The sequence below is a fragment of the Dinoroseobacter sp. S375 genome, assembly GCF_049800775.1.
Lineage (GTDB): Bacteria > Pseudomonadota > Alphaproteobacteria > Rhodobacterales > Rhodobacteraceae > Dinoroseobacter.
In genome coordinates, this window is sequence record NZ_JBNAFR010000001.1 from 452,932 (window position 1) to 562,722 (window position 109,791).

Below are 109,791 nucleotides of genomic sequence, written 5' to 3' on the forward strand. Positions count from 1 at the left end.
GGCAGGATCGGACCATGGGCCGAGTAGTTATACGCGGTGGAGCCCGCAGGCGTCGCCACCAGCGCCCCGTCGCAGACCAGCTCATCCATGCGCACCCGGCCATCCACCGAGATCCGCAGCTTGGCCGCCTGTGAGCCCGCGCGCAGCAAGGCTACCTCGTTGATCGCCAGCGCTTCGACAATCGTCCCGTCCGAGCCGATGGCCCGCATATGCAGCGGGTTGATCACCTCTTCGACCGCCTCGGCCAGACGCTCCGGCAGGCGCGCCTCGGAGTATTCGTTCATCATGAAGCCGATCGTGCCGCAATTCATGCCATAGACCGGCGCGCGCAGACCCTCGGTCGCGTGCAGGGTCTGCAGCATGAACCCGTCTCCGCCCAGAGCCACGATCACATCCGCCTCTTCGGGCGCCGTGTCGCCATGAAGCGCCGAGAGCGCCGTGCGCGCATCCTGCGCCACCGGCGCGCGGCTGGCGAGAAACGCAATCTTTTCGCGGCTTTGCATCGCGTGGGGCCTTTCGTTTCCAAAAGTGTTCGCCTGCGCGTGTCGGAAACACAAGGGTCTTATACGCGGCGTGCTCCCCTCTGTGCTGCGCCAAATCGCACCGGATACTCTTTCTCCCGGGCCCTGTTTGCTCTACATGGACCTCCACTACGGCACGTCGGTCGTGCCCCGCCCTAGACCAATGGAGCTGTCCAGATGAATGCACCGCACCGCGATTCCGGTTTCTTCACCGAGTCCCTTGCCACTCGGGATGCCGAGCTTTTTGGCGCGATCACCCAGGAGCTGGGCCGCCAGCGCGACGAGATCGAACTGATCGCGTCCGAGAACATCACCTCCGCCGCCGTGATGGAGGCGCAAGGCTCGGTGATGACCAACAAATACGCCGAGGGCTATCCCGGGCGCCGCTACTATGGCGGGTGCCAGTATGTGGACATCGCCGAGGATCTGGCCATCGACCGCGCCAAGCAGCTCTTTGGCTGCGGCTTTGCCAATGTGCAGCCGAACTCGGGCAGCCAGGCCAACCAGGGTGTGTTCACCGCGCTGCTGCAGCCCGGCGACACCATTCTGGGCATGAGCCTCGATGCCGGTGGGCACCTGACCCATGGCGCGCGCCCGAACCAGTCGGGCAAGTGGTTCAATGCGATCCAGTACGGCGTGCGCGAAGACACGCTGGATGTGGACTACGACCAGATCGCCGCCCTGACCGCCGAGCATCAGCCCAAGATGATCATCGCCGGGGGCTCGGCCATCCCGCGGATCATCGATTTCGCCAAGATGCGCGAGATTGCCGACACGGTGGGGGCGTACCTGCTGGTGGACATGGCGCATTTCGCCGGGCTCGTGGCCTCGGGCCACTACCCCTCGCCCTTCCCCCATGCCCATGTGGCGACGACCACGACCCACAAGACCCTGCGCGGTCCGCGCGGCGGGATGATCCTGACCGATGACGAGGCGCTGGCGAAAAAATTCAACTCCGCCATCTTCCCGGGCATCCAGGGCGGGCCGCTGATGCATGTGATCGCAGGCAAGGCCGTGGCCTTTGGCGAGGCGCTGCGCCCCGAGTTCAAGACCTATCAGGCGCAGGTGATCGAGAACGCTCAGGCGCTCGCCGATCAGCTGATGCAGGGCGGGCTCGACATCGTGACCGGCGGGACCGATACGCACCTGATGCTGGTGGACCTGCGCCCCAAGGGCGTGAAAGGCAACGCCACCGAGAAGGCTCTGGGCCGCGCCCATATCACCTGCAACAAGAACGGCATCCCCTTTGATACCGAAAAGCCGATGATCACCTCCGGCATCCGGCTGGGCTCGCCCGCGGGCACCACCCGGGGCTTCGGCACGCCGGAATTCCGCCAGATCGCCGATTGGATCGTCCGGGTCGTGGATGGCCTTGCGGCCAATGGCGAAGAGGGCAATGGCGAGGTCGAGGCGGCTGTGCGCGCCGAGGTGCTCGAGCTCTGCGGGCGCTTCCCGATCTATCCCAACCTCTGAACAGCAGAGGGTCCGCGCGGTCTCAGATGAGACCGCGCCACCGGGCCACGAACACGAACAGCGCGGCGAGGATCGCGAGGTTCACCGCCACGCAGGCGGCGATGCCCAGCCAGTAGCGCTCCCGATCCCGCTTGGGGTTCAATCCATCGAGAAACCGGCGCGCCCGGGCGTGCACGTCCTGCATCTGTCCCAGATCGATCTGGCGATGCCAGTGGGGATGGCTCAGCCAGCTTTCGGCCTCGATCGCGGCCTGCAACTCCGCCAGCATGGATTTCGGCATCACGCCCTTCACCCGGCGCAGCGCCTCCGGCAGGTCCTTGGGGCGCGCGCGGAACTTGCGGCCGATCTCCTCGGCCAATGCGAGATTCGCATCGGGAAGGTCGTAGACGGTGGTGAGACGTGCGCGGGCCATGCCCAAGGCTATCTGCGGCAACCGCGCGCTTCAAGCGGGCTGGTTCTTGTCGCCTTGTCACGATAGCACGGATCGCAGGATATTTCGGAGACGGCAATGCTGAACACCCTGACCTATGGCGACGCCCCCGGCACCCCGCTCCTGATCGTGCATGGCCTCTTTGGCTCCGCCAAGAACTGGGGCGCGATCTCGAAACGGATGGCCGCGAGGCATCCGGTGATCGCCGTCGATCTGCGCAACCACGGTGACAGCGCCCATACCCCCACCCACAGCTATCCGGACCTTGCCGCTGATCTGGCAGAGGTGATCGATGCCCGTGGCGGGCGCGCCCATGTGCTGGGCCATTCCATGGGGGGCAAGGCGGCCATGGTGCTGGCCCTGACCCAACCGGAAATGGTGGAAAGCCTGCTCGTCGCGGATATCGCGCCGGTCACCTATAACCGGACCCAGTCCGGCTTCATCGATGCCATGGAGGGCGTGGATCTCGCCACCGTGACCAAGCGGTCGGATGCCGACAAGGCGCTCATGGCCTCCGTTCCGGACCTGCCCACCCGGGCTTTCCTGACCCAATCGCTGGACCTGCGGGCCGAGGGCGGTCCGCGCTGGCGGCTCAACCTTGCCACGCTGCGGGCCGAGATGCCGCTGATCATGGGCTTTCCCGAGATCACCGGCCAGTATACCGGCCCGACGCTGTTCCTGCGCGGCGGGGCTTCCGACTATGTGCTGCCGGCCCATCAGGGCGAGATTGACCGGCTCTTCCCCACTGCCGAGATCGACGCGATCCCGGATGTGGGGCACTGGCTCCATGCCGAGGCGCCGGGCCCGTTCATCGACAGACTCTCCGCCTTCCTCGACGCCTAGCTTTCATCAGTATCGGTATCGGGGATCTCTCCGCCAAGAGAGCGACAGAACTTGCGCCCGCCGTGGAACGAGACGCCTCGAGACCCTAAATCTCCTCGATCCCCATCATGAGATAAGGATCCGAGGCGCTCCAGCGCACGCAAGTTCTGTGCTGTCGGCGTTCAAACTGAGAACGCTTACAGGAATGAGACACGCTGAGATCGGCAGGATCGGACACTTGTGCCGCAAGGGCACCCCCATCACTCCCTGTCCAGATCGACGCCAAAGCGAGCTTTTCAGCCCTGCTCAACATGTCTCCTGTACAGTTTAGCTGACAGATGTTGATGCCACTTTGACATGGCGCAAGAAATGCCACGATTTCGACGTTTTACGAGGGGCAATAGACCTCAACTGTCAGCATCACGAGATCCCCGTCCATGGTACTGCCAAGAACCGAACAGCCCAGTGTGGCCCCCACCGCATCGTAAAAGGCCCGGCGGAAATGGGTCCGCGACACCGGCCGGCTCGGGTTCATGCGAATGCCCCGCACCGAACGGCCATTATAGTAGAGATCGAAGGTATAGCCCGCCTGCGTTACCCGCATCGCAGGCACCCCACGATAGTCCAGCCCCGGGTTAGAACACCCGGCCAGAGCGAGACAGCATAGGATCAACGGCACGCGCATGGGCGCAAGGTGCGCCCCGCGCCTTAAGGTTCGGTTAACCGAGCTTGCGCCCCTGCAGCAGACGCCAGGCCACCGGCGCGGCGAGGAACATGCCCGTGACAACGGCCAATGCCACCACCGGCGCCGATGTCTCGCCAATCCCCACGGTCAGTACCCCGGACAGAAGGCCCAAGGTCGCCGCGAGCACGACAAAAATGACGGTAAATGCTTTCAACATGGTCAATCCTCTGTCTGATCCGATCCGCCGAGCTTGCGCGCGACAAACCAACTGAAGGGCACCGCGATCAGCGCGCCCAGCCCGGCGGCAAGGCCAAGCCCTGCCCCGCTGCTCACACCGCTCACCAAGGCCACCACGACGCCGACCCCGGCGAGGGTCGGGGCGGTCAGGCTGAAGATGGTCACGGGCAGGCGATGCATAAGTATCCTCTCGATGGTCGCGTTGTTATGCAGGTGCAGCATGGCGCGCCTTGATCCATGTCAGATCCGCCCGTCGCGGTGCGCACCAAGGCTGGGACGGGCGGCCCGTCCGTGCTAGGTTGACCGGAAAAGAGGAGGGAGTTCAATGGGCTGGTCCATTCATCACGTCAATCTGCAGGCCAGGGACGTGCGCCGGACGGCGGCGTTTTACCGCGATGTGCTGGGCATGACGGAACAGGACTGGGTGTTTCCCGAAACACGCGGCTACCTGCCCGGCGACCCGGACAAGCTCGCCCTGCTGGGCGACGGGCGCGAAGGGCATACGGGCCTGCACCTGATCGCGCCGGACCCGGAGTTTGCCGAGAAGAACAACCTGATCCACAATCCCAGCGTCGGTGGCCATGTGGCGATCCATGTGGAGGATCTGCAAGGCGTGATTGACCGTTTGACCGCCGCCGGGATCCCGTTCTCGGTCACCGGCGAGTTCGCCATCCCGGGCCTGCGCCACGTCTATGTGGAGGACCCGGAGGGCAATCTCATCGAGATCAACGGCCGTGTCTGAGCGCCAATGGCACCGGGCGCGGCGCGCTCTCCGGACGCCCCCTGCCGCGGGGTAGCAAATCAGCAGCGAGCACCTGCGGATCCAATAGACCGCAGGGCTCGCGCCTCAGGTTCCGGGGCCAAGGGTCAGGCGCGCGTGGTGATTGCGCGGGCCACCAGAACCGAGACCGGGATGCCGAGGCCAAATCCCAGCGCCGCCGACAGGATCACCGGCTGCGCGGTGGTGTAGCCTGCGGTGAGCGCTGCGACCATGAACGACCCTGCGAGCGTGGTGCCGATCAGGGCGTAGAGTATCAAGGCCAGACGGATCATCGGAAAACCCCTTCACTTTAGGTGTATTTGCGATGTTGATTTTACGAGATGAGTCCCCGATGCGTCTTTGATCTGCCGCAACTGGAGGCTGTTCAGGTGCTCAACGGCGCATGCAATCGGCGCAAAGCGGCGCGGTCGGCACCGCAAGCAACCGCGCCTCCGGGATCGGCTCCCGGCATTTCAGGCAAGTGCCATAGATCCCATCCGCAATCCGGTGCAGCGCCGCATCAATCCGCGACAGTTCCGCCTGCTCCGCATGGCCCAACGCTTCGAGAACCTCATCCCCCTGCCGCTCCGACGCGCGGTCTTCCCAATCCTTCGGGGCGGCAGCGTCCAAAGACGTTTCGATCCGGCTCAGGTCCCCGACAATCTCAGCCCGACGGGCGCGGAGGGTCTCTTCAGCGGCGGTGATATCCATGGCAGTTCTCCTCTCGGGGAGGAGTGTGGGGGAAGTCTAGGTTAGGGGGTATGATTTCGGTCAAGATGTAACTTGTGGTCGGACGGGCGCTCGGGCCAAAGCTTACCATCCGGGGGGACTTAGGCATTGGTGGAGCGATCTACTCACAGCGTAGCGCACTTGCCGAGGGACAGGCGAGACAAGCCCGCGCCGTCGGAGCAGTTCGGGCGCTGTAGAATCAAAAACTATGCGAAAACGGTTCTTCAACCCGAAAGGAACCGCTCGTACTCAAAAAATAACTCAGAACAAGTACTGTCAATAATCTGCACATTGGATTTTTTTCGATTTGACTTTGAACTCATTGGAAACACGTACTCTAATTCCTGAGCCACTTGGGACCGAGAGTTTTCAGAAAGCCCTTTCCCAGTTGCTAAAACAACAACGTCTGGAAACCTCATTTCACCAAAAAGAATCTTCATGTTTAGATGCAAAAAACCAAATCCTAGGAAAACTACAACATCGGAACGAGCAAGAGCATTAGATATTCCTTCAACAATGTCCGAGCCAGTGCCCTCGGTGAAAGTCCGAATGCTGTCTGCATACTCAAACAAGCTTCGTTGAAGATCCACTTGACCAAAACACGTTTCGAGTCCGAAGTATCGGAAGTCCCCAATGGAACCATAAGGATAGATTATATTCAAGGCATCCAGCACTTCATCTAACTGGTCATGCCTGAGATCGAAGTAACCGCGAGATGCGACAAGGAAAAACTGGTGTATACACCTATCATAATTGAAAGATACAAAAGTAATTGATCGCAAAGCTTCGATGAAACCACCAAAGCTTCGTTGAGCAACGAGCATCCCGAACAACCGGGCTATCCAGGTATTTTGCAGCTTTCTAGAGTCGAGTTTTGGTGACGCTGTATTTGCATCGACAACTAGAGCGCTGTTCGCCTCCGCCTGCAGTATTGCTTTGGCAATCGCAAGTTTGCCAAACTTCGTAATCTCTGGGTCATTCCTGTGTGTGTCAAGGAAGTTGTCAATTGATGGCGCCCATGGCATGTTGTCTCTAATTTTCCAAGCCGCATGCAAATAGTGATTTAAACTTCTGTCGTGCGAGCTGTCTTGCCGAACTTCTTGCCGCAAAGCAGCAACGAGTTCGCTATCCCCGCGAACTAAACGACTGCCAAAGTCGTCAAATCGAATGTCACAAATATCTGCAATCTTATCCTTCAACTCCGCACCAGTCGGCAGGCCGAATTCCTTACTAGCGCCCGCGCCGACGACAATAACAATTCTTCTGTGACCTTTGCTCATCGAAGAATCTACTCGCTTACATCTTCACGGTTTTCAAACGTCGAACGCATCCTATAAACCCATAGCGTGGGTACGCCCGAAGCTTCTCAGCGCGCCGCAAGCTGTCCTCTTTCATGTTGGCTCGATGTGTATGCCTAACCATCCATCTTGAGTGCGGAAATAAACGCTTCCTGCGGGATATCCACCTTCCCGAACTGGCGCATCTTCTTCTTGCCCGCCTTCTGCTTCTCCAGCAGCTTCTTCTTCCGGGTCACGTCGCCGCCATAGCATTTCGCGGTCACGTCCTTGCGCAGCGCGGCGAGCGTCTCGCGCGCGATGACCTTGCCGCCGATGGCCGCCTGGATCGGGATCTTGAACATGTGGCGCGGTATCAGGTCCTTGAGTTTCTCGCACATGGCCCGCCCGCGCATCTCCGCGCGGTCCCGGTGCACCATGGTCGAGAGCGCGTCCACCGGCTCGTCATTCACGAGGATCGACATCTTCACCAGATGGTCCTGCCGGTAGTCGAGCATCTGATAGTCGAAGCTCGCATAGCCTTTCGTCACGGATTTCAGCCGGTCGTAGAAATCGAACACCACCTCGTTCAGCGGCAGGTCATAGACCACCATCGCGCGGCTGCCCGCATAGGTCAGGTCCAGCTGGATCCCCCGCCGGTCCTGGCACAGCTTCAGCACATCGCCGAGATAGTCATCGGGCACGAGGATCGTCGCCTTGATCCGCGGCTCCTCCAAATGGTCCACATGGGTCAGATCCGGCATGTCGGCGGGGTTGTGCAGCTCGATCATGGAGCCGTCGCGCATATACACATGGTAGATGACCGAGGGCGCCGTGGTGATGAGCTCGATATTGTACTCGCGCTCGATCCGGTCGCGGATCACCTCCAGATGCAACAGCCCAAGGAAGCCGCAGCGGAAGCCGAAACCGAGGGCGGCCGAGGTCTCCATCTCGTAGCTGAAGGAGGCGTCGTTCAGGGCAAGCTTCTCGATCGCGTCGCGCAGATCCTCGAACTCCGCATTGTCCACCGGGAAGAGGCCACAGAACACCACGGGCTGGGAGGGCTTGAACCCCGGCAGCGGGTCGGTCGTGCCCTTCTTCTCATGGGTGATCGTGTCGCCGACGCGGGTGTCGCGCACCTGCTTGATCGAGGCGGTCAGGAACCCGATCTCGCCGGGGCCCAGCGCGTCGACGGGCTGCATCTCGGGGCGGAAGACACCGACCCGGTCCACATGGTGCACCGACCCGTTCGAGAGCATCTTGATCCGCTCGCCCTTCTTGAGGGTCCCGTCGATGATCCGCACCAGAACGATCACGCCGAGATAGGCGTCATACCAGCTGTCCACCAGCATCGCCTTCAGGGGCGCGTCCACGTCGCCCTGCGGCGCGGGCAGCTCGGTAACAATCGCCTCCAGCGTCTCGCGGATCCCGACGCCGGTCTTGGCCGAGACCTGGATCGCGCCGGTGGCATCAATGCCGATCACATCCTCGATCTGCTCCGCCACCCGGTCGCAATCGGAGGCCGGCAGGTCGATCTTGTTGAGCACCGGGACGATCTCGTGATCCGCCTCGATGGCCTGATAGACATTGGCGAGCGTTTGCGCCTCGACGCCTTGGGTGCTGTCCACCACCAGAAGCGAGCCCTCCACCGCGCGCATGGAGCGGCTGACCTCATAGGCGAAATCCACATGGCCCGGGGTGTCGATCAGGTTCAGGACATAATCCTGCCCATCCTCGGCGGTGTAATCGATCCGCACCGTGTTGGCCTTGATCGTGATCCCCCGCTCGCGCTCGATATCCATACTGTCGAGCAGCTGGGCCTTCATATCCCGGTCCGCCACGGTGTTCGTCTCCTGGATGAGACGGTCCGCCAGAGTGGATTTGCCGTGGTCGATATGAGCCACGATGGAGAAGTTCCGGATATGCGCGAGATCGGTCATGGGAAGGGATATGCGGCGGTTTGAGGGGGTTGGCAAGTGGCGACAGTGTCTATGCTTCGCAGTTGCATGTCCGCTTCAATCACACACCTATCACACGGGTGTTGCGGGGTTGGTCCCACGCGCTAGGCTGGAAGCTTAAAACGCGAGGCAAGCACGGTATGGAAATTTGCGACCGAGAAACTGCTGAAGCGTGGTCGGGCCAGCAGGATCCGAAAACAATTGCAGCGTTTGCTGCAAGAAACTCGTTGCGCGCAATGTCCGCCATCCAACACGTTTCGGCCTCCTCGGATGATCTGGCGCGCTTTTTCATCCTGCGCTCAACACTCATCGCCTGTGTCTCGGCAGGAGAGCACTCTCAACTCACCGCGAACAAACTCGCACGAGCGGCGCAGAATGCGTCAGAGGCGCTCCGCTCGGAGCTTAGGACGACATCGTCCATGGATAATTCCTCCGCAAGCAGTGCCGGTCGAATTGCCTTGAACGCCGTGCAAGTGGCGATCGGCGAAAACGACATGATTGAGAAGGGCGCGGCAACCGCCATCACTTGGGCTGAAAACTATGTGGCGAACAGCTATGCGGCAGCAAACCGAGATGCGCAACTTCTGACGCAGATTGCTGCGAACAGCCAACCTGCAAGCGATGTGTTCATGGCGACCCTTTGGCCCTCCCCCGGCGAAAGCAATCACGCAGCGGCAGAACCGGCTGGCCATGTGAAAGCGTATGAGAGTGCCCTTGCGTCCATGGACAAGGAAACTGCGGTCTGGAGTTTCTGGCAACGTTGGTGGGAGGGGATGCGAACGGGTGCACCTCTTCCTTGGGAACTGCAAGAACGTATTTCATTGATCCCAAATGAGCTCTGGGATGTGGGACCAAGGGCGGTTTCGAAGCACATTGCCAAGATTGACGAGGCTTTTTCAGGGAACGTCGAGCCGCTCAATCAGGAGGTTCTCCGGAGCCATGTTAAGAGCCTCCTGCATCAGCCGGAACTTGCCGCTGACGCCGCCGAAAGCATGGCAGCACAGCTTGAGAGGCAAATCGCCGACTACAAGCGCGAAGGTCCGGCAAATGATCTGCCCGAGGGGTTTGAGGGTCTCGAGAGACTTCCACTCGTTTTTAGGAACATCTCGACGGCACTCAGGGTGTCTGGCGGGGTCGAGGACGATACAAACAGGCTGGTTGCGGAAATCAACCGCCTGCACTCTGTCATCGCAGAACTGGAGCAGGATCTGGCGAAGGCGCAGCACGCCCTGGCCGATGCACGCTTATCCACCCTTGAGGCCGCGCAGCAGCGAACCCTTGCTGAGAAGACCCAAACTTGGCTGATGAACATCACGCTACTAGGATCGCTTGGCCTGAACCTCGCGTGGTTTATGGGACTTGAACGTGAAGATCTCAGATATCCAGCGCTCGAGGCCCAGTTCGAACAGAGGATCGAGCAAATGAAGGCAGCGCGGCCAAGCGAAGAAAATGGCGACCTGGCAACCACCCGTGAGCTTTGATCGAAGTTTCGCCAAACCAGCAGTCGTGTTCCGCTCGTTTTCACGGATGGGCTCGGATGACACGTAGCCGGAAGTTGTCGAAGACTTCGAGCTCGTTGCGCTCTGGTTCACAAGGCTCGCTGTGCTTGTTCGGTCCATCGGTGCCCTGGGCTGGACCGCTTAGCCCTTGAACCTCGAATGGGCACTCTGGCATTACCTTAATGGCTTCTCACCATTGCGGCGACCTCAGGCGGCATCTGAGTGACGCAAGGGGCGCGTCGGTCAATCCATCGCGCAAGCGCCTCAAGCGGAGACTGCCCAAAAACAGTGCAGTTTCCGTTCGCGCGACAGGCCACACACCGAGTCTGCATTCCTACACTGGATCTGTGAACTCCGCGGGCCATCTCCTTGCAGGACAAGGCTTTTCGAATCGGATAGACTGTTTCCATGTTCCGGACGATCTCCCTCTTAGCCCTTGGGGCCGTTCTTGCTCAGCCTGCGCTTGCGCAGGAGGCTGGCGGTCGGCCGGATGGGTGGTCTCTGGGCGGGCTCGTGGCGGCGGATACCAATCCCTATATCGGGCAAGGCTCCGACGTGATCCCCCTGCCCCTGTTCCGCTATGCCAATGGCCCGTTCGAGCTCAGCACGAACGGGCTCAGCTATGATGTTCTGGATCTCGGCGCCTTTGACGTCTCGGTGGCGGCCCGGCCGCGCTTTTCCGGACTGATTTCGACCGATGGGCCCGAACTGGATGGGATCGACCGCGAGGTGACCGGCGATGTGGCGCTTGAGCTGCGCTATGATCTCGGGCGGCTCTATGCGGGCGCGGATATTCGTCAGGAATTCACCGGCGAGCATGACGGGCAGGAGGCGCGCTTTCGCTTCGGCCTGCGCCAGGCCCTCGGCCCGGTGCGGCTCGACTGGTCCGCCGGTGCGGCCTGGCAGAGCGGCGATCTGAGCCGCTATGTCTGGGGCGTGGGATCGGACGAGGCCCGGGTCGGGCGCGATGCCTATGACCCCGGCGATGTGGTCGTGCCCTTTGTCGGCCTGCGCGGCGTGATGCCCATCGGCGAGAACTGGTCCATCCTCGGCACCCTGCGCGCGGATTTCCTGCCGGACGCGGTCACCGACAGCCCGATCATCGAGGATGACACGCTGGTCTCCGGCGGGCTCGGGGTGGAATTCCGCTTCTGACGCAACGCTTCTCTTGATTTGCCCGCAGGCCGCGTCATGCTCCGGCCCGAGGGAGGATTGGGAACAGCAGGCGGCACCGTCTCGCGCAGGCTTGCGCGGAGACTTGCCCGCAAAGCACAGAACACTTGCCCGCGAAAGCAACGGGTTAACGCTGCACTGCGCTGGTCACGCCCCCGAAATCCGGGCGCGCCCGGGGCAGGATCGGCGGATTCCCGTCGCGCGACCACTAAATGTTGAGTTGCTCTTGCATACCCGCTTTCTACCTGAGATTGTATACCACAAGACGCGCCCGCCAAGACGCGCCAGAGAAATGAGACCGGATGCCGGACAGAGATCTCATCGCCATCGACAACGAGGCCCTGCTGATCGCCTCAGGCAGCCCCTCGGGCACGCCCGGCAACCCGATCATCAACAACTCCGACACGCCCAATGGCACGGTCTTCGAATATGTCGGCGGCTTCACGCCGGTCACCGTGGTGATCGATGACCGGCCGGGACGGGGCTCCAACCCCAACATCCTCGAAGACGACCTGCCCAACCGCCACCGGGTGGTCGATGGCGGTGGGCTGGTGGATAACGGCACCCGCGTGGAATCCGAGAGCCGGATCGACTTGCGCGCCCTCAACGACCAGGGCCAGCCCACCGGCCCCCTGATCAGCGTCTATGTCTTCTCCAAGGACGGGCAGACCTCGGATATCTGGGGCATGGGCCTGACCCAGCCCCTGATCCCGGGCAAATCCTATGTGAAGATCTCGGGCTCGAACAATGGCGACATCCGCTATGACCAGTTCGTGCCCTGTTTCACCGCCGGAACCCTGCTGCGCACACCAGACGGCCCCCGCGCGATCGAGACCTTGCGCAAGGGCGACCGGATCTGGACCGAGGCGGAGCCGGAGGCCGTGATCCGCTGGGTCGGCGCACGCCGCGTGGACGGGACCGGCGCCCTCGCCCCGATCCGCTTTGCGCCCGGCGCGCTCGGCAACAGCCGCACCCTCTCCGTCTCGCCCGCCCACCGGATGCTGATGCGCACATGGCAGGCAGAGCTGCTCTTCGGCCTGCCCGAAGTGCTCGTCGCCGCCAAGCACCTGACCGCCCTGCCCGGCGTCACCCGCGCGCCGCAAGCCTCGGTCACCTATTGCCACCTGCTGGTGGACGGCCACGCGATCGTGGAGGCCGAGGGCTGCCTGTCCGAGAGCCTCTATCCCGGCGAGGTCGCCCAGGACGGGCTCGACTGGATGGCCCAGCTCGAACTGCGCCAGATCTTCCCCGAGCTCTTCGCCCAAGGCCCCGGCACCACCGCCGCCCCCTGCCTGCGCGCCCACGAAGCCGCCGCCCTGCTGGGCGCGGGCTGAAGGGCTGCTTGGCAGCGCGATGTCCCGGCCCTAGGCTGCGGGCCAGAGCAGCGGCGGAGCAGGCATGGACATTACCATCACCGACGAAGACAGCGCGAAAGCGTGGCTGGAGACGCAGGAGCATTCGGTGCGGGTGGCCTTTGCGGCGCGCTGCGCACTGCGGGCCGCCCCCGGACTGGGGTTTGCGGATACTGAGACACTGGGCGGACTTGCCTTGCCCGTCTTGCGTGCGATCCTGAGTTCGGGGGTCGCGGCGGTGTGTCCGACCCCCGAACTCAAAGAAGACGTCGAAAGCTCCGCCTTCTCCGCCTTCTCCGCCAACTCCGCCTTCTCCGCCAACTCCGCCTTCTCCGCCGCCTACTCCGCCGCCTACTCCGCCGCCTACTCCGTCGACTCCGCCGCCAACTCCGCCGCCAACTCCGCCGCCAACTCCGCCGCCTACTCCGCCGCCTACTCCGCCGCCAACTCCGCCTTCTCCGCCAACTCCGCCGCCTACTCCGCCTACTCCGCTTGCGACTGGGACGCCGGACAGTTGGACGGCGACAGGATCGAGAGTGTCTTCAAAGAATGGCTCTGGCCTTCGGAGGCCCTCGGCGACATACCTCCAGGCGAACCGGAAGGACTGGCCGAAGGTTACGCTAAACTCACCGAGTTCTTCGACAGCGACCCTGCGTGGAACTTCTGGAAACGCTGGCTCCACGGGATGCGTACCGGGAACCCCGAAGACTGGACCCTGCAAGAGCAGATCGCCCTGATCCCGGATGACGTTTGGGACGAAGGCCCCAGCGCAATTGCAGAGCGGATTGCAACCTTCGGGGCCCCAAAGGTTGCCGCACTACTACAGGAAGATATAGCTTTCAGCGAAACCGGCGCACTGAAGCTCACTCCGAAGAATATGCCGGAGGGCGGTCCACTGGGCCTGCTCCTCGACACCGTCGAAGATGCGCTGGATCTGGCAATTTCGGGCCAACGCAATGCCTTATCCGACGATGCTTATCAGGTGCGTTTATTGCGGCGCACATACGCACGCTACGGCAACGATCCGCAGCGGATCGAAATGGACTTCGAGCGCGCACGAGTCAGCCTCATCGAGGACATTGCGGCAGACGACTTACCTGCCTCCGCAGCCAATCGCGATCTGATCCAAAGCCTCGCCGATGCATCGGGGGCGATACGTGCAAGCGACCCGGGAATTCTCGCAAACCGTGAACAGCTCAATCAGATCAGGCTCGGAGAGATCCCGCCGGAAAGCGCCCAGCGGATCGCGGATATTGCCGCTTCGGTCGCGGACCTGTCGGAAGGCACTCTGGCCGAAGATCTGCGAGAGGATCGTTTTGCTCTTCCAGGCGTTTCTATCAACTCACCAGTGCCCGATAGCATCGTCCCTCTGGTAGGGGCAGAGCGCAACAAGGCGCTGGAAACGCAAGCTGCGCAAATCCGACTGTTCTCTCGCCTCTCCAAAGTTTGGCTGTATCTGAAAGCACACCCCACGGAGGTCGCAATCGTCACTAGCGTTGTCGGGACCTTGTCAGGCGTAATCGGCACCATCGTGGCTCTGGTCACACTTTAGGACAACCCCCGACCTCGGGTGGGGGTGAAACCCCCTCCCGGGGGGAGGTCGAGCGATGTCCGGCGTGCCGCCGGGCGGGATGGGGCAGCGGTTGACGGGCGCGGGTCTTCGGGGGGTTGCTGTCGCGTCTGTCGTATTGGGGGCGTCTTTCGGTGTGGCATCCGCCGTCGCGGCGCGCCTCTCGGCCCCCATGCGCCTCTCAAGCAGCGCGGCTTTGGTCGCTGGCACGATGAGACGCAAGGCACCTCCCCGTCGGGCACTTTGCCCGACAGGTGCCCGACACTTGCCCGACACATGTCCGACGCCCCGCCGACGGGCAAAAATCGGGCACCGAGCCGCCCCCGACGCTCGCATCTGGCCTCTTGCCAAACCGCCCCGCGCCGGTTTACACCGCGCCCAGAGCAACCACAGGAGACGGCCCCATGGCCCTCACCCTCCGACAGATCCGACGAGACCTGACCCGCGCGTAACCCGCGCGCCCCGTTGCTTTGGGCCCTCATGCCCGCCCCACCATTCCAAATTGACACCGCCCCACGCCATTGGCACCAATGGGGCTCGCCTGTTCCGAGAGGATGTGACCGATGATCCCTGCGATCCTGCCGACCTATAACCGCGCGCCTTTGAGCTTTGTCAAAGGCGAGGGCTCCTGGCTGATCGAGGCGGATGGGCGACGCTTTCTGGATCTCGGCGCCGGGATCGCCGTGAACGCGCTCGGCCATGCCCATCCCCGGCTCGTCGCCGCCCTGACCGAACAGGCGCAGGCGCTCTGGCATGTCTCGAACCTCTATGAGATCCCGGCCCAGCAGAAACTGGCCGAGATGCTGGTGGCCGAAACCTTTGCGGATACAGTGTTTTTCACCAATTCCGGCACCGAGAGCTGCGAGCTCGCCGTCAAGATGGCGCGCAAGTATTTCCACGATGCGGGCCAGCCTGAGCGGGTCGAGATCATCGCCTTCGAGGGCTCGTTCCATGGCCGCTCCTCGGCGGGGATTGCGGCGGCAGGGTCCGAGAAGATGACCAAGGGCTTCGGCCCGCTCCTGCCCGGGTTCCGCCACCTGCCCTTCGGCAATCACGAGGCGCTGCAGGTCGCGATCACCGACCGCACCGCCGCCGTCATCGTCGAACCCGTGCAGGGCGAAGGCGGGATCAAGCCCCTGCCCGATGCCTGCCTCAAGGGGTTGCGCGACCTGTGCGACGCCCATGGCGTTCTGATGATCCTCGACGAGGTGCAATGCGGCGTGGGCCGGACCGGACGGCTCTTTGCCCATGAATGGGCCGGGATCGCGCCGGACATCATGATGGTGGCCAAGGGGATCGGCGGCGGGTTCCCCCTCGGTGCAGTCTTGGCCACCGAGAACGCCGCCTCTGGCATGACCGCAGGCAGCCACGGCTCGACCTATGGTGGCAACCCGCTGGGCTGCGCCGTGGGCTGCGCCGTGCTGGAGAGCGTGACTGAAGACGGGTTCCTCGCAGATGTGCAGCGCAAATCGGGCCTGCTGCGACAGGGGCTTGAGGGGCTCGTCGCCGAGTTCCCCGAGGTCTATGGCGAGGTGCGCGGCAGCGGGCTGATGCTGGGGATTGTCTGCACGGCACCGAACACGGACGTTGTGCAGGCGGGCTATGACGCCGGGGTGCTTGTGGTGCCCGCGGCAGAGAACGTCATCCGGCTGCTGCCGGCGCTGACCATCTCGGAGGACGAGATCGGCGAAGCGCTCAGCCGTCTGCGGGCGGTTGCGGAATCGGTTCGGGCCAATGCCGCATGATTACAGGTTCGTGCCCGTGACCCGGGCGGATTACCCGATGCTGCGCGCCTGGCTGGCCGAGCCCCATATGGGCGGCTGGTGGGGCACGCCGGAGGCCGAGATCGCCCTGATCGAAGAGGATCTCGAGGGCGGGTTCTGCGACATGCGGGTGGTCTGGGCCGACAAGCCCTTCGCCTTCGTGCAGAACTATCCGGTCCGGGCCTATGGCGCGCCCCATTACGGGCACCTGCCCGATGACGCGCACGGGATGGACACGTTTCTCGGGGATCCGGCCTATCTCGGTCAGGGCCATGGCGCGGGTTATCTGCGCGCCCGGGCCGAGGCGCTCTTTGCGGCGGGGATCCCGGCTGTGGTGGTGGATCCCGACCCGGAGAACACCGCCGCGATCGCGGCCTATCGCAAGGCGGGTTTCACGCCCGTCGGCCTGCGCCCCTGCGAGGATGGCGCGACCGTGCTGGTAATGGATATGTGGGCCCCCGCTGCGGATGCCGCCCGGACAGATGACAAGAAAGACTTGAAATGACGCATTTTCTCGACATTCACACGACCGATCCGGCGGAGCTCCGGAAGATGATCGACCTGGGCCGGAGCATGAAGGACGCCCGCGCCGGACGCCCCAAGGGCGCGACCGACGACACCCAGCCGTTGGCCGGGCATATGGTCGCCCTGATCTTCGAGAAACCCTCGACCCGGACCCGCGTGTCCTTCGATGTCGGCGTGCGCCAGATGGGCGGGCAGACCATGGTGCTCTCGGGCACGGATATGCAGCTCGGCCATGGCGAGACCATCGCGGACACGGCGCGCGTCCTGAGCCGCTACGTCGATCTGATCATGATCCGGACCTTTGAAGAAACCACCCTTCTGGAGATGGCGGATCATGCCACGGTGCCGGTGATCAACGGGCTGACCAACCGCACCCATCCCTGCCAGATCATGGCTGATATCATGACCTATGAAGAGCATCGCGGCCCCATCGCGGGCAAGAAGGTGGTGTGGTGCGGCGATGGCAACAATGTCTGCGCCTCTTTCCTCCATGCCGCCGGGCAGTTTGGCTTCGATCTGACCTTCACCGGTCCCTCGACCCTCGATCCGGAGGATGAGTTCGTCGCCGGTGCCCGCGCCAAGGGCGTGCAGGTCGCCATCGAGCGGGACCCGGACATTGCCGTGCAGGGCGCGGATCTGGTGGTCGCCGATACCTGGGTCTCGATGCATGACAGCCAGACCACCAAGGAGCGCCGCCACAACCAGCTGCGCCCCTATCAGGTAGACCGGGCGTTGATGGACAAGGCCAAGCCGGATGCGCTCTTCATGCATTGCCTGCCCGCCCATCGCGGCGAGGAGGTCACCTCGGAGGTGATGGATGGCCCGAACTCGGTGATCTTCGACGAGGCCGAGAACCGGCTTCACGCGCAGAAGGCCGTCTTGCGCTGGTGTCTGGGGGTCTGAGCGCGCAGGATAGCGGCTGATATACCTCCAACCCGGGAGACGCCCCTTGAGACCGACAGCTTTGATCACGACCCTTTCGACCGTTCTGGTTCTGGCCGGATGCGAGACCACGACCCCCGGCGGCGCCAATGCCGGGACCGAACAGCTGCGGGCGCAGCTGGCACCGGCCATGCGTGACGCGGATGTCCCGGAGGCCTGTATTCAAAGCCTGTCCCTCTCGGCCCTGACCGCGATCAAGGCCGCGGCCAGCCCCGGCTTGGGGCCGCGCGTTTCGGCTGGCAATGTCGGCCTCGGCAATCCGCGCATTCAGGAAAGACAGCGCATTCAGACCATCGCCCGGCGGGAGTGCCCGGACATCTGACAACCCGCGCCCTCGACACTCACGGCCCCGAGGGGGCGCCAAGGCCACACAGCAAACGGCCATGCGAGCGTGTCCGATCCGAGCTCACTCTGCGCCCTGGCTTGTCTCGCTGCGTGTTGCAAGTCACGCGGACGTCCGGACAGCGGCACTGACCCTCGTGACACGCCCTTTGCCGCGCGCGCTGCCGGGGCTGGGATTTCTTGGGCACACGGCGAGAAAGCCCGTGTTTGGTATTGTCGTTTGTAGCATCATCTGGGTTCGACGTAGACGGGCAGGCCTGACTGGCTGCACTGCGGGGTCGAGGGTAGAAATGGACTGCCCTTGACGGCGACCCGGCGTTGCGAAATCTCAATGGCGTCGGCAAGGGCTCCAGCCTCTTCAAGTTCAACGCCAGGGGATCGAACAGTGCTGACCATCTCGGTGCGCCCTAGAAGAAGTCGGACCGCCCTGAGATGCTCGGCTTTCTGGTAGATCCGAGGACCCTTTACGTGTTGACCAAGTGCAAGGCCCCGTTGAGCGCGCGCGACATATCGTAGAAATCAGGCGTGGCCCCACCGGTGCCTCCGAGGCGATGGATACGCTTGATCCTGCCAAGATCCCCCTTAATCGAGCGGAGCAGCGACAGGCCGTTCAAAGCCGACAGTTGGAACGCCTCATAGCCTTGCTCGACCGTTAGATCAGCGCCCATCTTGCCCGTGAACTTCAGGTCCCCGGAGATCCAGGGGAGCATCCCTGACGTGTAGATGATGGGCCCGATCTGCGTGTGGGTCACGTAATCGGCGACAGCCTCTGGCACCGGTGGCAAGGCAAGTCCGAGTTCCGTCAGTCTTTCTTCCGGGGTGCCGGATGAGACCTCTTTGAGCTTCATGTTTATGCCTCCCTCGCACGCGGTCTGCGTTTCATGACATCTGTTGGCCAAGCGGCCTCCCGGCCGTGAGCCCTGCCACCTTTTCAAGGATGCCTTGAGCGTCGATGCCGTAATGCCGGTAGAGATCGCCGATGGTCCCGGTTTGACCAAAATGCTCGACCCCGAGCGGCACAGTCCGGTGCCCGGCAACACTTCCGAGCCAAGCGAGCGTTGCCGGATGGCCGTCGATCACCGTGATCAATGTGCAATGGGGCGGCAGATCGTTCATGAGCCGCTCGACGCAGGAGACGGCGTCCGTATTGCCCCGGGCGCGGGCGCGCTGAGCGGCTGTCCACCCGGCATTGAGACGGTCAGCCGAGGTCACGGCGAGCACGCCCACGTCTCGGCGTGACCCGGCGAGATGGCCCGCCGCCTTGATCGCTTCTGGAGCCACAGCCCCCTGATAAGCGATGACGACGTCACAGTTGGGGCCGGGCTTTCGCAGCCAATAGCCCCCATCGACAGCCCCTTGCTGCCAACCCGGATCAGGTCGTGGCCCGGGCTGCTCTAAGGGCGTGGTCGTCAATCTGAGATAGATGGACCCACCGGTTTCGTCCCGCAACCAAGTGCGCTCATCCGGGTCCCCGTCGCCGTCACGCTGCATGTAGTCGAAAGCCCAATGCATGATGTGTGAAAGTTCGTCCGCAAATGCGGGCTCAAACGCCGCCAGCCCGTCTTGGGACATACCAATGAGAGGGGTGCCGATGGATTGATGCGCCCCGCCTTCAGGGGCCAAGGTGACCCCTGAAGGGGTGCCGACGATCATGAAGCGCGCGTCCTGATACGTTGCGTAGTTCAGCGCATCCAGGCCTCGGCAGACGAAGGGATCGTAGACGGTCCCGATGGGGATCAGGCGCTTGCCGAACAGGGAATGTGACAGGCCCGCTGCCCCGAGCAGCAGAAACAGGTTCATCTCTGCGATGCCCAGTTCCAGATGCTGGCCCGCCCCATCGAAACGCCACTTGGCGGTCGACGGGATGCGATGCTCGATAAACGCGTCCGCCTTGGCCTCTCGGGCAAACAGCCTGCGCCGGTTCACCCAGGCCCCAAGGCCTGTGGTTCCGGTCACATCGGGCGAGGTCGTCATGATCCGTGCGGCGAGATCGCTGTCTCCCTTGGACAATTCATCCAGGATCTTGCCGAAAGCAGCTTGGGTGGAGGTATCTTTTGCCGTGTCGATTGCAACCGTCGGCACCGGCAACCGATCATCCGAAAACCGGCGTGGGCCGGTGTTGAAGAACGGAACCTGTGCGAGGAAGGCCTGCAAGGCTTCCACATTTTCGACGGTGGCGAACGGGTCCCATTCCTGACCTTCCGGAACCCCCATCTGGTTCTGCCACTCGGCCATTTGGGGTTTGGTCATCAGACCGCCGTGATTGTCCTTGTGCCCGGCAATAGGTGTGCCCCAGCCTTTGATGGTGTAGGCCAGAAAACAGGTGGGCCGGTCATGATCAATGGCCGCGAAGGTCTGGGCCATCGTTTCCACGCAGTTGCCGCCAAGGTTTTCCATCAGCACGGCAAGTTGGGCGTCGCTTCTGCGGTCGATCAGGGCAGATACGTCGCCCTGATCGCCAAGGTCATCCATGAGCCTCTGCCGCCAAACCGCGCCGCCCATATAGGTCAGCGCCGCGTAGTCCTGGTTCGGGCAGGCATCGATCCAATCCCGCAGGGTCTCGCCGCCCGGCTCTTCAAATGCCGCTCGTTGAAGCGCACCGTGCTTGACCCGAACGACATCCCATCCAAAGGCATCGAAGATCTTCTCAACCCGTTCAAACAGGCCTTCGCGTACAATCCCGTCGAGGGACTGCCGGTTGTAGTCGACGATCCACCACGTGTTGCGCAGGTCGTTCTTCCAGCCCTCCTGGAGGACCTCGTAGACGTTCCCCTCGTCAAGCTCCGCATCGCCGACGAGCGCCACCATCCTGCCCAAGGGCAAGTCACGTCCCCAGTCCTTGGCCGCGATGAAGTCCTGTACCAACGAGGCCAGGGCCGTGATCCCGACGCCAAGACCCACCGACCCGGTGGAGAAATCCACGTCATCGACATCCTTGGTTCGGCTCGGGTAACTCTGCACGCCGCCGTAGCCCCGGAAGTTCTCCATCTTCTCGCGAGTTTGGGTGCCCATCAGGTAGTGCATCGCGTGGTAGATCGGCGAGGCATGGGGTTTGACCGCCACCCTGTCCTCGGGTCGGAGCGCCGAGAAGTAGAGCGCCGTCATGATGGACACCATCGACGCTGACGAGGCCTGGTGCCCGCCGATTTTGATCCCATCCACCTTGGGGCGCAGATGGTTGGCGTTGTGGATCATCCAATGGCTGAGCCACAAAAGCCGCTGCTCGATCACCTTCAGGTGTTGTACGGTCTCAATCACTCATCCGCCTCCCAGGTTTACGCGTTCAGATCAAAGTCAACATGCACGTGGTTCCCGTCCGGGTCGGAGATATGGAACTGGACGCGGCCAGCGCCCTCGACCTCGATCCTTTTGAACCGCGCCCCCTGGTCCAACAGGGTCCCCTCGAAGGCCGAGGTGTCCGTCGCCGAGATCGCAAAATGTCCAGCTTCAGTGCGGGTTCCGACCCAGCCCGTGCCTGTCCAGTCTCCTCTACCAGGTGAACGACAGCGGCCAGCCCGGCGGAGAGCCAGCCTCCGCCAAATGGAAAATCAGGTCGGGGTTCCAAACGCAGACCCAGGACGGCGCCATACCAGGCTACCATCTTTTCCAGGCTGGTCGTCACGACATTCACATGGTCCAACCGCCGGATCGGCATTTCAGAAGCCTTCCAGCACGATCTTGCCCTTCGACGTGCCGCTCTCCAACAGGGCATGGGCCTTGATCAGATTGGCGGCGTTGATGGTGCCAAAGCTCTCGGCAACGGTGGATTTGAGCCTGCCCGCCTCTGTCAGCGCAGCGACCTCGTTCAGGATCTCGCCCTGCCGGCCGATATCGGCAGTTTCGAACATCGGGCGCGTAAACATAAACTCCCAATGGACCGAGATGGCCTTGGACTTGAAGGGCATGATGTCGAATGTCTCCGGATCATCGATCAGCCCGTAGCGGCCCTGAGGCGTCATGATCCCGGCGACCTCTGCGGAATACACATTCGAATGGGTCGTCGAGTAGACGAAATCGATGCTGCCAACGCCAAGCGCTTCGATCTGCGGGCCAAGCGGGTCTGCATGGCTGACGACATGATGCGCCCCGAGATCTTTCACCCAGGCTTTCGTTTCAGGCCGGGAGGCTGTCGCGATGATCGTCACGTCGGACAAGGCACGGGCGAGCCCCATGGTCATGGACCCAACGCCACCCGCACCGCCAATCACCAAGAGCGTGTTCTTGCCACCCGGAACGGGGCTGTCGATCCGCAGCCGGTCAAACAGCATTTCATGGGCGGTGAGTGCTGTCAGAGGCATCGCCGCCGCTGCGGGCGTTGGGATTGAGCTGGGCGCTTTGCCAACGATCCGTTCGTCCACCAGATGGAACTCGGAATTGGTGCCAGGCCGATTGACCGCTCCCGCATAGTAGACCTTGTCACCAACCGAGAAATTGGTGACAGCCTCACCGAGGCCTACGACTTCTCCGGCGGCATCCCACCCCAGGATATTAGGTGTCCCACCGGTGGGAGCACGCCTCTGCCGGATTTTGGTATCCACCGGGTTGACCGAAATCGCGTCGACCCTCACCAACAGATCACGGCCCGTCGCAGTGGGCATATCGGCCTCAAAGTCAATCAACGCATCGGCCCGCGTGATCGGGCCCGTCTCGGTATATCCAACGGCCTTCATGGTGTGCTCCTGTGACATTGGTCAGCCGACAACGCTCATCTCGTTCAACGTAAACGCTTCGACGGCGCCATCGGTCGCTTCCATGTAGGCGGCCAGATGCGGTGCCCCCATATGGGTCTGCCACAACGCGCGGCTCTCCCAGTTTTCGTAGAACAGAAAATGCGCCGGGTTGTCGTTGTCCTGATGCAGGTCGTAGTTGATGCAACCTTCTTCGCCCCGCGTGATGTCGATGAGCTTGAGAAGCTCAGCCTTCACAAGGTCGATCTTGTCGGGGTTGGCTTTGATGTTGGCAACGATGGTCAGCTTGGCCATTGGTTTCATCCTTTGTTTGATCCCTGAGTGAGGAATTTACTTGGACGACCATTCGGGATAAATATTCCTCTTGAGAAAACATAATCCGGAAAAAGCGGCCAATGCTTCTCGACAATCTCAGGCTGTTCATGACCATCTCTGAGAAGGGCAGCCTTGTGGCGGCGGCCCGGGAAACCGGTATGTCCACGACCACGGTTTCGGAACGTTTAGCAGCACTCGAAGCGCATTACGGCGTGGTCTTGTTCAACCGTACAACACGGTCCATCAGCCTCACCGAAGAGGGCCGGACACTTATAGACGGGGCCAGATCGGTTCTGAGCGAAGTCGCTGACCTTGACGCACGCATTCGCCATGGGGCCGAGACACTCTCCGGGCTGATCCGCATCTCAGCACCCGTCGATCTTGGGCGCTCCTTCATATCTCGCGCCATAGAGAGCTTTACCGACGAAAACCCCGCGGTTTCCGTCGAGCTGTCCTTGTCAGACGGATATGTCGATCTTGTCGGTCAAGGATTTGATCTGGCCGTACGCTTTGGCAACATGATGGACTCAACCCTGAGACTACGCAGCCTCGGTCGGTTCCAAAGGCTCGTCTGTGCCTCTCCGGCCTATTTGGACAGACATGGGACCCCGGAACTTCCCGAGGACCTCGTTGGCCATAATTGCCTCGTGATGCGCTTCGGAGAGAGTTTGGACAACGTCTGGGAATTCGGCAAAGGGTCCAAGCGGCATCGCGTGGCGGTGCGCGGAAGCAGGATTGTGAATGACGGTTGGCTCATTCGCTCCTGGGCGCTGGCCGGACATGGGATCGTCTTGAAGTCCGAATTGGATGTCGCCGACGATATTCGAGCTGGCACCTTGGTTTCGCTGCTCGCCGAGCATTTGCCGCCACCGAACCCGCTACAGATGATGTTCCCCCCAGCAAGAGCGCAGCCGCGCCGCGTTTCGGCCTTTGCCGACCATCTTCTTGCGTCGGTTCCCACAACTGAAAGGAACGGCGCGTAGCTCCGGCGCCGAGGTTCCAGAAGACGACGCCAGCAAAAGCGCCCCGCAAAGCTCCGGTTCATCTGCAGAATGGCAGTGACAGCTCGGTTCGCAAAACCGTCGCTCGGTCTGAGGATCTGCTCGCCGCGCTGCTGCAAGTCCGCGTGGAGCCCGGGGGCACCCAAGCTGCGTTTTGCCCACATGTCCAACTAGGGCTCTCCGCCATTCAAAAAACACTCCAACGGCTATGCGACAAGAGAGCCCCGAGGATCGTCGGCGTTCTGATATTTCGCTGACGGATTACGGCGTTGGGCTGCGCTCCGAGCTTGTTCCCTTCGCAATGGACATCATAACCGACGCGACTTCTGGCGTGTCACGCGAAGACCTGGAGACAACGCTAAAGACCCTTCGGGCATTCGCCAAAAACTTGGCATGAGCGACATGAACCATTTCAAAGACAGGAGGATGGCATGACATCCTACAACTACGAGTCTTTCTCACCAGACAACTACGACCTGGCGAGCGCTGATGGGCCAGACGTGGGCCAAAAAGCACCGGATTTCCAACTGGAAACCCCTGATGGCGAAATGCGAAACCTTCTCGACTTTGAGGGTGAGTGCCTCGTCCTCGAACTGGGGAGCATGACCTGTCCCCTCTTTCTGACACGCCATGACAGCATGCAGAAAATCGCGAGCGACTACCCCAATGCCGCGCATGCAGTTCTATATGTCCGTGAAGCCCATCCGGGCGCGGCAATCCCGGCGCATAAATCAATGGATGATAAAAAGGCTGTGGCTTCAATCCTGAAGACCGAGCTTTATGACCTGCGGACAATTCTCGTGGATGGCGTCGGGGGCGAGGCGCATTTGGCTTACGGGAGCATGCCTAACGCGGTCTATATCATCGACGGCAAAGGTATCGTGCGCTTCAAGGCACCATGGAACAACAGCGCCACAACACGTCGCGCGCTGGACGCCGTGCTTCAAAACAAACCTGCGGATTTCAAGAGCTACTTCAAACCCGCCAAGCCTGGGATCGTTCTCAGTACGGCAAAGCGTGCGGGAAAGGGGTCGGCAAAGGACTTCTTCCATGGCTTGCCAAGGTTGATCTGGAATGTGCTGATCAAGAACAACCTGCGGACTTTCTTGGGGCGCTCATAATCCGGGCTTGAGCTGATCTGCGGTTGCGAGCCGCCTTTTGGGTGTTTGCCACAAAGGGCAGCTTGATCCGCGAGGCAGGCAAAAAAGGGCGTGCTGCGTCGAGGCGCGGCGGAGGCTCTGTCCCGGCATCGGGATCACTGACGTTGGTTTAGGGCCCCGCTGATAGCGCGGGCCCTCGTCGTTCAGGGACGCCAGGTCAGGAAGTTGCCGATCATCCGCAGACCTGCGGCCTGACTTTTTTCCGGGTGAAATTGCGCGCCGACCAAGTTGCCTCGCCCAACGATCGCCGTGACCGGACCGCCATAGTCGCAATGGGCCAGCAGGGTCGCGGGGTCGGTGACCTGCATGTGGTAGGAATGGACGAAATAGGCATGATCGCCCGTCGCGACCCCCTCCAGCACCGGATGCGGGCGGTCCACGATCAGATCGTTCCATCCCATATGGGGCACCTTGAACCCCGGGTCCGAGGGGGTGATCGGCACCACCTCGCCACCGATCCAGTCAAAGCCCGCCGTCTCGGTGTATTCGCGTCCCGTGGTCGCCATCAGCTGCATGCCGACACAGATCCCCATGAAAGGCCGCGCCTTGACGGTCACCGCCTCCTCGATGGCCTCGAACAGGCCACCGAACCCTTCGAGCCCCGCGCGGCAGGCCGGGAACGCCCCGTCGCCGGGCAGCACGATCCGGTCGGCCTTGGCCACCAGTTCGGGATCCGAGCTCACCCGCACCTCGCCGCCATCTACCTCCCGCGCCATCCGCTCAAAGGCCTTCTCGGCCGAATGCAGATTGCCGCTGTCGTAATCTACCAGAACCGTCAGCACGTCAGAGCGACCCTTTGGTCGAGGGGATGGCATCCGCCTTGCGCGGATCTGTTTCCAGCGCATCCCGCAAGGCGCGGGCCACGGCCTTGAACGCCGCCTCGGCGATGTGGTGGCTGTTGATCCCGGCAAGCGCCGAGACATGCAGCGTCAGCCCGCCATGGGTCGAGAGCGCCTGAAAGAACTCGCGCACCAGCTCGGTGTCGAACGCGCCGATCTTGGAGGTGGGCAGTGCCACGTCCCAGACAAGATAGGGCCGCCCGGAGATGTCGAGCGCGGCGCGCACCAGCGCGTCATCCATCGGCAGAAGGCAGGAGCCGTAGCGCACGATCCCGCGCTTGTCGCCCACGGCCTCGCTGAGCGCCTGACCCAACGCGATCCCCACATCCTCCACCGTGTGGTGATCGTCGATATGCAGATCCCCGTCACAGCGGATCGTCATATCCACCAGCGCGTGGCGGCTGAGCTGATCCAGCATGTGGTCGAAAAACCCGACCCCGGTCTGGTTGTCATAAACCCCTGTCCCGTCGAGATTGATCTCGACCGAGATGTCGGTTTCAGCGGTCTTGCGGGTGATGGTCGCGCGGCGCATGGGGTGATCCTTCCTTTGCCCCGGCCTTTTGGCATGGGTCGCGCGCGCTGCCAAGCCCGGGCTGCGCGGCCAGGGCCACCCCTGCAAGGGCGCAGACCATGCCCGCGACCTGCCATTGGGTCGGCCTTTCGTCCAGAACGACCACCGCCAGCACCGCGCCGCCAAAGGCCAGCCCGCTGCCCAACACCGTGCCCCCGCAGAGCCCCGCACGCCCGAGCGCCCAGCTCAGCCCGAGGATCATCAGGGGGCTCACCGCATAGATCACACCAGCCTGCTTGGCCGAGGCGTGCTCCAGCCCGGCATAGAGGACAGTGTTTGTCCCGATCACCCCCAGCAGCGCGAGCCCGCAAAGCCGCGCGAGATCGCGGCGCAAGGCTGCGTGGACCGCCACCCGGTCGCGCCACAGGACGGGTGCCAAACACAGCGCCGCGAGGCTCCAGCGCGCGGCATTGAGCCAGACCGGATCGCTCAGGGCGTGCACAGCCCGGGCGGCGACGAAATTCCCGGCCCACAGCAGGGAGGCCAGAACAAGGATCAGCGCAGGGCGCAGGTCTTGGAACATTGTCGAGCTCAAATTCGGTTTGTCGAAATAACTGGGCCAAACCTGTCTTCCCCAACGTCAGCGCTTCGTCAGCAGGGGCCATTGCCCTGCCCCGCGAAACCCTGCATGGTCCGCGCAAAATCGAATTCGAGGGAGAGACACATGTCCGATGACACGCCGAGCTACGGCTTTGACACGCTGCAAATCCATGCGGGCGCCCGCCCGGACCCGGCCACCGGGGCACGGCAGACGCCGATCTATCAGTCCACCGCCTATGTGTTCCGCGACGCTGATCATGCGGCCGCGCTCTTCAACCTGCAGGAAGTGGGCTACATCTACTCGCGCCTGACCAACCCCACGGTCGCCGTTCTGCAGGAACGCATCGCAACGCTTGAGGGCGGTGTCGGCGCAGTCTGCTGCTCCTCCGGGCATGCGGCACAGATCATGGCGCTCTTCCCGCTGATGCAGCCGGGCTGCAATGTGGTGGTCTCGACCCGGCTCTATGGTGGCACGGTCACCCAGTTCAGCCAGACCATCAAACGCTTCGGCTGGTCGGCGAAATTCGTGGATTTCGACGATCTGGACGCGGTCAAGGCGGCCATCGATGGCGACACCCGCGCGGTGTTTGGCGAGGCGATCGCCAATCCGGGCGGCTACATCATGGATGTGCGCGCCATTGCGGACATCGCCGACGCGGCTGGCATCCCGCTGATCATCGACAACACCACGGCGACGCCGTATCTCTGCCGCCCGATCGAGCATGGTGCGACGCTCGTGGTGCATTCGACCACGAAATACCTGACCGGCAACGGCACCGTGACCGGCGGCTGCGTCGTCGACAGCGGCAAGTTCGACTGGATGGCCTCGGACAAGTTCCCGTCCCTGAGCCAGCCCGAGCCCGCCTATCACGGGTTGAAATTCGCCGAGACCTTCGGACCGCTGGCCTTCACCTTCCACGGGATCGCCGTGGGCCTGCGCGATCTGGGCATGACCATGAACCCGCAGGGCGCTCATTACACGCTGATGGGGATCGAGACGCTCAGCCTGCGCATGGAGCGGCACGTCGAGAATGCCGAGAAGATCGCCAAATGGCTCGAGGCCGATGACCGCGTGGATTTCGTGACCTATGCCGGTCTCGAAAGCTCGCCCTATTACAGCCGGATCAAGGATGTCTGCCCCAAGGGCGCGGGCGCGCTCTTCACCTTCGCGGTCAAGGGCGGCTACGAGGCCTGCATCAAGCTGGTCGACAGTCTCGAGATCTTCAGCCACGTGGCCAATCTCGGCGACACGCGCTCGCTGATCATCCACTCGGCCTCGACCACGCACCGCCAGCTCACGCCTGAGCAGCAGGAGGCGGCAGGTGCGGCCCCCAATGTGGTGCGCGTCTCCATCGGCACCGAGGATGCCGATGACCTGATCGCGGATCTGGATCAGGCCCTGGCAAAAGCGACCGCCTGAGATCGGGCAACAGACGGCCCCAAAAGGCCCCGCTTCGGCGGGGCTTTTTCTTGGCCTCATGCTCGGGCGCCCCAGAGGTTGCCGCGATCGGAGCATGTTCGGCGGCTCCGATCGCCCGCCGATCCGCGCCATGATCAGGGCATTCCCCCAAGATCCACCGACAGGATCATGGCCATGACCAGCCCTATGGTCCGTGCAACTGCTCTGCGGTTGATCCTGCAAGGAGCTGTCGGGGCGCGAGGGCGACAGGCATCAGGCCGGTCGCACAGACGCCTATCGCAGGCCTGCGCCATCCGTGACGCGGCTGCCCGAGCCCTCCGCTGCGAGGCATGGTATACGGGGAAGGACACCATGCAGGCCTTCGCAAAACCGCCGAGGCAAAGCCGCATTCGCAAAGAGTTCAAGACGACAGAGCGCGCGCTCAGGCCGAATTGCGGCACGACCCGAGGGCGCCAACACAGAGAGACCTCTCATGCCCCACCCGCCCTTCCGCCCCCGCGCCCTTGGTGAAATCGCCATCCGCTGCCGCGATTTCGCGGCCATGCAGGATTTCTATGGCCGCATTCTGGGGCTCGAACGCCTGACGCCCGGCTCACGGGGCGGGCATCGCGCGGGCATCGTTTTCTTCCGGCTCGGAGAGAGCTTCGGCGGCCATGTGGCGGTGCTCGCGCTTTTTGCCGATGAGGCGGGCGGGATCTCCATGTCGCCGGAGCGTCGTGCGACCGAGCTGGAGGCCGGGCAACGCTCCTCCCTGCATCATCTGGCGCTGAGCCTGCCCTGGGCCGAGCAAGAGGCCGCGGCGGACTGGCTGCGCCAAGAGGGCTGTGAGGTGCGGTTCGAAACCTTCCAGTGGACCGGCTGGCGCGGGCTTTTCACCCGGGATCCCGATGGCAACACGGTCGAACTGGTCGCCGCCGACGCGGATTGGCACAACTCCTGACGGGATGGCCCCGTCGCGCCCCGGGACAGATCCCTGTGGCCCGCTGCCGCGAACTCTGCTTCTGTGTTCCAGCAGCGCAGACAGAGGAGACATTGCCCATGTCGACACCCCCCTCCACCGCCACGGTCTTGATCTCCCACGCCACATCTGCGGAGGATCTCGACGCGGTGCGGGATCTGGTGCGCGGCTTTTACCGCTTTGCCATGGCGCATGTGGCCAAGGCGACAGGCCGCGACCCGCAGACGGAGAACCCGTCGGTCTTTGCCAATCTCGACGCGGAACTTGCAGGTCTGCCGGGAAAATACGGTCCGCCAACGGGCTGCCTGCTTCTGGCCCGTCTGGACGGGCGGCCCGTGGGCACGGTGGCCTTTTTCGCCCATTCCGAGACGGATATGGAAATCAAGCGCATGTTTGTCCGTCCGGAGGCCTGGGGCCACGGGCTGGGCACGCAGCTTCTGGAGGCGCTGCTGACCGAGGCCCGCGCGGCGGGCTATGCACGGTTCTTCCTGTCGACACACCAGTCGCTGAACCATGCCCATGCGCTCTATCGGCGGATGGGGTTTGTGGACCAGCCGGTCTCCGCCGCCTTTCCGGGCGCTATTGAGGGTGTCGACCTTTGCATGGAGATGCGCGAAGGTGAGGGGCATTTCGAGAAAGACCCCGATTGACCCATCCTTCCGATCCTTTCGCCCACCACCCCGAGTTGCGCGGGCAGATTGCGGATCCTGAAACTTCGTTCTTTCGCACCTTCGATGTCGAGGCGCTGCTGCAGGCGCATCCGCATCTCACCGACCTGCGGGACTGGGTCTATTCGGATGCCGAGCGCGAGGCGATCCGGCGCGACGCCCTCGCCGGGCATGACGGGGACCTTTGGATCTTCGGCTATGGCTCATTGATGTGGGACCCGGCGCTGCGCTTTGTCGAGCTGCGCCGCGCACGGCTCGAGGGCTATGCCCGCCGGCTCATCCTGCTCGACGACAAGGGCGGACGCGGCACGAAAGAGGCCCCGGGGCTGATGGCGGCGCTGGATGACGGCCCGGGCTGCGACGGGCTGGCCTTTCGCATCGCCGCGGCGGATGTCGAGATCGAAACCGAGATCCTCTTTCGGCGCGAGATGATCGGGCCCGGCTACCTGCCGATCCTGCATCCGGTCGCGCTCGCCGACCAGACGGTCTCTGCGCTGGTCTTTGTCGCCGACCATAGCGAGGCGGTCATTCTCGGCGATATCTGCCGGGATCGGCAGCTCCGCTATCTCGCCACGGGGTCCGGGCTGCTCGGCACGAGCCGCGACTACCTCGCGAGCATCGTGGATCACTTTTGCCAATTCGGGATCGAGGACGCCCATTGCAGCGCGCTGCTGCGCGAGGTGGATGCCCGGATCGCCGCAACCACAGCCGAGGATGCCACGCCATGAGCCCGCCCATTCCCTTTTTCGATGGCCATAACGATTTCGTTCTGCGGTTGATGAAGACCCCCGCCCCGCGCGACGAGACCTGGCTCGGCACGGGCGAGATGGGGCATATGGATCTGACCCGCATGAAGGAGGCCGGGTTCGCGGGCGGGCTGTTCGCGATCTTCGTGCCCCCGCTCGGGGCCGGGAAGCCGCCCGATTTCAAGGCGCTCATGGCGCACCCGCCCTATGCAATGCCCATGCCGCCCCAGATGACCCATGCCGAAGCCCAGCCAGATGCCCTGACCATGGCCGGACTGCTGCACTGGATGGAACGGTCCGCGCCCGACGACTTCAAGCTGTGCCGCAGCGCCCCCGAGATCCGCACGGCCATGGCCGCCGGACGGGTTGCCGGGGTCATGCATCTGGAAGGGGCCGAGGCGATCGGCCCCGATCTCGACGCGCTCTACCTGTTTCACGAGATGGGCCTGCGGTCGCTCGGCCCGGTCTGGAGCCGGGACACGATTTTTGGCTACGGGGTGCCCATGGCCTTTCCGGGCAGCCCGGATATCGGCCCCGGCCTGACGCAGACCGGCAAGGACCTGATCCGGCTCTGCGACGCGCTGGGGATCATGATCGATCTGTCCCATCTCAACGAGAAGGGGTTCGACGACGTGGCCGCCGTCTCGCAGGCGCCGCTGGTGGCCACCCATTCCAACGCCCATGCGATCTGCAACAGCCCCCGGAACCTGACCGACCGGCAATTGCACATGATCCGCGAACGCAAGGGGATGGTCGGTCTGAACTTCGCGACCTTCTACCTCAACGCGGATGGTCGCTCAGACAGTGACATGGGCTGGGACGTGATGCTGCGGCATCTCGATCATCTGATCACCGAACTGGGCGAGGACCATGTGGGGCTCGGCTCGGATTTCGATGGGTGTATCCTGCCGGATCTGATCGGGGATGTGACCGGGGTGCGCGGCCTCTTTGCGGCGATGAGCGCCCATGGCTATGACGCGGCCCTGATCGCCAAGCTCGCGCGCGAAAACTGGCTGGCCTGCCTGGACAGGTGCCTGACCTGAGCCCGCGCGATCTTTACGGCCCGGCCCGGGCGTAACCCGCGCGCGCGGCCATCTGAGCAAGACCTTGGTCGCCAGATGTGCCGCCGTCCAGGGGACTGCCGGGTCCCGGACCCCTTATGACGGGTCCCGGACACGGCGCGGCGCGCGCCTGTCGCGGGATTACTGCGCGAGTTCGATGACGAGCGAGACGGTCGCGGACATCGACACCTCGCCCGCCGCCACGGGCACCGCCGCGTCGGCCATCGCCATTTCGGCGCGCATCATCTGCGGGCCGCGAAACCCGCCCTGCTCGGTGATGGAGCGGATCGGGCCCAGCCCCACGCCAGCCGCCGTAGCCAGCGTCTCGGCCCGGGCCAGCGCGTCCTTCATCGCCGCCTCGCGGGCGGCGGTCTCCAGCGGGCCGGGGGCCTGCACCCCGAAGCTCAACCCGCCAAAGCTGTTGGCGCCATCCCCGACACTGGCATCGAGGATCTCGCCCAGACGCTCCAGATCACGGACCCGCACGGTCAGGATATTGCTCGCCCGAAAGGCCACGATCCGGCGGGACTGACCGCGGTAATCCTGCCCGGGCTCATAGACCGGGCTCAGGGACAGGTCCGAGGTCTGCAGGTCCCGGGGCGCGACATCGAACCCCTGCAACTTGGCAAGCACCGCCGACATCTGGCTCGCATTCCCGGCCAGCGCCCGATCCGCACGCCGGTCCTCGGTGACCACGCCGATACGGATCGTCGCCATATCGGGAATCGCAGGGATCTGCGCGGTGCCGGTCACATTCAGCAGCCCCGGGTCGTCGGCCGCACGCGCCACCTGCGCAGGCAGGCTCAGGCCGAGCACCACGAGCAGCGCAGCGCAAAGGGCCAATGGGCGGGAAACAGGAGAAAAACGGCGCATCATGGCCTCCTTGGGGCAGAACAAACCAGCACGCGAAAAGGGCAAGTGTCCTTCCATCACTGGCGTAAACACGGTACAAGGTGGCCACAGGAGGTGGATGATGCAAGAGCTGCGACAGGGTCGATGAAGCCGAGCTTTGCGCTTCTGTTGTCCCAGGATGGTCTGGTACTGTGTCACCGCACCAGCGATGGCTGGCTGCGGGTCGGCGAGGTCTTGCTGACGGCCACGGATGTGGCGGGCGAGCTGGCCGCGCTGCGCACCCGCGCGCTGGAGATCGCCAAAGCCCAGAAGCTGGGGCCGCTGATCACCAAGCTGGTCCTGCCGAACAGCGAAATCCTCTATGACAGGATCTCGGTCGAAGGCGTCACGGGTCCCGATTACGACGCGGTGATCCGGGAGCGGCTCGATGGCCGCACGCCCTATGCCATGGACGAGCTCTGCTATGATTACGTGGTCACGCAAGGCGAGGCGCAGGTCGCCGTGGTCGCCCGCGAGACCCTGGCCGAGGCCGAGGCCTTTGCCACCGAGCATGGGCTCGAACCGGTCTGTTTTGCCGCCGTGCCGCCCAAGGGTGCGTTCTCGGGCGAGGCGATGTTCGGCACCACCCGGCTCGCGCCGGATCTGCTGGCGCCCACCGAAACGCTGGAGCGGGATATGGCCCCGGTCGTCATTCTGGGCGAGACGGATTGGGTCGGCGCACGGGCGGCGTCCCAGCCCCCGACAGAAAGCGTGGCCCCACCGCCCGAGGCCGACGCACCGGTCGCAACCGCGGCACCGCCCGAACCCGCGCCGGAGCCGTCCCAAGACCCGGATCCGATGCCGCCGGAACCCGCGGTGGCAGCGCCCGCCCCGGTGGAGGCGCAGCCGGATCTGCCTGCGCCCTCATCTGTGGATGAGATACCTGCTCCGGTCGCCCCGGCCCCGCCCCGGGCCCGGGCGGAAGCAGCAGCCAAGCTAGCCCCGCCCGAAGCCGTGGTCGCGGCCGAGAAACTGGCGGAACTGGCCGCGCCGGCAAAACGCAGCTCGCGCTCGCTGGGATTGATCCTGACCCTCGCGCTGCTGGCGGCGATGGTGCTTGTGGGGGTCGTGGCCGCCGTCCTGGAACAGGATGATGTGGTCAGCACCGGCGCGGCACCGCAGGCGATCGACGAGGCAGCGCCCGCCCCGGAGCCCTCGCCAGAACAGCGGGCCGGGGCCACGCCAACGCCCGCGCCTGACACGGCAGAAGACACTACCCCGCCCGTGATCGCCGAGGCTGCCCTAGGTCCGGCGGAGCAACCGGGCGTTTCCGCTATCACGGCGATGACCGATGGCCCGCCGCAACCCACCGCCCCTGCGCCCGTCGTCAGCCGGTTCGACGCGCTGCCCACCCCCGAGGAGGTTGCCGAGGGGGAGGAAGCCACGGTGCCCGGCACGCCAACCCCAGCCCCGGCCCCGGCAGCAGCCCCAACAACCGCCCCGGTGGCGGTCAGTGATGCGCCTTCGTCACCCGCTTTGCCCACCACGGCCCCGCCCGCGCAGACCAGCGATGCGGAACCGCCCGTCGCGGCGCGCGACCTGCGCCCGCCCCTGATCGAAACCGAGACACGCTATGCCGCCAGCGGCATCTGGCAACGCAGCCCGGATCCCCTGCAACCCATCGCACCGACGGTGATCGGGGATCTCTACGTGGCCGCGCTGGACCGGGATGTGGCGATCGAGGACGCACTCGCCCTGCCCGCCTATATGGACAGCCAGGACCTGCGCCCGGTCTCGCCGCAACCCCCTGTGGCGCCCGGGCAGTTCTTCGATTTGAGCGCGGACGGGTTCGTCACGCCGACCCCCGAGGGGGCTCTGACGCCCGAGGGCGTGCTGGTCTTCTCCGAGCCGGGCACACGTCCGAGCCCGCGCCCGCAGATCACGCCCGTGACCACAACCGAAGACCTGCGACTGGCCGCGCTCGCGTCGCAGCGCCCGCCGCCGCGTCCGAAAAACGTCGCCGAATTGCAGGAGCGCGCGGAACTTGACGGACGCAGCCGGGCCGAGCTGGCCGGGCTGACCCCGACCCCGCGCCCCGCTTCGATCCAGGAGCTGGCCGCCGCCGAAACCCCCGAGGCCGTTCCCGCCAACGCCATGGCGCGATCGGTCTATCCGGACCAGCGCCCGAGCAATTTCGCGCAGCTTGTGGCTGCAGCCCGGGCGGCCCGGGTCGCCACGGCCGAGCCCTCAACCGGTCAGAACCGAGGCGTCGCCGCGGCCTCCACCGCCTCCTTCGCTGCTGCAGCCCCCGCGCCGCAGCGGGAGACGGCCCCGACAATCCCGACCACGGCCTCGGTGGCCCGGCAGGCCACCATCGAGGATGCGCTGCGCCTCAACCGGATCAACCTGATCGGCGTCTATGGCACCCCGAACAGCCGCCGGGCGCTCGTGCGTCTGGCCTCGGGTCGCTATGTGAAGGTCGAGGTCGGCGACCGCGTGGACGGGGGCCGGGTCGGCGCGATTGGCGAGACCTCGCTGCAATACACCAAGGGCGGGCGCAACATCACGCTGGAGATGCCGCGCGGATAGGCACTTACTGCCAAAGGGCGCGTGGGACAGCCCTGCGGGTTTACCCGCAGCGCATCCCCGTTACAGTGAGACGGCGCATATCCCATCGCGGCCCGTTGCGGGCCGGACGATCCCTTAGGAAGTTTCCATGACCGAATTCCTCATCCAGGCCAGCATTTTTCTGTTGGCGGCCGTGATTGCCGTGCCACTTGCCGTGCGGCTCGGGCTCGGCTCGGTTCTGGGCTACCTGCTGGCGGGGATCGTGATCGGGCCGGTGCTCGGCCTGATCGGCTCGGATGTGAACGAGTTACAGCATTTCGCCGAGTTCGGCGTGGTGATGATGCTGTTCCTGATCGGGCTGGAGCTTGAACCCCGCGCGCTCTGGGACATGCGGGACCGATTGCTCGGGCTTGGCGGGCTGCAGATCGGGCTGACCATGGCCGCGATCATGGGGGGCTGTATCCTGCTGGGCTTTGCCTGGCCTGTGGCGCTGGCGATCGGGATGATCATGGCCCTGTCCTCGACCGCGATCGTGCTGCAGACGCTGAACGAAAAACGGCTGATGCAGACGCCGGGCGGGCGCAACGCCTTCTCAGTATTGCTGACGCAGGATATCGCGGTGATCCCGATGCTGGCCTTCATGCCGCTTCTGGCGCTGTCGGCCCTGCCCCATGCCACGGTCGAGGGGGGGCCCGCCGCCGGTCTGATCGGGATGACAGCCGCCCCCGATGGCAGCATGCATGTGGCCGAAGAGGCCGCCGCTCAAGGCGGCCACGGGGCCGGACATGGCGACCATTCCGCCAGCGCCGTGGTGCATTTCCTCGAACAGTTGCCGGGTTGGGGCGTCACCCTTGTGACGATCTCGGCCATTCTCGCCATCGTGCTGGGCGGTCACTACCTGACCCGGCCGGTCTTCAAGTTCATCCACGGCGCGCGGCTGCGCGAAATGAACACGGCGGTGGCGCTTCTCTTTGTGGTGGGGGTGGCCTCGATCATGCTGATCCTCGGCCTGTCCCCCGCGCTGGGAACCTTCCTTGCCGGTGTGGTGCTGGCCAATTCCGAGTACCGGCACGAGCTCGAGGCGGATATCGAACCCTTCAAGGGGCTGCTGCTGGGCCTCTTCTTCCTGACCGTCGGGGCCGGGATCAACTTTCAGGTCCTGTTTGGCCAGCCCTTGCTGCTGCTCGGCCTGACCCTCGGCCTGATGGCGGTGAAGGGCATCATCCTGCTGTTCCTCGCCTTGCTCTTCAAGATCCGCGGGCGCGACCGCTGGCTCTTTACCCTCAGCCTCGCGCAGGCGGGGGAGTTTGGCTTCGTGCTCATCAGCTTTGCGGTGAACACCAATGTCCTGCCGGGCGAGATCAGCCAGACGCTTCTGCTCGTGGTGGCGCTCTCGATGCTGCTCACCCCGCTCCTCTTCATCGTCTACGATCAGGTCAGCGCCCGCATGCAGGACAGCGGCGGCCCCGAGCGCCCCGATGACGAGATCGACGAGCAGCAGCCGATCATCATCGCCGGGATCGGGCGGTTCGGGCAGGTGGTCAACCGCATGGTGCAGATGACCGGCATGAAGACCACGGTGCTCGACCATGATCTGGAGATGATCGAGCTGATGCGGCGCTTCGGGTTCAAGGGGTTCTTCGGGGACCCGACCCGGCCCGAGCTTCTGCATGCCGCGGGGCTCGACAAGGCGCGGGTGCTGGTGGTGACGCTGGACGACCGGGAGGCGGTGCTGAAACTCGTCACCTATGCCCGTCGGATGCGCCCGGATCTGCATATCGTGGCCCGTGCCCGCGACCGGGTGCATGTCTATGAGCTCTATGCCGCGGGGGCCAATGACATCGTGCGCGAGACCTTTGACAGCTCGCTCCGGGCGGGGCGTTATGTGCTCGAGAATATGGGGATGAGCGAGTTCGACGCCGCCGATGCCGAGCACACGTTCTTTCGGATGGACCGCAAGGCGATGCGGGATCTGGCCGTGCTGTGGAAACCCGGCGTGCCCGTGACCGAGAACGAGGCCTATGTCGCCCGCGCCAAGGAACTGAACCGCGATCTCGAAACCGCATTGGTCAGCACGCTGGATGAGACCGAAGGCATGACCGGACATAGCGAGCGCTTTGCCACGCTGGAATCCGAAACTGCCGTCACCCGCGCCAAGCGCTAGGGATCAGCCGTCCGAGACCCCCGCCTCGGCGAAGGTGGCCATGCCGGAATGGCAGGCCACGGCCCCTTTGAGCACGCCAAGCGCCAGTGCCGCGCCCGAGCCCTCGCCCAGCCGCAGCCCGAGCGACAGGATCGGCGTCTTGCCCAGCTTTTCGAGCAGCGCGCCATGGGCGCCTTCCGCCGAGAGATGCCCGGCCAGCGCGTGATCGAGCGCGCCGTCCTGCGCCTCGGCGAGACAAGCCGCCGCCGCACAGCAGATGAACCCGTCGAGCAGTACCGGAATGCCATCGGCCCGCGCCCGGGCAATCGCACCGACCATGGCCGCAAGCTCGCGCCCACCGAGACAGCGCAACACCTCGAGCGGATCGCCCAACGCCGCAGCATTCGCCGCCAGCGCCGTGGTCACGGCGTGCGCCTTGCGGGTCAGCCCATCGGCATCGACACCGGTGCCGCGCCCGACCCACTCCTCTGCCGCGCCACCATAGAGTGCGGCGCAGATCGCCGCGGCGGCGGTGGTGTTGCCAATCCCCATCTCGCCCGCCACCAGCAGATGCGCGGCGGGATCCACCGCGTGCCAGCCGGTGCGCAGGGCGGCGACAAGCTCTGCCTCGGTCATCGCCGGGCCTTCGGTGAAATCTGCGGTTGGCCGATCGAGGTCGATCGGATGCACGGTCATCCGCGCACCAAAGGTCTCGCTGAGCTGGTTTATCGCCGCGCCGCCGGCCTCGAAATTCGCGACCATCTGCGCGGTGACATCTGCCGGAAAGGCCGAAACGCCCTTGGCCGCGACACCGTGATTGGCGGCAAAGATCACCACCTGCGGCGTATCGATCCGCGGCATGTCCGTGCCCTGCCAAGCCGCCACCCAGATCGCCAGATCCTCGAGCCGGCCGAGCGCGCCCGGCGGCTTGGTCAGCACGTCGTTGCGCGCCCGCGCCTGCGCCTCGGCGGGACCGTTGCGCCCCGGCGCCCGCACCAGCACCGCGCGAAACGCGCTCAGACTGTCGAACGGGGCATCGGTCTGCGGGGCTGTGCTGGACATCCGGGCGGTTTCCTGTCGATAGAGGGTCTTGGCGGCACTGTTGACCCCAACGGACCGCCCCCGCCACGCGACAGTCCGCCACAGCCGACGGAGGCCCTGATGTCCCGCCCGCATCTCCGCGATCTGCCCCTCGCCCTGAGCCTGCTCAGCCGTCTGCCCGTCCCCGTGGATCACAGCCGCGCGGGTGACCGCGCCGCCACAGCCGCCTGGGCCTATCCGCTGGTCGGGGCCGGGCTCGCGGCGCTGGCGGGCGGGCTGGCCTGGACACTCGCCGCGCTGGGGCTGCCCCCGGGCCCGGTGGCCGGGGCGGTTCTGGTGCTGCAGGTGATGATCACCGGCGCGCTCCATGAAGACGGGCTGGCCGACAGTGCCGATGGCCTCTGGGGCGGGTGGGAGCCCGCGCGACGGCTGGAGATCATGCGCGACAGCCGGATCGGCGCCTACGGGGTGCTCGCATTGGGGCTGAGCCTGATTTTGCGATGGTCGTGCCTTGTGGCAATCCTCGATGCGGCGGGACCCGGCGGGCTGATTGCGGCCCTTGTGGCTGTCGGCGCCCTGTCACGCGGCGCGATGGTCGCCGTCATGCATGTCCTGCCCTTTGCGCGCAGCGATGGCCTCTCGCGGCGGGTGGGGGCGGTGCCGCGCGGATCCGCGCTTCTGGCCTGCGCCCTCGCCCTCGGGATCTGCGCCGGATTGTGGGGCGGCATAGCGCTGGCCCTGCTGGCCCTGAGCGGAGGCGCAGCGGCGTTGATCGTCGGGGCCTTGGCCAAGGCCCGGATCGGCGGGCAAACCGGTGACATCCTCGGCGCGACCCAGCAGGTCGCCGAGATCGCCGCCCTCGCCGTCCTGACCACGCTGGTCTGACGCGCCCCGCCCCACGAAAAAAGCCGCCCCGAGGGACGGCTTGTTCATTCGTTACCGGGCCGGATCAGGCAGCGGCGCGCGAAACCAGAACGTCGTCGATCCGCTTCTGCGCGTTGCCCTCGTCATCCCCGCTCACCGCAGCGATTTCGCGGGTCAGACGCTCCAGCGCCGCCTCGTACAGCTGACGCTCGGAATAGCTCTGCTCGCGCTGGTCGTCCGAGCGGTGCAGGTCCCGCACCACCTCGGCAATCGCGATCAGGTCGCCGGAATTGATCTTTTGCTCGTATTCCTGAGCACGGCGGGACCACATGGCGCGCTTGACGCGGGCCTTGCCCTTGAGCGTGTCCATCGCCTTGGAGACGATGTCGGGGCTGGACAGGCTGCGCATGCCCACTTCGGTCGCCTTGTTGGTCGGCACCCGCAATGTCATCTTGTCCTTCTCGAACGAGATCACAAACAGCTCAAGCGTCAGTCCGGCGATTTCCTGCTCTTCGATGGAAACGATCTGACCCACGCCATGGGCGGGGTAGACGACATATTCATTCGGGCGGAAGTCGTTGGATTTGTTCGCTTTGCTCATGCACTTTCACTCCTGCTTGTGGCGCCGCCCAGACCGCAGGGGGACGTGGTCGCGCGGTGGCGTCCAGTTGCCCGAATTGCGGCGGTAAAAAAAACGCAACGGCACGAGGCTGAAGCGTTTCGGGTGGTTTCTCCACGTCAATTATGAACGCAATATAACAAAAAAAAGGCGGTTTGAGAAGGCACTTGCTGCGCCTGCACAGGGATGAGTGCCCCGAAACCACCCGTTTCGGTCGATTTTCGTTCACTTCTCGCGTAGCGGGGCCCGTACAGCCGTTAGCGCGATCACCCGCCGCGAATCGTTCAGCCGCCCTCGCCCGGTGCCTCGGAGAAGTACTTGTCCAGCTTGCCGGTTTCGCCGTCGCGCTCTTCGGCCTCGGGCAGTTGATCCTTCTTGGTGATGATCACCGGCCAGGCCTCGGAATACTTGCGATTGAACTCGACCCATTTTTCCATGTCCGGCTCAGTGTCGGGCCGGATGGCGTCGGCGGGGCATTCAGGCTCGCACACGCCGCAATCGATGCATTCATCGGGGTGGATCACGAGCATGTTCTCACCCTCGTAGAAGCAGTCAACGGGGCAGACCTCGACGCAGTCGGTGTATTTGCAAGCGATGCAATTGTCGGTGACGACATAGGTCATGGGCGCGTTCCTTCGTGTGCTGCACTTGCATTAAGGTTTTGCGACGGGTCATTCAAGCGGCGGACGACGGGATTCATCCAAAGCGCGACGATCTTTCTTGGTCGGTCGGGGCCCCTTGCGCGGCGCTGAGGGCGCGTCGGGCTCAGGCGCTGGCGTCAGATCGGTATAGAGCAACTGGGCCTCCGGGGCCGGTCCCCGGCGGGTGCCGGGGACCTCGACCCGGATGACGCGGATCTCGCGCCCCTGGGCAAAAGTCAGCACATCTCCGGTGGCCACGCTGGTCGCAGGCTTGGTCACGCGCACCGCGTTGATCCGCACCGCCCCGGCGCTGACCTGCTTGGCCGCAAGGCTGCGGGTCTTGAAGAACCGCGCAAACCACAACCACTTGTCCAGCCGCTGTCGTCCGGGCGCGTCCGCCGCGCCGGCCCCCGGTGCGGCCTTGCTCAGGACTTGTCCTTCAGGCCCATCAGAGCCGCGGCGAAGGGGTTATCCGGATCGATGCGATCCTTCTTCTTGTCCGGGCGGGACTGATAGGTCTTGGGGCTGGTGTCGCGCGGACCGCGTCCACCGGGTTTGCCCTTGCCACCGGCCCCCTTGCCCCGGGGTTTGCCGCCTTGCTTGCCACCGGGCTTGCCGCTGCGGGCCTGGGCCTCGCCGCCGCCCTTGCGACCCCGGTTGTCGGTCCGACGCGGACGCGGGGCCCAGCGGAAGGTGTAGACAACCTCCATTTCCGGCTCGGCGGGCTCTGCCGCGCTCTCGGCCTCGGCCGTGGCGTCTGCGGGTGTTTCCGCATCCGCCTGCGTGGGGTCTTCGGTGGTGGCGTCGTCGGCGGTGGCGGCGTCGGCCTCGACAGGCGTTTCAGCCGCCGGGGCCTCTGCCTCTGCAGGGGTCTCTGCCTCTGCAGGCGTCTCAGCCGCAGGGAGATCGGTTTCGGCAGCGTCCTCTGCAACAGCAGGCTCCCCCTCGGCGACCGGCGTCTCGGCTTCCGCCGCCGCCTCGCCGGGCTCCCCGGCCGGGGCTGCATCCGCCGCCGGAGCGGGCTTCACCTTGGCCCGCTCCGAGCGTTCAGCGGCATAGCCCAGCCCCTGCATCAGGTCGGCAAACTGCTCCAACGTCATGCCCGTGATCGACAGCATATCCGGTGTCGCCTCGAATCCGCCGCGTGTGTCCACGCCGCGCAGCATATCCGCCAGACGCTCCAGCATGTCGATACGGATCGCCCGCGCACCCGCCGATCGATAGCCGGATTCGCTGTAGATCTCGGCGCTCACGCCCTCGATCACCGGGATCGTCACCAGTCCCGGGGGCGGGCTTTCGGGGAAGACATCGCGCCCCTTGAAGAGCGAGGACAGCACCAGACGCAGCCGCGTCGGTGCCGGCTTCAACAGAAGCGGCAGAAAGATGGTGAACTGCCCGAACCGCACGCCGTGCTTGCGCAAAAGCCCGCGCGCATCCTGGTCCAGCGCCTTGACGTCCTGGGCCACGGCGGCCCGGGGCAGAACGCCCAGCGCCTCGACCATCTGGAAGGCAAAGCCGCGCACCAGACCGGTGAGCGCCTCGTCCCGGCTCATGGCCAGAAGCGGCTCGAACAGGGCTGCGATCTTGCGGTCGATGAAATGCTGCAGACGGCGCTCGACCTTCTGGGCCACATCGGCGCCCGCCTCGTCATCGACGAAGGCCTGAACCGCGGGCTTGAGCGGGTCCGCCCCCTTCACGAGCTTGCCGACCGCCTGGTCGCCCCACATGAGGCCCCCCTGCTCGGTATAGTCGATCTCGGTATCGGGCGCGTTGTAGAACCGGTCCGCGCGCAGATGGAACTCCGGAGCCAGCGCAGAGAGAGAGGCCGCACGGACGGCCTTGGCCTCCTCCGGGGTCGCGGTCTTGTCCTGGCGGAAGCGGAACCCTTCGAGACGGCCGATCAGCTCGCCCTCCACGGTCACTTCACCTTTTTCGTTTACGTCGGCCACCAGGCTCTCCTTCTGTTTCAACCGCCGCAGAAGCACGGATGTGCGGCGATCGACAAATCGTTGGGTCAGCGCCGTGTGCAATGCGTCTGACAAGCGGTCTTCTACAGCGCGCGTCTCGCCGCGCCAATGGCTATCCTGCTCCACCCAGCCTTTGCGTTGGGCCACATAGGTCCATGTGCGAATATAGGCCAAGCGTTTCGACAATGTGTCAATGTCGCCATCTGTCCGATCAATTCGGGCGACTTGTCGCGCAAACCACGGTTCGGGGACTTTGCCATCATCATGGAGAAAGCCGAAGATATTCGTGAGCAAACCTGCATGTTCGCCACCAGATATGCCCCGAAAGTCCGGAATCCGGCAGACATCCCACAAAAGACGCACATCGCGGGCATCCGACAGACGCGCAGCGATATCGGCCTCGGCCGCGAGGGTCTTGAGCGCGCTGAGGTCATCAGCCTCCCGTGCGCGGACGAGCCAATCATCATCCGGCACGGCCTCGAGCGAGGCGATCAGCCGGTCGACCCGGCTGAATTGCAGCTCGGCACTGCGCCATTGTAGCTTGCGCAGGGGCGTGAAGCGGGCGTTCTCGATGGCGTTGACCACGCCCTCTTCGAGCTCGGGCGCCTCGCCTGTCACGCCAAACGTTCCCGGCGTCATGTAACGCCCGGCCCGGCCCGCGATCTGCGCCAGCTCATTCGGGGCCAGGGGGCGCATCCGTCGCCCGTCGAATTTTGACAGGGCCGAGAAGGCCACATGGGTCACATCGAGGTTCAGCCCCATCCCGATGGCATCGGTCGCCACCAGATAATCCACATCGCCGTTCTGATAGAGATCGACCTGCGCGTTCCGGGTGCGCGGGCTGAGCGCGCCCATCACCACGGCACAGCCGCCCTTCTGGCGGCGGATCAGCTCGGCCATGGCATAGACGTTGTCCACCGAGAACCCGACAATGGCCGAGCGCGGTTTCATGCGGCTGATCTTCTTGGCGCCCGCATAGGTCAGCTCGGAAAAGCGCTCGCGGCGCATGAACTGCGCCTTGGGCACCAGTTCGGCGATGGCGCTGCGCATGGTCTCGGCACCGAGGAACATCGTCTCGTGCAGCCCGCGCGCCCGCAACAGCCGGTCGGTGAAGACATGGCCGCGTTCGGGATCCGCGCAGAGCTGGATCTCGTCGATGGCCACGAAATCTGCGCCGATCTCCTGGGGCATCGCCTCGACCGTGCAGACCCAGTATTGCACCCGGTCGGGCACGATCCGCTCTTCGCCGGTCACAAGCCCCACGACCGAGGGCCCGCGCAGAGCGACGATCTTGTCATAGACCTCGCGCGCCAGAAGGCGCAGCGGCAGCCCGATCACCCCGGTGCGGTAGCCCAGCATCCGCTCGATGGCGTAATGGGTCTTGCCGGTATTGGTGGGACCGAGGACCGCGGTGATCCGCGCGTCATGTCGCATCATTTGGAGGTCCCCAGAAAACCCGTTCAAACCCGCAGATCGCGCAGGATCAGAGGCGTTGGCCGCCCTGCTCCCGCTCCAGCCGGTCTATGGCCTCTGATATATCGGGGCGTTGGGGATGTATAGCAGCCGCCGCGCGATAAGCGGTCAGTGCCGCCTCGGTCTCGCCCAGCTCCATCAGGATGCGGCCCGCCCCGGCGAGCGCGCCGAAATGCTGCGGGTTGAGGGCCAGCGCCACGCGCAGATCCGAGAGAGAGGGTCCATAGTGATCCGACAGGTAAAACGCCGTCGCCCGGGCGTGCCAGCCCTCGGCAAAACCCGGCGCGTGATCGGTGAGCGCGGTCAGATGCTCGATCGCGGCAACGAAATCCTCGTCCTCCAGCGCCTGACGCCCCCGGTCCAGCAGCAGATCCGCCGAGGCCGATCCCGATTGCGACCAGGCCTCGTAGATCCGGCGCTCGACCGCCTCCCAATTCTGCAGCTCGGGCGATTGCAATCGCTCCAGCAGCTCGGCCACATCCGCGCCCTGCGCCGCAGCCGGGCTAGCCGCCCCGCCGAGACCTAACGTCAGAGTGAGAAAACCTGCCGCCAAGGCAGCGTTGAGGCGTTGAACTATCGCGGTCATCATGCGCACCATGGTAATGCAACCGCCGGAAAAAGCGAGAGCCCGGCAGTCACAACTTGGAGCGACGGGAAAGTCCATGAGCGAAGTAATCGAAAAGGCCGTTACGGCCCTGCAAGAGCGCATTGGCGGCGGGTTCGACGGAACCGTGAAATTCGTGATCGAGGACGAAGGCGCCATCATGATCGACGAGGACGGGGTCCGCGCAGGCGATGACGACGCAGAATGCACCCTCTCGGCGGATCGCGAGACATTCCAGGGCATCATGGAAGGCGAAGTGAACCCCACGGCGGCCTTCATGGGCGGCAAGCTCAAGCTCGACGGTGACATGGGCACCGCCATGAAGCTCGGCGCCGCCCTGAGCTGACCCCATGGACCCGGCCCCCTATCGCGCCGATCTGGCCGAAGCTCCGGCGGGCGCGCGCGCGGTCTGGGTCCGGACCGATGACGACATTCGCCTGCGCATCGCGCTGCACGAGACCGGAGATCAGGGCACGGTCCTGATCTTCCCCGGACGCACGGAATGGGCCGAGAAATACGGGCGTGTGGTCACCCATCTGGCCGGGATGGGCTATTCCAGCCTTGTGATCGACTGGCGTGGACAGGGTCTGTCGGACCGTTTGCTGCCGGATCGCCGCAAGGGCCATGTGGGGAAATACCCCGATTATCAGATGGACGTGCAGGCTGCGCTGGATTGCGCGCGGGATGCGGGCCTTCCGGAGCCTTACTTTCTGATTGCCCATTCCATGGGCGGCGCCATCGGTTTGCGCGCGGTGATGCAGGACCTGCCGGTCAAGGGCGTGGTGTTTTCCGCGCCCCTCTGGGGGGTGCAGTTTCCGCTTTGGGCGCGGCCCGTGGCCGGGCTGCTCGGGACATTGGCGGGCTGGACCGGTCAGGGGGAGGCCTATGCGCCGACCACCGGATCCGAGCCCTATGTCCTGACCGCACCGTTCGCGGACAACCTGCTGACGACCGATCGGGGCGAGTTCCGGTTCATGATCGACCATCTGACGGCAGAACCCGATTTCGCCGTGGCCGGCCCCACCATGCAATGGGTCCACGAGGCCCATTGCGAATGCCGCTGGCTCGAAACCCGGCCCGCACCGCCCCTGCCCTGCCTCACGGCTCTGGGCACGAATGAACGGATCGTGCTGACGGCACCGATCCACGCACGCATGACCGATTGGCCCGATGGGCGGCTGGTGATGGTCGATGGCGGCGAGCATGAGGTGCTGATGGAAGCGCCCGACAAGCTCGACCCGCTGCTGGCCGAGATCGAGGCGTTTTTCGCCGCGCAACTTCAGGATGGCAAAGCCGCCTGAGTGCCGCCGGGCGCATCGTACAACCATGTCGGGTGGGGGTGGTACCACCTCCCCGGCTCGAACGGGGGACCTCCTGATCCACAATCAGGCGCTCTAACCAACTGAGCTAAGGCGGCACGCTGCGGGGGTTTAACTTTGGCTCTGCGCGATTGCAAGAGGCTGATGCGCCTCCGGGGCCGGTTTTTCGCCCCCCTTCGCGGCTATCACAACGTCATCTCCCATTGCTGGACTACCACATCTTGACCGAAATTTCGAGTTGCCTCGGTTCCGGTGATCTCGAAGCCCGCAGCCGCATAAAGCCGCCCCGCCGCCGCGTGGCTTTCATGGGTCCAGAGCGTGGCGCGCTTGTATCCCGCGCCGCGCGCGAAACGGAGCCATTCCTCCATCATCCGACGCCCGAGACCGCGCCCGCGCAAGCTCGGCTCCAGCCCGAAGAGCCGCAATTGCGCGGTGTCCGGCGCCGGGCCCTGCACACAGAAGACCGAGCCGAGGCTCAACCCGTTGCAGACCGGGATGATCGCCCGCTCCCGCGCCGGATCGCGGGTCTTGAGGAACGCGATGAGGATTTCGGCCACAAGGATCTCGAAGCTCTGATCATAGGCGTTCTCGATCCGGTAGAGCTCTCCGTGGCGCTGGGTCATCCAGCCGAGATCTCCGATTTCCATGTCGCGGAAGGTGACCTCGTCGAGCCGCAGGGTCTTGTCCCCGAGCGCGAGCCGCAGCCGCGCGATGGCGCGGTCCAGCGCCGGTTGCTCGGCCATGGGCATCCCGGCGAGGCTTTCGGCAACGTTGGAGCGGGCGATATTCTCGAACTCCTCAAGGCATTCGGCCCCTTTCGCGGTCAGGCTCAGCAGCGCCACGCGCCCATCCTCGGGGCTCGGCCGCCGCTCCAGCCAGCCACGATCCGCAAAGCGTTTCAGGATGCGGCTCAGATACCCCTCGTCCAGCCCCAGTTGCTGCGCAAGCGCCCGGGCCGCCCAGTCCTGCAGGCCGAGTTCATAGATCACGCGCATCTCGCTCAGGCTCAGATCGCTGTTGAGCACGGTCCGGTTCAGCACGCCGGAAGCCCGCGTCACGATCCGGTTCAGGGCGCGCATGTTTTCGATGGTGTCATGGGGCAGGCTCTGGGTGGGAACATCGCGTGGCATGGAGGTCTCCTGATCTGTCTTGATCCGAGCGATAGGCGATTCGCTTGCCATCGGCAAGCATTTCGTTTGCCAAAAGCATGCTTTTTGCTTGCCATAAGCAAGCTATGCCCCCTTGAACCCCGCTGCACGGCGCAGTACCTGCGATGCTCAGATCACGGAGACGCGCCATGGGCATCGACAAACAAAGCGACATCGCTGCGAATATTCAGATTGGCCCCACCTCGATGGGGATGGTGCGAATCTATGTGGAGGCCGAGGGCGTCGAGTTGCCGCTCGATTTCGACCCGGATGAGGCGATTGAGATCGCGGAAGAGCTCAAGGCCGCCGCAGAGCGCGCCCGCCGCGCCGCGAAGTAAACCCCGCAAAAACAAATCTCTACACTCACATCCTCATGCGCCGCATGAGAGCATATCACGCGCCCTAAACGTGACTATCTAGACACGTGACTATTTAATCACCTATAAGGTTCCCCATGGATGCGATCTTCAAAGCGCTCAATGACCCGACGCGTCGCGCCCTTCTGGACAGCCTGCGCCAGAAGGACGGGCAGTCCCTGCAAGAGCTCGAAGAGACAGCCGAGATGACGCGCTTTGGCGTGATGAAACATCTCAAACTGCTCGAAGAGGCCGGCCTCGTGGTGCCGGTGAAGAAAGGCCGGTTCAAGTATCACTACCTGAACGCGGTGCCCCTGCAGGAGGTCATCGACCGGTGGATCGATCCGTTTCTCGCCAAGCCCGCCGCCCGCGGCGTGTTGAATTTGAAAGCACAACTTGAAGGAACCGCCCCAATGACGACCCCGGACGCAAAACCTGATTTCGTGAGCCAAACCTTTATCCGCTGCACCCGCGACGCGCTCTGGTCCGCCCTGACCGAGGCGGACCAGGTGGGTCAGTACCACTTCCTCGCCGAGACCGCCCATGGAGACATGATCGCCAAGGGCGACGCCATGGTGTTCGAGATGCAGCCCGGCGTGCCCATGGTGCGCACCGAGGTGATCGCCATCGACCCCAAGAGCCGGATCGAGGCGACGTTTGAACCCTCTTGGGCCGGGCCCGACATGGCCCCCTCGCGCTGCATCTACCTGGTGGATGACGAGGGCGCGTTCTGCAAGCTGACGATCGAACATTACGGCATTCCCGAGGGACAGGAGGGCATCGCAGATGGGTGGGCGCGCTTCGCTTCGGGCCTCAAGACATGGCTCGAATCCGGCGAAACCGTGCGCTTCGCCAATGCAGGAGAAAACTGATGGAGAGCTTTCCCACTGAACTTGGCATTCTCACCTGCCTGATGGTCCTCGCCGCCTCGCTCTGGATCCCGTATATCGTCGGCGTTAACAAGTATGACGTGCCGGGCTCCGAGCCTTTCGTGCGCCCCACCCCGCTGGATCAGTTTCCGCCCTGGGTCCACCGGGCGCACCGGGCCCATCTCAACCTGCTGGAACAGGCCCTGCCCTTTTCGGTGCTTGTGCTGCTGCTGGACCGGCTGGACGGATTCACCGCACTGACCTTCTGGACCTGCATCACCTTCTTCTGGATCCGGGTCGCCCATGCGGCAGGGATGATCATGGGTTGGGCCGCGATGCCTCTGCGCCCGCTCCTGTTTCTTGTGGGATGGGTGTGCTGCCTGCTCCTCGCCTATGCGGTATTCGCCGCCAGTTGACGCGTTCGCCCGCGCGCCCCATCCGGGTGCGCGGGCAGTTTCTCCTTCCCCTGATCGCGAGACTGCGCATAGGCTTGGACAAGCGGTCTTGGGAGGGTCCTATGCATCACGTGAAAAGCGTTCTTCTGAGCGGGGCTTTGGTCCTATGGACAGGCACCGCCCCCGCCCAGGACAGCACCCAGGCCACCGCAGAGCCCGAAACAGCGACCGCCGAAGCCGCGCTCCTGACCCAGGCCGAGCTTGAGACCCTGATGGCGCCGGTCGCGCTCTATCCCGACACTCTGCTGATCCAGATCCTCGTGGCGGCGACCTATCCGCTCGACGTGGTCAAGGCGGATCGCTTCGTTCTGACCAATGCGGATATGGACCCCGATAGCCTCAAAACCAGCATCGAGGCCGAGGGGTGGGACCCAAGCGTCACGGTACTGGCCACGGCCTTCCCCACGGTTCTGGCGGATATGGCCGAGCATGTGGAATGGACCGAAGCCGTGGGCACCGCCATGCTCGCCCAGAGCGAGGATGTCCTCAGCGCGGTGCAGACCCTGCGCGATCAGGCCATCGAGACCGGCGCCCTGATCAGCGGCGAGGCCCAGGCCGTGACCCAGGATGAGGACGACAATGTCGTCATCACCCCCACGGATCCCGAAGTGGTCTATGTGCCCGAATACAACCCGGATGAAGTCTATGACAACACGCTGGGCGATGCGCTCCTGACCGGGGCGCTGATCTTCGGGACCTTTGCGGTGATCGACGCGATCTTCGACGATGACGACGATTGGTACGACTATTGGGGCTGCCGCAATTGCGGTGGCTGGGGCGGTGGGCCGATCATCCACAACCCGGATATCGATATCGACATTGATGGCGATGTGAATATCGGCAGCAACAACCGGCCTGATCTGGGCTGGAAGCCCGATGAGGGCCGCAAGCGGGACGCACAGGACAAGATCACCGCGCGGCGGGATGCCGGGGGGGATTCGAAACTGCCACTGGACAAGGCCGCCACGCGTCCGGCCGGGGCCGATCGGGGCGATGCCTTGCGCGGCCAACTCTCGGATCGCACGGGGGCTGCGGATATCAGCCGCCCGGAGGCCGCCCAGCGCCTGCCCCAGGTGGAGCGCCCCCCCACCCGCCCGGCTGCGGACAAGGCGCAGGCAATCCGCGACACCTCCGCCCGCCCGGCCACAGCCAAAAAGCCCGCGGTGAAAAAGCCCGCCGCCCAGAAGGTCGCCACCAAGAAACCCACGGCCAAACCCTCTGCCCTGAAAAAGCGCGCCCCTGCGGGCAAGACCCGCGCTGCGGCGGATCGGGGCAAGGCTGGCAAGCTCAAGGCCCGGAGGTAGAGCAATGAAACCCGTATCCGTTGCAGCCGCCATCGCACTCACCACCTGCCTCGCCTCTCCGCTCAGCGCGGAGCCAATGTCCTTCCCGACCCCGCAAGATGCGCTCGACGCCTTCGCGGGTGCGCTGACAACGCCCGGGCGCGCAGCGCTGCTGGGCGTCTTTGGCGATGACGCCGCCGAAACCCTGTCCACCGGCGATCCGGTGGAAGACCGGCTCCACCGGATCGAACTGATCGCGCTGCTGGCCGAGGGCTACCGCATGACCACGGATGCGGAGGGGCAGGTGACCCTGCTCCTGGGGGCGGAGGGCTGGCCGTTCCCGATCCCCTTGTCCCGCGGCGCCGAGGGCTGGGCCTTCGATCTGGAGGCCGGGCGCGCCGAGATCGCCGCGCGGGAGATCGGGCATAACGAGCTCGACGGGATCACCCTGCTGGAGGCTTATGTGGATGTGCAATCCGCCTTCCGGCTGACGGATCATGATGGCGATGGCGTGATGGAGTTTGCCGGCAGCATCATCTCTTCGGACGCGGCGCGCGACGGGCTCTACTGGCCGGGGGCGGGCAGCCCGCTTGGCCAACGTTTCGCCCGCGCCACGCTCTTTGGCTACAATGACGGGATCGAGGATCATCCGGCGGAGCCATTGACGGGCTATTACTTTCGCCTGCTGGACGGACAAGGCCCAAGCGCCCCGGGCGGCGAGATGAGCTACCGCATCGGCGAGAATATGGTGGCCGGGCATGCCCTGCTCGCGGTCCCCGCGATCTATGGCGAGACCGGGGTGCACAGCTTTCTTGTCGCCGAGAACGGGATCGTTCTGGAGGCGGATCTCGGCCCCGACACGTTGACATCGGCCGAAGCCATCACGCGCTACGATCCGGGCTCGGACTGGACGCCCGTCGACTGATCGTCGCGGCTCCTGCCACAGAGCGCGCGGGTGATTGACACCGGCGCGCGCGCAGGCCAAGAGACCGCTACACCAATATACCCGCAACCGGGCGTTCCGTGGGCGCCAAACTGACGAGGCAGCCGATATGGCCCAGATCTCTCTCACCTTTCCTGATGGCAATGCGCGCGACTACGACGCAGGCGTGACCCCTGCCGAGGTCGCGGCAAGCATCTCGACCTCGCTGGGCAAGAAGGCCATCTCGGCGACCGTGAACGGCGCCCATCACGACCTGCAATGGCCCATCGAGGGCGACGCGCAGATCGCGATCCACACCCTCAAGGACCCCGCGCAGGCGCTGGAACTGATCCGGCATGACTGCGCCCATATCATGGCCCGCGCCGTGCAGGCGATCTGGCCCGATGTGAAGGTCACCATCGGCCCGGTCATCGAGCATGGTTTCTATTATGACTTCGACCGCGCCGAGCCTTTCACCCCCGAGGATCTGGGCGCCATCGAAGCCAAGATGAAAGAGATCATCAATGCCCGCGACCCGGTCCGGACCGAGGTCTGGGACCGTCCGCGCGCGATCGCCCATTACGAGGCGAGCGGCGAGCCCTACAAGGTCGAACTGATCGAGGCGATCCCGGGCGACGAGCCCCTGCGGATGTACTGGCACGGCGACTGGCAGGACCTCTGCCGTGGACCGCACCTGCAGCACACGGGCCAGGTGCCTGCGGATGGTTTCAAACTGATGAACGTGGCCGGGGCCTATTGGCGCGGGGACAGCTCCCGCCCCATGCTGCAGCGGATCTATGGTGTGGCCTTCCAGAACCGCGACGCGCTGAAGAAGCACCTGCACATGCTGGAGGAGGCCGCCAAGCGTGACCACCGCAAGCTGGGCCGCGAGATGAACCTCTTCCACATGCAGGAAGAAGCCCCCGGGCAGGTCTTCTGGCACCCCAATGGCTGGACCATCTACACCAACCTTCAGGACTACATGCGCCGCCGCCAGCGCGAGTACGGCTATGTGGAGGTGAACACCCCCCAGGTCGTGGATCGCAAGCTCTGGGAAGCCTCGGGCCACTGGGACAAGTATCAGGAGAACATGTTCATCGTCGAAGTGGACGAGGAGCATGCCCGCGAAAAGGCGATCAACGCGCTGAAGCCGATGAACTGTCCCTGCCATGTGCAGGTCTATAATCAGGGCCTGAAATCCTATCGTGATCTGCCCCTGCGCATGGCCGAGTTCGGCGCCTGCAACCGCTACGAGCCCTCGGGCGCGCTGCATGGGCTGATGCGGGTGCGCGGCTTCACCCAGGATGACGCGCATATTTTCTGCACCGAGGACCAGATCCAGGACGAAACCGCGCGGTTCATCCGCATGCTGAGCACGATCTACAAGGATCTCGGCTTCGAGAGTTTCGACATCAAGTTCTCCACTCGCCCCGAGGTCCGCGCGGGCTCGGACGAGGTCTGGGACAAGGCCGAGGCCGCGCTCGAGGCCGCGATCCGCACGGTGACCGACGACTTCGAGCTCGATCCGGGCGAAGGGGCCTTCTACGGGCCCAAGCTGGACTTCAAGCTCACGGATGCGATCGGCCGCGAATGGCAGCTCGGCACCTTCCAGGCGGATTTTGTGCTGCCGGAGCGGCTCGACGCGACCTATATCGGCGAGGACGGCGCCAAGCACCGCCCGGTCATGCTGCACCGGGCCATCCTCGGCAGTTTCGAACGTTTCCTCGGGATCCTGATCGAGAACTTCGCCGGCAAGCTGCCCTTCTGGCTCGCCCCGCGGCAAGTGGTGGTGGCCTCGATCATCTCGGATGCGGATGACTATGTGCAAGAGGTCGTCTCTGCCCTGACCAAGGCCGGCATCCGGGCCGAGGCGGATATCCGCAACGAAAAGATCAACTACAAGGTGCGCGAACACAGCGTCGGCAAGGTGCCTGTGATCCTCGCCGTGGGTCGCCGCGAGATGGAAGAGCGCACCGTGACCCTGCGACGCCTGGGCGAAAAGCAGACCTCGGTGGTCGCGCTGGACGCGCTGCTTCCGGATCTGGCCGCCGAAGCGACCCCGCCGGATCAGCAGCGCGCCTGAGCAGGGCGGCTCAGCTGTCCGGCTGAACGGCCCTGAGCGCGCTGTCGATGTCCTGCACGACACTGACCGACGCCTTCACGCTGAGACTATCGCGCAGGGCGTCGGCCGCACCGCCTCCGATCAGGACGGGGACCGGGAAGGGCAGTTTCTGAACCTGCCCGATCAACAGCCGCAGGGGCTGGGGCGGGTCGACCCGGCTGACGGTCACCCCGAACGCGTCGGGCCGAAGACGCCGGACCCGCTCGATGATGTCTTTCGCCATTTCGTCAAGGCGCAAGTCCACCTGCCAGCCAGCGCGGCGGAACGCCTCCGCCGCGAGAATAATCCCGAAGGTGTGGCGTTGCCGTGGCAAGGTCGCAAAGAGCGCGTATGGCACATCGAGCGTGCGGCTCAGTGGGACGTACCGGCGACCGACCTTCTGGTGCAGCTTGTGCAGTTCCGTAACCCCGAGCGCCATATCGGCAAAGGAAATCTGGTCCGTATCCCAGCGTGCGCCGAGCTCCCGCGCACAGGCTGCCAGAATACCGTCGGCCAGTTCCGCATAGCTCTGTCGCCGCGCGATGCGGCTCCGCACAAGCGTTTCGGCGGCAGCTTGCTCGCGCGCAACCAACAGCGTGCACAGCCCTTGAATAAATGCCTCCGACGCGACCGTTTCATCCAGCTCAGCGCGGGACGCGACGCTTTCCAGCGCAAGTTTCACAACGCTCATCAGCGCGTCATCCGCCGACGCGCCACCCTGTGCCGCGCCACTGGGGCGGGAACTCTCCGTATCGGGCATCTTCCCGCCTTTTCTCATTGCCCTCCGGTAACTGGCGCGCGCCCGGATGGTGTCAAGAAAATCTGACACTCCGGCTCAAGTTTATGCCGCCCGGGCGGGCTCCGGCCTGAAAGATCGCTCACGGTCCTGAAACCATCTCTCGAGAAAGCTGCGATATGCCCTGCCAGCCATGTTTCAGCCGCAACGCAGCATTGCAAAAGCTGTTCACGCAAACCGGGAAATTCCTCGCATTGCCTCACGGCGGCGTGAGAATAGCTCCGGATTGCTCCGGGGAACTGCAACATTGTTTCCAGCCGCGCACGGGTGCGTGACACACGTGCCCGTGAGTGGCGAGTGAGAGGTTCCGCGACTTAAGTTTTGGTCATCGCAAGACGCGATACCCGTACCCCCGGACACTGCCGGAGCGGGTGTTGGACAACCAAAACGAAAGAGAAACCCATGTCGAAATCCATTACTGCCGTTGCTCTCGCTGGTGCCGTCGCTGCTGCTCTGACCGGTCACGTGACCCCGGCCGAGGCGCAAGCTCAGGAGAAGTGCTTCGGTGTGTCCCTGGCGGGCGAGAATGACTGCGCCGCCGGCCCCGGCACCACCTGCGCGGGCAGCTCCACCGTCGACTATCAGGGCAACGCCTGGACGCTGGTTCCCGCCGGCACCTGCGAAACCATGGAAGTCCCCGGCGACCGCATGGGCTCGCTCGAAGCTCTGGATCGCGACCTGCCGGCATAAGCGCGCCGCACCGCGCCTTCGGGTCCCGCGGGGCCCGGATGCGTGCATCCGGGGTGGTACAGGGGGGTCGATCCCCCCTGGGCCACCCATTCCTGTCTCCCACGCCCGGATCTCGCCATGCTCGACCAGTTCGCCCACCGCCCCCTGCCCGCCGCACCCGGCGTCGGCTACAAAGCGCAACACTTTCAGGAGATCATCTCCAACCCCGCGCCGGTCGAATGGCTCGAGATCCATGCCGAAAACTACATGGGCGCCGGTGGCCGCCCCATTGCCCAGCTCAAGGCCCTGTCCGAGCGGTTCCCGATCTCGGTCCATGGCGTGGGCCTGTCCATCGGCGGCGAGGGCGCGCTGGACGCGGATCATCTCGCCCGGCTCAAGCATCTGGTCGAGTGGCTCAACCCCGCCAGCTTTTCCGAGCATCTGGCATGGTCCACCCATGACACGCACTTCCTGAACGATCTCCTGCCGGTCCCCTACACGGCAGCCACACTGGCGCGCGTCTGCGCCCATATCACCCAGGTGCAGGACATGCTGGGCCGCCAGATGCTGCTCGAGAACCCCTCGACCTATGTGGCCTTTGCCGAAAGCGAGATGTCCGAAATCGACTTCCTGACTGAGATCTCCCGCCGCACGGGCTGTGGCCTGCTGCTGGATGTGAACAATGTCTTCGTCTCCTGCACCAATCAGAACTGGGATCCGATCGCCTATATCGATGCCTTTCCCCTCGGGGCCGTGGGCGAGATCCATCTCGGCGGCCATGACGAGGACGAGGATGAGCACGGCGCGCCGCTCCTCATCGACAGCCACGGCGCCGAGGTCGTGGACCCGGTCTGGGCGCTCTATGCCCATACCCTGTCGCGATCCGGTGCCCGCCCGACCCTGATCGAGTGGGACACGGATGTGCCCGACTGGCCCGTGCTGGCCGCCGAAGCCCAACGCGCCGCCGATGCGCTTGCCCCGGTGACGGCATGAGCCAGACCGCCTTCACCTCGGCCCTGCTGGCCGCCGACGCGCCGGTCCCCCCGGGGATCGTCGACCCCGAAGGCCGCGTGTCGCAAAAGCGTTTCAACGTCTATCGCAACAATGTTGCAAGCTCCCTGACCGAGGCGCTGGTGACCGGGTTTCCGGTGATCCACAGGCTCGTCGGCGACGCATTCTTCCGTGCTATGGCGGGCGTCTTCCTGCGGGCCCACCCGCCGCACTCCCCCGTGCTCAGCGGCTATGGCGCTGCCCTTCCCGCCTTTCTGGACAGCTTCCCGCCCGTGGCCCACCTGCCCTATCTGGCAGATGTGGCGCGGATCGAGCTGGCCCTGCGCGAGAGCTACCACGCCGCCGACCACACGGCCCTCGCGCCCGAGACATTTGCCGCCATCCCGCCCGAAGCCCTGATGGAGACGCGGTTTTCTCTGGCCCCTTCGCTGATCCTGATCCGCGCAACCCACGCCGCTTTTGACATCTGGCGCGCCAACATGATCGCCGATGCCCCCAAGCCCGGCACCAGCGCGCAGGACATCGCGATCACCCGACCCGGCTTTGACCCAGCGCCCCATCTGCTCCCGGCCGGGGCCTATGCGTTCCTTTCGGGACTGCAGGCGGGCGACACCCTCGGCTCCGCCCTCGCCGCAGCCCAGGCCGAGGCCCCGGAATTCGACCTGACCCCAACCCTATCGCTCGCCTTCGCCGAGCAACTCTTTGCGGAGGAGACCCCATGCTGACCGCCTATACCCGACTGACCGACATCCTCGAGCGCATCAGCCACTGGCTGACGCCGACCCTCGCGCGCCTCGTCTTTGCCGCGGTGCTTTTCGTCTATTACTGGAACTCCGCGACGACGAAGCTCGGTGACGGGATCTTCGGCTTCCTCTTCCCCTCCAGCGGGGCCTATATCCAGATTTTCCCGAAGACCGTCGAGGCCTTGGGCTACGACACCTCGCAGCTTGGCTTTTTCCACTGGGCCGTGGTCGTCGCGGGTACCTGGGCGGAATTCCTGCTGCCGGTGGCCATCGTGATCGGGCTCTTCACCCGGTTCGCCTCGCTCGCCATGATCGGCTTTGTTGTGGTGCAAAGCTGGGTCGATGTGCATGGCCATAACCTGGGCGCGACCGATATCGGCGCGTTCTTCGATGGCAATCCCTCGTCGCTGATCCTTGACCAGCGGGCCTTCTGGATCTTCGTGCTGGGCTATCTGGTGCTGCGCGGCGCCGGGCCGATCTCGGTCGACGCCATCCTGCGTCAGAGCAGTCGCGCCTTCACCGCCTCGCCCCAGCCGAGGTAAAGCGTGCCGTCCGGGGTCTCGATCACTGGACGCTTCATCAAGGTCGGATGCGCGGCGAGCAGATCAGCGGGATCTCTCTGCCGCGTTTCCGCATCCAGAGCCCGCCATGTGGTCGAACGCGTGTTCACCAGCGCATCGCCAAACGTGTCGAGAAACCGCGCGATCACCTCAGGGCCAAGCGGATCTGCCCGAATATCGTGCAGCTCCGCCTCCAGCGCCCGCACAGCTTTTCGGCAAGTATCGCAGCTTTTGATCCCGTAAACCCGCATCTGACCCTCCTATGGCAGCCTCCGCACAGAACCCCACGAGATTGTCAGGTTCAAGCCGAGATTTTTTTTGACAACCGGGGGGACCGCGCCACCATTTGCATGGTGCAACTTTCTCTCGAAGGGAAATCTTGCACGACTTAAGTCGGAACGCCATATCAGCGTTTCAGCCACCAGCGACCGGGCATCCTGCATGCCGGGGCACTACCGAAGAGGGAGACGCGGACATGCCAAGCGGCACCGTGAAATGGTTCAATACGACGAAAGGCTACGGCTTTATCGCTCCGGATGAGGGCGGCAAGGACGTGTTTGTACATATCTCAGCGGTGGAGCGCGCGGGCCTCACAGGTCTCGCCGACAACACCAAGCTGGAATACGAATTGCGCGAAGGCCGCGACGGACGGGCATCTGCCACCGAATTGAAGGTCATGGGCTAGGTCACCGACACCACCCCATCACTTCCAGACATCGCAGCCGAAGCGTTCGCGCTTCGGGACTGATCTTCTGAGCGTTGCTCGCCCGCCGTGTCAGGACCTCGGCCCGGGCAAACCGCCCCCGCTCAGCCCCAGACCGCCTCGAACTCGCGCCATTCGCCCTTGCTCATGCCCGAGTTTTCCTGCGTGACGGTCTCTCCCGCCAGCCGCCGTTTGAGACAATCGACCCCGGTCGCGCTGAGCTGCACTGCGCCCATGCGGTAATCTTCGAAGGCACCATAGGCGGCGGGCACCCAATCCTTCACCATCTCGCAGATCGCATCCGCATAGACCCGGATCTCGTATTGCGCATGGGCGTCCGCGCGCAGGCGCAGGAAGTGGAACAGGTTATGCAGATCCACCTTCCAGTACCACTGGGTGTAGATATTCGCGGGCAGGTTCATCCGTGCCAGCTCGCGGGCGAGCCCCTGCTGACCATCCTGGTTGAGCATCTCTTCGTAGTGATCATAGGCGCGCATGCTGTCCTGCTTGAGGAGGCGCAGCACCTGTTCCGCCTCTTCCCCCTGCAGCGTCGCGCCGCGGCCCTGGTTGTTGATCGTCGATTGCGCGGCCAGCTGTTCCGGCGCGGGAATGTAGAACTCGCGGTCGAGCACCGAGTACCGGGCGGAGTATTCGTTCACATTCGCAGTCCGGTGACGGATCCACTGGCGCGCCACGAAGACCGGCAGCTTCACATGGAGCTTGATTTCGCACATCTCGAACGGCGTCGAATGCCAGTGGCGCATCAGGTAGCGGATCAGCCCGCTGTCATCGCGCGCCTTCTTGGTGCCGGCGCCATAGCTGACCCGGGCGGCCTGTACGATGGCGGCATCGTCGCCCATGTAATCCACCACCCGGACAAATCCGTGATCGAGCACCGGGCGCGGCGTATAGAGATGCGTTTCCATCCCCGGCGAAACCGCACGCAAGGTGGGCTGCGGATCCGCGCGCAGAGCGGCGATCTCGGCCTCGGGGGTCATCGGGGTATCGGACTGGTCATTCATCGGATGCGCCTTTCCTGTGCTGGCCTCTACATTCGGTGGATTCGCCATCTCATTTCTACCATAAAATGTGCCTGATCGCCGTTCAGACCACAGAATCTTGTGGATAACCTTGGCATCTCTTGCTCCGCGGCCCGCCCCGGCTAGGTCCTAGGACAGGACTTAGACGGATACCTGATATGCTGAAATACCTCCACACCATGGTGCGCGTGAAAGATCTCGACGCCTCGATCGCCTTTTACAAGCTGCTCGGCCTCGAGGAGGTGCGCCGCCGCGACAGCGAAAGCGGGCGCTTCACGCTGGTCTTTCTCGCCGCCCCCGGACAGGAGGATTGCAAGCTCGAGCTGACCTATAACTGGGACGGGGATGAGGGATTGCCCTCGGACAGCCGCCATTTCGGGCATCTCGCCTATCAGACCGACGATATCTACGGGCTCTGTCAGCACCTGATGGACAACGGAGTGACCATCAACCGGCCGCCGCGCTGTGGGCATATGGCCTTCGTGCGCTCGCCGGACAATGTGTCGATCGAGCTCTTGCAGGCGGGCGATGACCTGCCCCCGGCAGAGCCCTGGGCGAGCATGCCGAATACGGGGCATTGGTAGCATGGGCACCGGGCTGCGCGGTCTCTGGGCCGGGGTCCTCGCCGCGGGTCTGGGGCTGGCCAGCCTGGCCGAGGCCGGATGCCGTCAGGCGCTGGCACTCGGGCTCGATGTCTCTGCCTCGGTGGACGCGCGCGAGGACGCGCTCCAGCGGGAAGGGTTGGCCAAGGCGCTCCTGTCGCCACCGGTGGTCGACGCCTTCGAGACCATGCCGGATATCCCCGTCGCCCTGATGATTTACGAGTGGAGCGGGTATCGCAGCCAGTCGGTCCTGCAGCCCTGGATCACGGTCCGATCCCGCGCGGATCTTGTGGCCGTGGCAACCCAGTTGCGCGCCGCACCCGTTGGGCGCTCGGGCAATTCCACAGCACTCGGCGGGGCCGCTTTGTTTGCCGCGAAGGCCTTCGAGCGCGGACCGGATTGCTGGCGGCGCACGCTCGATCTGTCCGGGGATGGCAAGAACAATGACGGGCCCACGCCGCAGATGCTCGCCGATGACCCGCGGCTCGATGGCATAACAATCAACGGGTTGGTGATCGGGGCCGATCCCGGCGCGCGGGGCGCGCAGAAGAACGCCCATATCGGCGAGCTGGTCGCCTATTTCCAGCAGAACGTGATCCGGGGCGCGGGGGCCTTTACCGAGGTCGCACTCGGTTTCGAGGGCTTCGAAGAGGCCATGCGCCGCAAGCTCTTGCGAGAGATCCGGGTGCCGATGTTCTCAGCCCTTTATCACGGGGCCCGCTAGCCCCGGAACGCGACAGCGCCGGCACCCTCTTGCGAGGCCACCGGCGACTTGGCCGTCTGATCCTGCAGGATCAGTAGATATAGCGGATCTGATCAGCCCAGTAGCGTTCCATCCGGCGCAGGGAGCTGTTGATATCCTCGAGGCTCTCACGTCCCAGAACGCCCTTCGCCTCCAGCCCGGTGGCATGGCGCGCGAACAGCTCAGCCACGACCCGGCGCACGTCCTGACCCTGCTCGGTCAGCCGGACCCGCACGGAGCGGCGGTCGATCTCACTGCGTTGATGGTGCATGAAGCCCATCTCGACCAGCTTCTTGAGGTTGTAGGACACATTCGAGCCTTGATAGTAGCCGCGCGATTTCAACTCGCCCGCGGTCACCTCGTTATCCCCGATATTGTACAACAGCAGGGCCTGGACCGCGTTGATCTCCAACATGCCCACCCGCTCGAACTCGTCCTTGATCACATCCAGAAGAAGCCTGTGCAGCCGTTCAACAAGCGCCAGACTCTCCAGGTAACCCGTCAGAACGCCGAGGTCCGGGGTGTCTTCCAGTCGCGCATGCAAGCTCATTTCTGTCTCCAAGTGTCATTTGGTGGTCTGACACTCCGAGAAATTCCCGAAGAAACGTTTAACGCTTCGAGGCAAAACGTCAGAAAATTTGCGACCTATATAAGACGTATCCGAGACAGCCCTAGCGCGGACCGGTCTGCCCCAATCGCGTGACCAGCGCGGCGAATTCCGCCGGCGGCGCAGCCTGACCCGAAACCCATTGATAGAGATCCTGGTCGTTCTCCTTCAGGAGCGCGTCGAATTCCTCGACCTCCTCGGCGCTCATGCTGGCGAGGTTGGCATCGGCGTAAGGGCCCAGAATCAGGTCCATTTCCTTGATCCCCCGCCGCCATGCCCGGATCTTGAGCCGCTTGAGACGCGCCTCGGGTGTCTCGTCGGGGGTCACCACCCCCATGGCGGCCTCGGTGATGCGAAACTCGCTCACAACATACCCTCCGAGCTTTTGCGCAGGCGTTTCTCAAGCCGGGCCATGCGGCCGCTGAGCTGGGTCATCTCCGTATGCAGCTGGCGCAGCTCGGAGAGCGCGGCACTCATGTCCTGCGGAATTTCACCCCCCAGTTCGGGCGCATCGATTCCCTCGCCCTCGCCGGTCAGCAGCCAGCTGAGCGAAACATTGAGCAGCCCGGCCAGCATCTGGATCCGGTTGGCGCGCGGCTCGGACAGGTCCTCTTCCCAGTCGCGCAGGGTCTTGACCTTGACCCCCAGCTTCTTGGCCAGTTGCGGCTGTGTCAGCCCCACGGCCTCGCGTGCGCCGGCGAGGCGATCACCGAAGGTTGCAGTTGCCTCGGAATACCAGTCCTGGTCGTCGGGCATGGAGCACCGTCCTTTGCGTTTCGGCTTGATCGTGATTGCCACGAAGCCTAAGACATGGACCCGGGTTATGCAAACCGGAGTCCCCTGAAATGTCCTTCCTTTCGACCACTCTCGCCCGTGTCAAACCGTCGCCGACGATTGCCGTCACGAACATGGCGAATGAGCTCAAAGCCGCAGGGCGGGACGTGATCGGCCTTGGGGCCGGTGAGCCTGATTTTGACACGCCGCAGAACATCAAAGACGCCGGGAAAGCGGCGATTGATGGCGGGAAAACGAAATACACCGCCGTGGACGGGATCCCCGAGCTGAAAAAGGCCATCGTCGCGAAGTTCAAGCGCGATAACGGTCTGGACTACGACGCCAGCCAGGTGACCGTGGCCAATGGCGGTAAGCAGATCCTGATCAACGCGCTGATGGCAACCATGAACCCGGGCGATGAGGTGATCATCCCCGCGCCCTATTGGGTGAGCTATCCGGACATGGTCCTGCTCGCAGGCGGTGAGCCGGTGATTGCCGAGGCCTCGATCCAGACCGGGTTCAAGCTGACGGCGGATCAGCTTGAGGCGGCCATCACGCCCAAGACCAAGTGGTTCATCTTCAACTCGCCGTCGAACCCGACCGGCGCGGGCTACACCGCAGAAGAGCTCAAGGAGCTGACGGACGTCCTGATGCGGCATCCCCATGTCTGGGTGATGACCGACGATATGTATGAGCATCTCGTCTATGACGATTTCGAGTTCGCGACCCCCGCACAGGTCGAGCCCGGGCTCTATGACCGCACGCTGACCTGCAACGGAGTGTCCAAGGCCTATGCCATGACCGGCTGGCGGATTGGCTACGCGGCGGGTCCGAAAGAGCTGATCGCCGCCATGCGCAAGATCCAGTCGCAATCCACCTCGAACCCCTGCTCGGTGAGCCAGTGGGCCGCGGTCGAAGCCCTGGACGGCACGCAGGATTACATCCCCGAAAACAACAAGACGTTCCAGCGGCGCCGGGACCTGGTGGTGGACATGCTGAACGCGGCCGAAGGCATCTCCTGCCCGACACCGGAAGGCGCGTTCTACGTCTATCCCTCGGTCGCAGGCTGCATCGGCAAAACCTCCGCAGGCGGCACCAAGATCGAGAATGACGAAGAGTTCGCCAAAGCCCTGCTGGAGGAAAAGGGCGTCGCCGTGGTCTTTGGCGCGGCCTTCGGGCTGAGCCCCAATTTCCGGGTCAGCTATGCGACCTCGGATGAGGCGCTGAAAGAGGCCTGCACGCGGATCCAGGACTTCTGCGCGGGTCTGAGCTGAGGCCGCGCGATGAGCATCACGCTGCCGGAGCTGTTCTTCCGCGTGAAGGAAAACGGCGCGCTGGTGTTTCGGGTCACCACCGAAACCCGGCACAACCGGCTGGACATGACCCCGATTGCGTCGTTGAACCTGCGCAACGGGGATATCAAGCCACAAGGGCAGCGTGAGATCACCGAAGACGAGCGCGCGGCCATGGAAGACTGGATCGCCGCGCGCCGCGACACGCTGGAGGCGCGGCATCTCGACGATGTGCACCGGACGGTGGATTTCCTGAACCTGACGGCGCAATGGGTGCAATCCAAGGCCACGCCCGAGCAGCTTGACGAGGTGACCGATACCCTCCTGCTGACCATGCACGACTTGCGTGCGATCCTCGTGCGCAAGAAGGCCGACCGGGTAATGGAAGCGGCCCGGGCCGAAAAGGATCCGTCCTGAGGCCTAGCCCCGCCGCGCCGTGGTGCTGAGCCAGACCGAGGCGATGATCACCCCGAGCGCGCCCCATTGCAGCGGTGACAGATCCTCTCCCAGCAGCAGAACGCCCAGCAACGCGCCCCCTACGGGCACGGCGAAATTCACCTGAGACATGCGCGTTGCCCCGAGGCGCGGCACCAGATGGAAGTAGACAAGGTTCGCCGCGGCGGTCGAGACGAGCCCGAGATAGAGCACCGCGCCAAGGGCCGTGTGCGTCAGCGCAGCCGCCTCGACCCGCGCGCCGCTCAGAGCCACCGCGCCCAGCAGAACCGCCGTCCCGACCAGTGCCGAGCCCGCCGCCATTTCCAGAGGCGGGCGCCGCACGCAGCGGCGGATATAAACGGTCGACAGCGCATAGCACAGCGCCGCGCCAAGGATCGCCACCTGCCCGGCGAGCTCCGTGCCGAGCCCCAGCAGCGCGCTCGGCCCCGCCAACAAGGTCACACCAACCAGCGCACCGCCGAGGCCCAGCAGCACGGGCCGGGTCAGCCTCTCATCGGGCAGGACACAGGCCGCGATCCCCGCCGTGGCCACGGGCGACAACCCCATCAGGATCGCCGCCAAAGCGCTCTCCACCACCGTTTCCCCATGGGTGATCAGCAAAAACGGCACCACGCTGCCAAGCAGGCCGGTCACCCCATAGGACAGCCAGTCCCCGGGCCGCCGCGACAGGCGCTGACCCAGGGCAAAGAACACCCCGGTCAGGACAAGCGCCCCCACAAGCATCCGCCCCGCCACCAGCAGCATCGGATCGAGATCGGCCACCCCCAGCTTGATCACCACATAGGAAGAGCTCCACGCCGCCGCGAGCGCGCCCCAGAGAAGCAGGTCGCGCAGACCCGGGCGCGGCCCCTCGGATGTCGGAGTGCTTGTCATCTCGCGCGCCTCATGGGATGCTACAGTATGTGTAGCATAGAGCGCTACTAAATGAGTAGCAAGCCCGTGACCCCGTCCCCCGCCCTGCCCCGCGCCGGTCAACCCGTGCGTGGCTCGACCAGTGGGCAGCCCATCATGGTGCTGTTTGATATGCTCGGGCGGCGATGGGCCATGGGGATCCTGTGGAACCTCGCCGAGACCAACCGCACCTTTCGCGATCTGCAGGCGCGCTGTGGCTCGGCCTCGCCCACGGTGCTGAACGCGCGCCTGAAGGAATTGCGCGCCGCCGGGCTGGTCGAGAAAGCCACGGATGGCTACGCGCTCACCCCTGACGGGCGCGCGCTATTTGCCGTGCTGGAGCCCTTGGGCGATTGGGCGATGGAATGGGTGCCCCGGATGGGGCCACCCGAAGGATAGGGCGCGCTCAGGCCCAGCGCCGGATCGCTGCCTCTGAATCCATGGGGCCCGTGTTGAAGGCGATCTTCGCTTTTGGGGCGGCCGCGTGGATCACGTTCACCAGCTGCTCGAAAATCAGGAAGTGATCGTCATCCTTGCGCACGCCCGCGCCGACCATCACCACGTCATAATCCTTGGCGGCGAGAGTCTGGGCGACCTGATCCGTGGCCGTGTCGCCATCGAAGATAAAGCCGATCTCCGCCGCGTAGCCCGCCGCATTCAACGCGGCCTCATCGGCGCGCAGCGCGCCCTCCAGCTTCTCCGGCGTCAGGCCCGGATACTTCGCGTAATCCACCACGCTCGGGTGCCAGCCCACCATCAGGACGGTTTTGGTCATGTCAGTCTCCTTGTCTGGCGCGGTACCCCCATGCGGACCCCGTGCGGAACGGATGCGGGACCCGGGCAACCCGGCCCGGTATCCAGAGGGGTGTCGCGCCTTTTTGTTTACATGTAAACTAAGATCACAAGATAGATTACATAGCAACTAAAATTTACCCGATGAAGCCGAATTCAAAAGTGGGTCAGGCGAAGTCCTTGAGATCGGAGCGCGCAGTGAGGACCCCCCTCGAGAAACGGCCTGACCTGCCTTCCGGGCCGTCCAACCCCGCGAGTCGCGCACCCTCACAGCGCAAAGCGCTGTTCTGAAACAGGTTTGGGAAACACTCTGTTCTGCGTTCCTGGACAGGCGCTGCGCCATCACAGTTAACGCGCGCAATTTCCGGAAACAGTCCCTGCGCAAGCCGGTTCATTCCCGCAGGGACGTGATCCGGTTAACCTTCACAATAGAAGTTTTTTGAATTAAATGTGCAGCGTGGACGCGATGTGTGATGATGCGTTCACCCCATAGTGTACTCTGAGTAACGAGGCAAAACATGACTAAACTTCTCGGCGCAGCTGCGCTGATCGGTACCGTGCTGGTGTGTTCCAGCGCAACCGCAGCAACCGTAACCGCTGGCCCTGGTGGCTTCGATAACGGGTTTGCAACCACAATCACCTATGACGACACCGACGCGCGCGGCACGGCCAATGGTCGGGACAATCCGCTGAACGCCCTGGGCGCAGTGGATGGCAATTTCTTCGAAATTGGTCTCGGCGGCACGGTCGAGCTGCAGTTCGGGACGCTCTTTCTGGGCTCCGGAACCGTGGTCGAGGTGACGTTCGGCAACCCTGCCGATCATCCGGAATCCGTCGATATCTTCGCGGGTATCGCCGGGGATGCGACCTCCTTCGTGGCCGTCGATCAGGTCACCGTCAGCAACACCAACGCGCAAGGCCCCGTCGGGGTGAGCTTCACCTTCGCGGGTGGGCCCTACGACACGCTGCGTCTGGTGGACACCTCGGTGAGCACGGAACTCACCGGCGGATTCGACATTGACGCGGTCAGCGTCTCTCCGGTGCCGCTGCCTGCGGGTCTGCTGCTGCTGGGGACAGCCATGGCCGGTCTCGGCGCTGTGCGTCGCCGCAAGTCTGCCTGATCCCGGATCTGACATCGCCATGGGCGGGCCCCTCCGGTCAGACCGCCTGACCCGAGACCTCCGCCCTGGCCTTTGAGCCCTGAGACCGCCGGTGCCCTGCGCCGGCGGTTTCGCATCTGAGGCGCGCGGAATCGCCAGGGGCTCAGCCGGTCGGTTGCTCAGGCCGCGCCTGCCAGCCGCCGCGCCCCCAGAACCGGTGCATCAGCAAGATCCCCGCCAGCGCCAGCCCGACCACAAGCCCGAGCCAGATCCCGATCTCGCGCAGGGGCGTGTAAAAGCCAAGCCCGAAGCCCACGGGCAACCCGATCCCCCAATAGGCCAGCGCCGCCATGATCATCGGCACCTTGGTGTCCTGCACTCCGCGCAGCAGCCCCAGCGCCATGACCTGCGCGCCATCAGCGAACTGGAACAGCGCCGCCATGTAGAGCAGCGTCACCCCGATGGCGAGGATCTCGCCCCGGCTCGGATCATCGGGCGACAGGAAAGCCCCAATCAGCAGCTCCGGGATCGCCACGAAGAGGCAGATCGTGGCCACCGAGAACCCCACCGAGAGGGCAATCGCCACGCGTCCGCCCCGCTTGAGCCCCGCGATATCCCCCCGCCCCAGGGCACGCCCGGCCCGGACCGTCGCCGCCTGGCTCAGCCCCACATGGACCATGAAGGTCAGCGCCGCCATCTGCAGGGCGATCCCATGGGCGGCCAGTTCCAGCGTGCCGATCGCCCCCATCATCATGGCCGAAGCCGCAAAGAGACCGCTCTCGGCGAAACTCGTGATGCTGATCGGCCAGCCCAGCCGGTAAACCGCCCGAAAGGCGGCCCAATCGGGGACCCAGAGACGACGGAAAAGGTCATGTTGCGGCAGGTTGCGGCGGGTATAGATCACCAGCGCCACGAGCGAGGCCAGATGCAGCGACAGCGAGGCTAGGGCCGCCCCTGTCACGCCAAGCTCCGGCGCGCCGAACCGCCCGAAGATCAGCACATAGTTCAGAAAGGCATTGATCACCGCCGCGCCGATGGTGATCCAGAGCACGATCTGCGTCCGCTCCAGCGCGGACAGATAGCCTTTCAGCACCATGACCAGCAGGCCCGGCGCCATGGCGAGCCCGGCGATGCGCAGGTAATCCTGCGCAAGATAGGCGGTGTCTGGATCCTGCCCCAGCAGGATCAGCCAGGGCGCGGACCATACCATTGGCGGCGTGACCACGGCGGCAAAGATCAGGACCAGCCAGAACCCCATCCGGGTTACCCGGCGCACCTGCGTGTCATCCCCCCGCGCGGCCGCCTCTGCCACCATGGGCATCACCGCCCAGGCAAAGCCCGAGCCCACGATGAGCAGTGCGAAAAACACGGTCATCGAGCCGAGCACCACGGCCGCCAGCGCCTCGGCGGAATACCAGCCGAGCATCACCGTATCCGTCGCCGAAATGGCGATCTGCGCCATGTGACTGCCGATCAGGGGCAGCCCCAGGGTGAGGATCGAGCGCGCATGGCCGAAGGAGGTGAGCGGGGTGGTCATAGGGCCTCGTAGGACCAAGGGCGCGGCTTCTCAAGGGCTCATCGTCCCGGCCTGCCCGATTGTGCCGGTGGCAGCCCCGTTGGGGCTGCGGACGCGCCTTTGGCCCGAGTCGTCCCCGGGATCCATGCCGGGGCACGGCACAAGGCCCGGCCCATATGCGCCAGCGGACCGGGACCGGTCCGCGATCAGAGCGCGCCGCGCAGCAGCCCCCAGGCCAGCAGCGCCACGAGAAGCCCGGCGGCCACCTCCAGCAGGCTGCCCAGATGGCGCGCCCGGGCCCAGCCACCCACCGCGGCGAGGCTGCTCTCGCGCAGGCCCGTGGACAGGATCGCCACGGCAATGGTGATGCTCGCCGTGCCCAGCGCCATGGCGAAGGTCCCGGCAATGGCCGCCGCGGTGATCTGCAACCGCAGGCCGAGGATCAGGACAAAGAGCGCGCCGGTACAGGGCCGGATCGCCACCGCCCCGATCACCGCAAGAAGCTCGCGCCAATTTCGCGCGGCCAGCACAGCGTTCGGATCCGGGGCATGGACATGGCCACAGGTCTCGCAGACCTCGCCCGCCCCATGGGTGTGGGCATGGGCCCTGCCCGCCCCCCCGCTGCCCTGCGGATCCGGCGCGCCCCCCTCGGTCTGGGCCACGAGAAAGTCGCGCGCCAAGCTTTGCGGGGCCTGCGGCTCCGGCCCGGCCCCAACCGGGACAAGCTCCGACACTGGCGCCTGCCCCTGCGCCAGACGCAGACGCCGCAGCCCGCGCCAGACCAGCCATAGCCCCACGAGCAGGATCGCCAAGGCGCTGGCCGGGGCAAACCAGGTCTCGGCCATCCCCGTCAGCTGCGCCGTGCTCGCCCGCAACAACAGCGCCCCGGCCCCCACCAGCAGGATCGCCGTGACCGCCTGCCCCAAGCTTGCCGCCAGCGCCACCGCGCTCAGCCGCAGCATGGTGATCCGCCGGGCCACCCCGTAGCCGCCGATCACCACCTTGCCATGGCCCGGCCCCGCCGCGTGGAAGAACCCATAGGCAAAACACACCCCGAGAAACCCGATCAGCGCGCCGGGCGATCCCGCGCGCAGGGCGCGAAGCTGCGCCGCCAGAGCCTCCTGCACCTCGCGCTGCTGCCCGGCGGCCCACCGGCTGATCGCCTCGGCTCCTCCGCCCCACAAAAGCAGGACAAGACCGGCCAGCAAGGCAAGCGCCAGCGCCGCACTTACGGCGCGCATGTCACGCGGATCTCATGGGCGAACAGCTCGCCAACGGCGGGAAACCCGACCTCCAGAAACGGATCGAAACTGCCGCTGAATTCCTCCAGCGCGGCGCGCATCTGCTCGGAGGCCGCGCCCGGGTCGGGCACGAAGACCTGAGCCGCGCAGCCCTCGGGCGCGTTCTCGAGCCGCACGGGCAGGTTGATCTCGTAGGCCGTGTAAAAGGTCGGATCGTAAATCTGCAGCACAAGCGGCTCGGCCCCCACCGGGGCGCGGGTTTCCAGCGCGCGCAAATGGGTGCTGATCACGCGGCCCTCGCCATAGGTGGCGTCCCATTCCAGGGGACGGGACAGGGGCAGCTCCGCCTCGCCGGACAGAAGGTAGCTGTCGCCCTCGAACTCCTCGATCCAGTTCATGTCGAACCCCGAGAGGCTGGCCACCTCCTCCTCGGTCAGGACCCCGTCGAAATCGGGATCCAGCCCGGCCTCGTCGATCACGATCAGCGAATAGAGGGAATCATAGGCCCAGACGATCCGCACAGCCCCGAGCTTGCCCGTGTCGTCGAAGATCAGCGTGGCGCCGGCATCGATGAACACATGGGGATGCGCCGCAGCCGGGGCCGCAGCCGCCAGCAGGGCCGAGCCGAGCACGGCGGCCCGGGATATGGTGCGAAGGCTCTCCATGGGCCAGAGATAAGCCCCCCTCGGTCCGCATGCAATCGCCGCTGCGCGGGCCCTCGCTCAAAGAAAACCCCCACGTCGCGGGGACGCAGGGGCAAGGGGCGCGCCGTTCGGGGCGCGCCAGGGAGGATTGGGAAAACCCGGGATCGTCAGTTCTTGCGCCGCGCATCCGGATGCAGGGACGCGCCGAGAATATGCTGGGAGGAATGGACCACATGCCCCGCGCCCCCCACGATCAGCGGATCGGGCGGTGTCGCGATGCTGAGATCCTTGTCCGGATAATCCAGCGTCGACAGGAAATGGCGCATGCAATTGAGCCGCGCGCGCTTCTTGTCGTTGGACTTGACGATGGTCCAGGGCGCATCGGCGGTGTTGGTGTAAAAGAACATCGCCTCCTTCGCCTCGGTATAGTCATCCCACTTGTCGAGGCTCGCCTTGTCGATCGGCGACAGCTTCCACCGCTTGAGCGGGTCGGTCGCGCGGCTGTCAAAGCGCCGCTTCTGCTCGGCCTGGGTTACCGAGAACCAGTATTTGTAGAGCCGGACCCCCGAGCGCGTCAGCATCCGTTCGAAATCCGGGGTCTGGCGCATGAATTCGAGGTATTCGTTCGGGCTGCAGAAGCCCATCACCCGCTCCACCCCGGCGCGGTTGTACCAGGACCGGTCATAAAGCACGATCTCGCCCGCCGTGGGCAGATGGTTGATATAGCGCTGGTAATACCACTGACCGCGCTCTTCATCGGTGGGCTTGTTCAGGGCCACCACGCGGGCCGCGCGCGGGTTCAGGTGCTCGGTGAACCGCTTGATGGTCCCGCCCTTGCCCGCCGCATCGCGCCCCTCGAAGAGCATCACGAATTTCTGGCCGGTCTCCTGCGCCCAGAGCTGCACCTTGAGCAGCTCCGCCTGCAGCTGCGCCTTCTCGGACTCGTAGGCCCGGCGCGCCATCTTGCGCCGATAGGGGTAGCGCCCGGTCTCAAAGGCCTGACGGATCGCCTCGGGCGAGGGCGTGGACATGTCGGGACTTGCGGTGGATGTGCCGTTCATCTTGGGCGCGTCGGTCTTCGGGGTAGGCGTGGTCTGTGCCATGGGGGCTCCTCTCATCGGTCGCGCCACCCCTACCGCTCCCCGCCGCACCGTGCCTTGACCCGGATCAACCTCTGTCAAAAAACCGTCACATGCGGCACGGGTCCAGGCCCGACCGCACGCAAAACCCCACCTGGCGAGAACCAGGTGGGGCGGAGCACGTCAGGGGCCGTTCCGTGAGCTCAGCGTCAGCCCTGACGTTTGCGGGCGCGCCAGCCGGTGGCGGCGAGCGCCCCGATCAGGAGCAGACCGGAGGCCGGCAGCGGAACGGGCGCCGGCGGATCCTGGACCAGGCGGTTGTCCGTGCCGACGCGCAGACCGTCGATGGCAAAGCCGTCATTGGTGCGCAGGCTGGTGCCGCTGCTGTTGTAATTGCCGATCTCGATCACCGCGTCGGTGACCAGCGTGTCGAAGCTCACCACCACGATCGAGGCATTGCCGTTGGACAGCTTGCCGCCCACGCGCTGCTCGAAGGTGTCGCCCTCGGAGGTGATGCGCAGGAAGGCCCCCGTGTCGGACCCGTCCACCAGCGTGAAGACCACCGTGTTGAAGGTCGAGCCGGTCGAGACATCCCAGTCGATGCCATAGGTGTCGTTGCTGTCGAGATACCAGTCACCATCCAGCGGCTGGGTGTTGTAGCGGCCATAGGTATTGCCATCGCGCAGGGCCAGCTCGGTGCCCGTATTGCCCGGCAGACCCGAAACCGTGCCGCCCGTACCGGTGCCACCCAGGGTGTTGAAGGTGCCCACGGCGGTGCTGAAATTGCTGCCGACCTCGCCCTCGCCCAGGGTGCTGCCCAGGGTCTCAAAGTTTTCACCGGTGGCGGTGATGGAGTTGTCGACAAGGTCGAACACCCCGGGGTTGTACTCGGAAACAGCGATGGAGGCCGCGAAAGCCGGAGCCATCGGCAGGACAATAGCGACAGCCGCCGCCAGCAGGGAAGATTTGCAGGACATGGGAACTCATCCACTCGTAAAAAACAGGAACACTACACTAGAGCCCGCTAGCTATCAGTCTCCGAAAATTTGATACAGTTTTTTTGGGTGTTTACGTTAACAGTCCGATTTCGGCACAATTCCTGGGAAATTCCCGGATTTCGCGCCGCTTCGACACAGAAAGCGGTGCGGCGCGGCGAGATTACAGCGCCGAGGGCCCTCGCGCAGCCCCCGAGCTTCGCCTGGGCGGGTTCCGTGCAATTTTCTTAAAATCCAAAGTGTTACGGGGGCAGCGCATCGCATAGACCTTTGCGGGCCAGCAACAGATCACTCGGATCAGCGCCACCGTGTTGCATACAACAGGGACTCCCTTATGGACAAAGATACCCGCGATCCGTAGTCCTGATCCCCGCGAGGCCGCGTTTCAGGCCTCCGCGTAGAGCATCTATTGACGAAAGTAACATGTTGACCAAACCAAATGCGGCCCTTCTGGGCCTGATCTGCGCCGCGGCCACCAGCGCGGGCGCAGCCACCATCAATACAAGCAACGCCACCTGCGTCGCCGGCTGTGCAGGCGTGACCAGCGGCACCACCCCGGCGGGCATCGACTTCCTGAACAACCTTCAGGTGGGCACCGTCTACAAGCTTGAAAATGCGGGTTTCGTGGACGGCAATGGCGACACCTATGACGCGCGGGTCGAGGTCCTTGACCTCAGCGACGGCGCTTCGGCCTCGACCATCAATGTGCAGGGCGTGAACGAATGGAAACACCTGCAATTCACCTTTGTCGAGGATGACACCCTGACTACCACGAACACCACCGGGGTCAGCACCGTGGTGGTCGGTGCCCAGTTCATCAATGTCTTTGATATCGACAGCAATCCGGGCAATGGCGGGCGCGCGAACTTCACGGACGTGGTCGGCGTCAATGCCGAGATCGTCGGCCTCGGCGCCGCGCTGGAGGAAGGCGGCTTTCTCGCCTCCGACGCGCCCCTGACCGATGCGGATGGCGCGGACATCAACTATGCGCGGCTCGATCAGGACTTCGTGCCCGGTCAGGAGTGGAAGAACGAGCCGAATTACAAGCCGGGGCTGGGCCTGAACGAGGAAGACTTCGTGGCCAGCTTCTCGACCGGCGGTGATCTGGAAAGCTTCGAGCTGGTCTGGGGCTCGACCGGCGCGCCGTCCAACAATGTGCGCGGGTGGGAGCTGTCCATCGACGCGGACCCGGTGATCCCGCCGATCCCGCTCCCGGCATCGCTGCCCCTGCTGCTGGTCGGTATGGGCATGATCGGCGCCCTGCGCCGGACACGCGCCTGACGACCTCAAACTGCGGTCAGGGCCCTCACCGGCCCTGATCCGTCCCGGGACAGGCCAAACGCGCCTGCGGCCGACCTGTCCCGGTCAACAGCTACGCTGCCCCCCACCGCCTTTATCTTTCCAAGCCCCCCACGGTGTAGCGCGCGCCCTGTTGCCGGGGATGTCAGCCCCTCGGTCCCGAGGGTACGCATCGCGACCTCCAGCCCCGTCTGCTTTGCCACTCATCCTGCATGGCCGCAGTGGCCTGCAAGGACAGTGCCCCGCGCTTCAAAGGGGCGCACAACAGCGCCCCCGTGACCTCGGCGAGGCGCGCGTCGCTCTGCCCGTTGCCGCAACGCGCGGAAAACGCGACGCCCCCCATGTTCGCAAAAGGACCACCCGCGCCGCAAACATGGCCGCGCAAGGGGCGATCCAGCCCGCGCTCCGACCCATTTGCCAGACCTCCGCGCGCGGAGACTTCCCACCCTGCTCCGGCCCTGCCATACTGGGCCAAACACCAAAAAGAGCAGTGACAGCCATGGCCGACGATCTCCTCTCGGGTGCACAACCCGACACCTCTTCCTATGACGCTTCCTCGATCCAGGTGCTCGAGGACATGGAGCATGTCCGCCTGCGCCCCGGCATGTATATCGGCGGCAAGGATGACCGCGCGCTGCACCATATGGTGGCCGAGATCATCGACAACTCCATGGACGAGGCCGTGGCCGGGCACGCCACATGGATCGAGGTGGAGCTGCACGAGAACGGCCATGTCTCCGTGCGGGACAACGGGCGCGGCATCCCCACCGGCCCGCACCCCAAGGATCCCAAGAAATCCGCGCTGGAGATCATCTTCTGCACCCTGAACGCAGGCGGCAAATTCTCCGGCGACAGCTACGAGACCTCGGGCGGTCTGCACGGGGTCGGCTCCTCCGTGGTCAACGCGCTTTCCGATCACCTGCGCGTCGAGGTCGCCCGCAACCGCGAACTCTATGCTATGGAGTTCTCCCGCGGCGTGCCCTCCGGCCCGCTGGAAAAGATCGGCGCAGCCCCGAACCGGCGCGGCACCGCCGTGACCTTCCACCCGGACCCCGAGATCTTCGGCTCCCTCCGCCTCAAGCCCGCACGCCTGTTCAAGATGGCCCGCTCAAAGGCGTATCTGTTCTCCGGCGTCGAGATCCGCTGGAAAACCGCCATCGATGACGGCGACACCCCGGCCGAGGCCACCTTCCACTTCCCCGGCGGCCTCTCGGACTACCTGTCCGAAACCCTCGGCCAGGCCGCCACCTATGCCGACGCACCCTTCTCGGGCACCGTTTCCTTCGACAAGTTCGGCCGCCCCGGCAAGGTCGAATGGGCGATCAACTGGACCCCGGCCCGCGACGGCTTCATCCAGTCCTATTGCAACACCGTCCCCACCCCCGAGGGCGGCACCCACGAGGCGGGCTTCTGGGCCGCCATCCTCAAGGGCATCAAGGCCTACGGCGAGCTGGTGAACAACAAGAAGGCGGGCACCATCACCCGCGAGGACCTGACCACCGGCGCCGGTGCGCTGGTCTCCTGCTTCATTCGCGAGCCCGAATTCGTCGGCCAGACCAAGGACCGCCTCGCCACGGTCGAGGCCCAGCGCATGGTCGAGAACGCTGTCCGCGACCATTTCGACAACTGGCTCGCCGCCGACACGAAATCCGCAGGCGCCATCCTCGACTTCCTCGTCCTGCGCGCCGAGGAACGCCTCCGCCGCCGCCAGGAAAAGGAAACCGCCCGCAAATCCGCCACCAAGCGCCTGCGCCTGCCCGGCAAACTGGTCGACTGCTCGGCCACCAACCGCGCGGGCACGGAACTGTTTATCGTCGAGGGCGACAGCGCCGGCGGCTCCGCCAAAATGGCCCGCGACCGCAAGACCCAGGCCCTCCTCCCCCTGCGCGGCAAGATCCTCAACGTGCTGGGTGCTGCCTCGTCAAAACTCGGCTCCAACCAGGAGATCAGCGACCTGACCCAGGCCCTCGGCGTCGGGCTGGGGACGAAATTCAACGTCGAGGATCTGCGCTACGACAAGATCATCATCATGACCGACGCGGACGTGGACGGCGCTCATATCGCGTCCCTGCTGATGACCTTCTTCTTCACCCAGATGCGCCCGATGATCGACCAGGGCCACCTCTACCTCGCCTGCCCGCCCCTCTTCCGCCTGACCCAAGGCGCGAAACGCGTCTACTGCCTCGACGAGCGCGAGCGCGACACCTGGCTCGACAAGGGGCTCGGCGGCAAAGGCAAGATCGACGTGAGCCGCTTCAAGGGCCTCGGCGAGATGGACGCCAAGGACCTCAAAGACACCACCATGAACCCCGAAACCCGGAAACTGATCAGAGTGTCCATCGACGAGGATGAACCCGGCGAGACCGGAGACCTCGTGGAGCGCCTGATGGGCAAAAAGCCCGAGAAACGGTTCGAGTACATTCAGGAGAACGCACGCTTCGTGGAGGAGTTGGATGTTTGAAAATGGAGAGTTACACCGATGAAGTTGATCGATTTGTATTTTGGTGACTTAGAGGCGTTTGACGAGGCTCGGAACGAACCCCTGTATTTCGATAAAACATTCGTTGTACCAGATTCTGTTAGCTCAGAGGGATTAAAGAATAATCGCCGATTCATTGTCGTTGGACGGAAAGGCGTCGGCAAAACGGCAATTCAAATGAGGCTTGCGGAAGATCTCCACGGCAAAGGCTACCTGACTTGCTTCTTTAGATTTTCGGAAGATCTTCGGGCAGACGATTATAGTGAAATTTCGAAGACACAATCGCGAATTAGCTTCTCAAACATTAGCAATGATCGAAATATTTTCTTGCACTATGACTTTCGTGATGTTTGGGAGCGCGTATTCTTTAATCGTATAGCACAAGCAATGAAAGAGAACGGGCATACAAACAGATTTACCGAACTTGTATGCCCCACCGGCAGCAATTTGCGGAATATCTTTTCAGGGCTTGGTAGGGCACTTACTATAAAAGTATCTGCGAATTTTGGCGCCATAGCAGCTGAAGTTGACTTTGACGTCAGCCAAATCGAGAATGGTGAGGTTTCACTGAAAGAGTATAACCGTATTTCACGAGAGCTTTTCTTAAGATACTGCGTCGAGTTTAGAGTATATATGTTTATCGACGAACTTGTTTTCTCTCGCTTAGACGCCCGAGATGATGAGGTAAAGATTCGGGCAGCTATGGTTCGCGATATTGTTAAAACGTGTCGCGAGCTAAATAATTTCTGTGCGCAAAATGATCTAGACTTTCACTTTATCTGCTCCCTAAGACCGGAAGTGAGGAACCTTATCAACGATCATGATTCAGAGATTGGAAAAATAGTTGATGGTAAAGACGCTCCTCTCACTTGGTACATAGACTCAGGCCCAAGGAGATCACTTCTTGATGAAGTTCTTTCTCTAAAAGTAAGACACTCATCAATTTCATATTCGACAAGAAGTATCCCTGAAGAAACATTTGTTGATAAAATTATTTCGTTTGGAAGAACAAGTTTATCGTTTCGTGATTTTCTTAGAACAAATACCTGGGGAAGACCAAGGGATATTGTTCGCCTGCTACTCTCCATTCAAAAGATGAACCCGAATGCGTCGCGCATAGGTCAAGCAGAAGTGAAACGAGCGCTGGATGAATACTCGCGAGCATCCGCAAAGGAGCTTGTAGATGAGCTTAGCGTTCTTCATGGACAAGAAATCCTACGAGCTCTTAGAAAGGGCATCACGAGAAGAACTTATAATGATGCTGACGACCTTCTTGAGTCTGTGCCGCTTTCAAACATCAACGAAGAAAAGTTTATCGAAGAACTCTTCCTTCTTGGATTGATCGGTGGCTTTCAACCAGAGACTGGGAATTACTATTGGGCGCACCGAGGTGAAACAAATTTGAAATCGCATTTAAAGATTCGGATTCACCCGGCGCTTTGGAACGAATTTAGCATCCGAGGAGCTGAATAGCTCGCAAAGCAAATGGGGTATTCGGCGCGGTCGCCGACCCGCGCGGCGGCCTCCGGCCTCGTTCCGCGCGCGGGGAAGCAGCCCAACCGGAAATAGGTCGGCCCCTCTCGGGATCTTTTCTATGAAAAGACCCTGCCGGGCTACGCGCGCGCCTACGGCGCACGCCTAGATCGCGCGGCGGCCTCCGGCCTTGTCCCGCGCGGGAGTATGCAAACCAAACCGGCATCGAGTCCTGGGCGTGAGGCTGGGCCGCAAACACCCTCTTCCGGCGCTTCACTTTCGAGATCTGAAAACCGCTAACCCCGTCATCGGCTCCGACGCACCGCCCCTCACCGCCGCGCCGCAGGAACGCCGAAAAGTACGCTCCGATCCCGGGGGAATCGGTTCCGCGCGATGTCCCGGAAGTGCCCACATCCATGGGCAGATCCCCCCGGGGCACTGTCGCGGAAAAGGTTAATGATGCCGCGCGCGCGGCGCATTTTGTTAACCAATGCCGCACAATTCTTGGGCGGGCAAAACGCCGCGAGTTCGGGCGAAAACAGGATTGTCTGACAAAATGCCCGACAGTTGCCCGACACATGTCCGACAGGGTGCCGACAGGGGGCAGACGCCCTCATTCAGCCATCGACGGGCCTCCATCATCGCGCGGCAAAGCACCCGATCCGCGGCCCAAAACGCGCCTAGCGCCCCAACGAAAGCAGCGCCTAGCGTTGCAGCGTCTTGAGGTATTCGACCACGGCCACCATGGAGCGGCTGGTCAGGATCGGCGCGCCGGTCTCGCTGTCCAGAGCGCCCGCCTCACCATCGAAGAGATCGCCGAAAACCGGCATGGGTCCGCCATGGCCGAGCACCGGCATCCGCCCGTCGATCCGGGCCACCACGCGGCTCACCGGAAAGACCCCGTCATTATCCGCACCCAGCCGCGTCAGGTCCGGCGGCGAGATCGTCAGGACCTGCGTCATCGGGCCATCCCCGACCGCCTCCATCCCGTGGCAGGTGACGCAGTAATCCCGGAAAAGCTGCCGCCCTTCATCCACCGGATCCGCGACGGCCCCGGTCGCCAGCGCCAGCGTCATTCCAGCCAAACCTCCGATAATCCAACGCATTTTCGCCTCCTGCGTATATCCTCGTCCCAGACAGAACCCTAGCTCATGGGGAGAATTCGCACCTTGATGTCGCTCAAGCGGCCTTGCCCCGCTCGCGCGCCGGGGCCAAACTCCGCCGGGCAGAGCGGAGGAGATCACCCATGCCCCTACAGGCCACCATCATGCTACTGGCGGGGTTCGGCATCCCGCTTCTCGCGGCCCTGAACGCCCGGCTCGGCGCCCAGATCGGGGCCCCCGCCACCGCCGCTTTCGTGCTCTTTCTCGTGGCCCTCGCGGTGGCTGGCACGGCCATGCTGGTCACCGGCGCCAAGGGGGTCGACGCCCTCTCGGCCCAGCCCAAGCACCTCTTCCTCGGCGGCCTCTTCGTGGCCTTCTACGTGCTTTCTGTCACCTATGTCGCGCCCAGCTTCGGGGTCGGCAACGCCATCTTCTTTGTCCTGCTGGGCCAGCTCGCCTCCGCCGCCCTGATCGACCATTTCGGCCTCTTCGGCGCACGCCAAACCCCCCTCGAACTCCCCCGCGCCCTCGGCATCGGCGCCATGATTATCGGCGTTTACCTCACGCAAAAGGCTTGAGTTCACAGGGCCTTCCGTTCCATATTAACCTTAAGGCGTTCGGCGCCGACTGTAGACTAACTTGTTTCCATTGTTGCGGAGCCCACCCATGCGCGCCCTTTTTCTATCGCTCATTCTCATGGTCGCGGCTCTGCCTGCGTCCGCCACGTCATTATCCCTCAACCTGCAGCCCGTCTCGCTTTGCACAGACGATTTCGTCAATGACAGCTGTGGGAAAGTGACCATCGACAAAGACTATCTCAACGAGATTTATGGCCAGATCGACATTCAGGTGACTGTTCTGGACTCCTTTGCCCTGCTCGGGTTTCCGCTGGTGTCGGACTCCAATGGCGATATCAATCCGAACCTTGCATTGGCGACTTTCGGGCTCTTTCTCGAACCCAAGATCGAACCGAACACGGTTTATGTCGCATTCCTCGGCGATCTGACCGGGGACACGGTCGGGCTGGCGTATCTGGATGCGGATGACTTTCCGTTTGCCATCGTCCAAGACACCTATTCCGACCAGATCGGCACCCAGATCACCGCACATGAGGTCGGGCATGTCCTGGGCGGCGAGCACGAGGATGCCGACCTGTCCACGCAGCTGATGTTTCCGCAGTTGAACGTCTCGATCGCGGGACAACCGGGCTACGTTCCCGGGATCTCGGATGCGAATGCCGCAACCATGCGCAGCAGCGCCCTGCTCGCCCCGGTACAGACCATCCCGGTGCCGCCGGCCCTGCCGTTGCTGGCAACGGGTGGGGTCGCTCTCTTCGCGCTGCGGCGCCGTCGCCGGAGCGCCTGATCCCCACAAAGGGATCGCAAAAGGACAGAGTTTCTACCTGCCAGCGGCCACTAGTCCCAAAGGATGAGCCGCTGGTTTTTCATTGACAGACTGGCCGAAAAAGCTGCAGCGCAGCATTGCCCGTTGTCTCTTTTGAAAACCAGTGCGCCTTGGGCGAATCACCTACAAAATCTGAGCGGAAGACTCCGCAAGAATGGACAGTGCAGCATGTCCACTATTGCAAAGAGGCGCGCTATCCGAGGCAGCGCGCAAAATTACCGTTGAAATCCTTAACAATTATTAACCGTGGTCAAGCCCTGTGACGCGCCCGTTGACCCAGAGCCCCGATCATGCAGGCTGAGAGAGCCCGGGTTGGGCAGTTTTATTGGTATCGGAGTACAAAATGATCACCAAATTAACGATTGCGGCAGCCGCGATAACCCTTGCTTATGCAGGGGCAGCATCGGCTGCGACACTAACCGTTACGGAAAGTCAGGGCCAAAACCGCGCGTTGGTGGCAGGCTCTGTTGATCTGGATGATGCCGACGACGCAGGGGGCGGGTTTGACCTGAACGCGCTCAACGGCGGCAACGCATTCATCGGGTCGGATGATCTTCAAATCCACGGGCGGATCGTGTCGTCGATTGACCGGTTCACCTTCGAGGTCTCCACGGCCTTCAACCTCGACTTCGACTTCGACGGCTATCTGCTGGATGCTGGCGGTTCCGTGAGCGCGGACCTGTCGGGACTGGTGGACCATGACGTGGTGCTTGCAGGGGACGACCCGCAGCTCGTGGCATCGGGCAAGGAAGTGACGATCTCGCTGATCGACTCGATGATGAACACCGTCGCGACCGAGACCTTCCTGACCAATGTCAGCTCGGCCACCACGATGGACGAGAACATCTTCAGCAACATCGCGGCGGGAACCTATATCCTGTCGATCGATGGCACGCAGGGCTCTGCAACGGGCACCGCGGCGCTCTATGACCTGAAGATTTCGGCCATTCCGCTTCCGGCGCCGGCGCTTCTGCTGCTGGGCGGTCTGGGCGGTCTTGTCGCTGCACGGCGCAAGCGCTCCGCCTAAGTCTTCGCACAACCCACGAGACCGAAGGCCTGTCACACAGGGCCTGAGGTCTCGCGGACGTGTGACCCTGCGCGGGCGGACCTGTTCCGCAATTCCGTTCGCCCGCGCAGACAGACGGTCGAGGCCGTCTATCCGTCGATCAGACGTCCGTCTTCCAGTCGCAAGACCCGGTCCATCCGGGCCGCCAGATCTGGGTTATGCGTGGCAATCAGCGCGCTGAGCCCGGTATCGCGGACCTGTGCCATCATCGCATCGAAGACCGTCTCGGAGGTTGCCGGGTCGAGATTCCCCGTGGGCTCATCCGCCAGCAGCAGATGGGGCTGGTTCGCCAGCGCCCGGCAGAAGGCCACGCGCTGCTGCTCGCCGCCGGACAGGGCCGCAGGACGGTGGTCGAGCCGCTCCGACAGGCCCACGGACCCGAGCAGTTCTTCGGCTCGGGCGCGGGCGGCGGTCGCGGTCACGCCATTGGCCAGCTGCGGCAGGACCACGTTCTCCAGCGCCGAGAATTCGGGCAACAGGTGGTGAAACTGGTAGATGAACCCGACCGCCTGGCGCCGCAGCGCTGTGCGCGCCCGGTCTCCGAGCCCCGCCACGACCTGCCCGGCGAGGCTGACATGGCCCGCATCGGCCACATCCAGCAGCCCCGCGATATGCAGCAGGGTCGACTTGCCCGAGCCAGAGGGCGCGACGAGCGCCACGACCTCCCCCGGGGCGAGGCTCAGGGAGACACCGCGCAGCACGGCGATCTCGCCGGGGGTGCCTGCGTTATAGGTCTTCTGGAGGCCGTCCAGCACCAGCACCGGGTCACTCATAGCGCAGCGCCTCGACCGGGCTCATGCGTGCCGCGCGGCGCGCCGGAAAGATGGTGACCAGAAAGGAGAGGCCGAGCGACAGGAGCACCGCCGAGAGGACATCGCCGAACTCCAGCTTGGCCGGAACCTGATAGATGCCGCGGATGCTCGGGTCCCAGACCCCGCCGCCCCCGGCCCAGTTCACGAAGGAGAAGATCTGGTCGATATAGATCGCGAAGAGACAGCCGAGGATCACGCCGCAGAGTGTCCCGATCACCCCGGTGGCCGCGCCGCAGATGAAGAAAACCCGCAGGACCGCGCCCTCGCTCAGCCCCATGGTCCGCAGGATGCCGATATCGCGGCCCTTGTTCTTCACCAGCATGACGAGACCGCTGATGATGTTCATGGCCGCGATCAGGACGAGGATGGACATGATGACGAACATGACGTTGTCCTCGATCTCCAGCGCGCGGAGAAAGCTGCCCGATGCATCGCGCCAGGACCACAAAAGCGCGCCATCCCCCGCCGCGACGCGGAGCGGGTCGGACCAGTCCTGCACGCGTTCCGGCGACGCGACCATGACCTCGATCTCGTCGGCCCCGCCCTCGCGGTTGAAGAAGGATTGCGCCTCGGCGAAGGGCATGTAGACCCGGGTGCGATCAATGTCGAACCGCCCGAGCGAGAAGACATGGACCACCTCATAGGCCTTGACCCGGGGGCTGGTGCCGAAAGGGGTCTTGACCCCGTCCGGAGAGATCAGGCGGATGCTGTCCCCGACCCCCGCCCCCAGCTCGCGCGCCACGCCGGAGCCGATGGCGATGCCGCTGGCAAAGCGGGAGAGGTCTCCGCGCCCGGTCCCGTCGGCGGCAATCCCGGGCAGCGAGCGGAGGTCGGCCTCGGCCAGACCGTAGACCTCGACCCCAGAGGTGCGTCCGTTATGGGTCGTGATGACCTGTCCCCGGATGAGCGGAGCCGCCCGTGTGACCCCGGGAACGGCCGCGATGGCCGCCGTCTGGGCGGCGTAATCCGGCATCAGGCGGTTGGTGCTGCCGGTCTCGGCATCATAGACCGCGCTATAGACGGTGATATGGGCGTTGGCCCCGAGGATGGTGTCCACGAACTCGGCGCGAAAGCCGCTGCGCACAGCGAGGGTCGCAATCAGGGCAAAGACCGCGAGGGTGATGCCGACAAGGCTGATCCAGGTCATCACGCTGACCCCGCCTTCGGCACGGCGCGCGCGCAAGTAGCGCCACGCGATCAACCATTCGTATCGGGCAAAGGGCGGTGGCGAACTGGCCAAGGCAGGCTCCTATATGGATAGCTTGGTCTTATCGCGCCGCGCGCCAAGGTCAATCGCCAAGCGTGCGGGGGTGGCCGAGGGCCGCCCGAGGTCGGGGCCACCGGGCCCTCTCAGAGCGCCCGGTGGCCGCGATGCCAGCATCGCGGCGGACGCGCTCCGTTTTGGCCGAGATCCGGGTTGGCGCCCGGAGTGCCCCCTGCGCGGGTCCCGCGCGGGCGCATGCGCCCGCGCCCCCGGCTTCCTTGACGAAGAGGTCAGTCTTCGTCCAGCACGCCCCAGATGACCGCGCCGATCACCGCACCGGCCAGTGGCGCCACCCAGAAGAGCCAGAGTTGGCTGAGCGCCCCCGTTTCCGCAAAAAGCGCCATCGCCGTTGAGCGCGCCGGGTTCACGGAGGTGTTGGTCACCGGGATGGAGATCAGGTGGATCAGGGTCAGGCACAGGCCAATCGCGATTGGCGCGAAGCCTTCGGGCACCAGATGCGAGGTCGCCCCGAGGATCACGATCACGAAGACCGCCGTCAGCACGACCTCAATCGTGATGGAGGCCACCATACCGTAGCCCGCGGGCGAGAGGTCGCCAAAGCCGTTGGACGCAAACCCGCCAGCGCCTGCGAATTCCGACTGCCCGGAGAAGATGATGAACAACGTGGCCGCAGCGGCAGAGCCCCCGACCACCTGCGCCACCCAATAGGGCGCGATATCCTTGAATTCGAACCGGCCGGCCACGGCCAGCCCGAGCGTGACGGCCGGATTGAAATGCCCGCCGGAGATCCCGCCGACCGCATAGGCCATGGTCAGCACGCTCAAGCCGAAGGCGAGGCTGACCCCGAGCCATCCGATCCCCACATCCGCGACCCCAGCCGCCAGAAGCGCGCTGCCGCAGCCCCCGAAGACAAGCCAATACGTGCCGATAAACTCGGCCAGCCAACGTTTGAACATGCGATCCCCCTCGCTCTGGTTCCAGCGCCTCACAGGCGTGTGAACAACCTAGACGAGTCCATCGACCGGGGGAAAGTGCCTATGTCACATGACACAGAATATGGGGCGGATTACTGCGTCGCCAGCCAGTCCATCACCCGGCCTGCATCCGCATCGGGCGGAAAGACCGGGTAAGACACCTCTGCAATCACGCCATCGCGCAGGATCAGCGTCATGCGCTTGTGATGCGGCCCGGCGGAGGTCTCGAACAGCGGCAGCTCCAGCGCATGGGCCAGCGCAAGATCCCCATCGGACAACAGCGCAAAGGGCAGATGCAGCCGCTCGGCTGCGGCGACCTGATCATCGGGGCTCTGGGTCGAGATGCCGTAGACATGATCCGCCCCCGCCGCCTGCAGCTCGGCGAACCGGTCGCGATAGGCGCAGCTTTGCGGCGTGCATCCGCGGGCACCGGGGATCTCGTTCCAACCCTCGGGCAGTGCCACGCCCGGCGTTCCGGTCATCGGATAGAAATAGAGCACGCTCACCCCGCGCAACCCATCCAGCGCCACGTCCGTCCCATCCGTCGCCCGGAGGCGCAGGGCCGGCATCGCGCGCCCGGTCAAATGGGATGCCGCGCCATCATCCTCGGGCGTGGGCAGTTCCGACCAGTCAATCTCGAACCCGTGTTCCGCCATGACCGCGCCCCTCAGAGGGCGGCGTAGCGCGCAACGACCTTGGCCACGGCGGCCTCTGGCGTGAGCTCCTCGCTCTCGCCGGTCTTGCGGCTGGTCAGTTCGACGACACCGTTCTTGAGCCCCCGCGGCCCCACGGTGATCCGCCAAGGCAGGCCGATCAGGTCCATGGTGGCGAACTTGCCGCCCGCACGTTCCTTGCGGTCATCATAGAGCGGCTCGAGCCCGGCGGCGGTCAGCGCCCCATAGAGCGCATCGCAGGCCGCATCCGCCGCCTCGTCGCCTTGCTTGAGGTTCACGATCCCGCAATGGAACGGGGTCACACCCTCGGGCCAGATGATGCCCTTGTCGTCATGGCTGGCCTCGATGATCGCCCCCAAGAGGCGGCTGACCCCGATCCCGTGGCTGCCCATATGGACCGGCACCTGGTTCTGCTCCGCATCAATCACGGTCGCGCCCATGGCCTCGGAATACTTGGTGCCGAAGTAGAAGATCTGACCGACCTCGATGCCGCGCGCAGACCGGCGGCGCGCTTCGGGGACCTCCGCGAAGACCGCTTCGTCATGGGTCTCGTCCGTACGGGCATAGCGGGAGGTGAACTCCTCCAGCACCGACTGGCACTGGGCGACATCGTCATAATCGATCTCGCGATCTCCGAATTTCAGATCCGTGATATCGCTGTCATAGAAGACCTCGCTCTCGCCGGTCTCGGCCAGCACGAGGAATTCATGGGTATAGTCGCCGCCGATCGGGCCGCCATCGGCGCGCATGGGGATCGCCTGCAGGCCCATCCGCTCATAGCTGCGCAGGTAGCTGACCAGATGCCGGTTATAGGCGTGCAGCGCGTCGTCCTTGGTCAGGTCGAAATTGTAGCCGTCCTTCATCAGGAATTCGCGCCCGCGCATCACGCCGAAGCGCGGCCGCACCTCGTCGCGGAACTTCCACTGAATGTGGTAGAGCGTCAGGGGCAGATCCTTGTAGCTCGCAACATTCGAGCGGAAGATATCCGTGATCAGTTCCTCATTGGTGGGGCCATAGAGCATATCCCGGCCATGACGGTCGGTGATCCGCAGCATCTCCTGCCCGTAATCATCGTAGCGCCCGCTCTCGCGCCACAGATCCGCGGATTGCAGGGTCGGCATGAGCATGGGGATATGGCCCGCGCGCTGCTGCTCTTCATGGACGATCTGTTCGATCCGGCGCAGCACCTTGAAGCCCAGCGGCAGCCAGGAATAGATCCCCGCGCTGGCCTGCTTGATCATGCCTGCGCGCAGCATCAGCCGGTGGCTGACAATCTGCGCTTCGGCAGGGGTTTCCTTCAGAACGGGCAGGAAGTAGCGGGACAGGCGCATGGAGCGAGCCTCTGGCAATAGGGAACGGTTCCGCTCGGTCTAGGCCATCCCCGGAACCGCTTCAAGGCGCTGCGGGCCTTGGGGGGCCCGGGTCCGGCGACGGGTCCCCCCCTGTCTTTGCGAGCCGCCCCCGGGGCCGACCGGGTGCCATGGCCCTCGCGGACCCCGCGAGGGCGTGTCACGCAAAAAGGCCGGGGGTGCGCCCCGGAGCACGTGCCGGACCCGTGAGACGCTCCGAACGACGCGCGTCGGCCCGCGCAGCACGCGGGCCATGGTCCGCCCCGTCCGCCTGACCGCCCGCGCCAAATCGGTCCCACGCGCGCTTTGCCGGTCCTGCCTTGCAATCTGCACCGCCCTGCCCTTGCCAGCCGGGTGGGATTTGGCCATGAAGCTAGGAACAGCTATTCTGCACAGGCTCCCCTTCGGAGGCATCCCATGGCTCTGCCAGCTCGCCAACAATTGATCTATTGGAGCATCGCCGCGGCGGTCTTCCTTGCCCTGCTCTGGCTGCTGGGCAATGTCATCCTGCCCTTCGTCGTGGGCGGCGCGATTGCCTATTTCCTCGACCCGGTGGCCGACCGGCTCGAAGAGATAGGCCTGAGCCGCACGATCTCGACGGCGATCATCGCCCTGGTCGCCGTGGTCGTCTTTGTGATCGCGGCCCTTCTGGTGATCCCGACCCTGATTTCCCAGACCATAGCGCTTGGCGATGCCATCCCCGAGATCCTGTCCCAGCTCCAGACCTTCCTGTCCGACCGCTTCCCGTCGATGAACGACCCGGACTCCACCGTCCGCCAGTCGCTCGCAACCCTGGGTGAGATCATCAAGTCCCGCTCCGGCGAACTGGTGGAGAAGGTCTTCGCCTCTGCCCTCGGGGTGATCAATGCGGTGATCTTCATCGTGGTCTGCCCGGTCGTGGCGTTCTACCTGCTGCTCGACTGGGACCATATGGTCGCGCGGATTGACGGGTTGCTGCCCCGCGATCACCAGGCGACCATCCGCGAGCTGGCCAGCCAGGTCGATGCGGTGATGGCCGGCTTCGTGCGCGGACAGCTGACGGTCTGCCTGATCCTGGGGACGTTCTATTCCGTGGCGCTCATGCTGGTGGGCCTGCAATTCGGCCTCGTGGTCGGGGCGGTCGCGGGGCTGCTGACCTTCATCCCCTATGTGGGCTCGCTGGTCGGAGGCGCGCTGTCCATCGGGCTGGCGATCTTCCAGTTCTGGGGCGATCCGGGCTGGATCGTGGCCGTTGGGCTGATCTTCATCATGGGGCAGATGATCGAAGGCAATTACCTCACGCCCAAGCTGGTGGGCGGCTCTGTCGGGCTGCACCCGGTCTGGCTGCTCTTTGCGCTCTCGGCCTTCGGAACCGCCTTTGGCTTTGTCGGGATGCTGGTCGCCGTGCCGGTCTCGGCCATGATCGGTGTGCTCGTGCGCTTTGCCATCGGGCAGTACCAGGGGGGCCTGCTCTATCGCGGGATCGTGGGGAGCCCGACCAAGGATGACGAGTCCGCATGAGCGCGCCGCAGCAGCTCACCTTTCCCCTGCCGCAAATGCCGGCACTGGGGCGCGCGGATTTCATCGAAGCGCCCTGCAATGCCGACGCGCTGGCGCGGATTGACGCCTGGCCCGCATGGCCCGTTCCGCGACTTGTGATCAGCGGGCCCGAAGCCTCGGGCAAGTCGCACCTGGCTCAGATCTGGGCCGCCCGCAGCCGCGGCGCCATCATCGCAGGACGCGACCTGACGCTGGCCGGGCTCGTGGACCTGCCGCCCCATGTGGTGGTCGAGGATGCCGACAAGATGTTCGGCGCGGGCGAGGCGCAGGAGACGTTGTTTCACCTGCATAACCGCATCGCGTCCGAGGGGGGCGGATTGCTGGTCACCGGCGAGACACCGCCCGCCCGCTGGTCCATCGCCCTGCCCGATCTGGCGAGCCGCCTGCAGGCCATGCCCCTGGCCCAGCTCGCTCCGCCCGATGACCTGCTTCTGGGGCGGGTACTTGCGAAGCTCTTCGAGGACCGGCAGATCCTGCCCCCGCCGCCGCTCATCCCGTTCCTGCTGCGGCGGATGGAGCGGTCCTTCAGTGCCGCCCGAGCGCTGGTGGCCGAGCTCGACCACCGCGCCCTGAGCGAGGGCCGCGCCATCAACACGACACTCGCGACCGAAATCCTCGGCTCTCTCGACCCGGCAGAAGGTTAGGGTCATCCTCCCGTTACACGCCAAGGCGACACCGTTCCCATGACATACGCGAATTTCCTGACCGACCCCTTCCCGCCCGCGATTTCCCTGCCCGAGGAGGAGCGCACCGGTCCGGGCCGCTTCTTCAACCGCGAACTGAGCTGGCTGGCCTTTAACTTCCGCGTGCTCGAAGAGGCCGCGAACCCGCGTGTCCCACTTCTGGAACGGGTGCGCTTCCTGTCGATCTCGGCGACCAATCTCGACGAGTTCTATTCGGTGCGCGTGGCGGGCCTGCGCGAGCTCGCCCGCGAGGGCAACACGACACCCGCCGCCGATGGCCGCTCGCCCGAAGAGCAGCTGGTGCTGATCAACGCCGATGCGCGCCGCCTGATGGAGCGGCAGCAGGGCACGCTCGAAGGTTTGCTGGCGGAGCTGGCCGAGGAAAAGATCGCCGTGCTCAATCGCGGGCAACTCACCAAGGAGGACCTCGCCCGGATCGATGCGGTCTTCATGTCCAATGTCTTTCCGGTGCTCTCGCCCCTCGCCATCGACCCCGCGCATCCCTTTCCCTTCATCCCCAATGAGGGCTTCTCGCTGGCCCTGCAGCTGGAGCGCACCCGCGACAAGCGCGAGCTCAAGGCGCTCTTGCCGATCCCGACCCAGATCGACCGCTTTGTCGCCCTGCCGGAGGTGGACGGCACCCAGCGCTTCCTGCCGCTCGAGGACCTGCTCTTGCAGAAGATCCCCGACCTGTTCCCGGGCTACCGGATCAAGGGGCATTGCGCCTTCCGCGTCCTGCGCGACAGCGATCTGGAGGTCGAGGACGAGGCCGAAGACCTCGTCCGCGAGTTCGAGGTCGCCCTGAAGCGGCGTCGCCGCGGCGAGGTTGTGCGGCTGAAACTGTCGGCCAGCGCGCCCAAAGCCCTGCGCGCCGTGATCGTCGAGGAATTGCGTGTCAGCGATGCCGAGATCATCGAGATTGACGGGCTGATCGGCCTGTCGGACCTCAAGGAGCTGGTGCTGGACAGCCGCCGCGACCTGCAATGGCCGTCCTTCACGCCGCGCGTGCCCGAACGGGTGCAGGATTTCGACGGCGACATGTTCGCCGCAATCCAGCAGAAGGACATGCTGCTGCACCACCCCTACGAGACCTTCGACATGGTGATCCGCTTTCTGGCCCAAGCGGCACGGGATCCCAATGTGGTCGCGATCAAGCAGACCCTCTACCGGACCTCGAACGAGAGCCCGATCGTCGACGCGCTTTGCGAGGCGGCGGAGAACGGCAAATCCGTCACCGCCCTCGTGGAGCTGAAAGCCCGCTTTGACGAGGCCGCCAATATCCGCCAGTCGCGCAAGCTCGAACGCTCGGGCGCCCATGTGGTCTATGGGTTCATCAACTACAAGACCCACGCCAAGATCAGCAGCGTCGTGCGCCGCGAAGGCGACAAGCTGGTCACCTACACCCATTACGGCACCGGGAATTACCACCCGATCACCGCGCGGATCTATACCGATCTCAGCCTCTTTACCTGCGATGCAGCACTGGGGCGCGATGCCACGAAGGTGTTCAATTACATCGGCGGCTACGCAGAGCCCGCGACGCTGGAAAACCTCTCGATCTCGCCGATCACCATGAAGTCGACGCTGATCGAGATGATCGACGCCGAGGCCAAGCATGCCGAAGCCGGACGCCCCGCCGAGATCTGGGCCAAGATGAATTCGGTGATCGAACCGGATGTGATCGATGCGCTCTATGATGCCTCCAATCGCGGGGTGAAGATCAACCTCGTTGTTCGCGGGATCTGTGGCGTGCGCCCGGGCATCAAGGGGCTGTCCGAGAACATCCGGGTGAAATCCGTGGTCGGCCGCTTTCTGGAACATTCGCGGATCGTCTGTTTCGGCAATGGCCACGGATTGCCCGCCAAGAAGAGCCGGGTCTTCATGTCCTCGGCGGATTGGATGGGGCGCAACCTGAACCGCCGGGTCGAAACCCTGGTCGAGATCAAGAACGCGACGGTGAAAGCCCAGATCGTCAGCCAGATCATGGCCGCGAATCTCGCCGACACCGCCCAGAGCTGGGTGCTCTGCCCCGACGGATCCTTCCAGCGCGAGACCGAACGGGCCGATGGTCCGATGTTCAATTGCCACCGTTTTTTCATGGAAAATCCCTCGCTTTCCGGCCGCGGATCGGCGGGCGCATCCGACGTGCCCGAATTGACCCACTCCCGGGACTAAACGCCGGATATTTGTGCGAAAAAGGAATTGACGGTGCTGGGTCTGTTTGCCTAGGGTCAGCAAGCGACCGTGGGGGTAGCGAACGGGGCACCGGTGCAAGACGAAGATTGGGGTCCGTTCGGCCGTCCGCTTTTTCAAGATCCAACCGCGCAGGCCTTGGGCCGCGTAGGGGTGATTGATGTTGGATCCAACTCGGTCAGGATGGTGGTATTTGATGGGGCGGCGCGCTCGCCGGCCTATTTTTACAATGAAAAGGTGATGGCGGGCCTCGGGGCCGGCCTGAGCCAGACCGGGCGGCTCAACCCAGAGGGCCGCATCCGGGCCATGGATGCGATGAAGCGCTTTGTGCTGCTTGCCAAATCCATGAACGTGACCCCGCTGGTGGCTGTCGCAACAGCTGCAATGCGGGAGGCGGAGGACGGTCCTGCGTTTCGGGAGGAGTTGACGCAGGAGACCGGCCTCCGCCTCTGGGTTATCGACGGCACCGAAGAGGCACGGCTCAGCGCCCAGGGCGTCCTTTTGGGCTGGCCCGGCGCGACCGGGCTCATGTGCGATATCGGGGGCTCGTCGCTGGAACTGGCAGAGGTCGCCGAGGGGCGGGTCGGACGGCGCGAGACCTCGGCACTGGGGCCGCTGAAGCTGCGCGATGTGCGCGGCGGCAAGAAGGGCCTCAAGGCGCATATCAAATCCGAACTGTCCACCCTGCGCGGCAAGATCGACGGCAGCTATGACCGGTTGTTCCTCGTGGGCGGCTCGTGGCGGGCGATTGCGCGGCTCGACATGGTGCGGCGGAACTACCCGCTCGCCGTGCTCCATGAGTACCGGATGAGCCCGCGCTCGGTCTCGGATACGCTGACATGGATGAAGTCCCACAGCCTGCAGGAGCTGCGCGCCATGTCCGGCATCGGTGAGGCCCGGATCACCCTCTTGCCCGAGGCGAGCCAGGTGCTCAGCCCGCTGATCCGAACCTTCCGCCCCCGGGAGATCGCGATTTCCGCCTATGGGATCCGCGAAGGCCTGCTCTACGAGCAGATGCCCCAGAAGCTGCGCAACCGCGACCCGCTGATCGAGGCCTGCCGCTATGCTGAGGCGCAGTCGGCGCGCATCCCGGGCTTCGGCCGGTCGCTCTACGAGTTTCTGAAACCGCTCTTTTCCAGCGAACGCGAGAAGACGCGACGCCTGGCCAAGGCGGCCTGCCTGCTCCACGATATCAGCTGGCGGGCCCATCCCGATTACCGGGCCGAGGTCTGTTTCGACACGGCAACCCGTGCCAATCTGGCCGGGCTCGACCATGCGGAGCGGATCTTCCTCGGGCTGGCCCTGCTGCACCGCTACAAGAACAGCCGCGCGGGCACCCGGTTCGAGGCCTTCTACGAGCTTCTGCCCGAGCGCGATCAGAAGAAGGCCGAGGTTCTGGGCAAGGCCATGCGGTTCGGCGCGATGCTGGCGGCGCAGGACGCGACCAAGATGGGACGGCTGAAGCTTTACCCGAAAAAGAAGATCCTCGAGCTGCGGATGCCGGTCGAGACCCGCGACCTCTTTGGCGAGGTGGCCGAGGCGCGGTTCAAGTCCCTTGCGGCCTCGCTGGATGCGGAACCGCGCGTTCTGATCTGATCAAAGCTCGACCGGCGCATCCATCTCGGTCGTGCCCTCGGGGCGCGGTGCGGGGGGCAGCGTTTCGGGATCGGGCTTGCGCCGGATGAGGATATCACCATTGGGCAGGATCTCGGGCGCCTCATAGCGGCTCAGCCCTTCGAACTGCTCCCCCAGATCCTTCAGCAGCGGCGACAGCTCGCTTTCCAAGTTCTCGAAAAACTCCCGTGCGCCATCGGCAAAGAGATCGAAGCTCTCGTCCAGCTCGGGAAGCGGCGGGGTCTCTTGCGCTGGTGCGGTCATTGGCGCAGCGCAGAGCGCCAGAAGGAGGGCCGTGGTCCGGATCATCTCGCGTCTCCTCATGTGATGCGGCCAGTATAGAGCGCCCACGCCGTTCAGGACAGGTCCAGCTCGCAGACCACCGGAAAGTGATCCGACGCGGTCAGAAGCGCGGATTGCAGATCGGCATCGCCAAAGCAGTCGAGGTCATCGAAAGGATGCAGGATCCGCCAGAGGCCCGCCCGCGCCCGCAGATCCGCCGAGACCATGATGTAGTCGAGCAGCGCCGCCAGATAGCGGTTGGTGTCCTTGCGAAAGAACCGCGCGGTGCTGGGCATGGTCCCCAGCCGACGCTCCAGCGCTTCGGCGGCATGGGGGTCATAAAGCGGCGCCTCGGCGCCCTCCCCCAACACGATCTCGACCCCCGAGCGCCCGAAGAGCCTCTCATAGACGTCGAGCCCGGGCCCGTCATTGAAATCGCCCAGCACCATCAGCGGCGTGCCCTCGGCCAGATGCGCACTCACCCGGCGGCGCAGCCAGATGCATTGGGCAAGCTGTTTGCGCCGGTTGGCAATGGCGATCCGGGTGGCATCCTCGGGCGAGCGCGCGCCATGGGGGGCCTTGGACTTGGCATGCACCCCGATCATCCGGAAAGGCACCCCGTCGCGCGGCGTGATGCACAGCTCGAGCGGCGGCTTGGACCAGCGCACGGGATCCGGCACCGCATCCACATCGAGATCGAGCGCAAAGTCCGTGTCGAACCGGGGCGCGCCCAGATCCGAGGGCGCATGCACCGCCGAGAGCCGGTCAGGATCATAGAGCAGCGCGATCTCCTGCTGGGTGTCGCTGGCAAACCCGTTGAGCGCGCGCGAGGTGCGCAGGTCGTACCGGGCGGCGAACCCCTCCAGCGCCGCGCGGGTCGACCGCTGGGATCCTTGGTCCGGGGCTTCGATCACCATGATCGCATCCGCATCCATCGCGCGGAACACCGCGCCCAGCGCCTCGGCCTGCATGGCGCGGGTCACATCCCGGCGGCGTGACCAACCCTCGTCAGCCTGCAGCCGGTTGTCCTCGTCGAACAGTGCTGTGAACCACTCCACATTGTAGGTGGCGATCCGCATGGCCGGGCTCAGGCCGACTTGGCATGGTGGATTTCTTCCCATGCCCGGTTGATCGCGATCAGCCGCCGCTCCGCGAGCTTGATCGCCTCTTCAGGTACGCCGCGCGCCATCATTCGGTCCGGATGGGTCTCGCGCACAAGCCCGCGCCAGGCCTTCCGCGCCTCTTCGAGCGAGACCGACGGATCGACCCCCAGAACGTCATAGGGATCGGGCTCGGCATCGGGCACGTGCTGTGCGCGCAGACGCCGGAAACACATGTCGCTCAACCCGAAGATATCACCCACGGATTCCAGAAACGCGTTCTCGGCCGGGTGATAGGTGCCATCGGCCATGGCAATGTGAAAGAGCCCCTCCATCAGGTCCGTGAGGGTGTCCTCGTCATCGGAAAACATCTCGGCAATGCGCTCGGCATAGATCTCGTATCCGGTGACGTCCTGCCGCGCGAGGTTGAACACCTTGGCCGCATGGGGCTCATCCGCCGGCGCGATCGTGAACACCTCGCGAAAGGCCGTCACCTCGTCGCGGGTCACCAGCCCATCGGCCTTGGCCATCTTCGCGCTCAGCGCGATCACCGCAATGGTGAAGGCCACCGTGCGCTCCGGCGGGGAGCGCAGGGTTTCAAAGACCTTGGACAGGCTCTCGCCCGACCGGAAGGCGGCAACAGCATCGGCAATACGGGACCAGATCGACATGGCGCAAATCCTAGAGGTTCCACGACACCCTGTCAGCCCAAGGGATGCCGCATGTGCAAGAAGACGCGCCCGGGCGCGCGGCGCCGGTCAGAGGCGCTTGTAGAGCAGGACCAGATCCATCCAGCGGTCGAACTTGAAGCCGACTTCCGGCAGCGTGGCAAGCTCTGTGAAGCCCATATGGCGGTGAAACCGCACGCCATCCGGGTTCTCGCCGCTCACCCCGGCCCAAAGCGTGTGGACCCCGCGCCCGCGCGCGTGCGCCTCCAGCGCGTCCATCAGACCGCGCCCCAGGCCGAGCCCCCGCACCCGGGCGTCCAGCATGATCGAATGCTCCATGGTATGAGCATAGCCGATCCCGCTCCGGAACGGGCCATAGGTGGCAAAGCCCATGACCTCGTCGCCGGAGAGCGCCACGAAGAAGGGCAGGTTCTCCTCCGCCTTTTCCAGCAGAAGCGTCGCGACATCCGAGGGGGTCTTCTCGATTGCGTTAAAGGTCACCGCCGTCTCGCGGATCAGCGCCGACCACAGCTCCGCAATCGCCGCCGCATCCGCCGCCTGTGCCGCGCGGATCATAGGGTGACCTCGCCCTTGGGCGTGCGCAACGTCGCGCTGAGGGCGGCGGGCCCTTCGGTGATCTCGACCAGATCCGTCTGCAGACCGGTCAGGGCCTCGCGCAACGCGTCGGCGCGCGGGTGGGCGACGCGCAACCCGGTCAGGCGCACGCCGCAATCGGCGAGTTTTTCGGTCGGATGACCGCCTTTTTCCCAAGTGATGATTGGCGGGCCGACCCCGTCAAAGGGCAATGCGCCGGTGTCGAGCACGGTGAAGCTCCAGCGCAGATCGCCCCGGCTGAGGGCCACGGGCGGCCCGGCATAAGCCGGGCGTGCCATGCCCGGCGGGGCGGCCACGATCCAGGACTGCAGGCGGGGTGGCCCCTCGAACCGGTCCAGCCCGAACCAGCGGGCGCGCCCCGGCGGGGCTGCGTCCGGGTCGATGGCGATCACCTCGAGATAGAGATCCGGGCCCAGGGACAAGAGCCGGTTATGGGTGCCCATGGCCGGGTGCTGCCCGCCCGGGGCAAGGGCCACGCCAAGCCGCTCTTCGAGCCAGGCGACCCCGTCCTCGAGCCGCGTGGCGGCAATGGCGATATGATCGAAACGCAGGACCGGGTCAGGTCCGCTCATTCTCGCATTTGAAATTGTCACGGTTGATGTCGTTGTCTTTCTGGCCCCAGAGCGGCACGCGCGACTGGAATGCCGCCCGGGCGATCACATGCGCACCGATGGGCGCAGTGAACAGCAGGAAGAGGATGATCGCAATCTCCTTTGCCATCCCCTCGGCATCCACGGTGAGCGCAGCGGCAGCGGCGATCATGCCGACCCCCAGCGTGCCCGCCTTGGTCGAGGCATGCATCCGGATATAGACGTCCTGCATCCGCACCACGCCCAGCGCGGCGATGAAGGTGAAGAACCCACCGCAGAGCAGCAGTGAGCCCGCGATCCAGTCAATGGCCGTCATCCGTTATCCTCCTTGCCCGGAGCAGCATCCGGTTGCCCGTTCTTGTAATTGCGTCCCGACCGCAGCACGAAGCGCGCCAGCGCCACCGTGCCTAGAAACGCCACCAGCGCCAGCACGAGCGCCGCGTCGAGATAGGCCTCGACCTCGCTCGACAGCGCAAAGAGCGTCAGCATCGCCACCAGCAGGATCGAGATCAGGTCCAGCGCCACGACCCGGTCCGGCAGGGTCGGCCCCCGCAGAAGGCGGATCGTCGACAGAACCAGCGCCGCCGTCACCATCACGAAGGTCAGCAGCACCGCGACCCCGAGCGGGCCGGTCTGACGGGTTTCCAGCAAGAGGCTGCCCAGAAGATCAAGCATGACGCGTCCCCCGTGTCGCCCGCAGGACGCGGCGTTCGATCCCGTGTTTCATGGCGGCGATCTCCCCCTCCGGGTCCTCGGCGCCGAACATTGAATGCACCAGCAACTCGCTGCGATCCGCGCTCAGGTCGATGGACAGGGTGCCCGGGGTCAGCGAGATGATATTGGCCGTTAGCATCAGTTCTACATCCGTCTTGGCATCCAGCGGCATGACGATCAGCCGGGGCCGCGCCTTCATCTCTGGCGTGATCACATCCCAGGCCACCCGCAGGCTGGAGACGATCAGCTCCTTGACGAAAAAGACAAAGAGGTTGAGCGAATAATACAGTCTCAGCACGAATTTCATTCTGCCACCTCCGCCAGTTGCAGGGCTGCACGCTCGGCCCGGGCGGTCTCGGCGACCTCAGGGCCCAGAACGACTTCCACATAGGCCAGCGGATCCAGCAGCGTGATCGCCGCCTCCTCGGCCACCGCATAGAGCGGCCCGGCCCCCAGCCCGATGATCACGGTCATGACCGCGAGCACCGCGATCGGCCCGATCATCGTCCGTGGCATGGCTTGTGCCAGGTTGTGGTCAGGATCCGGGTGGTCCTTCCAGAAGGCCGCGAGCCAGATCTTGGTCATCGAGAAGAGCGTGATCAGACCCACCGCCAGCGCGGCCAGCGCCACCCACCAGTCGCGCGCCTCCAGCGTGGCCTGCACGATGATGAACTTCGCCCAGAACCCCGAGAGCGGCGGGATGCCCGCAAGGCTCAGCGCCGGGATCAGGAAGAGCACGGCGAGGAAGGGCGACGCCTTCAGCAGACCACCGATCTTGTCGAGCTCCTCGGAACCCGCCTTCAGCTTGATTAGCCCGGCCACGAAGAACAGGTTCGCCTTCACGATGATGTGGTGGAAGAGGTAGAAGATCGCCCCGATGATCGCCAGCGGCGTGAAGAGGGCAAGACCCAGAACCATGTAGCCAATCTGACTGATGATGTGAAAGGACAGGATCCGTCGCACATCGTTCTGCGCCGCCGCCCCGAGGACGCCGATCACCATGGTCAGCACCGCGCCGATCAGCAGGATCGGCTGCACGAAGCCGCCACCGCCATCATAGACCACCGTGAACACCCGCAAGAGCGCATAGACCCCGACCTTGGTCAGCAGCGCCGCGAAAAGCGCCGATGTCGCAAAGGCAGGCGTGTGGTACGAGGCTGGCAGCCAGGCAAAGACCGGGAACATCGCCGCCTTCGCGCCAAAGGCAAAGAGCAGGAGCGCCGCCGAGGCCAGCACCGCCGTCTCGGATTGACGATCCGCAAGCACCAGATGCAGATCCGCCATGTTCAGCGTCCCCGCCGCGCCATAGAGGATCCCGACGCCGGTCAGAAAGGCGAGCGTGGCAACAAGGTTGAGCCCGACATATTTCACCGCCGCGTCGATCTGATCCCGGCGACCGCCGATCACCAGCAGGCCGAAGGACGCGATCAGCATCACCTCGAACCAGACATAGAGGTTGAAGATATCGCCGGTCAGGAACGCGCCGCACACCCCCAGCAGCAGGGCATGGCTGAGCGGGTGGAACCCCACCCGACGCTCGTCATCGGTCACGTCGAACTGGCTGTAGACGATCACGGCCACACCGACGATCCCGGCAATGACCACCATGGCCGCCGAGAGGATGTCCGCAAAGAGGGTGATGCCGAACGGGGCCTCCCATCCTCCCATCTGGGCCGAGATCGGGCCGCCGCTCAGCACGGCCTGCAACAGGACCAGCCCCGAGCCGAGCAGCGCCACCGCCCCCAGCAGAGAGGCCGCATTCGCGCCGCTGCGATGGCGCAACAGCAGGGTCAGGATCGCCGTGATCATCGGGATCGCAATGGGCCAGACGAGGATCATTCTGCCGCCTCCAGACGGATATTGGACGAGGCCGGTTGCGGCTTCGGCGGCTCCAGCGGCTCACAGGCCCGCATGGCATCCATCTCGACCGTCCCGAGGCTCTGCCAGGCGCGGAAGGCTAGCGCCAGGGCGAAGGCCAGCAGGCCGAAGCCGATGACGATGGCCGTCAGGATCAGCGCCTGCGGCAGCGCATTGGCCGCCCCTGCCACAGCCTCGGTCGATCCTTCGGGGACGAAAGGCGGCGTGGCATAGGTCATGCGCCCGGCGGCAAAGATCCCCAGATTGGCGGCGTTCGACAACAGAACCAGCCCAAAGAGAAAGCGGATCAGCTGCCCGCTCATCATCAGATACGCGCCCCCGGCGACCAGAAAGCCGACCAGCGCTGCAATCACGATTTCCATCAGCGCGCCTCCTCGTCCTGCTCGGCGAAAACTGCATCCTCAAGCGAGAAGAGCACGGCGCAGACCGCGCCGAGCACGGTCACGAAGACGCCCGTGTCAAACAACAGGATCGACCCGACCGGCCAGCCCTGCGTTCCTTCGCCGGGGACGTAGCCGTAGAACGGCCAGACCCCCTGCAGGAAGGCACCGCCCACGGCTGCCCCCCAGAGCCCGCCCGCCACGGACATGGCCAGCCCGAGCCCCGCGAGCGAGAGCGCGTCGATGCGCAGAAGCTTGCGCGCCCTGTCGACCCCCTCGGCCAGCGCATAGAGCGCCACGGCAATCACCGCCATCAGGCCTCCGATAAAGCCGCCGCCCGGAGCATTGTGCCCGCGCCACAGGATGAGCAGAGAGATCAGCAAGAAGAGCGGGACAAGCACCCGGGTTGCTGTCTGAAGGATCGTGGAGTTCATTTGTCTACTTTCTTCCGGGCCCGCAGGCCCGCCGTCAGGGCCGCAGCGGCCGAGATCGCCGCCACAAGAACCACCGCCACCTCGCCCAGCGTGTCGAGCGCGCGGAAGTCCACAAGGATCACGTTCACAACGTTCCGGCCCAGCGCCTCGGGGTAGCTGGCCGCGTTGAAGAACTCGTTGATGCGCGGGTCAAAGGGCTGCATCAGCACCGAGGCCACCACAAAGGCCACGCCGAGCCCCAGTGCAGAGGCGATCATCGCATCGCCCGCGCGGAAGTTCCGCTCCTGCGGCATGGTGGGCAGTTTGACCAGCGCCACCGCAAGGATGATCACCACCAGCATCTCCACCAGGATCTGGGTGATCGCCACATCGATGGCCGAGTAGAACACGAAGAGGATGGCGACCCCGGCCCCGGTGATCCCGAGCGCGGTCAGGCCATAGAGCCGCGAGCCCGTGGTCAGCACCACCGCTGCCGACACCGCGATCAGCGCGCAGATCACCAGCGGCACCAGAGACAACCCTTCAACCGGCGGGTTGAACGCATCGCGCGAGGCCAGATGCGCCCCCCACATCAGCAGGGCCAGCACCGCGAAGGCCGTGCGCAGATAGACCGTCATCTTGCCCCCCTGCACCGTGCGCGCCGACCAGGCCGCAAAGCGCTTGAAGCTTTTCAGCACCAGCTCGTAAGACTCGTTCGCATCCAGCCCGCCAGTGAAATTGGTGCTCCGCAGGGAGGCGCGCACCTTTGCGCGGCCATAGTAAAGCGTGAACCCCAGCACGAAGGTCAGAAGCGACAACATCAGCGGCAGGTTCACCCCATGCCAGAGGGCGAGATAGACAGGGTCCTCCCCCGGCAGGATCGATTGCACCACCGGCGTGATGATCGGCCCGGCGATCAGCGCGGGCATGAGCCCGAAGACCAGTCCCAACACCGCCAGCAGGGCCGGACCGCTCCACAACCATGGGGAGGGATCCGCGGGCGTTTTCGGCGTTGCGAGCCGGGCGCCAAAGAAGGGCGCGATCGCCACCAGCGCCGCCGCCGCCACCATATTGGCATTGGCCAGCAGGGCCGCCGTGGCCACGAACAGAGGCTCGGTCTGCACACCAAGTGCCGCCTCATACATCAGCTCTTTGCCGATAAACCCGACAAAGGGCGCGAGCCCGGCCATGGACATGGCCGCGAGCAGCGCAATCACGAATGTGACCGGCATCGCCCCGCGCAATCCGCCGAGCTGCGTTGTCTCGCGCGTGCCCGTGCCCTTGTCGATCAGGCCAATGGTCAGGAACAATGCCGCCTTGTAGAGCGCGTGCACGACCAGAAAGACCGCGACGGTCATCACCGCGTAGCGCGTCCCACCGCCCAGCATCATGGTCAGCGCGCCGAGCGCCATCACCGTGGTATAGGCCAGCATCAGCTTCAGATCGGTCTGCTTCAGCGCCAGAACCGAGGTCCAGACCATGGTGATCGCGCCCACGAGAGTCAGCGTCCAGAACCAGACCTCCGTCCCGCCAAGGGCCGGGGTCAGGCGTGCCAGTAGGTAGATCCCCGCCTTTACCATCGTCGCCGAGTGCAGATAGGCGCTCACCGGGGTGGGCGCGGCCATCGCCCCGGGCAGCCAGAAATGAAAGGGGAACTGCGCGGATTTCGTGAAGGCCCCGATGAAGATCAGGATCAGGATCGGCACATAGAGGACCGACGCCTTGATCAGATCGCCTGCCGCGTTCATCTCAGAAATCCGGAACGTGCCCGCCTCGGCCCCGAGCAGGATCAGCCCCGCCAGCAGCGCGAGCCCCCCGAGTCCCGTCACCAGAAGCGCCTGGAGCGCGTTGTCCCGCGCCTTGGTCTTCTCGTGGTCGAAGCCGACCAGCAGGAAAGAGGTGATCGTCGTGCCTTCCCAGAAGACAAACAGGGTCACGGCATCATCGGCCAGCACCAGCCCGAGCATCGAGATCGCGAACAGCGTCAGCAATGTCAGCAACATCGTGAGCTTGGGATGGCCTTTGAAATAGACCGCGGCATAGAGGAAGATGAGCGCCCCGATCCCGGTCACCATCAGCGCAAAGAGCAGCGAGAGACCATCGATCAGGAAGGCGACCTCGATCCCGAGACCCGGGATCCACGGACGCGACCAGGTGACGACCTCTCCGGCAGCCACCTGTGGAATGAATTGGGCAAACCAAAGCGCAATCAGCGCAAGGATTGCGGCGGGAAGGAGAGTCAGGAGCCGGGGCATGGGCACACGTTCTATATTGGGGGCGCGCAAGAGCGCCTCGTCTTCGTTCACCTAGCGGTGCAGGCATCTGGGGCAATTTTTAAAAATAAAGAGGGTCGCGCCACGGCCCCGGATGTAGCGCGACCCTCAGCCGTCCAATGGACGGCACAGGCCTAGAAGTCGATCAGATCCACTCCTGGTCGTGGCCCGTATTTGCGGCCCCTACTCCTGCCCGACATGAGGAAACATGAAGGACGTGGGCAAGATCGGCGCCTCCCGTGGCATACTGCCTTCGATGAGTTTGATATGATGTCGTCGTTGATTTTAAAAACCCAATGGGTTAATAAATTTTGATAGTTTATTCCTATCAACCTCCGAAGGTGCCCCTTGGCCAGTCCGACCCTCAAGCAATTGCAGTTTCTGGTCGCCATCGACGAGACCGCGCATTTCCGACGTGCGGCGGAACGGGTCGGGGTGACCCAACCCTCCCTGAGCGCGCAGATCCAGAACCTCGAACTCGCGCTTGGGGTCGCTCTGGTGGAACGCGGTCGCGGCGGCGTGCGCCTGACCCAGGTCGGGCGCGAGATCGTGACCCGGGCGCGGGGAATTCTCGATGATGTTCAGAGCCTTGTGGATTTTGCCGGTGCGGCCCGGGACGGCGTTGTCGGCACGATCCGGCTCGGGGCGAAGGCCACGCTGGGGCCCTATCTGCTGCCCCATGTGGTGGGCGCGCTCCATGCCGGGCACCCGGATCTGCGGATCTATATTCGCGAGGATGCGCCCCGGGTGCTGGAACAGGATCTGGCCCGGGGCGAGCATGACGTGATCCTCACTCAGCTGCCGGTGATCGGGGCGGACTACACCACCGCGCGGCTTTTTCGCGAGCCGCTGATGCTGGCCATGCCCGCGGATCACCGCCTGATCGCGCGCGAAACCCTCCGCCCCGAGGATCTGGCCGGGGAACAGGTGCTCAGCCTCAGCCCGGCCTATCACCTCCATGATCAAATCACGGCGATCTGCCAGCAGACCGGCGCGCTGCTGGCGCGGGATTACGAGGGCACCTCGCTGGACGCCTTGCGTCAGATGGTCGGGATGGGGATGGGGCTCACCTTTCTCCCCGCGCTCTATGTCAGCTCCGAGATCGAGGGACGTGGCGCCGAAGTCGTGGTCCGGCGCATGACCGGCGTGCGCATGATGCGCTCGGTCGGAATGGTCTGGCGGCGGCGCGCAGGACGCGACGCGGCCTATCTGCAAATCGCGCAGGTGATCCGCGATGTGGTCCGCAAGAGCTGGCCGGAGCTGACAGTGGAAAGCTAGGCGCGCGCCGGGCAACCGGGCGCGTCATCCCGAGGCGGCATGCCGCCTCGGCCATGGTTTTCCATTATGCAGCGACCGCTCCGCAGACCCTCAGGCCGCTTCGGAGCGCGCCTCGCGGATCAGCCGCAGGATATCCTGCGCGGCCTCGGGGATGTTCGTCCCCGGCCCGAAGATCGCCTTGACGCCCCGGTCATAGAGGAACTGGTAATCCTGCTGCGGGATGACCCCACCACAGATCACCAGAATATCGCCGGCCCCCTGCGCCTTGAGCGCCTCGACCAGTTTCGGCGCAAGGGTCTTGTGCCCCGCCGCCTGGCTCGAGATGCCGATGACATGCACGTCATTGTCGATGGCGTCCTGCGCGGCCTCTTCAGGGGTCTGGAACAGCGGGCCCACATCCACGTCAAAGCCGATATCAGCAAAGGCGGTCGCGATGACCTTGGCGCCCCGGTCGTGACCGTCCTGCCCCATCTTGACCACCAGCATCCGCGGGCGGCGCCCTTCCTCGGTCGCGAAATCCTCGACGGATTTCTGGATGGCGGCGAAGCCGTCATCGCCCTCATAGGCGGCCCCATAGACCCCGGCGAGGGTCTTCACCTCGGCGCGGTGACGCCCGAACACCTTTTCCATGGCCATGCTGATCTCTCCTACGCTTGCCCGCGCACGGGCCGCTTCCACGGCCGCCTCGAGCAGATTGCCCCCTTCGGAGGCCCGCCGTTCCAATTCCGCGAGCGCCGCGTCGCAGGCCGCCTGATCGCGGCTGTCGCGGATCCCGGCCAGCCGGGCCACCTGACCCTCGCGGACCTTCTGGTTGTCGATCTCGAGGATATCGATCGGGTCTTCCTTGTCCTTGCGGTACTTGTTGACCCCGACGATCACCTCGTCGCCCTTGTCGATCATCGCCTGACGCCGGGCCGCGGATTCCTCGATCCGCAGCTTCGGCATGCCGGAGCCGACGGCCTTGGTCATGCCGCCCATCTCCTCGACCTCTTCGATGAGTGCCCAGGCCTTCTCGGCCAGCTCATTGGTCAGGCTTTCGACATAGTAAGAGCCCGCCAGCGGATCGACCACATTGGTCACGCCGGTCTCTTCCTGCAGGATCAGCTGGGTGTTCCGCGCGATCCGGGCCGAGAACTCGGTCGGCAGGGCAATCGCCTCGTCCAGCGCGTTGGTGTGCAGGGACTGGGTCCCGCCAAGCACCGCCGACATCGCCTCATAGGCGGTACGGATCACGTTGTTATAGGGGTCTTGCTCCTGCAACGAGACACCGGAGGTCTGGCAATGGGTCCGCAGCATCATCGAGCGCGGGTTCTTCGGCTCGAACTCGGACATGATGCGATGCCAAAGCATCCGCGCCGCGCGCAGCTTGGCCGCCTCCATGAAGAAGTTCATCCCGATGGCAAAGAAGAACGACAGTCGCCCGGCGAACTTGTCCACATCCATGCCGCGCTCGATCGCGGCGCGCACATATTCGCGCCCGTCCGCGAGGGTGAAGGCCAGCTCCTGCACGAGGTTCGCGCCCGCCTCCTGCATGTGGTAGCCCGAGATCGAGATCGAGTTGAATTTCGGCATCTCGTTAGAAGTATATTCGATGATGTCCGCGATGATCCGCATCGAGGGTTCGGGCGGGTACACATAGGTGTTGCGGACCATGAACTCCTTGAGGATGTCGTTCTGGATCGTGCCCGACAGGACCGAGCGATCATGGCCCTGTTCCTCGCCGGTGACGATGAAATTCGCGAGGATCGGGATCACCGCACCATTCATGGTCATCGAAACCGAGACCTTGTCGAGCGGGATGCCGTCGAACAGGATCTTCATGTCTTCGACACTGTCGATGGCCACGCCCGCCTTGCCCACATCACCCTCGACCCGGGGGTGGTCACTGTCATAGCCCCGGTGTGTCGCCAGATCGAACGCGACCGAGACGCCCTGCTGCCCGGCATCCAGCGCCTTGCGATAGAACGCGTTGGATTCCTCGGCCGTTGAAAACCCGGCATATTGCCGGATCGTCCAGGGACGGCCCGCATACATGGTCGCCTTCACACCGCGGGTGAACGGCGCCTGACCGGGGATCGTGTCCAGATGGTCGAGCCCTTCGGTATCCTCGGCCGTATAAAGCGGCTGGACCTGGATCCCCTCAAGCGTGTCCCAGGTCAGCGCCTCCAACGGCTTGCCGCGCAACTCCTTCGCGGCAATGTCAGCCCACGCGTCTTTGCCCTTCGTCATGTCGCACTCCTCTTTCTTCTTCTGTCGGGCCCACGATGTCCTCGGGGCTCTCAATATAGCTGATGGCCGGGCCCGGATTGCTCCGCAGCCAGGCGATGTCCTCGGCGTAGTCCGCGCGCATCTTCGTGCGCTGCGGTTCGGTGAATGGCATCCAGCGCCCGCTGTTCCACTCGGCCAGACGGGCGAGATGGCCCGCACAGGGCCCCGCCTCGACCGCAGCGCGCAGGGCGTGGATATCGGGCGCGGGGTTATGCACCCCCTCCACCGGCTCAAGCGGCAGGGCAAGATCCCGCCCGGTCATCCGGGCGATCACGTCATGGGGCGCGTCCACCATGCCCTCGAACGGCCAGACCTGGATCTCGGCCCGGGGAAAGACCACGCGCAGCTCGCGGATGATGTCGCGCCAGCGGCGCGGCTGGGCCACAAGCCCGGCCAACTGATCCCCATCCGGCACGCGCCCGCTGCGCTTGACCGTGAAGGAAATCATCGACGTCCAGAGCTGGTCATAGCTGCGAATGGCGAGTCCGATCCGCGTACAGTGTCGCGCAAAAGCCGGGCGCAGCCGCGCCACGCGCCGCGCCGCGTCGGGATAGAGCCGCTCGGTCGTCACACTGGCCGGGATCGAGCCCAGCATGTTCTCTTCGCTGACAATCAGGGTCCTGGTCCCCGCCGCATCCAGACGATGCAGATCGCGCGCAATGCGCTGGTTGGCGGTCCGAGCCTGGGCGACGACCTGCGGTGACACCCGGTCCGCCGCCTTGATCAGCCCGTCAAACAGACCGGCGCGGATCATCTGGGGCGCCCAGTATTCCACCTTGTGTGCCTTCAGCCGCTGATGATTGTGATGCAGCGTCTGTTGCAGGGTCGTGGTGCCGGTCCGGTGGGCTCCCACATGCAGAATTACGTCCAAAACACGCCTCATACTCGCAAGCCCGACGCCCAGGCGCGGGGGATATGACATTGCGAGAGACATTAAAAAACGACCCTTCCGGTCGAATTAACGTTACCGAGCGGCAAAAAGCGCGTCAGGGTCTTCGAAATCTGGTTCGGACGGCATATATCTTGGCCAACCGGAGGGACCATGAAACGACTGATACCCCTTGTATTTGCTGGACTAATCGCCTCAACCGGCGGTGTGGCTGCCAATGATGACGCGGCCGAGACACTGGCCCCGCTGCAAGCCGATGAAATCAATTTGAACGATTTTCTCTGGGTCGCACGGCCCATCGTGGTTTTCGCGGACACGCCCGCGGACCCGCGCTTCATCGAGCAGATGACCCTGCTGGCGGCGCGCCCCAAGGATCTCGCCGAGCGCGATGTGGTGGTGATTGTCGATACAGACCCCTCCGCGCGGTCCGAGCTGCGCCAGACCCTGCGCCCGCGCGGGTACATGATGGCGCTGGTCGGCAAGGATGGCGGAGTGAAGCTGCGCAAGCCCTCGCCCTGGAGCGTGCGCGAGATCACCCGCCAGATCGACAAGATGCCGCTCCGGCAGGATGAGATCCGGCTCAAGAAAGCCGCAGGCGGATAGGATCCCGCCCCCGCGCAGCCGCGAGACGCCCCTGAAACAGGGGCGCAGGCGGCGGTATGGCGGGGGCTGAGCCTCATTCGAATTCCATGATCACATCGTCAACGGCCAGGCTGTCGCCGGGGCCTGCGTTGATCTTGGTCACGGTCGTGGTTTTCTCGGCGCGCAGGATGTTCTCCATCTTCATCGCCTCGACCGTGCAGAGGGCCTGACCCTCCTGCACCGTGTCGCCCACGGCCACATCGATCTTCACCACAAGACCCGGCATCGGGCAGAGCAGCATCTTGGAGGTGTCGGGCGGGAGCTTCTCGGGCATCAGGTCGGCCAGCTCGGCCTGGCGCGGCGTGCGCACCGTGACCTTGATGTCCGCGCCCCGGAACCGCATGCGGAAGCCGCTGGTGATCTTGTCGATCTTGACCACCATGGGCGCACCGTCGATCTCGAGCTCGGCGATGCTGTCGCCCGGGGTCCAGTCGCTGGCGACCCGGTGGCTGGTGCCATCGGCGAAGGTGACGGTCGAGCCCTCGGCATCCGCCGCAATCGAGACCGCCTGCTGGCTGCCCTGGGCCGATACGACCCACTCCGTGCCCACCAGACGCTCATGGTTGTCCATGGTCCCCGAGATACGGGTGCGCCGGATTTCGGCGACCCGGTACATGGCCGCCGCCGCCGCGGAGATCCGCGTCAGATCCGCGTCGGAGAGGGTCACACCCTCGAACCCTTCGGGATACTGCTCTTCGATGAAGGCGGTGGTCATGTCGCCCTTGATGAAGATCTCGTGGTCCATGACCGCTGCGACGAAGGGCAGGTTGTGGCCGATCCCCTCGACCTCGAACCCGTCGAGCGCGTTGCGCATCGCCTCGATCGCAGCCGGACGATCCGGGCCCCAAGTGCAGAGCTTGGCGATCATCGGGTCGTAATACATCGAGATCTCGCCGCCCTCATAGACGCCGGTATCGTTGCGCACAGCCGTGGCCCCGCTGGCCGCATCGCCATGCCACTTGCCATTGGTCTCAAGCGGTCCGGCGGCCACCTCGACCGGCGGACGATAGCGGGTCAGACGCCCGATGGAGGGCAGGAAGCCGCGATAGGGATCCTCGGCATAAAGCCGGTTCTCGATGGCCCAGCCGGTCAGGGTCACATCATCCTGGGTCATGGCGAGCTTTTCGCCGTAAGCCACGCGGATCATCTGCTCCACAAGGTCGACACCAGTGATCAGCTCGGTCACCGGGTGTTCCACCTGCAGACGGGTGTTCATCTCAAGGAAGTAGAAGTTCCGCTCCCCGTCGACGATGAACTCCACGGTCCCGGCACTGGCATAGCCCACGGCCTTGGCGAGCGCACAGGACTGCTCACCCATGGCCTTGCGGGTCGCTTCGTCGAGGAAGGGGCTCGGCGCCTCTTCGACCACCTTCTGGTTCCGGCGCTGGATCGAGCATTCGCGCTCGCCCAGATAGATGCAGTTGCCATGGCTGTCAGCCAGCACCTGGATCTCGATATGGCGCGGCTGGGTGACGAATTTCTCGATGAAGATCCGGTCATCGCCGAACGAATTCGCGGCCTCGTTCTTGGAGCTCTGGAAGCCCTCGCGCGCCTCGTCATCGGACCATGCAATCCGCATGCCCTTGCCGCCGCCCCCGGCGGAGGCCTTGATCATCACCGGGTAGCCGATTTCGTTCGAGATCTTTACTGCTTCGTCCGCATCCTCGATCAGGCCCATATATCCGGGCACCGTGGACACGTTGGCCTCCTGCGCGATCTTCTTCGAGGTGATCTTGTCGCCCATGGACTCGATGGCCCCTGCGGGCGGCCCGATAAAGGCGACGCCTTCCTTGGCCAGCGCCTCGGCAAAGAGCTTGTTCTCGGACAGGAAGCCATAGCCCGGATGCACGGCCTCGGCCCCGGTCTGACGGATGGCGTCGAGCACCTTGTCGATCACGATGTAAGACTGGTTGGCCGGCGGAGGGCCGATATGCACCGCCTCATCGGCCATTTTCACATGCAAAGCATTGCGGTCCGCATCGGAATAGATCGCAACCGTCTGGATGCCCATCTTGCGCGCGGTCTTGATGACCCGGCAGGCGATCTCCCCGCGGTTGGCAATCAGGATCTTCTTGAACATGGCCTCTTCCTTCTTCTTATCGTCACGCCGCACGGTGGCGGAGGGCCGGCACCGCTGCGGGCCGGGCAAAGCAAAGGCCACCGCTGCGGGCTGCAACGGTGGCCGGGATGGGATGAGCCGAAGCCGCCTCAGGGGCGGTCCGGTTCGCATTCAGATTTTGGGTTGCGCCTGCCTTACTTGCAGACGCCCGCGTCGTCGCAAAGCGCACCGGCTGCCGCACCGGCGGCAGCGCCGACCAGCGGGTCGCCGTCGAGAATGACCGCCCCGCCCGCGCCGATGGCAGCCCCAGTGAGGGCGCGTTCTTCATCTGCGGACAGGTTGCAAGCGCCCAGCGCAACGAGGGCTGCGCCCGCAAGCAGGAGTTTCGACGGGGATGTGAAATGGACCATGATGGTGTGCCTCTGAACGTGTTGTTATGAGGCTGAATCTGGTCATCAGCGCCGGGATTTGCGAGCCGCATTACGCGCAGGGGACCGCGATCAGCAAAGCCTTGCTGATCCGATGCACCGAAATCGGCGGGAATGATCCGATCGCGGCTCAAAACCCGTCCTCCCCCGTGAAGGCACCCGGGAAATTCTGGCGGGCCAGTGTCTCGTTGATGCGCAGCAGGGCCTGGTAATCCTCTGGGTCAAACGGATCCTCGGCGGGCACCACCTCGCGCCCGAAGAGCCAACTCAGCCGCCCGGCATCGAGATTGCCCCGCTCGAAGGGCGCATCGCCGAAATGCGCCCAGAGCGCGGCCATGAAGCCTTCATCGGCGCGGCGATCCGCGGGGCGACGGTCGGCAAAGCGTTCACGTGCCACCAGCTTGGTCGCCCCGTCCTTGTGAGAGCGGCGCAGCACGAATTGGTAATCCGTGCCGGGCAAACGGCCCGGAAAGCCGCGATGTTTGGTCATTTCAGGGCGCGGCATCAGAGCCCCTCCCATTCGCAGCCATCCGGGGTGCGGCGCAGGCTTTCGAAATACTGGGTCACGCCCGGCGCGGCCTGTCCGCGCGGCACCGCCCGTTCCATCAGGATGACGACCACCTGTTCGGGGCCATCCGCCGGGGCGTCGCGGGTGCAGAGGACCTGAAAGTCCTGCTCCAGCGCCGTGAAATCATAAAGGCCGCGGGCGCGGGCAATCTCGGGCGCCACATAGCGCAGCACGAGCACCGGCGCCCCGCCCTGATCCTCGACCAGCGGCGGCAGCGCGACAGGGCGCAGGCCCGAGGGCAGATCCTCCACCACCATGGCGGGAACCACCGGGGGCCGGCCCGCAGGGCGCGGCATGAGAGAGGGTGCGGCGATCATGGCCGACGCGCCACCATATCCACCTCGACCAGCGCGCCCACGGCGAGGGCGGTCACCCCGATCGTGGTGCGTGCCGGGCGAACGCCATCGGCGAAATACGTCTTGTAGACCGCGTTGAACGCATCGAAATCCCGTTCGAATTCCGTAAGATAACAGCGGCATTGCGCAACATCCGCCAAGGACAGGCCCAGCCCCTCGAGCACCAGAACGAGGTTGTCCATCACCCGATGCGCCTGCGCGGTGATCCCCTCGGGGAGCGGCGCGTCAGGCGCGTCTGGAAAGGTCGGCATCTGGCCGGTCAGGAAGACCCAGCCATCGCTTTCGGTGGCGTGACAGAACGGACCGACCGGGGTCGGGGCGGCATCGATCATGTGGTACTCAGGCATGACGCATCCATCTGGCTTGGTGCTGCGGATCGCTCAGCAAATCGCGGAGGATCGCTTCGCAGCGGGCTTTGGGAAAGGGGCGCGCAGCAACCTGCCCGCCCGCCTCGACACGGATCCCGGCCGGATCCGGATGGACCCGCACGACCGGCGAAAACCCCCGCAGCGCACGCAGGGCCCGCCACATGTCCTGTCGGATCTGATGGGCCAGACGCCGGCGCGAGCGGACCGTGGGCAAGCGCTGCTCGACGGCGAAATCCATCCGTGCCCCGGGCTGCCGGGACAGGGTCAGAACGCCCTCGTGATCTGCGATATGCCAGCCCATGGCCGCCTCCGGTGATTTCAGGGACCGGCGGGCCAAGCCGCCAGTCCCGGGATCAGACACGCGTCCCCCACCGACGAAGGCCGCAGTGGCGCTCCCCTCGCTCCTCCCGGTGTCGTGGTCGTGTAAGTGCCGATCCATCTCGTGATGCTCTGGGCGGATCAGAGCGGGATATTGTCGTGCTTTTTCCAGTGCTTGGCCACGCGCTTGTTGCGCAGGCTGGCAAAGGCGCGGGCCACGCGGCGGCGGGTCGACTGGGGCATGATCACCTCATCGATGAAGCCGCGCTCGGCCGCCACAAACGGGTTGGCGAAGCGGTCCTCGTATTCCTTTGTGTGCGCCGCGATCTTGTCAGGAT

At 64.5% G+C, this 109,791-nt stretch carries 117 protein-coding genes and 1 tRNA gene (2 of these 118 cut by a window edge); 52 read left to right on the plus strand and 66 right to left on the minus strand.

Annotated elements, in window-relative coordinates; translation table 11 throughout:
* A protein-coding gene (locus tag ACP150_RS02075; RefSeq protein ID WP_424964882.1) for an NAD kinase crosses the window boundary here: on the minus strand, positions 1-503 show its 5' portion. It extends 265 nt beyond the left edge of the window; the window shows 503 of its 768 coding nt (coding positions 1-503); it begins with the start codon at positions 501-503; its stop codon lies beyond the left edge, outside the window.
* Positions 504-698: 195 nt separating this feature from the next.
* Here ACP150_RS02075 and glyA point away from each other — a divergent pair, with 195 nt between their 5' ends.
* Positions 699-1,994 carry a serine hydroxymethyltransferase gene (glyA, locus tag ACP150_RS02080; RefSeq protein ID WP_424964883.1) on the plus strand — a complete coding sequence of 432 codons (1,296 nt, stop codon included), beginning with the start codon at positions 699-701 and terminating at the stop codon, positions 1,992-1,994.
* Positions 1,995-2,016: 22 nt separating this feature from the next.
* Here the strand turns inward: glyA and ACP150_RS02085 are convergent, their stop codons facing one another.
* Positions 2,017-2,406 carry a hypothetical protein gene (locus ACP150_RS02085; protein WP_424964884.1) on the minus strand — a complete coding sequence of 130 codons (390 nt, stop codon included), beginning with the start codon at positions 2,404-2,406 and terminating at the stop codon, positions 2,017-2,019.
* A 96-nt stretch (positions 2,407-2,502) separates the two neighbouring features.
* Between ACP150_RS02085 and ACP150_RS02090 the strand changes: the two genes are divergently transcribed.
* Positions 2,503-3,267, plus strand: coding sequence for an alpha/beta fold hydrolase (locus ACP150_RS02090; RefSeq protein ID WP_424964885.1), 765 nt, complete (start codon positions 2,503-2,505; stop codon positions 3,265-3,267).
* 367 nt (positions 3,268-3,634) lie between these two features.
* Here the strand turns inward: ACP150_RS02090 and ACP150_RS02095 are convergent, their stop codons facing one another.
* The 3 genes from ACP150_RS02095 to ACP150_RS02105 form a co-directional block, all read right to left on the minus strand.
* Positions 3,635-3,850: a hypothetical protein gene (locus tag ACP150_RS02095; protein ID WP_424964886.1), complete on the minus strand. Its 216-nt coding sequence runs from the start codon at positions 3,848-3,850 to the stop codon at positions 3,635-3,637.
* Positions 3,851-3,965: 115 nt separating this feature from the next.
* Positions 3,966-4,148 (minus strand): hypothetical protein, encoded by a 183-nt coding sequence (locus ACP150_RS02100; protein ID WP_424964887.1) that lies wholly within the window; start codon positions 4,146-4,148, stop codon positions 3,966-3,968.
* Positions 4,149-4,150: 2 nt separating this feature from the next.
* A complete protein-coding gene (locus tag ACP150_RS02105; RefSeq protein WP_424964888.1) occupies positions 4,151-4,390 on the minus strand; it encodes a CTP synthetase in 240 nt (79 codons plus the stop codon).
* A gap of 103 nt (positions 4,391-4,493) precedes the next feature.
* On the opposite strand from ACP150_RS02105, the gene ACP150_RS02110 reads away from it, so the two are divergent.
* The gene (locus tag ACP150_RS02110) at positions 4,494-4,910 is read left to right on the plus strand and encodes a VOC family protein (RefSeq protein ID WP_424964889.1); all 417 of its coding nucleotides are present in this window, start codon (positions 4,494-4,496) and stop codon (positions 4,908-4,910) included.
* A 125-nt stretch (positions 4,911-5,035) separates the two neighbouring features.
* Here ACP150_RS02110 and ACP150_RS02115 read toward each other — a convergent pair whose 3' ends face one another.
* The 4 genes from ACP150_RS02115 to lepA form a co-directional block, all read right to left on the minus strand.
* Complete coding sequence (locus ACP150_RS02115) at positions 5,036-5,221, minus strand: CTP synthetase (protein WP_424964890.1); 186 nt, start codon at positions 5,219-5,221, stop codon at positions 5,036-5,038.
* 100 nt (positions 5,222-5,321) lie between these two features.
* A complete protein-coding gene (locus tag ACP150_RS02120; RefSeq protein ID WP_424964891.1) occupies positions 5,322-5,639 on the minus strand; it encodes a TraR/DksA family transcriptional regulator in 318 nt (105 codons plus the stop codon).
* A 242-nt stretch (positions 5,640-5,881) separates the two neighbouring features.
* Positions 5,882-6,937 carry a hypothetical protein gene (locus tag ACP150_RS02125; RefSeq protein ID WP_424964892.1) on the minus strand — a complete coding sequence of 352 codons (1,056 nt, stop codon included), beginning with the start codon at positions 6,935-6,937 and terminating at the stop codon, positions 5,882-5,884.
* A gap of 134 nt (positions 6,938-7,071) precedes the next feature.
* Positions 7,072-8,871, minus strand: a complete 1,800-nt coding sequence (gene lepA, locus ACP150_RS02130) for a translation elongation factor 4 (RefSeq protein WP_424964893.1) — start codon at positions 8,869-8,871, stop codon at positions 7,072-7,074.
* A 158-nt stretch (positions 8,872-9,029) separates the two neighbouring features.
* Between lepA and ACP150_RS02135 the strand changes: the two genes are divergently transcribed.
* The 8 genes from ACP150_RS02135 to ACP150_RS02170 all read left to right on the plus strand — a co-directional run bounded on the left by ACP150_RS02135 (position 9,030) and on the right by ACP150_RS02170 (position 18,035).
* Positions 9,030-10,370: a hypothetical protein gene (locus ACP150_RS02135; protein ID WP_424964894.1), complete on the plus strand. Its 1,341-nt coding sequence runs from the start codon at positions 9,030-9,032 to the stop codon at positions 10,368-10,370.
* A 426-nt stretch (positions 10,371-10,796) separates the two neighbouring features.
* Positions 10,797-11,543, plus strand: coding sequence for a MipA/OmpV family protein (locus ACP150_RS02140; RefSeq protein ID WP_424964895.1), 747 nt, complete (start codon positions 10,797-10,799; stop codon positions 11,541-11,543).
* A 320-nt stretch (positions 11,544-11,863) separates the two neighbouring features.
* Entirely contained in the window at positions 11,864-12,895 is a 1,032-nt protein-coding gene (locus ACP150_RS02145) for a Hint domain-containing protein (protein ID WP_424964896.1), read from the plus strand.
* Positions 12,896-12,959: 64 nt separating this feature from the next.
* Positions 12,960-14,465, plus strand: a complete 1,506-nt coding sequence (locus ACP150_RS02150; RefSeq protein ID WP_424964897.1) for a hypothetical protein — start codon at positions 12,960-12,962, stop codon at positions 14,463-14,465.
* A 581-nt stretch (positions 14,466-15,046) separates the two neighbouring features.
* Positions 15,047-16,228 carry an aspartate aminotransferase family protein gene (locus ACP150_RS02155; protein WP_424964898.1) on the plus strand — a complete coding sequence of 394 codons (1,182 nt, stop codon included), beginning with the start codon at positions 15,047-15,049 and terminating at the stop codon, positions 16,226-16,228.
* Positions 16,218-16,751, plus strand: a complete 534-nt coding sequence (locus ACP150_RS02160; protein WP_424964899.1) for a GNAT family N-acetyltransferase — start codon at positions 16,218-16,220, stop codon at positions 16,749-16,751. The genes ACP150_RS02155 and ACP150_RS02160 overlap by 11 nt, the downstream gene beginning before the upstream one ends.
* The gene (gene argF, locus ACP150_RS02165; protein WP_424964900.1) at positions 16,748-17,674 is read left to right on the plus strand and encodes an ornithine carbamoyltransferase; all 927 of its coding nucleotides are present in this window, start codon (positions 16,748-16,750) and stop codon (positions 17,672-17,674) included. Before ACP150_RS02160 ends, argF begins: the two co-directional genes overlap by 4 nt.
* Before the next feature lie 46 nt (positions 17,675-17,720).
* Positions 17,721-18,035: a hypothetical protein gene (locus tag ACP150_RS02170; protein ID WP_424964901.1), complete on the plus strand. Its 315-nt coding sequence runs from the start codon at positions 17,721-17,723 to the stop codon at positions 18,033-18,035.
* Positions 18,036-18,519: 484 nt separating this feature from the next.
* On the opposite strand, the gene ACP150_RS02175 is transcribed toward ACP150_RS02170, so the two are convergent.
* Genes ACP150_RS02175 through ACP150_RS02195 form a run of 5 tightly spaced genes read right to left on the minus strand, consistent with a single transcriptional unit; the run spans position 18,520 to position 23,037 of the window.
* Positions 18,520-18,903, minus strand: coding sequence for a RidA family protein (locus ACP150_RS02175; protein WP_424964902.1), 384 nt, complete (start codon positions 18,901-18,903; stop codon positions 18,520-18,522).
* 31 nt (positions 18,904-18,934) lie between these two features.
* Complete coding sequence (locus ACP150_RS02180) at positions 18,935-21,313, minus strand: 1-deoxy-D-xylulose-5-phosphate synthase N-terminal domain-containing protein (RefSeq protein ID WP_424964903.1); 2,379 nt, start codon at positions 21,311-21,313, stop codon at positions 18,935-18,937.
* Positions 21,314-21,338: 25 nt separating this feature from the next.
* Complete coding sequence (locus ACP150_RS02185) at positions 21,339-21,767, minus strand: VOC family protein (RefSeq protein WP_424964904.1); 429 nt, start codon at positions 21,765-21,767, stop codon at positions 21,339-21,341.
* On the minus strand, positions 21,712-22,725 hold the full coding sequence (locus ACP150_RS02190) for a zinc-binding alcohol dehydrogenase family protein (RefSeq protein WP_424964905.1): 1,014 nt from the start codon (positions 22,723-22,725) through the stop codon (positions 21,712-21,714). The genes ACP150_RS02185 and ACP150_RS02190 overlap by 56 nt, the downstream gene beginning before the upstream one ends.
* A 21-nt stretch (positions 22,726-22,746) precedes the next feature.
* Positions 22,747-23,037 carry a putative quinol monooxygenase gene (locus tag ACP150_RS02195; RefSeq protein ID WP_424964906.1) on the minus strand — a complete coding sequence of 97 codons (291 nt, stop codon included), beginning with the start codon at positions 23,035-23,037 and terminating at the stop codon, positions 22,747-22,749.
* 101 nt (positions 23,038-23,138) lie between these two features.
* On the opposite strand from ACP150_RS02195, the gene ACP150_RS02200 reads away from it, so the two are divergent.
* The gene (locus ACP150_RS02200) at positions 23,139-24,041 is read left to right on the plus strand and encodes a LysR family transcriptional regulator (RefSeq protein ID WP_424964907.1); all 903 of its coding nucleotides are present in this window, start codon (positions 23,139-23,141) and stop codon (positions 24,039-24,041) included.
* 449 nt (positions 24,042-24,490) lie between these two features.
* Complete coding sequence (locus tag ACP150_RS02205) at positions 24,491-25,180, plus strand: deiodinase-like protein (protein ID WP_424964908.1); 690 nt, start codon at positions 24,491-24,493, stop codon at positions 25,178-25,180.
* A 182-nt stretch (positions 25,181-25,362) separates the two neighbouring features.
* Here ACP150_RS02205 and hisH read toward each other — a convergent pair whose 3' ends face one another.
* Genes hisH through ACP150_RS02220 form a run of 3 tightly spaced genes read right to left on the minus strand, consistent with a single transcriptional unit; the run spans position 25,363 to position 27,152 of the window.
* Positions 25,363-26,001 carry an imidazole glycerol phosphate synthase subunit HisH gene (hisH, locus tag ACP150_RS02210; RefSeq protein WP_424964909.1) on the minus strand — a complete coding sequence of 213 codons (639 nt, stop codon included), beginning with the start codon at positions 25,999-26,001 and terminating at the stop codon, positions 25,363-25,365.
* A 1-nt stretch (position 26,002) separates the two neighbouring features.
* Positions 26,003-26,590 (minus strand): imidazoleglycerol-phosphate dehydratase HisB, encoded by a 588-nt coding sequence (hisB, locus tag ACP150_RS02215; protein ID WP_424964910.1) that lies wholly within the window; start codon positions 26,588-26,590, stop codon positions 26,003-26,005.
* Positions 26,556-27,152: a DMT family transporter gene (locus ACP150_RS02220; RefSeq protein WP_424964911.1), complete on the minus strand. Its 597-nt coding sequence runs from the start codon at positions 27,150-27,152 to the stop codon at positions 26,556-26,558. The genes hisB and ACP150_RS02220 overlap by 35 nt, the downstream gene beginning before the upstream one ends.
* Before the next feature lie 141 nt (positions 27,153-27,293).
* Here ACP150_RS02220 and ACP150_RS02225 point away from each other — a divergent pair, with 141 nt between their 5' ends.
* From ACP150_RS02225 to ACP150_RS02245, 5 genes are all read left to right on the plus strand, one after another.
* Positions 27,294-28,589, plus strand: coding sequence for an O-acetylhomoserine aminocarboxypropyltransferase/cysteine synthase family protein (locus tag ACP150_RS02225; protein ID WP_424964912.1), 1,296 nt, complete (start codon positions 27,294-27,296; stop codon positions 28,587-28,589).
* 472 nt (positions 28,590-29,061) lie between these two features.
* Positions 29,062-29,529, plus strand: coding sequence for a VOC family protein (locus ACP150_RS02230; RefSeq protein ID WP_424964913.1), 468 nt, complete (start codon positions 29,062-29,064; stop codon positions 29,527-29,529).
* A 98-nt stretch (positions 29,530-29,627) separates the two neighbouring features.
* Positions 29,628-30,197, plus strand: coding sequence for a GNAT family N-acetyltransferase (locus ACP150_RS02235; protein WP_424964914.1), 570 nt, complete (start codon positions 29,628-29,630; stop codon positions 30,195-30,197).
* Entirely contained in the window at positions 30,194-30,943 is a 750-nt protein-coding gene (locus ACP150_RS02240; protein WP_424964915.1) for a gamma-glutamylcyclotransferase, read from the plus strand. Before ACP150_RS02235 ends, ACP150_RS02240 begins: the two co-directional genes overlap by 4 nt.
* Positions 30,940-32,004, plus strand: coding sequence for a dipeptidase (locus tag ACP150_RS02245; RefSeq protein WP_424964916.1), 1,065 nt, complete (start codon positions 30,940-30,942; stop codon positions 32,002-32,004). The genes ACP150_RS02240 and ACP150_RS02245 overlap by 4 nt, the downstream gene beginning before the upstream one ends.
* Before the next feature lie 159 nt (positions 32,005-32,163).
* Here ACP150_RS02245 and ACP150_RS02250 read toward each other — a convergent pair whose 3' ends face one another.
* On the minus strand, positions 32,164-32,895 hold the full coding sequence (locus tag ACP150_RS02250; protein ID WP_424964917.1) for an SIMPL domain-containing protein: 732 nt from the start codon (positions 32,893-32,895) through the stop codon (positions 32,164-32,166).
* A 123-nt stretch (positions 32,896-33,018) separates the two neighbouring features.
* Here ACP150_RS02250 and ACP150_RS02255 point away from each other — a divergent pair, with 123 nt between their 5' ends.
* Positions 33,019-35,442 carry a hypothetical protein gene (locus ACP150_RS02255; protein WP_424964918.1) on the plus strand — a complete coding sequence of 808 codons (2,424 nt, stop codon included), beginning with the start codon at positions 33,019-33,021 and terminating at the stop codon, positions 35,440-35,442.
* A gap of 127 nt (positions 35,443-35,569) precedes the next feature.
* Positions 35,570-37,585, plus strand: a complete 2,016-nt coding sequence (locus ACP150_RS02260; protein WP_424964919.1) for a cation:proton antiporter — start codon at positions 35,570-35,572, stop codon at positions 37,583-37,585.
* Positions 37,586-37,588: 3 nt separating this feature from the next.
* On the opposite strand, the gene cobT is transcribed toward ACP150_RS02260, so the two are convergent.
* A complete protein-coding gene (cobT, locus tag ACP150_RS02265; protein WP_424964920.1) occupies positions 37,589-38,626 on the minus strand; it encodes a nicotinate-nucleotide--dimethylbenzimidazole phosphoribosyltransferase in 1,038 nt (345 codons plus the stop codon).
* 99 nt (positions 38,627-38,725) lie between these two features.
* Here cobT and ACP150_RS02270 point away from each other — a divergent pair, with 99 nt between their 5' ends.
* Positions 38,726-39,490 (plus strand): adenosylcobinamide-GDP ribazoletransferase, encoded by a 765-nt coding sequence (locus ACP150_RS02270; RefSeq protein ID WP_424964921.1) that lies wholly within the window; start codon positions 38,726-38,728, stop codon positions 39,488-39,490.
* A gap of 64 nt (positions 39,491-39,554) precedes the next feature.
* Here ACP150_RS02270 and ACP150_RS02275 read toward each other — a convergent pair whose 3' ends face one another.
* The 5 genes from ACP150_RS02275 to ACP150_RS02295 form a co-directional block, all read right to left on the minus strand.
* On the minus strand, positions 39,555-40,070 hold the full coding sequence (locus tag ACP150_RS02275; RefSeq protein ID WP_424964922.1) for a CarD family transcriptional regulator: 516 nt from the start codon (positions 40,068-40,070) through the stop codon (positions 39,555-39,557).
* Positions 40,071-40,372: 302 nt separating this feature from the next.
* The gene (fdxA, locus tag ACP150_RS02280) at positions 40,373-40,711 is read right to left on the minus strand and encodes a ferredoxin FdxA (protein WP_424964923.1); all 339 of its coding nucleotides are present in this window, start codon (positions 40,709-40,711) and stop codon (positions 40,373-40,375) included.
* A 48-nt stretch (positions 40,712-40,759) separates the two neighbouring features.
* Entirely contained in the window at positions 40,760-41,104 is a 345-nt protein-coding gene (locus ACP150_RS02285; protein WP_424965414.1) for an RNA-binding S4 domain-containing protein, read from the minus strand.
* 50 nt (positions 41,105-41,154) lie between these two features.
* Positions 41,155-44,130 carry a helicase-related protein gene (locus ACP150_RS02290; protein WP_424965415.1) on the minus strand — a complete coding sequence of 992 codons (2,976 nt, stop codon included), beginning with the start codon at positions 44,128-44,130 and terminating at the stop codon, positions 41,155-41,157.
* Between the two features lie 49 nt (positions 44,131-44,179).
* Positions 44,180-44,755, minus strand: a complete 576-nt coding sequence (locus ACP150_RS02295; RefSeq protein ID WP_424964924.1) for a tetratricopeptide repeat protein — start codon at positions 44,753-44,755, stop codon at positions 44,180-44,182.
* A 76-nt stretch (positions 44,756-44,831) separates the two neighbouring features.
* Between ACP150_RS02295 and ACP150_RS02300 the strand changes: the two genes are divergently transcribed.
* Together ACP150_RS02300 and ACP150_RS02305 are read left to right on the plus strand one after the other, a co-directional pair.
* Positions 44,832-45,119 (plus strand): SCP2 sterol-binding domain-containing protein, encoded by a 288-nt coding sequence (locus ACP150_RS02300; protein WP_424964925.1) that lies wholly within the window; start codon positions 44,832-44,834, stop codon positions 45,117-45,119.
* Positions 45,120-45,123: 4 nt separating this feature from the next.
* A complete protein-coding gene (locus ACP150_RS02305; RefSeq protein ID WP_424964926.1) occupies positions 45,124-46,074 on the plus strand; it encodes an alpha/beta fold hydrolase in 951 nt (316 codons plus the stop codon).
* Between the two features lie 39 nt (positions 46,075-46,113).
* Here the strand turns inward: ACP150_RS02305 and ACP150_RS02310 are convergent.
* Positions 46,114-46,190: transfer RNA gene (locus tag ACP150_RS02310), tRNA-His, on the minus strand.
* An 87-nt stretch (positions 46,191-46,277) separates the two neighbouring features.
* The gene (locus ACP150_RS02315; protein ID WP_424964927.1) at positions 46,278-47,222 is read right to left on the minus strand and encodes a GNAT family N-acetyltransferase; all 945 of its coding nucleotides are present in this window, start codon (positions 47,220-47,222) and stop codon (positions 46,278-46,280) included.
* 167 nt (positions 47,223-47,389) lie between these two features.
* Here ACP150_RS02315 and ACP150_RS02320 point away from each other — a divergent pair, with 167 nt between their 5' ends.
* From ACP150_RS02320 to thrS, 6 genes are all read left to right on the plus strand, one after another.
* Complete coding sequence (locus tag ACP150_RS02320; RefSeq protein WP_424964928.1) at positions 47,390-47,578, plus strand: DUF6324 family protein; 189 nt, start codon at positions 47,390-47,392, stop codon at positions 47,576-47,578.
* Positions 47,579-47,694: 116 nt separating this feature from the next.
* On the plus strand, positions 47,695-48,468 hold the full coding sequence (locus ACP150_RS02325) for an ArsR/SmtB family transcription factor (RefSeq protein ID WP_424964929.1): 774 nt from the start codon (positions 47,695-47,697) through the stop codon (positions 48,466-48,468).
* The gene (locus tag ACP150_RS02330; protein ID WP_424964930.1) at positions 48,468-48,881 is read left to right on the plus strand and encodes an MAPEG family protein; all 414 of its coding nucleotides are present in this window, start codon (positions 48,468-48,470) and stop codon (positions 48,879-48,881) included. The genes ACP150_RS02325 and ACP150_RS02330 overlap by 1 nt, the downstream gene beginning before the upstream one ends.
* Before the next feature lie 110 nt (positions 48,882-48,991).
* Positions 48,992-50,224 (plus strand): DUF3300 domain-containing protein, encoded by a 1,233-nt coding sequence (locus ACP150_RS02335; RefSeq protein ID WP_424964931.1) that lies wholly within the window; start codon positions 48,992-48,994, stop codon positions 50,222-50,224.
* Between the two features lie 4 nt (positions 50,225-50,228).
* Positions 50,229-51,128 carry a DUF2950 family protein gene (locus ACP150_RS02340; RefSeq protein WP_424964932.1) on the plus strand — a complete coding sequence of 300 codons (900 nt, stop codon included), beginning with the start codon at positions 50,229-50,231 and terminating at the stop codon, positions 51,126-51,128.
* Between the two features lie 127 nt (positions 51,129-51,255).
* Entirely contained in the window at positions 51,256-53,208 is a 1,953-nt protein-coding gene (gene thrS / locus ACP150_RS02345) for a threonine--tRNA ligase (protein WP_424964933.1), read from the plus strand.
* A gap of 10 nt (positions 53,209-53,218) precedes the next feature.
* On the opposite strand, the gene ACP150_RS02350 is transcribed toward thrS, so the two are convergent.
* Positions 53,219-53,986, minus strand: coding sequence for a cobalamin B12-binding domain-containing protein (locus tag ACP150_RS02350; RefSeq protein ID WP_424964934.1), 768 nt, complete (start codon positions 53,984-53,986; stop codon positions 53,219-53,221).
* A 438-nt stretch (positions 53,987-54,424) separates the two neighbouring features.
* Here ACP150_RS02350 and ACP150_RS02355 point away from each other — a divergent pair, with 438 nt between their 5' ends.
* The 4 genes from ACP150_RS02355 (at position 54,425) to ACP150_RS02370 (ending at position 56,987) form a co-directional block, all read left to right on the plus strand.
* Positions 54,425-54,712 (plus strand): DUF2282 domain-containing protein, encoded by a 288-nt coding sequence (locus ACP150_RS02355; RefSeq protein WP_424964935.1) that lies wholly within the window; start codon positions 54,425-54,427, stop codon positions 54,710-54,712.
* Between the two features lie 117 nt (positions 54,713-54,829).
* On the plus strand, positions 54,830-55,684 hold the full coding sequence (locus ACP150_RS02360) for a DUF692 domain-containing protein (RefSeq protein WP_424964936.1): 855 nt from the start codon (positions 54,830-54,832) through the stop codon (positions 55,682-55,684).
* Positions 55,681-56,427 carry a putative DNA-binding domain-containing protein gene (locus tag ACP150_RS02365; protein ID WP_424964937.1) on the plus strand — a complete coding sequence of 249 codons (747 nt, stop codon included), beginning with the start codon at positions 55,681-55,683 and terminating at the stop codon, positions 56,425-56,427. The genes ACP150_RS02360 and ACP150_RS02365 overlap by 4 nt, the downstream gene beginning before the upstream one ends.
* Complete coding sequence (locus ACP150_RS02370) at positions 56,421-56,987, plus strand: DoxX family protein (protein ID WP_424964938.1); 567 nt, start codon at positions 56,421-56,423, stop codon at positions 56,985-56,987. Before ACP150_RS02365 ends, ACP150_RS02370 begins: the two co-directional genes overlap by 7 nt.
* Here ACP150_RS02370 and ACP150_RS02375 read toward each other — a convergent pair.
* Positions 56,945-57,256 carry an ArsC/Spx/MgsR family protein gene (locus ACP150_RS02375; protein ID WP_424964939.1) on the minus strand — a complete coding sequence of 104 codons (312 nt, stop codon included), beginning with the start codon at positions 57,254-57,256 and terminating at the stop codon, positions 56,945-56,947. The genes ACP150_RS02370 and ACP150_RS02375 overlap by 43 nt on opposite strands.
* 224 nt (positions 57,257-57,480) lie before the next feature.
* Here ACP150_RS02375 and ACP150_RS02380 point away from each other — a divergent pair, with 224 nt between their 5' ends.
* A complete protein-coding gene (locus ACP150_RS02380) occupies positions 57,481-57,690 on the plus strand; it encodes a cold-shock protein (RefSeq protein WP_424964940.1) in 210 nt (69 codons plus the stop codon).
* A gap of 122 nt (positions 57,691-57,812) precedes the next feature.
* Here the strand turns inward: ACP150_RS02380 and thyX are convergent, their stop codons facing one another.
* On the minus strand, positions 57,813-58,730 hold the full coding sequence (gene thyX / locus ACP150_RS02385) for an FAD-dependent thymidylate synthase (protein WP_424965416.1): 918 nt from the start codon (positions 58,728-58,730) through the stop codon (positions 57,813-57,815).
* 176 nt (positions 58,731-58,906) lie between these two features.
* Here thyX and ACP150_RS02390 point away from each other — a divergent pair, with 176 nt between their 5' ends.
* A complete protein-coding gene (locus ACP150_RS02390) occupies positions 58,907-59,332 on the plus strand; it encodes a VOC family protein (RefSeq protein ID WP_424964941.1) in 426 nt (141 codons plus the stop codon).
* 1 nt (position 59,333) lies between these two features.
* On the plus strand, positions 59,334-60,074 hold the full coding sequence (locus ACP150_RS02395) for a DUF1194 domain-containing protein (protein ID WP_424964942.1): 741 nt from the start codon (positions 59,334-59,336) through the stop codon (positions 60,072-60,074).
* Between the two features lie 70 nt (positions 60,075-60,144).
* Here ACP150_RS02395 and ACP150_RS02400 read toward each other — a convergent pair whose 3' ends face one another.
* The 3 genes from ACP150_RS02400 to ACP150_RS02410 all read right to left on the minus strand — a co-directional run bounded on the left by ACP150_RS02400 (position 60,145) and on the right by ACP150_RS02410 (position 61,455).
* The gene (locus ACP150_RS02400) at positions 60,145-60,642 is read right to left on the minus strand and encodes a MarR family winged helix-turn-helix transcriptional regulator (protein ID WP_424964943.1); all 498 of its coding nucleotides are present in this window, start codon (positions 60,640-60,642) and stop codon (positions 60,145-60,147) included.
* Positions 60,643-60,763: 121 nt separating this feature from the next.
* Positions 60,764-61,036: a succinate dehydrogenase assembly factor 2 gene (locus ACP150_RS02405; protein ID WP_424965417.1), complete on the minus strand. Its 273-nt coding sequence runs from the start codon at positions 61,034-61,036 to the stop codon at positions 60,764-60,766.
* Between the two features lie 26 nt (positions 61,037-61,062).
* Positions 61,063-61,455: a helix-turn-helix domain-containing protein gene (locus ACP150_RS02410; RefSeq protein WP_424964944.1), complete on the minus strand. Its 393-nt coding sequence runs from the start codon at positions 61,453-61,455 to the stop codon at positions 61,063-61,065.
* A gap of 89 nt (positions 61,456-61,544) precedes the next feature.
* Between ACP150_RS02410 and ACP150_RS02415 the strand changes: the two genes are divergently transcribed.
* A complete protein-coding gene (locus ACP150_RS02415; RefSeq protein WP_424964945.1) occupies positions 61,545-62,747 on the plus strand; it encodes a pyridoxal phosphate-dependent aminotransferase in 1,203 nt (400 codons plus the stop codon).
* A gap of 9 nt (positions 62,748-62,756) precedes the next feature.
* Positions 62,757-63,182, plus strand: coding sequence for a hypothetical protein (locus ACP150_RS02420; protein WP_424964946.1), 426 nt, complete (start codon positions 62,757-62,759; stop codon positions 63,180-63,182).
* A 3-nt stretch (positions 63,183-63,185) separates the two neighbouring features.
* On the opposite strand, the gene ACP150_RS02425 is transcribed toward ACP150_RS02420, so the two are convergent.
* Positions 63,186-64,094 (minus strand): DMT family transporter, encoded by a 909-nt coding sequence (locus ACP150_RS02425; protein WP_424964947.1) that lies wholly within the window; start codon positions 64,092-64,094, stop codon positions 63,186-63,188.
* A 51-nt stretch (positions 64,095-64,145) separates the two neighbouring features.
* On the opposite strand from ACP150_RS02425, the gene ACP150_RS02430 reads away from it, so the two are divergent.
* The gene (locus ACP150_RS02430; protein WP_424964948.1) at positions 64,146-64,511 is read left to right on the plus strand and encodes a winged helix-turn-helix transcriptional regulator; all 366 of its coding nucleotides are present in this window, start codon (positions 64,146-64,148) and stop codon (positions 64,509-64,511) included.
* A 7-nt stretch (positions 64,512-64,518) separates the two neighbouring features.
* On the opposite strand, the gene ACP150_RS02435 is transcribed toward ACP150_RS02430, so the two are convergent.
* Positions 64,519-64,887 (minus strand): hypothetical protein, encoded by a 369-nt coding sequence (locus ACP150_RS02435; protein ID WP_424964949.1) that lies wholly within the window; start codon positions 64,885-64,887, stop codon positions 64,519-64,521.
* 535 nt (positions 64,888-65,422) lie between these two features.
* Between ACP150_RS02435 and ACP150_RS02440 the strand changes: the two genes are divergently transcribed.
* Positions 65,423-66,025: a VPLPA-CTERM sorting domain-containing protein gene (locus ACP150_RS02440; RefSeq protein ID WP_424964950.1), complete on the plus strand. Its 603-nt coding sequence runs from the start codon at positions 65,423-65,425 to the stop codon at positions 66,023-66,025.
* A 142-nt stretch (positions 66,026-66,167) separates the two neighbouring features.
* On the opposite strand, the gene ACP150_RS02445 is transcribed toward ACP150_RS02440, so the two are convergent.
* From ACP150_RS02445 to ACP150_RS02465, 5 genes are all read right to left on the minus strand, one after another.
* Positions 66,168-67,541 carry an MATE family efflux transporter gene (locus tag ACP150_RS02445; protein ID WP_424964951.1) on the minus strand — a complete coding sequence of 458 codons (1,374 nt, stop codon included), beginning with the start codon at positions 67,539-67,541 and terminating at the stop codon, positions 66,168-66,170.
* A 185-nt stretch (positions 67,542-67,726) separates the two neighbouring features.
* On the minus strand, positions 67,727-68,761 hold the full coding sequence (locus tag ACP150_RS02450; RefSeq protein WP_424964952.1) for a nickel/cobalt transporter: 1,035 nt from the start codon (positions 68,759-68,761) through the stop codon (positions 67,727-67,729).
* Positions 68,749-69,426: a DUF1007 family protein gene (locus ACP150_RS02455; protein ID WP_424964953.1), complete on the minus strand. Its 678-nt coding sequence runs from the start codon at positions 69,424-69,426 to the stop codon at positions 68,749-68,751. The genes ACP150_RS02450 and ACP150_RS02455 overlap by 13 nt, the downstream gene beginning before the upstream one ends.
* Positions 69,427-69,572: 146 nt before the next feature.
* Complete coding sequence (gene ppk2, locus ACP150_RS02460) at positions 69,573-70,466, minus strand: polyphosphate kinase 2 (protein ID WP_424965418.1); 894 nt, start codon at positions 70,464-70,466, stop codon at positions 69,573-69,575.
* Positions 70,467-70,693: 227 nt separating this feature from the next.
* The gene (locus tag ACP150_RS02465; protein WP_424964954.1) at positions 70,694-71,461 is read right to left on the minus strand and encodes a VPLPA-CTERM sorting domain-containing protein; all 768 of its coding nucleotides are present in this window, start codon (positions 71,459-71,461) and stop codon (positions 70,694-70,696) included.
* Between the two features lie 441 nt (positions 71,462-71,902).
* On the opposite strand from ACP150_RS02465, the gene ACP150_RS02470 reads away from it, so the two are divergent.
* The 3 genes from ACP150_RS02470 (at position 71,903) to ACP150_RS02480 (ending at position 76,730) form a co-directional block, all read left to right on the plus strand.
* A complete protein-coding gene (locus tag ACP150_RS02470; protein WP_424964955.1) occupies positions 71,903-72,760 on the plus strand; it encodes a hypothetical protein in 858 nt (285 codons plus the stop codon).
* Between the two features lie 517 nt (positions 72,761-73,277).
* Positions 73,278-75,239 (plus strand): DNA topoisomerase IV subunit B, encoded by a 1,962-nt coding sequence (gene parE / locus ACP150_RS02475; RefSeq protein WP_424964956.1) that lies wholly within the window; start codon positions 73,278-73,280, stop codon positions 75,237-75,239.
* Between the two features lie 18 nt (positions 75,240-75,257).
* Positions 75,258-76,730: a P-loop ATPase, Sll1717 family gene (locus ACP150_RS02480; protein ID WP_424964957.1), complete on the plus strand. Its 1,473-nt coding sequence runs from the start codon at positions 75,258-75,260 to the stop codon at positions 76,728-76,730.
* 704 nt (positions 76,731-77,434) lie between these two features.
* Here the strand turns inward: ACP150_RS02480 and ACP150_RS02485 are convergent.
* A complete protein-coding gene (locus ACP150_RS02485; RefSeq protein WP_424964958.1) occupies positions 77,435-77,836 on the minus strand; it encodes a c-type cytochrome in 402 nt (133 codons plus the stop codon).
* A gap of 140 nt (positions 77,837-77,976) precedes the next feature.
* Here ACP150_RS02485 and ACP150_RS02490 point away from each other — a divergent pair, with 140 nt between their 5' ends.
* The 3 genes from ACP150_RS02490 (at position 77,977) to ACP150_RS02500 (ending at position 80,264) form a co-directional block, all read left to right on the plus strand.
* Entirely contained in the window at positions 77,977-78,411 is a 435-nt protein-coding gene (locus ACP150_RS02490) for a DMT family transporter (protein ID WP_424964959.1), read from the plus strand.
* A gap of 217 nt (positions 78,412-78,628) precedes the next feature.
* A complete protein-coding gene (locus ACP150_RS02495; RefSeq protein ID WP_424964960.1) occupies positions 78,629-79,198 on the plus strand; it encodes a hypothetical protein in 570 nt (189 codons plus the stop codon).
* A gap of 493 nt (positions 79,199-79,691) precedes the next feature.
* A complete protein-coding gene (locus ACP150_RS02500) occupies positions 79,692-80,264 on the plus strand; it encodes a VPLPA-CTERM sorting domain-containing protein (RefSeq protein ID WP_424964961.1) in 573 nt (190 codons plus the stop codon).
* A 128-nt stretch (positions 80,265-80,392) separates the two neighbouring features.
* Here the strand turns inward: ACP150_RS02500 and ACP150_RS02505 are convergent, their stop codons facing one another.
* From ACP150_RS02505 to proS, 5 genes are all read right to left on the minus strand, one after another.
* The gene (locus ACP150_RS02505; protein ID WP_424964962.1) at positions 80,393-81,076 is read right to left on the minus strand and encodes an ABC transporter ATP-binding protein; all 684 of its coding nucleotides are present in this window, start codon (positions 81,074-81,076) and stop codon (positions 80,393-80,395) included.
* A complete protein-coding gene (locus ACP150_RS02510; protein WP_424964963.1) occupies positions 81,069-82,355 on the minus strand; it encodes a lipoprotein-releasing ABC transporter permease subunit in 1,287 nt (428 codons plus the stop codon). Before ACP150_RS02510 ends, ACP150_RS02505 begins: the two co-directional genes overlap by 8 nt.
* A gap of 254 nt (positions 82,356-82,609) precedes the next feature.
* Positions 82,610-83,296 (minus strand): aquaporin Z, encoded by a 687-nt coding sequence (gene aqpZ, locus ACP150_RS02515; protein ID WP_424964964.1) that lies wholly within the window; start codon positions 83,294-83,296, stop codon positions 82,610-82,612.
* 110 nt (positions 83,297-83,406) lie between these two features.
* The gene (locus ACP150_RS02520; protein WP_424964965.1) at positions 83,407-83,970 is read right to left on the minus strand and encodes a peroxiredoxin; all 564 of its coding nucleotides are present in this window, start codon (positions 83,968-83,970) and stop codon (positions 83,407-83,409) included.
* Between the two features lie 11 nt (positions 83,971-83,981).
* Positions 83,982-85,319, minus strand: coding sequence for a proline--tRNA ligase (gene proS, locus ACP150_RS02525; protein WP_424964966.1), 1,338 nt, complete (start codon positions 85,317-85,319; stop codon positions 83,982-83,984).
* 435 nt (positions 85,320-85,754) lie between these two features.
* Between proS and ACP150_RS02530 the strand changes: the two genes are divergently transcribed.
* From ACP150_RS02530 to ACP150_RS02545, 4 genes are all read left to right on the plus strand, one after another.
* Positions 85,755-86,837 (plus strand): AI-2E family transporter, encoded by a 1,083-nt coding sequence (locus tag ACP150_RS02530; RefSeq protein WP_424964967.1) that lies wholly within the window; start codon positions 85,755-85,757, stop codon positions 86,835-86,837.
* On the plus strand, positions 86,834-87,520 hold the full coding sequence (locus ACP150_RS02535) for a chromosomal replication initiator DnaA (protein WP_424964968.1): 687 nt from the start codon (positions 86,834-86,836) through the stop codon (positions 87,518-87,520). Before ACP150_RS02530 ends, ACP150_RS02535 begins: the two co-directional genes overlap by 4 nt.
* A gap of 39 nt (positions 87,521-87,559) precedes the next feature.
* Positions 87,560-89,734, plus strand: coding sequence for an RNA degradosome polyphosphate kinase (locus ACP150_RS02540; RefSeq protein ID WP_424964969.1), 2,175 nt, complete (start codon positions 87,560-87,562; stop codon positions 89,732-89,734).
* A gap of 93 nt (positions 89,735-89,827) precedes the next feature.
* A complete protein-coding gene (locus tag ACP150_RS02545; RefSeq protein WP_424964970.1) occupies positions 89,828-91,348 on the plus strand; it encodes a Ppx/GppA family phosphatase in 1,521 nt (506 codons plus the stop codon).
* Here ACP150_RS02545 and ACP150_RS02550 read toward each other — a convergent pair whose 3' ends face one another.
* From ACP150_RS02550 to mbhE, 12 genes are all read right to left on the minus strand, one after another.
* Positions 91,349-91,675 carry an AAA+ family ATPase gene (locus tag ACP150_RS02550; RefSeq protein WP_424964971.1) on the minus strand — a complete coding sequence of 109 codons (327 nt, stop codon included), beginning with the start codon at positions 91,673-91,675 and terminating at the stop codon, positions 91,349-91,351.
* A gap of 47 nt (positions 91,676-91,722) precedes the next feature.
* On the minus strand, positions 91,723-92,727 hold the full coding sequence (locus ACP150_RS02555; protein ID WP_424964972.1) for an endonuclease/exonuclease/phosphatase family protein: 1,005 nt from the start codon (positions 92,725-92,727) through the stop codon (positions 91,723-91,725).
* Positions 92,728-92,735: 8 nt separating this feature from the next.
* A complete protein-coding gene (locus ACP150_RS02560) occupies positions 92,736-93,419 on the minus strand; it encodes a TerB family tellurite resistance protein (RefSeq protein WP_424964973.1) in 684 nt (227 codons plus the stop codon).
* 87 nt (positions 93,420-93,506) lie between these two features.
* Positions 93,507-93,992 carry an N-acetyltransferase family protein gene (locus ACP150_RS02565; protein WP_424964974.1) on the minus strand — a complete coding sequence of 162 codons (486 nt, stop codon included), beginning with the start codon at positions 93,990-93,992 and terminating at the stop codon, positions 93,507-93,509.
* Positions 93,989-94,603, minus strand: coding sequence for a VOC family protein (locus ACP150_RS02570; RefSeq protein WP_424964975.1), 615 nt, complete (start codon positions 94,601-94,603; stop codon positions 93,989-93,991). The genes ACP150_RS02565 and ACP150_RS02570 overlap by 4 nt, the downstream gene beginning before the upstream one ends.
* The gene (mnhG, locus tag ACP150_RS02575) at positions 94,590-94,937 is read right to left on the minus strand and encodes a monovalent cation/H(+) antiporter subunit G (RefSeq protein WP_424964976.1); all 348 of its coding nucleotides are present in this window, start codon (positions 94,935-94,937) and stop codon (positions 94,590-94,592) included. Before mnhG ends, ACP150_RS02570 begins: the two co-directional genes overlap by 14 nt.
* Positions 94,934-95,296 (minus strand): monovalent cation/H+ antiporter complex subunit F, encoded by a 363-nt coding sequence (locus tag ACP150_RS02580; protein ID WP_424964977.1) that lies wholly within the window; start codon positions 95,294-95,296, stop codon positions 94,934-94,936. Before ACP150_RS02580 ends, mnhG begins: the two co-directional genes overlap by 4 nt.
* Positions 95,289-95,642 (minus strand): Na+/H+ antiporter subunit E, encoded by a 354-nt coding sequence (locus tag ACP150_RS02585; protein WP_424964978.1) that lies wholly within the window; start codon positions 95,640-95,642, stop codon positions 95,289-95,291. Before ACP150_RS02585 ends, ACP150_RS02580 begins: the two co-directional genes overlap by 8 nt.
* Positions 95,639-97,174: a Na+/H+ antiporter subunit D gene (locus ACP150_RS02590; protein WP_424964979.1), complete on the minus strand. Its 1,536-nt coding sequence runs from the start codon at positions 97,172-97,174 to the stop codon at positions 95,639-95,641. The genes ACP150_RS02585 and ACP150_RS02590 overlap by 4 nt, the downstream gene beginning before the upstream one ends.
* The gene (locus tag ACP150_RS02595; RefSeq protein WP_424964980.1) at positions 97,171-97,575 is read right to left on the minus strand and encodes a Na+/H+ antiporter subunit C; all 405 of its coding nucleotides are present in this window, start codon (positions 97,573-97,575) and stop codon (positions 97,171-97,173) included. The genes ACP150_RS02590 and ACP150_RS02595 overlap by 4 nt, the downstream gene beginning before the upstream one ends.
* The gene (locus ACP150_RS02600) at positions 97,575-98,027 is read right to left on the minus strand and encodes an MnhB domain-containing protein (protein WP_424964981.1); all 453 of its coding nucleotides are present in this window, start codon (positions 98,025-98,027) and stop codon (positions 97,575-97,577) included. Before ACP150_RS02600 ends, ACP150_RS02595 begins: the two co-directional genes overlap by 1 nt.
* Complete coding sequence (gene mbhE, locus ACP150_RS02605) at positions 98,024-100,312, minus strand: hydrogen gas-evolving membrane-bound hydrogenase subunit E (protein WP_424964982.1); 2,289 nt, start codon at positions 100,310-100,312, stop codon at positions 98,024-98,026. Before mbhE ends, ACP150_RS02600 begins: the two co-directional genes overlap by 4 nt.
* Positions 100,313-100,627: 315 nt before the next feature.
* On the opposite strand from mbhE, the gene ACP150_RS02610 reads away from it, so the two are divergent.
* The gene (locus tag ACP150_RS02610; RefSeq protein ID WP_424964983.1) at positions 100,628-101,557 is read left to right on the plus strand and encodes a hydrogen peroxide-inducible genes activator; all 930 of its coding nucleotides are present in this window, start codon (positions 100,628-100,630) and stop codon (positions 101,555-101,557) included.
* A gap of 90 nt (positions 101,558-101,647) precedes the next feature.
* On the opposite strand, the gene scpA is transcribed toward ACP150_RS02610, so the two are convergent.
* Both scpA and ACP150_RS02620 read right to left on the minus strand, forming a co-directional pair.
* Positions 101,648-103,786, minus strand: a complete 2,139-nt coding sequence (gene scpA / locus ACP150_RS02615) for a methylmalonyl-CoA mutase (protein ID WP_424964984.1) — start codon at positions 103,784-103,786, stop codon at positions 101,648-101,650.
* On the minus strand, positions 103,758-104,696 hold the full coding sequence (locus ACP150_RS02620) for a hypothetical protein (protein WP_424964985.1): 939 nt from the start codon (positions 104,694-104,696) through the stop codon (positions 103,758-103,760). Before ACP150_RS02620 ends, scpA begins: the two co-directional genes overlap by 29 nt.
* A 171-nt stretch (positions 104,697-104,867) precedes the next feature.
* On the opposite strand from ACP150_RS02620, the gene ACP150_RS02625 reads away from it, so the two are divergent.
* Positions 104,868-105,317, plus strand: a complete 450-nt coding sequence (locus tag ACP150_RS02625; RefSeq protein ID WP_424964986.1) for a DUF4174 domain-containing protein — start codon at positions 104,868-104,870, stop codon at positions 105,315-105,317.
* 73 nt (positions 105,318-105,390) lie between these two features.
* Here the strand turns inward: ACP150_RS02625 and ACP150_RS02630 are convergent, their stop codons facing one another.
* The 7 genes from ACP150_RS02630 to ACP150_RS02660 form a co-directional block, all read right to left on the minus strand.
* Positions 105,391-107,436, minus strand: coding sequence for an acetyl-CoA carboxylase biotin carboxylase subunit (locus tag ACP150_RS02630; protein WP_424965419.1), 2,046 nt, complete (start codon positions 107,434-107,436; stop codon positions 105,391-105,393).
* Between the two features lie 173 nt (positions 107,437-107,609).
* Positions 107,610-107,825, minus strand: a complete 216-nt coding sequence (locus tag ACP150_RS02635; RefSeq protein WP_424964987.1) for a hypothetical protein — start codon at positions 107,823-107,825, stop codon at positions 107,610-107,612.
* A 148-nt stretch (positions 107,826-107,973) separates the two neighbouring features.
* Positions 107,974-108,348: a hypothetical protein gene (locus tag ACP150_RS02640; RefSeq protein ID WP_424964988.1), complete on the minus strand. Its 375-nt coding sequence runs from the start codon at positions 108,346-108,348 to the stop codon at positions 107,974-107,976.
* Entirely contained in the window at positions 108,348-108,728 is a 381-nt protein-coding gene (locus tag ACP150_RS02645; RefSeq protein ID WP_424964989.1) for a DUF6497 family protein, read from the minus strand. The genes ACP150_RS02640 and ACP150_RS02645 overlap by 1 nt, the downstream gene beginning before the upstream one ends.
* Positions 108,725-109,114, minus strand: a complete 390-nt coding sequence (locus tag ACP150_RS02650) for a RidA family protein (RefSeq protein ID WP_424964990.1) — start codon at positions 109,112-109,114, stop codon at positions 108,725-108,727. Before ACP150_RS02650 ends, ACP150_RS02645 begins: the two co-directional genes overlap by 4 nt.
* A complete protein-coding gene (locus ACP150_RS02655) occupies positions 109,107-109,436 on the minus strand; it encodes a hypothetical protein (protein WP_424964991.1) in 330 nt (109 codons plus the stop codon). Before ACP150_RS02655 ends, ACP150_RS02650 begins: the two co-directional genes overlap by 8 nt.
* A gap of 158 nt (positions 109,437-109,594) precedes the next feature.
* Positions 109,595-109,791 carry the 3' end of an acyl-CoA carboxylase subunit beta gene (locus ACP150_RS02660; RefSeq protein ID WP_424964992.1) on the minus strand. The gene runs 1,336 nt beyond the window's last position, so the window shows 197 of its 1,533 coding nt (coding positions 1,337-1,533); its start codon lies beyond the right edge, outside the window; it ends in the stop codon at positions 109,595-109,597.

What these genes read in the sequence shown, in the direction of transcription:
- ACP150_RS02480 (WP_424964957.1), top strand. Translation starts at nt 75,258, where the DNA reads ATGAAGTTGATCGATTTGTATTTTGGTGACTTAGAGGCGTTTGACGAG.
- ACP150_RS02490 (WP_424964959.1), top strand. Translation starts at nt 77,977, where the DNA reads ATGCCCCTACAGGCCACCATCATGCTACTGGCGGGGTTCGGCATCCCG.
- ACP150_RS02225 (WP_424964912.1), top strand. Translation starts at nt 27,294, where the DNA reads ATGTCCGATGACACGCCGAGCTACGGCTTTGACACGCTGCAAATCCAT.
- ppk2 (WP_424965418.1), bottom strand. Translation starts at nt 70,466, where the DNA reads ATGAACGGCACATCCACCGCAAGTCCCGACATGTCCACGCCCTCGCCC.
- ACP150_RS02255 (WP_424964918.1), top strand. Translation starts at nt 33,019, where the DNA reads ATGAAGCCGAGCTTTGCGCTTCTGTTGTCCCAGGATGGTCTGGTACTG.
- ACP150_RS02595 (WP_424964980.1), bottom strand. Translation starts at nt 97,575, where the DNA reads ATGGAAATCGTGATTGCAGCGCTGGTCGGCTTTCTGGTCGCCGGGGGC.
- ACP150_RS02250 (WP_424964917.1), bottom strand. Translation starts at nt 32,895, where the DNA reads ATGCGCCGTTTTTCTCCTGTTTCCCGCCCATTGGCCCTTTGCGCTGCG.
- ACP150_RS02375 (WP_424964939.1), bottom strand. Translation starts at nt 57,256, where the DNA reads ATGCGGGTTTACGGGATCAAAAGCTGCGATACTTGCCGAAAAGCTGTG.
- ACP150_RS02145 (WP_424964896.1), top strand. Translation starts at nt 11,864, where the DNA reads ATGCCGGACAGAGATCTCATCGCCATCGACAACGAGGCCCTGCTGATC.
- ACP150_RS02445 (WP_424964951.1), bottom strand. Translation starts at nt 67,541, where the DNA reads ATGACCACCCCGCTCACCTCCTTCGGCCATGCGCGCTCGATCCTCACC.
- scpA (WP_424964984.1), bottom strand. Translation starts at nt 103,786, where the DNA reads ATGACGAAGGGCAAAGACGCGTGGGCTGACATTGCCGCGAAGGAGTTG.
- ACP150_RS02085 (WP_424964884.1), bottom strand. Translation starts at nt 2,406, where the DNA reads ATGGCCCGCGCACGTCTCACCACCGTCTACGACCTTCCCGATGCGAAT.
- ACP150_RS02425 (WP_424964947.1), bottom strand. Translation starts at nt 64,094, where the DNA reads ATGACAAGCACTCCGACATCCGAGGGGCCGCGCCCGGGTCTGCGCGAC.
- ACP150_RS02625 (WP_424964986.1), top strand. Translation starts at nt 104,868, where the DNA reads ATGAAACGACTGATACCCCTTGTATTTGCTGGACTAATCGCCTCAACC.
- aqpZ (WP_424964964.1), bottom strand. Translation starts at nt 83,296, where the DNA reads ATGTTCAAACGTTGGCTGGCCGAGTTTATCGGCACGTATTGGCTTGTC.
- ACP150_RS02140 (WP_424964895.1), top strand. Translation starts at nt 10,797, where the DNA reads ATGTTCCGGACGATCTCCCTCTTAGCCCTTGGGGCCGTTCTTGCTCAG.
- ACP150_RS02465 (WP_424964954.1), bottom strand. Translation starts at nt 71,461, where the DNA reads ATGTCCTGCAAATCTTCCCTGCTGGCGGCGGCTGTCGCTATTGTCCTG.
- ACP150_RS02550 (WP_424964971.1), bottom strand. Translation starts at nt 91,675, where the DNA reads ATGATCCGGACCACGGCCCTCCTTCTGGCGCTCTGCGCTGCGCCAATG.
- thrS (WP_424964933.1), top strand. Translation starts at nt 51,256, where the DNA reads ATGGCCCAGATCTCTCTCACCTTTCCTGATGGCAATGCGCGCGACTAC.
- ACP150_RS02370 (WP_424964938.1), top strand. Translation starts at nt 56,421, where the DNA reads ATGCTGACCGCCTATACCCGACTGACCGACATCCTCGAGCGCATCAGC.
- ACP150_RS02400 (WP_424964943.1), bottom strand. Translation starts at nt 60,642, where the DNA reads ATGAGCTTGCATGCGCGACTGGAAGACACCCCGGACCTCGGCGTTCTG.
- ACP150_RS02485 (WP_424964958.1), bottom strand. Translation starts at nt 77,836, where the DNA reads ATGCGTTGGATTATCGGAGGTTTGGCTGGAATGACGCTGGCGCTGGCG.
- ACP150_RS02100 (WP_424964887.1), bottom strand. Translation starts at nt 4,148, where the DNA reads ATGTTGAAAGCATTTACCGTCATTTTTGTCGTGCTCGCGGCGACCTTG.
- ACP150_RS02325 (WP_424964929.1), top strand. Translation starts at nt 47,695, where the DNA reads ATGGATGCGATCTTCAAAGCGCTCAATGACCCGACGCGTCGCGCCCTT.
- ACP150_RS02655 (WP_424964991.1), bottom strand. Translation starts at nt 109,436, where the DNA reads ATGGGCTGGCATATCGCAGATCACGAGGGCGTTCTGACCCTGTCCCGG.
- ACP150_RS02505 (WP_424964962.1), bottom strand. Translation starts at nt 81,076, where the DNA reads ATGAGTGACCCGGTGCTGGTGCTGGACGGCCTCCAGAAGACCTATAAC.
- ACP150_RS02290 (WP_424965415.1), bottom strand. Translation starts at nt 44,130, where the DNA reads ATGCGACATGACGCGCGGATCACCGCGGTCCTCGGTCCCACCAATACC.
- ACP150_RS02330 (WP_424964930.1), top strand. Translation starts at nt 48,468, where the DNA reads ATGGAGAGCTTTCCCACTGAACTTGGCATTCTCACCTGCCTGATGGTC.
- glyA (WP_424964883.1), top strand. Translation starts at nt 699, where the DNA reads ATGAATGCACCGCACCGCGATTCCGGTTTCTTCACCGAGTCCCTTGCC.
- ACP150_RS02380 (WP_424964940.1), top strand. Translation starts at nt 57,481, where the DNA reads ATGCCAAGCGGCACCGTGAAATGGTTCAATACGACGAAAGGCTACGGC.
- ACP150_RS02120 (WP_424964891.1), bottom strand. Translation starts at nt 5,639, where the DNA reads ATGGATATCACCGCCGCTGAAGAGACCCTCCGCGCCCGTCGGGCTGAG.
- ACP150_RS02430 (WP_424964948.1), top strand. Translation starts at nt 64,146, where the DNA reads ATGAGTAGCAAGCCCGTGACCCCGTCCCCCGCCCTGCCCCGCGCCGGT.
- ACP150_RS02230 (WP_424964913.1), top strand. Translation starts at nt 29,062, where the DNA reads ATGCCCCACCCGCCCTTCCGCCCCCGCGCCCTTGGTGAAATCGCCATC.
- ACP150_RS02175 (WP_424964902.1), bottom strand. Translation starts at nt 18,903, where the DNA reads ATGAAGCTCAAAGAGGTCTCATCCGGCACCCCGGAAGAAAGACTGACG.
- ACP150_RS02090 (WP_424964885.1), top strand. Translation starts at nt 2,503, where the DNA reads ATGCTGAACACCCTGACCTATGGCGACGCCCCCGGCACCCCGCTCCTG.
- thyX (WP_424965416.1), bottom strand. Translation starts at nt 58,730, where the DNA reads ATGAATGACCAGTCCGATACCCCGATGACCCCCGAGGCCGAGATCGCC.
- ACP150_RS02340 (WP_424964932.1), top strand. Translation starts at nt 50,229, where the DNA reads ATGAAACCCGTATCCGTTGCAGCCGCCATCGCACTCACCACCTGCCTC.
- fdxA (WP_424964923.1), bottom strand. Translation starts at nt 40,711, where the DNA reads ATGACCTATGTCGTCACCGACAATTGCATCGCTTGCAAATACACCGAC.
- ACP150_RS02235 (WP_424964914.1), top strand. Translation starts at nt 29,628, where the DNA reads ATGTCGACACCCCCCTCCACCGCCACGGTCTTGATCTCCCACGCCACA.
- ACP150_RS02630 (WP_424965419.1), bottom strand. Translation starts at nt 107,436, where the DNA reads ATGTTCAAGAAGATCCTGATTGCCAACCGCGGGGAGATCGCCTGCCGG.
- cobT (WP_424964920.1), bottom strand. Translation starts at nt 38,626, where the DNA reads ATGTCCAGCACAGCCCCGCAGACCGATGCCCCGTTCGACAGTCTGAGC.
- ACP150_RS02185 (WP_424964904.1), bottom strand. Translation starts at nt 21,767, where the DNA reads ATGCCCTGTTGGAGAGCGGCACGTCGAAGGGCAAGATCGTGCTGGAAG.
- ACP150_RS02420 (WP_424964946.1), top strand. Translation starts at nt 62,757, where the DNA reads ATGAGCATCACGCTGCCGGAGCTGTTCTTCCGCGTGAAGGAAAACGGC.
- ACP150_RS02640 (WP_424964988.1), bottom strand. Translation starts at nt 108,348, where the DNA reads ATGCCGCGCCCTGAAATGACCAAACATCGCGGCTTTCCGGGCCGTTTG.
- ACP150_RS02455 (WP_424964953.1), bottom strand. Translation starts at nt 69,426, where the DNA reads ATGGAGAGCCTTCGCACCATATCCCGGGCCGCCGTGCTCGGCTCGGCC.
- ACP150_RS02295 (WP_424964924.1), bottom strand. Translation starts at nt 44,755, where the DNA reads ATGACCGCGATAGTTCAACGCCTCAACGCTGCCTTGGCGGCAGGTTTT.
- ACP150_RS02300 (WP_424964925.1), top strand. Translation starts at nt 44,832, where the DNA reads ATGAGCGAAGTAATCGAAAAGGCCGTTACGGCCCTGCAAGAGCGCATT.
- ACP150_RS02260 (WP_424964919.1), top strand. Translation starts at nt 35,570, where the DNA reads ATGACCGAATTCCTCATCCAGGCCAGCATTTTTCTGTTGGCGGCCGTG.
- hisB (WP_424964910.1), bottom strand. Translation starts at nt 26,590, where the DNA reads ATGCGCCGCGCGACCATCACCCGCAAGACCGCTGAAACCGACATCTCG.
- ACP150_RS02585 (WP_424964978.1), bottom strand. Translation starts at nt 95,642, where the DNA reads ATGAAATTCGTGCTGAGACTGTATTATTCGCTCAACCTCTTTGTCTTT.
- ACP150_RS02205 (WP_424964908.1), top strand. Translation starts at nt 24,491, where the DNA reads ATGACATCCTACAACTACGAGTCTTTCTCACCAGACAACTACGACCTG.
- mnhG (WP_424964976.1), bottom strand. Translation starts at nt 94,937, where the DNA reads ATGACGGCCATTGACTGGATCGCGGGCTCACTGCTGCTCTGCGGTGGG.
- ACP150_RS02155 (WP_424964898.1), top strand. Translation starts at nt 15,047, where the DNA reads ATGATCCCTGCGATCCTGCCGACCTATAACCGCGCGCCTTTGAGCTTT.
- lepA (WP_424964893.1), bottom strand. Translation starts at nt 8,871, where the DNA reads ATGACCGATCTCGCGCATATCCGGAACTTCTCCATCGTGGCTCATATC.
- ACP150_RS02245 (WP_424964916.1), top strand. Translation starts at nt 30,940, where the DNA reads ATGAGCCCGCCCATTCCCTTTTTCGATGGCCATAACGATTTCGTTCTG.
- parE (WP_424964956.1), top strand. Translation starts at nt 73,278, where the DNA reads ATGGCCGACGATCTCCTCTCGGGTGCACAACCCGACACCTCTTCCTAT.
- ACP150_RS02115 (WP_424964890.1), bottom strand. Translation starts at nt 5,221, where the DNA reads ATGATCCGTCTGGCCTTGATACTCTACGCCCTGATCGGCACCACGCTC.
- ACP150_RS02390 (WP_424964941.1), top strand. Translation starts at nt 58,907, where the DNA reads ATGCTGAAATACCTCCACACCATGGTGCGCGTGAAAGATCTCGACGCC.
- ACP150_RS02580 (WP_424964977.1), bottom strand. Translation starts at nt 95,296, where the DNA reads ATGCTTGATCTTCTGGGCAGCCTCTTGCTGGAAACCCGTCAGACCGGC.
- ACP150_RS02590 (WP_424964979.1), bottom strand. Translation starts at nt 97,174, where the DNA reads ATGATCCTCGTCTGGCCCATTGCGATCCCGATGATCACGGCGATCCTG.
- ACP150_RS02315 (WP_424964927.1), bottom strand. Translation starts at nt 47,222, where the DNA reads ATGCCACGCGATGTTCCCACCCAGAGCCTGCCCCATGACACCATCGAA.
- ACP150_RS02275 (WP_424964922.1), bottom strand. Translation starts at nt 40,070, where the DNA reads ATGAGCAAAGCGAACAAATCCAACGACTTCCGCCCGAATGAATATGTC.
- ACP150_RS02270 (WP_424964921.1), top strand. Translation starts at nt 38,726, where the DNA reads ATGTCCCGCCCGCATCTCCGCGATCTGCCCCTCGCCCTGAGCCTGCTC.
- ACP150_RS02635 (WP_424964987.1), bottom strand. Translation starts at nt 107,825, where the DNA reads ATGGTCCATTTCACATCCCCGTCGAAACTCCTGCTTGCGGGCGCAGCC.
- ACP150_RS02350 (WP_424964934.1), bottom strand. Translation starts at nt 53,986, where the DNA reads ATGCCCGATACGGAGAGTTCCCGCCCCAGTGGCGCGGCACAGGGTGGC.
- ACP150_RS02360 (WP_424964936.1), top strand. Translation starts at nt 54,830, where the DNA reads ATGCTCGACCAGTTCGCCCACCGCCCCCTGCCCGCCGCACCCGGCGTC.
- ACP150_RS02320 (WP_424964928.1), top strand. Translation starts at nt 47,390, where the DNA reads ATGGGCATCGACAAACAAAGCGACATCGCTGCGAATATTCAGATTGGC.
- ACP150_RS02110 (WP_424964889.1), top strand. Translation starts at nt 4,494, where the DNA reads ATGGGCTGGTCCATTCATCACGTCAATCTGCAGGCCAGGGACGTGCGC.
- ACP150_RS02560 (WP_424964973.1), bottom strand. Translation starts at nt 93,419, where the DNA reads ATGTCGATCTGGTCCCGTATTGCCGATGCTGTTGCCGCCTTCCGGTCG.
- ACP150_RS02450 (WP_424964952.1), bottom strand. Translation starts at nt 68,761, where the DNA reads ATGCGCGCCGTAAGTGCGGCGCTGGCGCTTGCCTTGCTGGCCGGTCTT.
- ACP150_RS02160 (WP_424964899.1), top strand. Translation starts at nt 16,218, where the DNA reads ATGCCGCATGATTACAGGTTCGTGCCCGTGACCCGGGCGGATTACCCG.
- ACP150_RS02365 (WP_424964937.1), top strand. Translation starts at nt 55,681, where the DNA reads ATGAGCCAGACCGCCTTCACCTCGGCCCTGCTGGCCGCCGACGCGCCG.
- ACP150_RS02415 (WP_424964945.1), top strand. Translation starts at nt 61,545, where the DNA reads ATGTCCTTCCTTTCGACCACTCTCGCCCGTGTCAAACCGTCGCCGACG.
- ACP150_RS02125 (WP_424964892.1), bottom strand. Translation starts at nt 6,937, where the DNA reads ATGAGCAAAGGTCACAGAAGAATTGTTATTGTCGTCGGCGCGGGCGCT.
- ACP150_RS02530 (WP_424964967.1), top strand. Translation starts at nt 85,755, where the DNA reads ATGGCTCTGCCAGCTCGCCAACAATTGATCTATTGGAGCATCGCCGCG.
- ACP150_RS02220 (WP_424964911.1), bottom strand. Translation starts at nt 27,152, where the DNA reads ATGTTCCAAGACCTGCGCCCTGCGCTGATCCTTGTTCTGGCCTCCCTG.
- ACP150_RS02200 (WP_424964907.1), top strand. Translation starts at nt 23,139, where the DNA reads ATGCTTCTCGACAATCTCAGGCTGTTCATGACCATCTCTGAGAAGGGC.
- ACP150_RS02565 (WP_424964974.1), bottom strand. Translation starts at nt 93,992, where the DNA reads ATGATCCGCGCGGCACAGGCGGCGGATGCGGCGGCGATTGCGGAGCTG.
- ACP150_RS02470 (WP_424964955.1), top strand. Translation starts at nt 71,903, where the DNA reads ATGTTGACCAAACCAAATGCGGCCCTTCTGGGCCTGATCTGCGCCGCG.
- ACP150_RS02540 (WP_424964969.1), top strand. Translation starts at nt 87,560, where the DNA reads ATGACATACGCGAATTTCCTGACCGACCCCTTCCCGCCCGCGATTTCC.
- ACP150_RS02105 (WP_424964888.1), bottom strand. Translation starts at nt 4,390, where the DNA reads ATGCTGCACCTGCATAACAACGCGACCATCGAGAGGATACTTATGCAT.
- ACP150_RS02650 (WP_424964990.1), bottom strand. Translation starts at nt 109,114, where the DNA reads ATGCCTGAGTACCACATGATCGATGCCGCCCCGACCCCGGTCGGTCCG.
- ACP150_RS02600 (WP_424964981.1), bottom strand. Translation starts at nt 98,027, where the DNA reads ATGAACTCCACGATCCTTCAGACAGCAACCCGGGTGCTTGTCCCGCTC.
- ACP150_RS02305 (WP_424964926.1), top strand. Translation starts at nt 45,124, where the DNA reads ATGGACCCGGCCCCCTATCGCGCCGATCTGGCCGAAGCTCCGGCGGGC.
- ACP150_RS02645 (WP_424964989.1), bottom strand. Translation starts at nt 108,728, where the DNA reads ATGATCGCCGCACCCTCTCTCATGCCGCGCCCTGCGGGCCGGCCCCCG.
- ACP150_RS02095 (WP_424964886.1), bottom strand. Translation starts at nt 3,850, where the DNA reads ATGCGGGTAACGCAGGCGGGCTATACCTTCGATCTCTACTATAATGGC.
- ACP150_RS02520 (WP_424964965.1), bottom strand. Translation starts at nt 83,970, where the DNA reads ATGGCGGAACACGGGTTCGAGATTGACTGGTCGGAACTGCCCACGCCC.
- ACP150_RS02535 (WP_424964968.1), top strand. Translation starts at nt 86,834, where the DNA reads ATGAGCGCGCCGCAGCAGCTCACCTTTCCCCTGCCGCAAATGCCGGCA.
- ACP150_RS02395 (WP_424964942.1), top strand. Translation starts at nt 59,334, where the DNA reads ATGGGCACCGGGCTGCGCGGTCTCTGGGCCGGGGTCCTCGCCGCGGGT.
- argF (WP_424964900.1), top strand. Translation starts at nt 16,748, where the DNA reads ATGACGCATTTTCTCGACATTCACACGACCGATCCGGCGGAGCTCCGG.
- ACP150_RS02355 (WP_424964935.1), top strand. Translation starts at nt 54,425, where the DNA reads ATGTCGAAATCCATTACTGCCGTTGCTCTCGCTGGTGCCGTCGCTGCT.
- ACP150_RS02555 (WP_424964972.1), bottom strand. Translation starts at nt 92,727, where the DNA reads ATGCGGATCGCCACCTACAATGTGGAGTGGTTCACAGCACTGTTCGAC.
- ACP150_RS02435 (WP_424964949.1), bottom strand. Translation starts at nt 64,887, where the DNA reads ATGACCAAAACCGTCCTGATGGTGGGCTGGCACCCGAGCGTGGTGGAT.
- proS (WP_424964966.1), bottom strand. Translation starts at nt 85,319, where the DNA reads ATGCGCCTGTCCCGCTACTTCCTGCCCGTTCTGAAGGAAACCCCTGCC.
- ACP150_RS02405 (WP_424965417.1), bottom strand. Translation starts at nt 61,036, where the DNA reads ATGGGGGTGGTGACCCCCGACGAGACACCCGAGGCGCGTCTCAAGCGG.
- ACP150_RS02570 (WP_424964975.1), bottom strand. Translation starts at nt 94,603, where the DNA reads ATGAGCGGACCTGACCCGGTCCTGCGTTTCGATCATATCGCCATTGCC.
- ACP150_RS02195 (WP_424964906.1), bottom strand. Translation starts at nt 23,037, where the DNA reads ATGGCCAAGCTGACCATCGTTGCCAACATCAAAGCCAACCCCGACAAG.
- ACP150_RS02440 (WP_424964950.1), top strand. Translation starts at nt 65,423, where the DNA reads ATGACTAAACTTCTCGGCGCAGCTGCGCTGATCGGTACCGTGCTGGTG.
- ACP150_RS02135 (WP_424964894.1), top strand. Translation starts at nt 9,030, where the DNA reads ATGGAAATTTGCGACCGAGAAACTGCTGAAGCGTGGTCGGGCCAGCAG.
- ACP150_RS02150 (WP_424964897.1), top strand. Translation starts at nt 12,960, where the DNA reads ATGGACATTACCATCACCGACGAAGACAGCGCGAAAGCGTGGCTGGAG.
- ACP150_RS02410 (WP_424964944.1), bottom strand. Translation starts at nt 61,455, where the DNA reads ATGCCCGACGACCAGGACTGGTATTCCGAGGCAACTGCAACCTTCGGT.
- ACP150_RS02190 (WP_424964905.1), bottom strand. Translation starts at nt 22,725, where the DNA reads ATGAAGGCCGTTGGATATACCGAGACGGGCCCGATCACGCGGGCCGAT.